100 protein-coding genes and 2 pseudogenes (2 of these 102 only partly in view) are annotated in these 113,207 nt (G+C 71.6%); 47 read left to right on the top strand and 55 right to left on the bottom strand.

The window, feature by feature from the left end; genetic code table 11:
* The 5 genes from ACSYGN_RS03485 to ACSYGN_RS03465 form a co-directional block, all read left to right on the top strand.
* Window positions 1–174, top strand: the 3' portion of a protein-coding gene (locus ACSYGN_RS03485; protein ID WP_460391678.1) for a metal-sensitive transcriptional regulator. The gene continues 132 nt to the left of window position 1, outside the view; the window shows 174 of its 306 coding nt (coding positions 133–306); its start codon lies off the left edge, out of view; it ends in the stop codon at window positions 172–174.
* A 183-nt stretch (window positions 175–357) separates the two neighbouring features.
* A complete protein-coding gene (locus ACSYGN_RS03480; RefSeq protein ID WP_460391676.1) occupies window positions 358–1,443 on the top strand; it encodes an S-(hydroxymethyl)mycothiol dehydrogenase in 1,086 nt (361 codons plus the stop codon).
* Window positions 1,443–2,072, top strand: coding sequence for an MBL fold metallo-hydrolase (locus tag ACSYGN_RS03475; RefSeq protein WP_460391674.1), 630 nt, complete (start codon window positions 1,443–1,445; stop codon window positions 2,070–2,072). Before ACSYGN_RS03480 ends, ACSYGN_RS03475 begins: the two co-directional genes overlap by 1 nt.
* 172 nt (window positions 2,073–2,244) lie before the next feature.
* Window positions 2,245–2,940, top strand: coding sequence for a L,D-transpeptidase (locus tag ACSYGN_RS03470; protein WP_460391672.1), 696 nt, complete (start codon window positions 2,245–2,247; stop codon window positions 2,938–2,940).
* A gap of 213 nt (window positions 2,941–3,153) precedes the next feature.
* A complete protein-coding gene (locus ACSYGN_RS03465; protein ID WP_460391670.1) occupies window positions 3,154–3,327 on the top strand; it encodes a hypothetical protein in 174 nt (57 codons plus the stop codon).
* Between the two features lie 90 nt (window positions 3,328–3,417).
* Here the strand turns inward: ACSYGN_RS03465 and ACSYGN_RS03460 are convergent, their stop codons facing one another.
* Both ACSYGN_RS03460 and ACSYGN_RS03455 read right to left on the bottom strand, forming a co-directional pair.
* Window positions 3,418–4,821: a S1 family peptidase gene (locus ACSYGN_RS03460; protein WP_460391668.1), complete on the bottom strand. Its 1,404-nt coding sequence runs from the start codon at window positions 4,819–4,821 to the stop codon at window positions 3,418–3,420.
* A 129-nt stretch (window positions 4,822–4,950) separates the two neighbouring features.
* Window positions 4,951–5,805, bottom strand: a complete 855-nt coding sequence (locus tag ACSYGN_RS03455) for an SAM-dependent methyltransferase (RefSeq protein WP_460391666.1) — start codon at window positions 5,803–5,805, stop codon at window positions 4,951–4,953.
* A 215-nt stretch (window positions 5,806–6,020) separates the two neighbouring features.
* Between ACSYGN_RS03455 and ACSYGN_RS03450 the strand changes: the two genes are divergently transcribed.
* From ACSYGN_RS03450 to ACSYGN_RS03435, 4 genes and pseudogenes are all read left to right on the top strand, one after another.
* Window positions 6,021–6,878, top strand: a complete 858-nt coding sequence (locus ACSYGN_RS03450; protein ID WP_460391664.1) for a TnsA-like heteromeric transposase endonuclease subunit — start codon at window positions 6,021–6,023, stop codon at window positions 6,876–6,878.
* Window positions 6,875–9,174 (top strand): annotated as a pseudogene (locus ACSYGN_RS03445) (transposase). Before ACSYGN_RS03450 ends, ACSYGN_RS03445 begins: the two are co-directional and overlap by 4 nt.
* Window positions 9,152–10,417 (top strand): AAA family ATPase, encoded by a 1,266-nt coding sequence (locus ACSYGN_RS03440; RefSeq protein ID WP_460391662.1) that lies wholly within the window; start codon window positions 9,152–9,154, stop codon window positions 10,415–10,417. Before ACSYGN_RS03445 ends, ACSYGN_RS03440 begins: the two are co-directional and overlap by 23 nt.
* A gap of 1 nt (window position 10,418) precedes the next feature.
* Window positions 10,419–12,275, top strand: coding sequence for a TniQ family protein (locus tag ACSYGN_RS03435; RefSeq protein WP_460391660.1), 1,857 nt, complete (start codon window positions 10,419–10,421; stop codon window positions 12,273–12,275).
* 18 nt (window positions 12,276–12,293) lie between these two features.
* Here ACSYGN_RS03435 and ACSYGN_RS03430 read toward each other — a convergent pair whose 3' ends face one another.
* Entirely contained in the window at window positions 12,294–12,677 is a 384-nt protein-coding gene (locus tag ACSYGN_RS03430; RefSeq protein ID WP_460391658.1) for a winged helix-turn-helix transcriptional regulator, read from the bottom strand.
* A 105-nt stretch (window positions 12,678–12,782) separates the two neighbouring features.
* On the opposite strand from ACSYGN_RS03430, the gene ACSYGN_RS03425 reads away from it, so the two are divergent.
* The 3 genes from ACSYGN_RS03425 to ACSYGN_RS03415 all read left to right on the top strand — a co-directional run bounded on the left by ACSYGN_RS03425 (window position 12,783) and on the right by ACSYGN_RS03415 (window position 14,814).
* A complete protein-coding gene (locus tag ACSYGN_RS03425) occupies window positions 12,783–13,406 on the top strand; it encodes an NAD(P)-dependent oxidoreductase (protein ID WP_460391656.1) in 624 nt (207 codons plus the stop codon).
* Window positions 13,407–13,487: 81 nt separating this feature from the next.
* Window positions 13,488–13,886, top strand: a complete 399-nt coding sequence (locus ACSYGN_RS03420) for a YybH family protein (RefSeq protein ID WP_460391654.1) — start codon at window positions 13,488–13,490, stop codon at window positions 13,884–13,886.
* 379 nt (window positions 13,887–14,265) lie between these two features.
* The gene (locus ACSYGN_RS03415) at window positions 14,266–14,814 is read left to right on the top strand and encodes a site-specific integrase (RefSeq protein ID WP_460391652.1); all 549 of its coding nucleotides are present in this window, start codon (window positions 14,266–14,268) and stop codon (window positions 14,812–14,814) included.
* Between the two features lie 123 nt (window positions 14,815–14,937).
* Here the strand turns inward: ACSYGN_RS03415 and ACSYGN_RS03410 are convergent, their stop codons facing one another.
* The 4 genes from ACSYGN_RS03410 to ACSYGN_RS03395 form a co-directional block, all read right to left on the bottom strand.
* Window positions 14,938–15,528 carry a TetR family transcriptional regulator gene (locus ACSYGN_RS03410; RefSeq protein ID WP_460391651.1) on the bottom strand — a complete coding sequence of 197 codons (591 nt, stop codon included), beginning with the start codon at window positions 15,526–15,528 and terminating at the stop codon, window positions 14,938–14,940.
* A gap of 135 nt (window positions 15,529–15,663) precedes the next feature.
* On the bottom strand, window positions 15,664–16,677 hold the full coding sequence (locus tag ACSYGN_RS03405) for an NADP-dependent oxidoreductase (RefSeq protein ID WP_460391650.1): 1,014 nt from the start codon (window positions 16,675–16,677) through the stop codon (window positions 15,664–15,666).
* Window positions 16,678–16,751: 74 nt separating this feature from the next.
* Window positions 16,752–17,663 carry an alpha/beta hydrolase fold domain-containing protein gene (locus ACSYGN_RS03400; protein WP_460391648.1) on the bottom strand — a complete coding sequence of 304 codons (912 nt, stop codon included), beginning with the start codon at window positions 17,661–17,663 and terminating at the stop codon, window positions 16,752–16,754.
* Between the two features lie 74 nt (window positions 17,664–17,737).
* The gene (locus ACSYGN_RS03395; protein ID WP_460391646.1) at window positions 17,738–18,553 is read right to left on the bottom strand and encodes an oxidoreductase; all 816 of its coding nucleotides are present in this window, start codon (window positions 18,551–18,553) and stop codon (window positions 17,738–17,740) included.
* Between the two features lie 274 nt (window positions 18,554–18,827).
* Here ACSYGN_RS03395 and ACSYGN_RS03390 point away from each other — a divergent pair, with 274 nt between their 5' ends.
* On the top strand, window positions 18,828–19,793 hold the full coding sequence (locus tag ACSYGN_RS03390) for a recombinase family protein (RefSeq protein ID WP_460391644.1): 966 nt from the start codon (window positions 18,828–18,830) through the stop codon (window positions 19,791–19,793).
* 400 nt (window positions 19,794–20,193) lie between these two features.
* Here the strand turns inward: ACSYGN_RS03390 and ACSYGN_RS03385 are convergent, their stop codons facing one another.
* Complete coding sequence (locus tag ACSYGN_RS03385; protein WP_460391642.1) at window positions 20,194–21,216, bottom strand: hypothetical protein; 1,023 nt, start codon at window positions 21,214–21,216, stop codon at window positions 20,194–20,196.
* A 142-nt stretch (window positions 21,217–21,358) separates the two neighbouring features.
* Between ACSYGN_RS03385 and ACSYGN_RS03380 the strand changes: the two genes are divergently transcribed.
* Window positions 21,359–21,751, top strand: a complete 393-nt coding sequence (locus ACSYGN_RS03380) for a PPOX class F420-dependent oxidoreductase (RefSeq protein WP_460391640.1) — start codon at window positions 21,359–21,361, stop codon at window positions 21,749–21,751.
* A complete protein-coding gene (locus tag ACSYGN_RS03375) occupies window positions 21,748–21,945 on the top strand; it encodes a hypothetical protein (protein WP_460391638.1) in 198 nt (65 codons plus the stop codon). Before ACSYGN_RS03380 ends, ACSYGN_RS03375 begins: the two co-directional genes overlap by 4 nt.
* Window positions 21,946–21,958: 13 nt before the next feature.
* Here ACSYGN_RS03375 and ACSYGN_RS03370 read toward each other — a convergent pair whose 3' ends face one another.
* The gene (locus tag ACSYGN_RS03370) at window positions 21,959–22,375 is read right to left on the bottom strand and encodes a Zn-ribbon domain-containing OB-fold protein (RefSeq protein ID WP_460391636.1); all 417 of its coding nucleotides are present in this window, start codon (window positions 22,373–22,375) and stop codon (window positions 21,959–21,961) included.
* A 214-nt stretch (window positions 22,376–22,589) separates the two neighbouring features.
* Window positions 22,590–23,297, bottom strand: coding sequence for a TetR family transcriptional regulator (locus tag ACSYGN_RS03365; protein ID WP_460391634.1), 708 nt, complete (start codon window positions 23,295–23,297; stop codon window positions 22,590–22,592).
* 261 nt (window positions 23,298–23,558) lie between these two features.
* Between ACSYGN_RS03365 and ACSYGN_RS03360 the strand changes: the two genes are divergently transcribed.
* The gene (locus tag ACSYGN_RS03360) at window positions 23,559–24,296 is read left to right on the top strand and encodes a peptidoglycan-binding domain-containing protein (RefSeq protein ID WP_460391632.1); all 738 of its coding nucleotides are present in this window, start codon (window positions 23,559–23,561) and stop codon (window positions 24,294–24,296) included.
* Window positions 24,297–24,386: 90 nt separating this feature from the next.
* Window positions 24,387–24,872 carry a flavin reductase family protein gene (locus ACSYGN_RS03355; RefSeq protein WP_460391630.1) on the top strand — a complete coding sequence of 162 codons (486 nt, stop codon included), beginning with the start codon at window positions 24,387–24,389 and terminating at the stop codon, window positions 24,870–24,872.
* A gap of 263 nt (window positions 24,873–25,135) precedes the next feature.
* Here the strand turns inward: ACSYGN_RS03355 and ACSYGN_RS03350 are convergent, their stop codons facing one another.
* From ACSYGN_RS03350 to ACSYGN_RS03335, 4 genes are all read right to left on the bottom strand, one after another.
* Window positions 25,136–27,607, bottom strand: a complete 2,472-nt coding sequence (locus tag ACSYGN_RS03350) for a SpoIIE family protein phosphatase (RefSeq protein ID WP_460391628.1) — start codon at window positions 27,605–27,607, stop codon at window positions 25,136–25,138.
* Between the two features lie 188 nt (window positions 27,608–27,795).
* Window positions 27,796–28,170: a hypothetical protein gene (locus tag ACSYGN_RS03345; RefSeq protein WP_460403195.1), complete on the bottom strand. Its 375-nt coding sequence runs from the start codon at window positions 28,168–28,170 to the stop codon at window positions 27,796–27,798.
* Window positions 28,171–28,654: 484 nt separating this feature from the next.
* Window positions 28,655–29,605, bottom strand: a complete 951-nt coding sequence (locus tag ACSYGN_RS03340) for a MurR/RpiR family transcriptional regulator (protein WP_460391626.1) — start codon at window positions 29,603–29,605, stop codon at window positions 28,655–28,657.
* Window positions 29,606–29,690: 85 nt separating this feature from the next.
* Window positions 29,691–31,427, bottom strand: coding sequence for an ArnT family glycosyltransferase (locus ACSYGN_RS03335; protein WP_460391624.1), 1,737 nt, complete (start codon window positions 31,425–31,427; stop codon window positions 29,691–29,693).
* A 364-nt stretch (window positions 31,428–31,791) separates the two neighbouring features.
* On the opposite strand from ACSYGN_RS03335, the pseudogene ACSYGN_RS03330 reads away from it, so the two are divergent.
* Window positions 31,792–32,345, top strand: a pseudogene (locus ACSYGN_RS03330) (hypothetical protein); the annotation flags it as partial.
* A 9-nt stretch (window positions 32,346–32,354) separates the two neighbouring features.
* Here ACSYGN_RS03330 and ACSYGN_RS03325 read toward each other — a convergent pair.
* Entirely contained in the window at window positions 32,355–33,020 is a 666-nt protein-coding gene (locus tag ACSYGN_RS03325) for a nucleoside/nucleotide kinase family protein (RefSeq protein ID WP_460403193.1), read from the bottom strand.
* Window positions 33,021–33,281: 261 nt separating this feature from the next.
* Here ACSYGN_RS03325 and ACSYGN_RS03320 point away from each other — a divergent pair, with 261 nt between their 5' ends.
* The 3 genes from ACSYGN_RS03320 (at window position 33,282) to ACSYGN_RS03310 (ending at window position 38,081) form a co-directional block, all read left to right on the top strand.
* On the top strand, window positions 33,282–34,022 hold the full coding sequence (locus ACSYGN_RS03320; protein WP_460391622.1) for a beta-phosphoglucomutase family hydrolase: 741 nt from the start codon (window positions 33,282–33,284) through the stop codon (window positions 34,020–34,022).
* Window positions 34,019–36,364, top strand: coding sequence for a glycoside hydrolase family 65 protein (locus tag ACSYGN_RS03315; RefSeq protein WP_460391620.1), 2,346 nt, complete (start codon window positions 34,019–34,021; stop codon window positions 36,362–36,364). The genes ACSYGN_RS03320 and ACSYGN_RS03315 overlap by 4 nt, the downstream gene beginning before the upstream one ends.
* A 232-nt stretch (window positions 36,365–36,596) precedes the next feature.
* Window positions 36,597–38,081, top strand: a complete 1,485-nt coding sequence (locus ACSYGN_RS03310) for a hypothetical protein (RefSeq protein WP_460391618.1) — start codon at window positions 36,597–36,599, stop codon at window positions 38,079–38,081.
* 197 nt (window positions 38,082–38,278) lie between these two features.
* On the opposite strand, the gene ACSYGN_RS03305 is transcribed toward ACSYGN_RS03310, so the two are convergent.
* The 3 genes from ACSYGN_RS03305 to ACSYGN_RS03295 form a co-directional block, all read right to left on the bottom strand.
* Window positions 38,279–39,013, bottom strand: coding sequence for a phosphatase PAP2 family protein (locus ACSYGN_RS03305; protein WP_460391616.1), 735 nt, complete (start codon window positions 39,011–39,013; stop codon window positions 38,279–38,281).
* On the bottom strand, window positions 39,010–39,699 hold the full coding sequence (locus tag ACSYGN_RS03300) for a DedA family protein (RefSeq protein WP_460391614.1): 690 nt from the start codon (window positions 39,697–39,699) through the stop codon (window positions 39,010–39,012). Before ACSYGN_RS03300 ends, ACSYGN_RS03305 begins: the two co-directional genes overlap by 4 nt.
* A gap of 200 nt (window positions 39,700–39,899) precedes the next feature.
* Window positions 39,900–40,106 carry a hypothetical protein gene (locus ACSYGN_RS03295; RefSeq protein WP_460391612.1) on the bottom strand — a complete coding sequence of 69 codons (207 nt, stop codon included), beginning with the start codon at window positions 40,104–40,106 and terminating at the stop codon, window positions 39,900–39,902.
* Window positions 40,107–40,448: 342 nt separating this feature from the next.
* On the opposite strand from ACSYGN_RS03295, the gene ACSYGN_RS03290 reads away from it, so the two are divergent.
* A complete protein-coding gene (locus ACSYGN_RS03290) occupies window positions 40,449–42,101 on the top strand; it encodes an IS1182 family transposase (RefSeq protein ID WP_460391610.1) in 1,653 nt (550 codons plus the stop codon).
* Between the two features lie 60 nt (window positions 42,102–42,161).
* Here ACSYGN_RS03290 and ACSYGN_RS03285 read toward each other — a convergent pair whose 3' ends face one another.
* Both ACSYGN_RS03285 and ACSYGN_RS03280 read right to left on the bottom strand, forming a co-directional pair.
* Window positions 42,162–44,885: a SpoIIE family protein phosphatase gene (locus ACSYGN_RS03285; RefSeq protein WP_460391608.1), complete on the bottom strand. Its 2,724-nt coding sequence runs from the start codon at window positions 44,883–44,885 to the stop codon at window positions 42,162–42,164.
* A gap of 188 nt (window positions 44,886–45,073) precedes the next feature.
* Complete coding sequence (locus tag ACSYGN_RS03280; protein WP_460391606.1) at window positions 45,074–48,265, bottom strand: SpoIIE family protein phosphatase; 3,192 nt, start codon at window positions 48,263–48,265, stop codon at window positions 45,074–45,076.
* Between the two features lie 504 nt (window positions 48,266–48,769).
* On the opposite strand from ACSYGN_RS03280, the gene ACSYGN_RS03275 reads away from it, so the two are divergent.
* A complete protein-coding gene (locus ACSYGN_RS03275; protein ID WP_460391604.1) occupies window positions 48,770–49,711 on the top strand; it encodes a LysR family transcriptional regulator in 942 nt (313 codons plus the stop codon).
* 23 nt (window positions 49,712–49,734) lie between these two features.
* Here ACSYGN_RS03275 and ACSYGN_RS03270 read toward each other — a convergent pair whose 3' ends face one another.
* Window positions 49,735–50,112, bottom strand: coding sequence for a YkvA family protein (locus ACSYGN_RS03270; RefSeq protein WP_460403191.1), 378 nt, complete (start codon window positions 50,110–50,112; stop codon window positions 49,735–49,737).
* 77 nt (window positions 50,113–50,189) lie between these two features.
* On the bottom strand, window positions 50,190–51,470 hold the full coding sequence (locus tag ACSYGN_RS03265) for a hypothetical protein (RefSeq protein WP_460391602.1): 1,281 nt from the start codon (window positions 51,468–51,470) through the stop codon (window positions 50,190–50,192).
* Between the two features lie 551 nt (window positions 51,471–52,021).
* On the opposite strand from ACSYGN_RS03265, the gene ftsH reads away from it, so the two are divergent.
* The gene (gene ftsH / locus ACSYGN_RS03260) at window positions 52,022–54,001 is read left to right on the top strand and encodes an ATP-dependent zinc metalloprotease FtsH (RefSeq protein WP_460391600.1); all 1,980 of its coding nucleotides are present in this window, start codon (window positions 52,022–52,024) and stop codon (window positions 53,999–54,001) included.
* Window positions 54,002–54,680: 679 nt separating this feature from the next.
* Window positions 54,681–56,132, top strand: a complete 1,452-nt coding sequence (gene argG / locus ACSYGN_RS03255) for an argininosuccinate synthase (RefSeq protein ID WP_460391598.1) — start codon at window positions 54,681–54,683, stop codon at window positions 56,130–56,132.
* A gap of 126 nt (window positions 56,133–56,258) precedes the next feature.
* On the opposite strand, the gene ACSYGN_RS03250 is transcribed toward argG, so the two are convergent.
* Window positions 56,259–57,146 carry a fructosamine kinase family protein gene (locus ACSYGN_RS03250; protein WP_460391596.1) on the bottom strand — a complete coding sequence of 296 codons (888 nt, stop codon included), beginning with the start codon at window positions 57,144–57,146 and terminating at the stop codon, window positions 56,259–56,261.
* 33 nt (window positions 57,147–57,179) lie between these two features.
* Window positions 57,180–57,782, bottom strand: a complete 603-nt coding sequence (locus ACSYGN_RS03245) for a nitroreductase family protein (protein ID WP_460391594.1) — start codon at window positions 57,780–57,782, stop codon at window positions 57,180–57,182.
* Window positions 57,783–58,121: 339 nt separating this feature from the next.
* Here ACSYGN_RS03245 and ACSYGN_RS03240 point away from each other — a divergent pair, with 339 nt between their 5' ends.
* Complete coding sequence (locus ACSYGN_RS03240) at window positions 58,122–58,415, top strand: hypothetical protein (RefSeq protein WP_460391592.1); 294 nt, start codon at window positions 58,122–58,124, stop codon at window positions 58,413–58,415.
* A gap of 43 nt (window positions 58,416–58,458) precedes the next feature.
* Here ACSYGN_RS03240 and ACSYGN_RS03235 read toward each other — a convergent pair whose 3' ends face one another.
* Complete coding sequence (locus ACSYGN_RS03235; RefSeq protein ID WP_460391590.1) at window positions 58,459–59,799, bottom strand: jacalin-like lectin; 1,341 nt, start codon at window positions 59,797–59,799, stop codon at window positions 58,459–58,461.
* A 293-nt stretch (window positions 59,800–60,092) separates the two neighbouring features.
* Here ACSYGN_RS03235 and ACSYGN_RS03230 point away from each other — a divergent pair, with 293 nt between their 5' ends.
* Complete coding sequence (locus ACSYGN_RS03230) at window positions 60,093–62,630, top strand: discoidin domain-containing protein (protein ID WP_460391588.1); 2,538 nt, start codon at window positions 60,093–60,095, stop codon at window positions 62,628–62,630.
* Window positions 62,631–62,877: 247 nt separating this feature from the next.
* On the opposite strand, the gene ACSYGN_RS03225 is transcribed toward ACSYGN_RS03230, so the two are convergent.
* From ACSYGN_RS03225 to ACSYGN_RS03210, 4 genes are all read right to left on the bottom strand, one after another.
* Window positions 62,878–63,597, bottom strand: a complete 720-nt coding sequence (locus ACSYGN_RS03225) for a DUF4232 domain-containing protein (RefSeq protein ID WP_460391586.1) — start codon at window positions 63,595–63,597, stop codon at window positions 62,878–62,880.
* A 202-nt stretch (window positions 63,598–63,799) separates the two neighbouring features.
* Window positions 63,800–64,168 (bottom strand): ArsR/SmtB family transcription factor, encoded by a 369-nt coding sequence (locus ACSYGN_RS03220; protein WP_460391584.1) that lies wholly within the window; start codon window positions 64,166–64,168, stop codon window positions 63,800–63,802.
* A 209-nt stretch (window positions 64,169–64,377) separates the two neighbouring features.
* Window positions 64,378–64,752 carry a roadblock/LC7 domain-containing protein gene (locus tag ACSYGN_RS03215; RefSeq protein ID WP_460391582.1) on the bottom strand — a complete coding sequence of 125 codons (375 nt, stop codon included), beginning with the start codon at window positions 64,750–64,752 and terminating at the stop codon, window positions 64,378–64,380.
* A 229-nt stretch (window positions 64,753–64,981) separates the two neighbouring features.
* Window positions 64,982–65,497, bottom strand: coding sequence for a hypothetical protein (locus tag ACSYGN_RS03210; protein WP_460391580.1), 516 nt, complete (start codon window positions 65,495–65,497; stop codon window positions 64,982–64,984).
* Between the two features lie 274 nt (window positions 65,498–65,771).
* Between ACSYGN_RS03210 and ACSYGN_RS03205 the strand changes: the two genes are divergently transcribed.
* On the top strand, window positions 65,772–66,344 hold the full coding sequence (locus tag ACSYGN_RS03205) for a TetR/AcrR family transcriptional regulator (RefSeq protein WP_460391578.1): 573 nt from the start codon (window positions 65,772–65,774) through the stop codon (window positions 66,342–66,344).
* 108 nt (window positions 66,345–66,452) lie between these two features.
* Window positions 66,453–66,617, top strand: coding sequence for a 50S ribosomal protein L33 (gene rpmG, locus ACSYGN_RS03200; RefSeq protein ID WP_460391576.1), 165 nt, complete (start codon window positions 66,453–66,455; stop codon window positions 66,615–66,617).
* 43 nt (window positions 66,618–66,660) lie between these two features.
* Here rpmG and ACSYGN_RS03195 read toward each other — a convergent pair whose 3' ends face one another.
* The 3 genes from ACSYGN_RS03195 to ACSYGN_RS03185 all read right to left on the bottom strand — a co-directional run bounded on the left by ACSYGN_RS03195 (window position 66,661) and on the right by ACSYGN_RS03185 (window position 70,105).
* Window positions 66,661–68,115 (bottom strand): cytochrome P450, encoded by a 1,455-nt coding sequence (locus ACSYGN_RS03195; protein ID WP_460391574.1) that lies wholly within the window; start codon window positions 68,113–68,115, stop codon window positions 66,661–66,663.
* A gap of 196 nt (window positions 68,116–68,311) precedes the next feature.
* Window positions 68,312–69,565 (bottom strand): MFS transporter, encoded by a 1,254-nt coding sequence (locus ACSYGN_RS03190; RefSeq protein WP_460391572.1) that lies wholly within the window; start codon window positions 69,563–69,565, stop codon window positions 68,312–68,314.
* Between the two features lie 264 nt (window positions 69,566–69,829).
* Window positions 69,830–70,105, bottom strand: a complete 276-nt coding sequence (locus ACSYGN_RS03185) for a WhiB family transcriptional regulator (protein WP_460391570.1) — start codon at window positions 70,103–70,105, stop codon at window positions 69,830–69,832.
* Between the two features lie 186 nt (window positions 70,106–70,291).
* Between ACSYGN_RS03185 and ACSYGN_RS03180 the strand changes: the two genes are divergently transcribed.
* Window positions 70,292–70,663 carry a DUF952 domain-containing protein gene (locus tag ACSYGN_RS03180; RefSeq protein ID WP_460391568.1) on the top strand — a complete coding sequence of 124 codons (372 nt, stop codon included), beginning with the start codon at window positions 70,292–70,294 and terminating at the stop codon, window positions 70,661–70,663.
* A 25-nt stretch (window positions 70,664–70,688) separates the two neighbouring features.
* Here ACSYGN_RS03180 and ACSYGN_RS03175 read toward each other — a convergent pair whose 3' ends face one another.
* Window positions 70,689–71,726, bottom strand: a complete 1,038-nt coding sequence (locus ACSYGN_RS03175; protein ID WP_460391566.1) for a lysylphosphatidylglycerol synthase transmembrane domain-containing protein — start codon at window positions 71,724–71,726, stop codon at window positions 70,689–70,691.
* Window positions 71,727–72,028: 302 nt separating this feature from the next.
* Window positions 72,029–73,195: an IS630 family transposase gene (locus tag ACSYGN_RS03170; RefSeq protein WP_460391564.1), complete on the bottom strand. Its 1,167-nt coding sequence runs from the start codon at window positions 73,193–73,195 to the stop codon at window positions 72,029–72,031.
* A gap of 88 nt (window positions 73,196–73,283) precedes the next feature.
* Between ACSYGN_RS03170 and ACSYGN_RS03165 the strand changes: the two genes are divergently transcribed.
* The 4 genes from ACSYGN_RS03165 (at window position 73,284) to ACSYGN_RS03150 (ending at window position 75,456) form a co-directional block, all read left to right on the top strand.
* Window positions 73,284–73,610 carry a hypothetical protein gene (locus ACSYGN_RS03165; RefSeq protein ID WP_460391562.1) on the top strand — a complete coding sequence of 109 codons (327 nt, stop codon included), beginning with the start codon at window positions 73,284–73,286 and terminating at the stop codon, window positions 73,608–73,610.
* Window positions 73,611–73,795: 185 nt separating this feature from the next.
* Window positions 73,796–74,836: a glycoside hydrolase family 16 protein gene (locus ACSYGN_RS03160; protein ID WP_460391560.1), complete on the top strand. Its 1,041-nt coding sequence runs from the start codon at window positions 73,796–73,798 to the stop codon at window positions 74,834–74,836.
* Window positions 74,837–74,936: 100 nt separating this feature from the next.
* Entirely contained in the window at window positions 74,937–75,212 is a 276-nt protein-coding gene (locus ACSYGN_RS03155; RefSeq protein ID WP_460391558.1) for a DUF6400 family protein, read from the top strand.
* Entirely contained in the window at window positions 75,199–75,456 is a 258-nt protein-coding gene (locus ACSYGN_RS03150; protein WP_460391556.1) for a hypothetical protein, read from the top strand. The genes ACSYGN_RS03155 and ACSYGN_RS03150 overlap by 14 nt, the downstream gene beginning before the upstream one ends.
* A gap of 54 nt (window positions 75,457–75,510) precedes the next feature.
* On the opposite strand, the gene ACSYGN_RS03145 is transcribed toward ACSYGN_RS03150, so the two are convergent.
* Together ACSYGN_RS03145 and ACSYGN_RS03140 are read right to left on the bottom strand one after the other, a co-directional pair.
* Window positions 75,511–76,266 carry a polysaccharide deacetylase family protein gene (locus ACSYGN_RS03145; protein ID WP_460391554.1) on the bottom strand — a complete coding sequence of 252 codons (756 nt, stop codon included), beginning with the start codon at window positions 76,264–76,266 and terminating at the stop codon, window positions 75,511–75,513.
* A gap of 93 nt (window positions 76,267–76,359) precedes the next feature.
* On the bottom strand, window positions 76,360–77,364 hold the full coding sequence (locus ACSYGN_RS03140) for a DMT family transporter (protein WP_460391552.1): 1,005 nt from the start codon (window positions 77,362–77,364) through the stop codon (window positions 76,360–76,362).
* 560 nt (window positions 77,365–77,924) lie between these two features.
* Between ACSYGN_RS03140 and pgm the strand changes: the two genes are divergently transcribed.
* Window positions 77,925–79,565: a phosphoglucomutase (alpha-D-glucose-1,6-bisphosphate-dependent) gene (gene pgm, locus ACSYGN_RS03135; RefSeq protein ID WP_460391550.1), complete on the top strand. Its 1,641-nt coding sequence runs from the start codon at window positions 77,925–77,927 to the stop codon at window positions 79,563–79,565.
* A 99-nt stretch (window positions 79,566–79,664) separates the two neighbouring features.
* Here the strand turns inward: pgm and ACSYGN_RS03130 are convergent, their stop codons facing one another.
* Both ACSYGN_RS03130 and ACSYGN_RS03125 read right to left on the bottom strand, forming a co-directional pair.
* A complete protein-coding gene (locus ACSYGN_RS03130) occupies window positions 79,665–81,134 on the bottom strand; it encodes an APC family permease (RefSeq protein WP_460391548.1) in 1,470 nt (489 codons plus the stop codon).
* A 100-nt stretch (window positions 81,135–81,234) separates the two neighbouring features.
* Complete coding sequence (locus ACSYGN_RS03125) at window positions 81,235–81,975, bottom strand: FadR/GntR family transcriptional regulator (protein ID WP_460391546.1); 741 nt, start codon at window positions 81,973–81,975, stop codon at window positions 81,235–81,237.
* A 550-nt stretch (window positions 81,976–82,525) separates the two neighbouring features.
* Here ACSYGN_RS03125 and ACSYGN_RS03120 point away from each other — a divergent pair.
* The 5 genes from ACSYGN_RS03120 to ACSYGN_RS03100 all read left to right on the top strand — a co-directional run bounded on the left by ACSYGN_RS03120 (window position 82,526) and on the right by ACSYGN_RS03100 (window position 90,181).
* A complete protein-coding gene (locus tag ACSYGN_RS03120; protein WP_460391544.1) occupies window positions 82,526–83,989 on the top strand; it encodes an amino acid permease in 1,464 nt (487 codons plus the stop codon).
* 217 nt (window positions 83,990–84,206) lie between these two features.
* Entirely contained in the window at window positions 84,207–85,658 is a 1,452-nt protein-coding gene (locus tag ACSYGN_RS03115; protein WP_460391542.1) for a WGR domain-containing protein, read from the top strand.
* Window positions 85,659–85,779: 121 nt separating this feature from the next.
* Window positions 85,780–87,660: a propionyl-CoA synthetase gene (locus ACSYGN_RS03110; protein WP_460391540.1), complete on the top strand. Its 1,881-nt coding sequence runs from the start codon at window positions 85,780–85,782 to the stop codon at window positions 87,658–87,660.
* A 237-nt stretch (window positions 87,661–87,897) separates the two neighbouring features.
* Entirely contained in the window at window positions 87,898–89,007 is a 1,110-nt protein-coding gene (locus ACSYGN_RS03105) for a right-handed parallel beta-helix repeat-containing protein (protein WP_460391538.1), read from the top strand.
* Window positions 89,008–89,149: 142 nt separating this feature from the next.
* Entirely contained in the window at window positions 89,150–90,181 is a 1,032-nt protein-coding gene (locus ACSYGN_RS03100; RefSeq protein ID WP_460391536.1) for a methyltransferase, read from the top strand.
* Between the two features lie 189 nt (window positions 90,182–90,370).
* Here the strand turns inward: ACSYGN_RS03100 and ACSYGN_RS03095 are convergent, their stop codons facing one another.
* From ACSYGN_RS03095 to ACSYGN_RS03045, 11 genes are all read right to left on the bottom strand, one after another.
* Entirely contained in the window at window positions 90,371–90,715 is a 345-nt protein-coding gene (locus ACSYGN_RS03095; RefSeq protein ID WP_460391534.1) for a TcmI family type II polyketide cyclase, read from the bottom strand.
* A gap of 20 nt (window positions 90,716–90,735) precedes the next feature.
* On the bottom strand, window positions 90,736–91,209 hold the full coding sequence (locus ACSYGN_RS03090; protein ID WP_460391532.1) for an SRPBCC family protein: 474 nt from the start codon (window positions 91,207–91,209) through the stop codon (window positions 90,736–90,738).
* Between the two features lies 1 nt (window position 91,210).
* Window positions 91,211–91,468, bottom strand: a complete 258-nt coding sequence (locus ACSYGN_RS03085) for an acyl carrier protein (RefSeq protein WP_460403189.1) — start codon at window positions 91,466–91,468, stop codon at window positions 91,211–91,213.
* Between the two features lie 40 nt (window positions 91,469–91,508).
* Complete coding sequence (locus tag ACSYGN_RS03080) at window positions 91,509–92,759, bottom strand: ketosynthase chain-length factor (protein WP_460391530.1); 1,251 nt, start codon at window positions 92,757–92,759, stop codon at window positions 91,509–91,511.
* Window positions 92,759–94,024 carry a beta-ketoacyl-[acyl-carrier-protein] synthase family protein gene (locus ACSYGN_RS03075; RefSeq protein ID WP_460391528.1) on the bottom strand — a complete coding sequence of 422 codons (1,266 nt, stop codon included), beginning with the start codon at window positions 94,022–94,024 and terminating at the stop codon, window positions 92,759–92,761. The genes ACSYGN_RS03080 and ACSYGN_RS03075 overlap by 1 nt, the downstream gene beginning before the upstream one ends.
* Window positions 94,021–94,455, bottom strand: a complete 435-nt coding sequence (locus ACSYGN_RS03070) for a cupin domain-containing protein (protein WP_460391526.1) — start codon at window positions 94,453–94,455, stop codon at window positions 94,021–94,023. The genes ACSYGN_RS03075 and ACSYGN_RS03070 overlap by 4 nt, the downstream gene beginning before the upstream one ends.
* An 85-nt stretch (window positions 94,456–94,540) precedes the next feature.
* Window positions 94,541–95,689: a SchA/CurD-like domain-containing protein gene (locus tag ACSYGN_RS03065; protein ID WP_460391524.1), complete on the bottom strand. Its 1,149-nt coding sequence runs from the start codon at window positions 95,687–95,689 to the stop codon at window positions 94,541–94,543.
* Between the two features lie 152 nt (window positions 95,690–95,841).
* Entirely contained in the window at window positions 95,842–96,564 is a 723-nt protein-coding gene (locus ACSYGN_RS03060; protein ID WP_460391522.1) for a class F sortase, read from the bottom strand.
* A 230-nt stretch (window positions 96,565–96,794) separates the two neighbouring features.
* A complete protein-coding gene (locus tag ACSYGN_RS03055; RefSeq protein WP_460391520.1) occupies window positions 96,795–97,322 on the bottom strand; it encodes a hypothetical protein in 528 nt (175 codons plus the stop codon).
* 258 nt (window positions 97,323–97,580) lie between these two features.
* The gene (locus ACSYGN_RS03050; RefSeq protein ID WP_460391518.1) at window positions 97,581–99,239 is read right to left on the bottom strand and encodes an FAD-dependent oxidoreductase; all 1,659 of its coding nucleotides are present in this window, start codon (window positions 99,237–99,239) and stop codon (window positions 97,581–97,583) included.
* A gap of 107 nt (window positions 99,240–99,346) precedes the next feature.
* Entirely contained in the window at window positions 99,347–100,021 is a 675-nt protein-coding gene (locus ACSYGN_RS03045; protein ID WP_460391516.1) for a BlaI/MecI/CopY family transcriptional regulator, read from the bottom strand.
* A 445-nt stretch (window positions 100,022–100,466) separates the two neighbouring features.
* Here ACSYGN_RS03045 and ACSYGN_RS03040 point away from each other — a divergent pair, with 445 nt between their 5' ends.
* Entirely contained in the window at window positions 100,467–101,645 is a 1,179-nt protein-coding gene (locus tag ACSYGN_RS03040) for an amidase domain-containing protein (protein WP_460391514.1), read from the top strand.
* 111 nt (window positions 101,646–101,756) lie between these two features.
* Here ACSYGN_RS03040 and ACSYGN_RS03035 read toward each other — a convergent pair whose 3' ends face one another.
* Window positions 101,757–102,269: a hypothetical protein gene (locus tag ACSYGN_RS03035; protein ID WP_460391512.1), complete on the bottom strand. Its 513-nt coding sequence runs from the start codon at window positions 102,267–102,269 to the stop codon at window positions 101,757–101,759.
* Window positions 102,270–102,414: 145 nt separating this feature from the next.
* On the opposite strand from ACSYGN_RS03035, the gene ACSYGN_RS03030 reads away from it, so the two are divergent.
* Both ACSYGN_RS03030 and ACSYGN_RS03025 read left to right on the top strand, forming a co-directional pair.
* Entirely contained in the window at window positions 102,415–102,645 is a 231-nt protein-coding gene (locus ACSYGN_RS03030) for a DUF397 domain-containing protein (protein WP_460391510.1), read from the top strand.
* Between the two features lie 205 nt (window positions 102,646–102,850).
* Complete coding sequence (locus tag ACSYGN_RS03025; protein WP_460391508.1) at window positions 102,851–103,771, top strand: helix-turn-helix domain-containing protein; 921 nt, start codon at window positions 102,851–102,853, stop codon at window positions 103,769–103,771.
* 51 nt (window positions 103,772–103,822) lie between these two features.
* On the opposite strand, the gene ACSYGN_RS03020 is transcribed toward ACSYGN_RS03025, so the two are convergent.
* Entirely contained in the window at window positions 103,823–104,641 is an 819-nt protein-coding gene (locus ACSYGN_RS03020) for an SAM-dependent methyltransferase (protein ID WP_460403187.1), read from the bottom strand.
* A 211-nt stretch (window positions 104,642–104,852) separates the two neighbouring features.
* Here ACSYGN_RS03020 and ACSYGN_RS03015 point away from each other — a divergent pair, with 211 nt between their 5' ends.
* Window positions 104,853–105,698 (top strand): LamG domain-containing protein, encoded by an 846-nt coding sequence (locus ACSYGN_RS03015; RefSeq protein ID WP_460391506.1) that lies wholly within the window; start codon window positions 104,853–104,855, stop codon window positions 105,696–105,698.
* A gap of 50 nt (window positions 105,699–105,748) precedes the next feature.
* Here ACSYGN_RS03015 and ACSYGN_RS03010 read toward each other — a convergent pair whose 3' ends face one another.
* The gene (locus tag ACSYGN_RS03010; protein WP_460391504.1) at window positions 105,749–107,359 is read right to left on the bottom strand and encodes a sodium/solute symporter; all 1,611 of its coding nucleotides are present in this window, start codon (window positions 107,357–107,359) and stop codon (window positions 105,749–105,751) included.
* Complete coding sequence (locus tag ACSYGN_RS03005; RefSeq protein ID WP_460391502.1) at window positions 107,356–107,793, bottom strand: DUF485 domain-containing protein; 438 nt, start codon at window positions 107,791–107,793, stop codon at window positions 107,356–107,358. The genes ACSYGN_RS03010 and ACSYGN_RS03005 overlap by 4 nt, the downstream gene beginning before the upstream one ends.
* A gap of 497 nt (window positions 107,794–108,290) precedes the next feature.
* Between ACSYGN_RS03005 and ACSYGN_RS03000 the strand changes: the two genes are divergently transcribed.
* Window positions 108,291–109,859, top strand: a complete 1,569-nt coding sequence (locus ACSYGN_RS03000) for a multicopper oxidase family protein (RefSeq protein ID WP_460391500.1) — start codon at window positions 108,291–108,293, stop codon at window positions 109,857–109,859.
* 117 nt (window positions 109,860–109,976) lie between these two features.
* Here the strand turns inward: ACSYGN_RS03000 and ACSYGN_RS02995 are convergent, their stop codons facing one another.
* Entirely contained in the window at window positions 109,977–110,801 is an 825-nt protein-coding gene (locus tag ACSYGN_RS02995) for an alpha/beta fold hydrolase (RefSeq protein ID WP_460391498.1), read from the bottom strand.
* A gap of 49 nt (window positions 110,802–110,850) precedes the next feature.
* Window positions 110,851–111,309 carry a cupin domain-containing protein gene (locus tag ACSYGN_RS02990; RefSeq protein ID WP_460391496.1) on the bottom strand — a complete coding sequence of 153 codons (459 nt, stop codon included), beginning with the start codon at window positions 111,307–111,309 and terminating at the stop codon, window positions 110,851–110,853.
* A 179-nt stretch (window positions 111,310–111,488) separates the two neighbouring features.
* Between ACSYGN_RS02990 and ACSYGN_RS02985 the strand changes: the two genes are divergently transcribed.
* Both ACSYGN_RS02985 and ACSYGN_RS02980 read left to right on the top strand, forming a co-directional pair.
* The gene (locus ACSYGN_RS02985) at window positions 111,489–112,097 is read left to right on the top strand and encodes a TetR/AcrR family transcriptional regulator (protein WP_460391494.1); all 609 of its coding nucleotides are present in this window, start codon (window positions 111,489–111,491) and stop codon (window positions 112,095–112,097) included.
* 91 nt (window positions 112,098–112,188) lie between these two features.
* Window positions 112,189–113,207 carry the 5' portion of an SWIM zinc finger family protein gene (locus ACSYGN_RS02980; RefSeq protein WP_460391492.1) on the top strand. It continues 388 nt past the right edge of the window, so 1,019 of the gene's 1,407 nt are visible here — the first part of the coding sequence; its start codon is at window positions 112,189–112,191; its stop codon lies beyond the right edge, outside the window.

Raw genomic sequence — 113,207 nt, 5'->3', positions numbered from 1 at the left:
GCCGCGGCCTCCCGGGCACTCGACCGGGCAGGCTTCGCGATCATCGCCACCGGGCTCCAGCAGTGTCTGACCGGCCCGGACCGTGAAGGCCGCGAGGGCACGGACGGTTACAACGGGCAGGGCACGGAGGAGATGAAGGGGCGGCTGGAGAAACTCTTCCTGTCACTGGCGTAGCCCGGCGGCCGGACCGGCCCCCCTGTCGTTCCGCGGCAGGGTGCGCGGTCCGGCGCCGGTGCTGTCCCCGGTCCGGTACCGGCGGGATGCCAGCGGGGCTCCTGCGCTCGGCGATCGGTCACCCCTTAAGGTCCCTAAGGTCGAGTCGTACCGACTCCGGACCTCGCGGAAGGGGCCAGCACCATGGCGCAGGAAGTACGTGGCGTGATCGCGCCCGGCAAGGACGAGCCCGTGCGGATCGAGACGATCGTCGTGCCCGACCCCGGTCCGGGCGAGGCCGTCGTACGCGTCCAGGCATGCGGCGTGTGCCATACCGACCTGCACTACAAGCAGGGCGGTATCAACGACGAGTTCCCCTTCCTGCTCGGCCATGAGGCGGCGGGCGTGGTCGAGTCGGTCGGCGACGGCGTGACGGACGTGGCGCCGGGCGACTTCGTGATCCTCAACTGGCGTGCGGTGTGCGGCCGGTGCCGGGCATGTCGGCGAGGGCGGCCCTGGTACTGCTTCGACACGCACAACGCCGGACAGCGGATGACCCTGACGGACGGCACCGAGCTCTCCCCGGCCCTCGGCATCGGCGCCTTCGCGGAGAAGACCCTCGTGGCGGCCGGTCAGTGCACCAAGGTCGACCCGGCCGCGGCGCCCGAGGTGGCCGGACTGCTGGGCTGCGGGGTGATGGCGGGCATCGGCGCGGCGATCAACACCGGCAAGGTGGGCCGGGGCGACAGCGTCGCCGTGATCGGCTGCGGTGGTGTCGGGAACGCGGCCGTCATGGGCTCGCGGCTCGCCGGAGCGGCCCGGATCATCGCCGTCGACATCGACGAGCGCAAGCTCACCAAGGCGCTGGAACTGGGCGCGACCCACACCGTCGACGCGAGGCGGACCGATCCGGTCGAGGCGGTGCGCGAGCTGACCGGCGGATTCGGCGCCGACGTCGTCATCGAGGCCGTAGGACGACCGGAGACGTACCGGCAGGCCTTCTACGCCCGTGATCTCGCCGGCACGGTCGTCCTCGTCGGTGTCCCCACGCCGGAGATGAAGCTGGAACTGCCGCTGCTGGACGTGTTCGGCCGGGGCGGCTCGCTCAAGTCGTCCTGGTACGGCGACTGTCTGCCCTCCAGGGACTTCCCGATGCTGATCGACCTGTACCGGCAGGGGCGCCTGGACCTCGCGGCCTTCGTCAGCGAGACCATCCGGCTCGACGAGGTGGAGAAGGCGTTCGAGCGGATGCACCACGGCGATGTGCTGCGCTCGGTGGTGGTCCTCTGATGGCCGTCCGCATCGAACGCCTCGTCACCTCGGGGCGGTTCAGCCTCGACGGCGGCACCTGGGACGTCGACAACAACGTGTGGATCGTGGGCGACGACCACGAGGTGATCGTCATCGACGCCGCCCACGACGCCGACGCCATCGCCGAGGCCCTCGGCGACCGGCGGCTGACCGCCATCGTGTGCACCCACGCCCACAACGACCACATCGACGCGGCGCCCGCCCTCGCCGACCGCACCGGAGCCACGATCTGGCTGCACCCCGACGACCTGCCGCTGTGGAAGCTGACCCACCCCGACCGCGACCCCGACGCCCATCTCGCCGACGGCCAGGTCATCGAGGCCGCCGGGGCTGACCTGACCGTGCTGCACACGCCCGGTCACGCGCCCGGCGCGGTCTGCCTCCACGACCCCGGGCTCGCCACCGTGTTCACCGGCGACACGCTCTTCAGGGGCGGGCCGGGGGCCACCGGCCGCTCCTACTCCCACTTCCCGACGATCATCGCCTCGATCCGTGACCGCCTGCTCACTCTGCCGCCCGAGACGAAGGTCCTCACCGGGCACGGCGACCCGACGACCATCGGCGCCGAGGCACCCGCTCTGGAGGAGTGGATCGCCCGCGGCCACTGAACCGCGGCGGTCGGCGGTTCCGGCGGTACGGCTGCCGTTCGGCGCGGGAGCGACGTAACCAGCGGGAGCAACGTAACCATTCGGTCCCAAAAAAATCGTTCCTACAACCACCGCAGCGTCCTACCTGTCCAATAATCGGAAGGTCATGGACGTGTGGAGGGGAAGGTCCGACATGGGGGACATTCGCAGACGTGCCGCGGTGGTACTGGGAGTCACCGGGCTGGTGGCCCCGCTGACGCTAGCGATGACCGCGGCGCCCGCGCAGGCCGCGAGCTGTACGACACAGACCGGCCCGTACCAGAAGCAGGTGGAGAAGTTCCTCGGCCTGACGGTCGACGGCAAGCAGTCGTCGACCGACTGCAAGGCCATCCAGGCCTTCCAGAACAAGCACGGCATCACCCCCGCCGTGGGCTACGCGGGCCCGGTCACCTGGGGTGTGATGGACCTGATGAACAAGCAGAAGGCCGTCGGCAACAACCCCAACAAGGACGGCAAGTGCCCGACGAACAAGGGCCGTATCGCCTGCGTCAACCTCACCCTCCAGCTCAGCTGGATCCAGGACGGCAGCAGGCTGGTCTACGGCCCGGTCCCGGTGCGCACCGGACGTGACGGCTACGAGACCCGCACCGGCCTGAAGAAGATCTACTGGCGGGACATCGACCACGTCTCGACGGTCTACAACGTGCCGATGCCCTACAGCCAGTTCTTCGACGGCGGCCAGGCGTTCCACTCGGTCGGCCTCAGCATGTGGAACCCGCCGGGCTCGCACGGGTGCGTCAACATGACGACCAAGGCCGCGAAGTCCTACTGGTCGCTGCTGAAGAAGGGCGACGACGTCTTCGTGTACGGGCGCAAGCCGGGTACCTGACCCGTCCCGGCCGACCGGTGTCCCGCCCGGCCGGGACGGGACACCGGTCACGCTCCGCCACCTCTCCGGAGCCTCGATGGCGGGCAACCTGCGGACGCAGAAAGGGCCGCATTGATTCCCGTCACAGGACGTGATCAGTGACACGTCCGGGATGTCCGTATCGGGTGAACTTATTCACAGCGCCCTGACGCCCGGGCCCGTAGGATCCACAGCATGTCCACCACAGTTGAATCCCCCACCGAGCGTTCGGCGGACGAGGTCAACGAGGAGATCCGGGCCCTGTGGCGCCGGTCGGGCGGGACACTGAACGGTGAGCAGCGCGAGGAGTACCGGCGGCTCGTCATGGAGTGGGCCGCGATCGCACCCCAGGTCGCCCGCGCCGCCTGAGCCCGGCCCGGCCGCACCGGTGTCCGGCCTCCCTTCGACCGGCCTCGCGACCCCGTCGCCCCGGTTCCTCCGCCCGGCACCGCCGCCGGATCAGCTCCAAGTCGTCGAGTAGTACCGCCGGTAGGCGTTGCGTTCCGCCTCCGCGCGGATCCAGCGTGTCGCGACCAGCGCGATCAGACTCCCCGCGATGACCAGCAGACCGGGCCCGACCACATTCGGGTCGGTCAGCCGGGCCGTCAGCGACCCGTCCGCCGTCGTCTCCGTGACCGGTGCCGAGGAGCCCGGCGAGGCGGCGCCCGGCGCGATGGCGGCCTGCGTGGCCGAGGCGGACGGCGCGGGTGACGGGGCCGCCGACTGACCCGTGCCGCCCTGGCCCTGCGTCTGTCCCTGCGCCGACACCAGCAGCTTGACGTTCAGTGCGTTCAGCGCCTGGCCCAGCGGCTGGAAGAAGGTCGTACCGCCCGCGGTGCAGTCGCCGCTGCCGCCGGATGTCACACCCAGCGCGATCCCCTCGGAGAACAACGGGCCGCCGCTGTCGCCGGGTTCGGCGCACACCGTGGTCTGGATCAGCCCGGTGACCGTGCCCTCCGGGTAGTTGACGGTGGCGTTGAGCGCGGTGACCTGGCCGTCGTGCAGCCCGCTGGTGCTGCCGCTGCGGAACACCCGCTGTCCGACGGTCGCATCGGCGACGCCGGTGATCCGGACGCCCTTGCCGCCGCCGATCGCGACCACGTCCGCCCCGTCGCCCGCCTTCCCCGTCGCGTACTTGACCAGCGAGTAGTCGCTGCCGGGGAAGGTGTCGTTGACGGTCGTGCCGAACTGCTGGTTGCCCTGGTTGTCCGCGAACCAGATCGACCCGTTCGGGCCGCAGTGACCCGCGGTGAGGATGAAGTCGCTGCCACCGTCGGTGACATTGAAGCCCGCGGAGCAGCGGCCGCCCGTGGACAGGATCGGTGCCGCCCCGTTCAGCCGGGTGGTGAAGGCGCCCCCGGTGCGCTCCATGTGCACGAAGTCCCCGATGCCGGCGGCGACCTGCTTCAGCTTCGACCAGTCGGAGGAGGAGACGGAGCTGTCGGCCTCCACCATCACCTGGTTGGTCTTGTAGTCCACCGCCCAGGCCGTACCGGCCACCCGCGGCGCCGAACGCAGCGTGCCGGTCGCCGACTTCAGCTCGTTCATGCTGTGGCCGACCATTTTCGCCTCGGCCCCCGCCGCCCGCACCGCCGAGGCCGCCGCCGAGTCGGTGACCGCGACGACCGGCTTGCCGTCGGCGCCGATCCAACTGCCCGCCGTACGGGCCGTGCCGAGCTTTGTGACCAGCCCCTCGCCGGTGGCCCCCGCGGACTGCGCGGTGCTGCGCAGCACCACCGCGCCCTGCCCCGGGGACTCGCTCGCCTTGGCCGCCTGTGTGACCATCGCTCCTCCCAGGAGGAGTCCGCCGACGGCCGCCAACCGTGTCACTCGCCGGACGACCCGTCGTCGTGCGTGCCTCATACCTGGCTCCCGAACCCCGATCGCGCGCTGCCCGCGCCGCGCTGCCAACACCACCGGGCCACAAGCCGGTTGAGGCCCTCCTCCCATACGTGGCAGGGGGCGGCCGCGTTCAGCGCACGCGTGATCCGATCAAGGCTTGCGGCCCACCCCGCCGTAGATGGCCACCTCCTCGGGCGGTTCCCCCGCCCCCTCTCCGTTCCCGAGCCCGTCTCCGTCCTCCGGACGCCAGCGCGAGCACGACACCACACCGGGCTCCAGCAGATCGAGGCCGTCGAAGAACCGGCCCACCGCCTCAGGGGTGCGCTGGGTGAGGGCCGGTGTGCCGTGCTGGTTCCAGAACCGTACGGCGTCGTCGACGTCCGGCATCGCGGGGAGCGTCACGGTGTGCGACAGCACCAGATGGCTGCCGGACGGCAGCGCCTCCAGCAGCCGCCGTACGACGCCGCAGGGGTCCTCGTCGTCGCCGAGGAAGATCACCACGCCGAGCAGCATCAACCCCACCGGCCGGGTGAAGTCCAGGGTTGCGGCGGCCCGTTCGAGGATCGTCCCGGTGTCGCGCAGATCCGCGTCCACATGGTCGGTGCTGCCCTCGGCGGTGCTGGTGAGCAGGGCACGGGCGTGCGCCAGCACCAGCGGGTCGTTGTCGACGTAGACGATCCGCGCGTCCGGGGCCAGCCCCTGGGCGACCTCGTGGGTGTTCTCGGCGGTCGGCAGCCCCGTGCCGATGTCGAGGAACTGCCGGATGCCCGCCTCGGTGACCAGATGCCGTACGGCGCGGCCGAGGAACTGCCGGTCGGCGCGGGCGTAGGCGCGGATACCCGGGTGGAGCCGGTGGATGCGCTCGCCCGCCAGCCGGTCCACCTCGTAGTAGTCCGCGCCGCCCAGCCAGTAGTTCCAGACCCGGGCGGTGTGCGCCCGCCGGGTGTCGATGCGGCCGAGACGTGAGACGGCGACAGCGTCGAGAGCGGGGGTGTTCTCGGGCACGGGACAGCTCCTGGAACGCCTGTTGATCGAGTTGAGCCGAAGCTCAGGAGTTGTCACAAGCGGGACCGGCTGAACTGGCGAACGGGGACGATCGAGGCAGCCTGGTTGTCACACGCGAGGCATCCGACTTGTCACAGACGCTCATTCAGCAGTCTTTCTGTCACCAGAAACGAAGATCGGGAGCCTGAGGTTCTCCGCGAGGCTTCGATGAGCTCATGGCCGCTACACGTGCTGAGTCGGGAAGGGTAGTCGAAGCCGCTGACACCGGGTCCGTCTGGTCGAATCAGTGCAGCTGGGAGGATCTCTTCGTGCCGACGGGCGTCGACGCGGGCAGGTCCGGACTGGATCTGGGCGACGGCTGGACGAGACGGTGGACGGTTTCGTGGCGGGCAGGCGGGGACGATGCGTCCTGCTCGGTGCACGATCTCGTACAGGAGCCGGTGCTCACGAGCGACCCGATGCGGCACTTCACCTGGCGCCGGGACCAACGGCACCGTCCTGGCCTGCAGTTTTTGACCAGTACCGGCCGTCATCACGGCGCGGAGAGCCTGGAGGAGAGCCGGGTGCTGCTGGCCCTGGACTTCGCCGGCGACGTGGTGGACGTCGTCTCGCAGCCGCTGAAGATCTCCTTCGGGACCTGCGGGAAGCACCGCGCTCACACCCCTGACTACCTCGCGGTGACCCGCCGCGGCGTCTGGCTGATCGACGTACGCCCCGCGCCGTTGATCAAGGAGTCGGACCGGGAGTCGTTCGCCGCGGCCGCCGAGGTGGCCGTCGTCTGCGGCTGGCGCTACGCGGTGGCCGCCCGCTGGCGCGAGCACGCCTTCGCAGGGCTGGACGCGATGGCGTCGCGGCGCCGGCTGAGGGCCGATCCGCTGGGGCTTCGGCCGGTGCTGCTCGCCGAGGCGGCGGGCGGGCGGAGGTTCGGCGAGCTCGCGGCGGCGACGGGCTGCGAGCCGGTCGCCCGGGCCCAGCTGCTGCACCTGCTGTGGTCCCGGCAGCTGGGGGTCGACCTGGCCGGCCCGCTCCAGGACCGCTCGCTCGTGATGCCCGCCGGGGAGGTGGGCCGGTGACCGCGGCGGCGGTGCTGGACCTTTCCCCCGGCGCCGGGCTGGTGCTGGACGGAACGGAGTGGACGGTCGAGCGCCGTGAACCGCACCTGGGACGGGTGCAGTTGGTGAAGGACGACGGCACCCGCGAGCGGGTGACGTTCCGGTTCCTGGCCAACCATCCGCAGTGCCGCCCGTCGTCGCGGACGTCGGCGGCGGGGGCCGACCGGGGCCGCCAGCGCAAGGCGTCCGAGGACCTGAAGGCGGGCCGGCTGGAGCTGACCGAGCTGCGGATGGCCCATCTGCTGGAAGTGGCGACCGGGTTCCGCTCCGGTGACCCGTTCCATCCGGGCCCGGGCGAGCCGAGAGCCGAGTACGACCCGAGAAGGACGACGCTCACCGAGCGCCGGCACGCGAAGGTGGCGGAACTCGCGGCTCTGGACCGCAGCACGCGAAGCTGCTCGGTTTGGGCTCGGTCGGCTACCGCACGCTGATCCGGTGGGAGAACGCCCGCCGCCGGTTCGGGCTGGTCGGCTGCGCGGACGACCGCTGGCTGCGCCGAAGCGGCGGAACCCGCACGGTCTCCGAGGAGGTGCGGGAGGCGGTCCTGGCGGTCCGCGAGGAGACGAAGCGGATGGCGAAGGTGTCGATGCGGACCAAGGACCGCATGATCCGCCAGTACGTCCGCGAGGAGTTCGGGCCCGAGACGAAGGTGCCCAGCTACGACACCCTGCGCCGGCTCTGGCAGGAGTGGTTCGGCCCCGGCGGCGCCCGGCAGCGCTACGCGAGATCGGCCGACCTGCCGGAGTCGGAGGGGCACGTCCTGGTGCACCGGCCGGGCCAGGTCGTCGCGCTGGACACCACGGTGCTGCCGGTCATGGTCCGTGAGCACGTCTTCGGCGATCCGGTGAAGATGCACCTCACGCTGGCCCTGGACGTCTGCACGCACTCGCTGGTCGCCTTCCGGCTGACGCTGGTCTCCGACACGTCGGTGGACGTCGCGATGGTGCTGCGGGACGTGACGATGCCGTTGCCGATGCGGGCGGAGTGGGGCGAGGACCTGGAATGGCCCTACCCCGGCCTGCCCGCCGCGGTGGTGGCCGAGTTCGCCGGGCATGCGGTGGCCGGCCTGCCGTTCTTCACCCCGGAGACGGTGACCACCGACCACGGATCGGTCTATCGCAATCATCACCTGGTCGAGGTCGAGCGGGTGCTCGGCTGCCAGGTCCTGCCCGCGCGGGTGCTGCGGCCGACCGACAAGGCCGCTGTCGAGCGGGCGTTCGGCGTGATCCGGCAGCTGCTGTTCGAGCACCTGGTCGGCTACACCGGCGTCGATGTCGCCGACCGCGGGGCCGACCCGGCTGCGGATGCGGTGCTGACGGCCGACCAGCTCGAGCCCTTGATCGCGACCTGGATCGTCGGCGTCTGGCAGAAGCGCAAGCTGGGCGAGTACGCCCCGGCCTGGGATCCGGACGGCTCGCACAGTCCGAACTCGCTGTTCGCGGCGTCGTTCGCGCAGACGGGCTTCGCGATGGACATCCCCTCCCCGGAGCTGTTCTACGAGTTGCTGCCCGCCCACTACGTCCGCATCGACAAGCGTCGCGGGGTGAAGATCCGCGGACTTTGGTACGACGACTCCGATGTCCTGCGGGACTACCGCGGCGAGCTGTCGACGCGGGGCGGCAAGCACAAGGGCAAGTGGCTCATCCGCCGTGACCCGCGGGATCGGCGCCAGGTGTTTTTCCAGGACCCGATCAGCCATGACTGGTACCCGCTGCCCTGGACGGGCATGCCCCGGGCCGGGCAGATGCCGGCGTTCGGGGACGCGCGGGCCAGCGCCTTGCTCGCGAAGGCCGCTGCGGCCGGGCTGAAGCCGAAGTCGGACGTCGAACTGCTGCCGGTGCTGCTGGAGTTGATCGGCTCGAACATCCCGGTCAGCAAGTGGCCGACGCAGTTGAAGAAGTCCCAGCGCACCGAGCACGCCCGCGAGATGCACCAGGCCAGGGCCGCGCAGGCCGACCGGCCACCGGACCGGCCGGCTCCGGCCCCGCCGGCCGATCCCGCTCCTGCCGCTGCCGCTGCCGCTGCCGCTGCCGCTGCCGCTGCCGGGGAGGAGACGGCGACGGTGCTGAGCTGGCCGGGCCGGGCCCGCGAGATGCAGGACGCGGTCGCCGGTGAACGGCGTCGGCGGCGGGAGGCCGCCCGGCCCGCACCCGTCCCGCCGCCCGAGCTGGGCCACAGCTTCCGGGCCCGCAGCGTGTTCGTCCTGCCCGAGGACGACCTGGAGGAGGACCGTGGTGGACCAGACGACGCCCGATGAGCACGCGGTCGTCCCGTTTCTGCGGGCCGGTCCGCCGCCGGACCGCACCCGCTGGGAGGGCTGGCAGCAGTGGCGGAGGATCCGCGGCACCTTCGTGCCCGCACCGCGGCTCACGCCGGCTGAGTACCAGAGCCTGAGCCCCCGGCGTCGGGCCCTGCACGACCTGCACCGCACCGCGACGCACGTCAACATGCGGCTGCAGGAGACGCCGATGAGCGCGCGGGTCGCGAACCTGATGCGCGGCCGGCTGCAGAACAACGCGGTGAAGTTCATGCCCGGCACCCGCGACGGCCTGATGATCAACGGCGGCGGGTTCCAGGGCAAGACCGAGACCGCCTGCGACGCGGCCGCGTCCTTCGAGGACGTCTGGCGCGAGGTCCACCACCAGCTGCTGCCCGGTCCCACCCCCGGCACCCGGGACGTCTTCGTGCCCGTCGCTTACTGCCGCCTGCCGGTCCGCGCGACACCCAAGGGCCTCTGCAAGGCGATCTTGAACGTCTACGGCAATCCGCACCCCGGAACCCTGGACGACCTGGTCAGAGCAGTGCGGGACGCGATCCGGGACCATCGCACCACCGCCCTGCTGATCGACGACATCACCCGGCTCCGGCTCCACCGCGAGGACGACCAGGACACCCTCGACCTGATCCGCGAACTGATGGACCTCAACGTCACCCTGATCCTGATCGGCGTGGACATCCCCGGCTCCGGACTCCTGCGCGGCGCCTACGTCGACCAGCGCACCGGACAGTGGGTCTTCCCCGACAACGGGCGAGGCGGGCGGCACAGCACCGCGGCGGCCACGCAGACGGGCCGTCGGTTCGACATGGTCGATCTCGACCCGTTCGACTACTCCACCCCGGCCGGCATCACCGCCTTCCTCGACCACTTGGTCGGCATCGAGGACCAGCTGCGGCTCCTGCGGTCCTTCGAAGGCATGCTCACCAGCGGCGAGATGCCCGAGTACCTCTTCGGTCGCACCCGCGGCGTCGTCGGCCTGCTGCGGCGGCTGATCGAGGACGGCTGCACCGAGGCGATCCTCACCGGTGAAGAACGCCTCACCCCGGAACTGCTCGCGAAGACCACGATCCACCTCGGCAACATGGACGACCTCGACCCCGGCGCTGGCGAGGTCCCCGACATCCCGCAGAACACCGCCCCGCCCACGAAGTCCAAGCCCCGCTGGCGCGGACGCAACACGGTCCTCGACGACCGCGGGAACAGGCTGGCCGCAGGTGACTGACATGGCCATGAGCTCCGGGCTGCGGCCCTTCGGACTCAGCCTCGACCCTCTGAAGGGCGAGTCCCTGACCGGTTTCGTCCTGCGCCTGGCCCACCGCCTGCACATCTCGCCCCACGAGCTCGCCCGGCTGACCGGCCTGACCGAACAGGACCGGCTCGGTCGGGCCCGGGCGTCACTCTCCACGCGGCTGACCCCCGCCGAGATCAAGAACTTCGCCGCCACCACCCGCCTGGACCCCCGCGAGGTCCGCGCGATGACGCTGGAACCTCTCGCCTCCCGCTATCCGCCGGCGGCCCGCAGCGTCGCCAACGTGCGGGCCGGCAAGGTCTACTCCATGCACACGGACGGATGGCTGTTCGCCACGACCGCCCGCTACTGCCCTCGCTGCCTCGCCGGCGACGGCTCCGACATCCAGAGCGCCCACGGCGGGCCCTGGCAGATCCTCTGGCGCCTTCCGGTCGTCTTCGCCTGCCCGCTCCACGAGGTGTTCCTGGAACACCTCTGCCCCCACTGCCACAAACCGGTCAACTTCAGCAGCAGAGCCCAGTTGTTTCCCCGTCCTGCCGCCTCCGGAGTCCACCCTGCCCACTGCCGGTCTTCCACGGATCAGGACATCCCGACCAGCCGGCCCGGCGCCCCCTGCGGGGCACCGCTTGCGCACGACCCACTGCACCATCACCGGCCCGGCCCCGCCCTGCTCGCGCTCCAGCACAGGATCCTTCGACTACTCCGGCCAGGCGGTCCGAAACGGCCGGCCCAGCAGTACTTCACCGAGCTCATCCTGCTCGCGGGACTGGTCATGATCTGCTGGCCGCGCGTCCAGGCGGTCGGCACCACCCGCCAACTCGCCGAAGCCGTCGGCCGGCACCTCGCCATCCACGAAGGAACCGACTCCCGTCCCTACCGCTCCACCGGGGCACCCGTCGACGCGTACGCCTGCGCCGGCCTCCTCCAGGTCACCGATCGCATCCTGGCCGCCGGCGACCTGCGCGAAGCGCTCTCCGCGCTCGCGCCCGAGGAGAACCGGACCCGTAGCGGGATTCCGCCCACACGGCACCTGATCTGGGACAAGAACTTCAAGAGGCACCGCAGCGCATGCTCCGAACGCTTCCAGCTCGCCGCCGACACGATCGTTCCCACCTTCCGACGCACCGGCAAAGGCGGACTCCGCCTCCCCTCCACGGGTGTCGGCCTGCGACCCGAACACATCCCGTCGTTCCTGCCCCAAGCGCTCGCCGAACATCACCTCAACTTCCTCTCGGCCATCGCCCCCAAGATGCGCCGACGCAGTGCCTCGGTCTTCCTCGTCCGGCGCGCACGCGGCGGCAGCCTCGACGAAGCCGCCCAGTTCCTCGGGATCAACCCCCAGGGCAAGAGGAACGGCTACACACAGCTGCTGAACCGCCATCTCCGCACCAGCGGCACGGCCCGCGACTTCGAGCAGGCCCTCGACGCCATCACCGCCGAACTCCTCGCCGGCCCCGTCATCGACTACCAGCGCCGACGCGAGGCCCTCGCCACCTGGACCCTGGAACCCGAGAACTGGCAGCACATCCTCGCTCAGCTCCCGGTGCTCACAAGCCATCGAAAACCCATCAGCGACGACCGCAGACGCCTGGCCGTCAGCGCCTACATCTGGACCCGCGCCACCGAAGGCGAGCCCGACTTCGCCCCCTGCCCACCGCACATCGCACCCGATCCAGCGCTACGCGCTGTCTGGACGCGGGAGCGGCACACCGTCTTCCACTGGCTCCGCACAACGGACTACCAGCCCTACTACGGCGCCCTCAAGCCGCTGCTCGAAGACCACGCCAGGCTCGTGGCCAGGGCGATCGACAATCGTTCGCATCGGCGGTGACAACCAACCGCTTGGTCATCAGCCCGCGAACTCCTCCGCGGAGCGGGTGTCGTGGGCCTTGCGCAAGGACAGGACCTCGTCCACGTGCTCCTCGGCCCAGGTGGTGATCGGCTCCATGACGGGCCGCAGGGAGTGGCCCAGCGGGCTCAGTTCGTACTCCACGCGGGGCGGGACCTCGGCGAAGACCGTGCGGGTGAGCAGGCCGTCGCGTTCCATCCCCCGCAGTGTGTAGGTGAGGACCTTGGGCGTCACGTGATGAAGCAGTTCGCGCAGTTCGCTGAACCGCTTGGGGCCGTCGCCCAGGTTCAGCACGATCAGCACCGACCATTTGTCACCGATGCGGTCGAGCACCAGCCGGGACGGGCAGCAGATCTCGGAGTCTTCGGCAGCTTCTTTCATCATATCCAAAGGGTACTTCAGTATCTTTGAAGTAACCAGTATCCCATTGATACCTTCCCGGTGAAGGCGTGTGCGCGGCACACGCGATGACTACAAGGAGGTCATGGGATGCGCATCTTGCTGTTCGGAGCCACCGGGATGATCGGCAGCCGGATCGCTGCCGAGGCGGGCGAGCGGGGCCATGAGGTGACCGGTGTCACGCGCAGCGGGAAGGACGGCACCCTCGCGGCGGACGCGAGCGACGCCGACACCGTCGCGCGCCTGGCGGCCGGCCACGACGCGGTGGTCCTGGCGGTGTCACCGCCACGAGGCGGCATCGAGGCCACCGAGTCACTGCTGGAGGTGGGCCGCGGCGTACTGGACGGCGTACGCAAGGCCGGGGTGCGTCGCCTGGTCGTGGTGGGCGGCGCGGGCATCCTGGAGGTCTCCCCCGGTGTACGGGTCGTCGACACCCCCGGGTTCCCCGAGGACGCCCTGCCGCCGGTTCGTGCCCAGGTGGCGCTGTTCGAGCTTGTCCGGGACAACGCCGACGACCTGGAATGGACCTACCTCTCCCCGCCCGCGGTGATCACGCCTGGCGAGCGCACGGGCGCGTACCGGACAGGCGATCACCAACTGCTCAGCGACGGCGAGGGCAACAGCCACATCAGCACCGAGGACTACGCCGTCGCTCTCGTCGACGAGTTGGAGCAGGGCGAGCTCACCAGCCGCCTCGTCCACGTCGCGTACTGACCGGCTCACACAAACGGAAAGGTTGGCACGTCACCGGCACGTGTGGTGTGGGTTGCCAACCAAGTATCAGAGGAGCACCACATGACGAACAACGACAGCACCGCCGACGCGGTCGGCGTAGTCGAGGCGTACATGCAAGCGCTGCAGATCAAGGACACTGACACGATCTTGCGGCTCTACGCCGACGAGGCCGAGATCATCCCCGAGAACTTGCCCAGCCTGCGCGGCCGCGACGCCGTTGACTCCTTCTACGCCAGCACCTTCGCCGCCATCGGGATGGAGGTCAACGTGGAGGTGGTCTCGGCCGAGGTCTACGACGAGATCGCGATCGTCCGATCCGAGCAGCCCGTCACGGTGGTTGCCGTGGCCGACGGCACCCGCACCGAGACCTACTTCCGCGAGCTGTTCGTGCTGCGTCGCACCCCAGACGGGTGGCGCATCCACAAGTACATGTTCTCCCAGAACCCGGCGCAGGCCTAGAAGGCCGTGTGCTCGTATAACTGCCGCTACCAGACAAGTAGCTCTGTGTAGCCGATCTGGGGGTTGACTGTCCCGGGTTCGAGCGTTTTCGCCCGCACCCTGATGTGCGCGCGTCACCTTGGTCGCGTTCGGTGCGACTGAGAAGGGGTCGAAGCGTGCGTCAGGACTGGGAGCCGGAGGACCTGATCGAGGTCTGGACGTTGCTCGAAGACGACATGGGACGGCTGCGGAACAAGTCCGAGGCGAACCATCTGGGTTTCGTTATCTAGAGTCCGTGAGGCCGTGTCCATCACGTCCAGCACGTACGGGTGAAGGCCGCTTCGCTCTGTCCTGGATGGGATTACCTTCCGTCATCCACCACGGATGAGCGGGAGGTTCCATGCGGGTGCAGCGCGTGCTGATGCCGGACTCGGAGGCCGAGTCGTGGAGCGTGCTCGGGGACGACCACGTGCCGGTCGCGCCGATGGAGCGGTACCTGGCCTACCTGGCGTGGGGCGAGAAGTCGCCGAACACGGTCAAGGCGTACGCCCACGATCTGAAGGACTGGTTCGTCTACCTGGCCGGCCGCGGGCTGGACTGGCAGTCGGTGACGCTGGAGGACGTCACCGGGTTCGTGGGCTGGCTGCGGCTGCCGCCGCAGGCCCGGGACGGGAAGGTCGCGGTGCTGCCCACGGCGGACCACCACTGCGCGGAGTCCAACACCCTGCTGATGCAGCAGGTCCTGGCCGACCCGAAGTGGGCGGACCGGCTCACCGACGCCGACCGCCGGGGCCTGTCGCCGCTGTTCTGGACCCACGTGAACCCCTACGGCCGGTTCGAGCTGGACATGAGCAACCGGCTCGATCTCCAGTCGGCCGTGGTCGTCCCGGGCCAGCGAGCGGACGAACCGCAGCCGGCGCCCGCCGGGGAGGGCGCCGCACAGCGGTAGGAAAGCGATTCTGGGTCGAAGCCGTCTGCTGCAGCGTCGACCCCGAATCCGGTGGTCACGGCCGGGCGGTGGGGAGAGCCGGGCCGACGCCGAGGGACGGCTCGGCGAAGCTGCTGCGGCGTGTCAGCGTGACTGCTGTGCGCCAAGCAGCGTGAGGGCGTTGCGGATGCCCTCTTCGAGGAGTTCGTCGGAGAGCCGCAGGTCGGCCAGGGCGCGGGAGAGCTGTAGTGTCCCGACCATCATGGCGTAGACGCTGAGGGTCTTCGTGCGCATCGAGCGCGGGTCGGCGGGCGCCAGGCGGGTGGCGATGCCGTCGATGACAGCGAGCACGCCGTCGGTGTACGCCTGCTTGGTCTCCTGCGGGCAGCGCCCGATCTCGTCGAGGAGTGCGGCGGAGGGGCAGCCGTCGTCGGGGCTGTCGCGGTGCTGGGGCGACAGGTACCACCGTACGATCTGCTCAAGTCCTGCGATGCCGGGGGCCGCCTGCTCGATGACGTTCGCGTGCTGCGTGCGCAGCTGGTCCGCGACCGCGGCGGCCACGAGGTCGTCCTTGGATTCGAAGTGGGCGTAGAAGGCGCCGTTGGTCAGTCCGGCGTCCGCCATCAGCGTCGAGATGCCCGAGCCGTCGATACCGTCCTGCTTGAACCGGCGGCCGGCGGTCTCGATGATCCGCTGCCTGGTGGCCTGCTTGTGCTCTTTCCCGTAACGCGCCACGCGCTCGCTCCTTTGTGCGTCGGCAGGGTCGGCCGCCCTGCGCCGGCTTCGCCATCGTATTGGATTACGAACGCACTCCAATGGTGGGGGGGCGTCTTGGAGCACCGCCTCGCCTTCTGCCGCGGCCGGTCCGGTTCAGTCGTTGCCGGGCATCATCGAGATCACGACCTTTCCGGCCGTGGTACGCCGCTGCTCGACGTACGCCATCGCCTCGAGCGTCTGGTCGAAGGGGAAGGTGCGGTCGATGACCGGGTGGAGCCGTCCGCTGTCGTACAGGGCGCCGAGTTCACGGAGCTGGGCGCCGCTGGCCTGCATGAAGAAGAACTCATAGCGCATACCGAGGGCCTTGGCCTGCTTGCGCACCTTGCGGCTGAGCGCGTTCATGGCCACGCCCATGAACGAGGGCGCGCCGAGTTGCCTGGCGAACCCGGCGTCCGGCGGGCCGGCGACGCCGATGGCCAGGCCGCCCGGCTTCAGCACAGTCAGCGACTTCTCGAGGTTCGCCCCGCCAAGGGAGTCCAGCACCAGGTCGTAGCCGGACAGCACCTGCGAGAAGTCCTCCGTGGTGTAGTCGACGACGGTGTCGGCGCCGAGGCTCCTGACCAACTGCTCGGTGCGGGAGTTCGTGGTCGTGGCCACCGTGGCACCGAGGTGCTTGGCGAGCTGGATGACCGTCGACCCGAGGCCACCGGCACCGCCGTGGACGAGCACCTTCTGACCCGGCTTTACGTGGGCGCGCTCCACGAGGATCTGCCAGGCGGCCAGGGCCACCAGCGGCACTGCGGCCGCCTCGCGGAGCGTGAGAGACTCCGGCTTGGGCGCGACGTCGTCCTGGTCGATCGCGATGAACTCGGCGAAGCTTCCGATCCGCAGGTCGCGGGGACGTGCGTAGACCTCGTCGCCAACTGTCAGGCCGCGCACGGCCGACCCGACCTGCGTCACGATCCCGGCGACGTCGTGGCCGAGCACGAACGGACGCTTGTACTTCAGGAGTCTTTTGAACTCTCCGTTGCGGACCATCTTGTCCAGCGGGTTGATGCTGGCAGCGCTCACTCGGACCAGGACGTCGCCGGCCCCGACGGTGGGCTCGGGAACATCGGCGGCGCGCAGGCCGCCCTTGCCGTACTTCTCGACGACGAACGCTTTCATATCAGCCGTCCCTTCGCGTGATCTTCTCGGTTGCCTTCTCGGCGGACGATGCGCATGCCCGGGCAGCTTCCACCTCAGCGGCCGAGGTGCCGGCGAAGCCACTGGCCCATCTGCCCGATCGCCCGGTCCACCTCGGGCACGCGCCCCGCGCCCAAGATGAACGAGTGCTGGCCCTCTGGCAGCGGGCGGACCTCGGAGACGATCTCGAAGTCGGCGAGTCGGCGGCCGAAGTCGGCGCCATCGCCGGCCAGCGCCTCGTACTCGCCGTAGTGCAGGGCCGTGGGCGGCAAGCCGGTCAGGTCGGCGTTCACGATGCTGATCTCGGGGTCGGTGAAGTCCACGCCGGAATCCTGCAGCCAAGCCGCTCGGAACAACTCGAGGATGTCCCGGCTGAGCATCTTGTCGAGTTCCTCGTTCTCGTCCACCTTCGCGTTGCTGATGGTGAGGTCGGTCCACGGCGAGATGCTGACGATCGCCCCGGGGACCGCCTCGCCCTTGGCGAGCAGGCGCAGCGGCAGCGCGACCGCGAGGGTGCCTCCGATGGAGTGGCCGGTGCTGCCGATGTTCCGCGGCTCGTAGCCCTGCGCGAGCAGCCACCGGTAGGCGGTCTCGGCATCGTCGATCTGTGCCGGGTGGGGGTGCTCGGGCGCCAGGCGGAAGCCCACGACGAGCGAGCGGAATCCGGCCGCCTTGGCGATGTGGCCGGCGGCCTTGCGGTCCGATGTGATCGAGGCGGCGACCGATCCGCCGAAATGGAAGTGGAGCAGCGCCTTGTCGGGGTCGGCGCCCTCGGGGATGGCCCACAGGGCGGGGACGCCGTCGGCGTCCACGTCGGCGTAGGTGACGCCTTCCGGCTCGGTCGATGCCGAAGCGTGTGTGTCGACGATGGCGCGGACGACGGCCAGATCGAGGCCCGGTGTCGACGCCTTCGCGCGCACGCTTTCGAGGAACTGTGCGAACTGCTGTGCTTCCGTGCTGATTCCCATGGTGATGCTCCTTGTCAGGTCAGAGCTGAACGCGCCTCTCGCGCGCACTGCAGGTCGATGGGCCGACTGCGACGTCAGCCGGGCATCCGGTTGAATCTGCGGATCTGCTTGTCGAAGATCCCGGCGGGGACGAGGCGTCGCGCGGTGGTGATGCGTGAGGCGAGCGGTCCGGCGGTGTAGCGCAGCTTCGGCTTCGAGGCGGTGGCCGCCGTGACGATCTCCTTGGCGACGACGGCAGGGTCGTCGCCGGTCTTCATTGCCGCAGCGACCACTTCGTCGAAGACACGCCGCCGCTCCGCATACAGCGACATCGGGGTGTCGGGCTGCGCGGCATTGGCGTCGAAGGCGGTCCGGGTGTAGCCGGGCTCGACGAGCAGGACGCGGACGCCGTGCTCGCGGACCTCGTGGTCCAGGGACTCGGAGTAGCCCTCGACGGCGTGCTTCGCGGCGACGTAGAGGGCCATGTAGGGCTGCGGGATGACGCCGAGGACGGACGAGAGGTTGACGATGCGTCCACGGCCCTGAGCGCGCATGTGCGGCAGGACGGCCTTCGTCATGCGGACAAGACCGAAGAAGTTGAGGTCGAAGAGGCTCTGGGCCTGGGCGACGGAGTTCTCCTCGGCGGCGCCGGCCGAGCCGAGACCGGCGTTGTTGACGAGGACGTCGATCCGTCCGAACCGTTCGATCACTTCCTGGACTGCGGTGGTGACGGATTCGTCGCTGGTCACGTCGAGGTCGAGGAAGGTCACACCGGCGGGCGGGGTGAGTTTCGAGGTGTTCCGTCCGGTTCCGATCACCTCGAACCCGGCTGTGGCGAAGGCCCGAGCGGTTGCGTTACCGATCCCCGAAGACGCTCCCGTCACGAGTGCTACCGGCCGTTGTGTCGCCATGACGGACTCCCATGCTCATTGAATTACGATCGTATGACTTACGATCGTAATGCTATTGCCGGGCGGGGCGGATGGCAAGGCCACCCCGAAGGTGCCATGCGCCTCCGGCCCGCCCGCCTCATCCCGAGATCTCCCATAAACGTCCCTTTCCCGGAGCAAGATCGGAAACGGCCGCCAGGGGCGGCCTGGATGCCTGATCGGTTCTCAGAAGTCGTTCTCACTCAAGTGACACCGGACCCTTGTTCTGGGAATGGTTTGTGAGGGGATTCTGGGCGTGACGGACCATCAGGACACCACCGCACGCGACGCCGACGACGTCGAGCGCCACGACTGCCCGCGCTGCGGCGTCCAGCCCGGCTCGCCCTGCCGTTCCCGCTCGGGCGCGGTCGCCGGGATCTACCACACCGGCCGCTTCAAGAAGGTCGCCCGGCTCGCCAAGCTGCTCCGGGTGCCGACCCCGGCCGACCGCGGCCCTGGCCAGCCCTGGCGGCCCGGCAACCCGCCGCCGGCCGCGCCCGAGACGGACACCCCCGGCGCGGACATCCGCATCGGGTACGCGAGGTGCAGCCACCTCACCCAGGAGCTCCAGTCACAGCTGGACGCGCTCAGCGCGCACGGCATCCCCCGCGACAAGATCTTCTCGGAGGAGATCAGCAGTCGGGTCCGGGTCCGCCCCCAGTTCGAGGCCGCGCTCACCCTGGCCCGCGAGATCAAGGCCCACGCCCCGCACGGCCGCGTGCTGTTCACCGTGTACGAGATGAAGCGCCTCGGCCGGGACGCTGCCGAGCTCACTGCGCTGGCCGACCACCTCACCGCCCACGGCCTGGTCCTGGAGATGCTGGCCGGCCTGTTGCCCGGCATCTACGACCCGTCCGGTCCCGGGCGGATGCTGTTCGGGTTCTTTGCCGCGATGGCCGAGACCGAGCGCGAAAGCATCCGCGAAGCCACCCTCGAAGGACTCGACGCCGCCTCCCGCAAGGGCAAGCACGGCGGCCGACCACCCGTCCTCACCGACGACATGCTGCACACCGTGCTGCGGCGCCGGGCAGCAGGCGAGTCCGTCGAGCAGATCCGCCCCGACCTGATCATCCCCACCCGCAAACGCAAGGGCCAGGCCCCCGGTCTGGCCAGCATCTACCGAGCGCTGGCCGAGCATGGGAAGGCCCAGGCGTACCCCGAAGCCGTCGCCCAGGCCCACGCCGACTTCGGCACCCTCACCCAGCCCGATCACCAGAAGTGACGGCAGTTACTCTCTGATGCTTGTCGGGTGGCGGCAGCTATACGAGAACACGGTCGCGACAAGGCGCCACAAGCCCGAGGATCTGGGCCAGCTGTGGCTCGAGCGCGCCGAGGCCGGGGACATCGACGGCGTGCTCGCGCTGTACGAGCCCATCGGGGCCTGTACTTCCAGGGTTCGGCCAGCACCGGCTACAGCGGACTGCGCAAAGCCTGCGAGGCGATGCTGGCCGGCACCCCGAAGATGCCCTCACATCCCAATAGCGAACCGCTGCTGGAGCTAGGCCGTCATATGGGCTTGCAGTCCGGCCGGTGACAACAAGCCTGCCTATGTGACAACTATCGCGCTTCGGCTCACGAGTGAGCACAGGAATGCAACAGGCAATCTATGGCTCAGAATTGACCTACGCCATCCGCCCGGCCAGGTCCGACGCCGTGAAATGCCGGGCGTGGGCGTCCGGCACCGGTCCGGGCAGCCGGTCGGTACCGCCCCACACCGGGTGTCCGCCCGCATACGGGCGCAGCAGTGCCGTGAGCACCGGGTCGCCCCGGCCGCCGAGCGCGTCGTCCGCGATACGGCGGGCGATGCCGGCGAGGAAGTCCGCGACCTGCACCCGGGCGTCCAGCCGGGAGTGGACCAGCCGGAACCCGGCGAGCACCACGCCCCGGCGGCGGGCCGCCTCCTCGATCCACGCGATCCGGTCCGGTGTCAGCAGGTTCTGCCGGTCGTGCACCAGTGACACGGGCCGCCCGCCGGCACTCCAGTGCGCGGCCGTCTCGACGATCGAGGGCAGCAGCGGATTGAGCACCGGGATCGGCACCGGTGCGGCGAGCGTCCGTGCCCGCCAGGCGTCCGCGCGCGCCCGCGTCCCGGCCAGCCGCTCCAGCACGGCGACGGCAGCCTCGTCCGCGCCCCGGTGCGCACGCCGCAGCTCGTCGACCGTGCGGAAGAACGCGTCGCCGGAGTCCGTCGCAACCCCGTTCACCCGCACCCGCAGCAGACGGTTGGCCGCGGTCAGGAACTCCCGCCACCGCTCGGACCCGAACAGCCGCGGACCGTCCCGGAACAGCGCCACGGCACCGGAGGGCTCGCCCAGCAGCAGGTCCACGGTCCGGTCCACCACGAAGAACGCCTTGTCCGTGACATGGACGTGTGCATGCCCGTGCACCGGCCCGGCGGGGGAGAGCAGCCACTCCAGCACCGCCCGGTGCTTCTCCCGCAGCAGATGGTTCGCCTTGTACTCCTGCGCGGGGGACCGGATGCGGTCGCGGGTCTCCCGTACGCACGCCGCGGCGGCCTCGGGGGACAGATCCACGCTCGCGTGCGCGAAGACCTCGGTGTTGCCGCCGGTCAGATTCTCGCCGTCCGACCCGGACTCGTCGCAGGCGATCTCCAGCACATCGCCCCGCCACCGGTCCCGGGTCACCGCGCACCCCCTGTCATGAGGTCCTGCGCCCAGGATCTCCCCGGACGGCACCGGGAGGGAAACGAATTCCCGCACCCGGCCCCGCCGAGCCCCGGACCGTCCGGCACACAGAAGAGGGCGTGCGGACGCCTAGACTGCGCCCATGAATGACGACACGGCAACGGCCCGGCGGCTGGCCGAGGGGAAGTATCTGCTGGTCACCAGCTACCGCAAGAACGGCACCCCGGTCGCCACCCCGGTCTGGGTGGTGCTCGACGGTGACACCCTGGGCTTCTGGACGGTCGCCGACTCCTGGAAGGTCAAGCGGATCCGGGCCCGCGCCGATGTCCTGGTGGGCCCCTGCGACGTACGCGGCAGGCCGACCGGCGACCCGGTCCCGGCCACCGCCGAGATCTGCGACGCCGCCACCACCGCCCGCTACCGCAAACTCATCGGCCGCAAGTACGGCATCACCGGGCGCCTCGGCCTGCTCGGCAGCCGGCTGCGCCGAGGCGTAGACGGCACCGTGGGGGTCCGGGTCACCCTCACCCCGTGACCGCCGGGGCGGTGCCGGGACCGTCCGCGGTGACCGCCGGGGCGGTGCCGGGACCGTCCGCGGTGACCGCCGGGGCGGTGCCGGGACCGTCCGCGGTGACCGCCGGGGCGGTGCCGGGACCGTCCGCGGTGACCGCCGGGGCGGTGCCGGGACCGTCCGCCGCCCGACCAGGCCGGCCGAGGGGCGCCGCGTAGCGCGCCGGGCCGGTCAGGTCCAGGCCCGGTACGGCTCGTCGACCAGCTGGAACACCGGCTCGCCGCGCACCGGGTCCTTGGCCGTGGACAGCCGCACCCGGTCACCGCTGTGGATGCCGATCGGCGGCCCCATGACCCGGCCCCGCACCACGAAGCCCTCGGCCATCTCGACCAGCGACACATTCCGCGCGGCCGGGGTGTTGCGGTGCACCACCGTCGAGTGACGGACCGTGCCCACACCCTCGCTGCGCTCCGTGCGCAGATCACTGCCCTGGCACACCGGGCACAGCACCCGGTGGTACATGGCGGTACGGCACCAGGTACAGCGCTGGTAATGGATGGCCGCCGGGTCCGGACGGCGGGCGGCGTCGAGAACCCCCGTCGGGGCGCCGGTGGTTGCGTGCGAGGCGTTCGCTGAGTGGTGGTACACGATGGTCGACTCCCTGCGCTCGGCCGGATTCGCGTATGCCGAACTGGCCCCCGGGCACACGCACATGCCCGGTTCACCGTGCCACCGTGCACGCCCGACACCGTATGGCACTCAGTGTCAGACGTAAAGACACCGCGTACCCTCAATTTTCCGGATTTCCGAGCCGTAGGCGCCGGGCCGCGGCGTGGGGAGCGGCGCGGGGGAGCGGTGCCGCTCAGTTCCGCCCGAGGGCGGACTCGATCTCCTGCACCACCCGCCACAACGGAGCGTCGCGCCGCGAGACGACGACCATCACATCGTCCGGCCGGGTGGCCACCAGCGGCGCCGAGGTGTGCCCGAACGCCGCCTGCACATAGCCCAGCGCGTGGTCCACCGCCGCGCCGGCGTCGCCCTGGCCGTCCGAACGCAGCCAGGAACGCAGCGCGTTGTTGTGCGCCGCGACCACGGCCGCCGCGATCACATCGGCCTGGAGGGTCCCGTCCCGCCGCGCGGCGAACCGGTCGCGCAGGTAATCCGCGAGCCCGCGCTCGTAGCGCCACACCACCGACAGCTCGTACGCGCGCAGCCCCGGCACCTGCTTGGTGAGCCGGTAGCGCTGCACCGAGAAGGTCGGGTTCTCCGAGTACAGCCGCAGCACCAGACGGGCCGCGTCGCACACCCGCCGCACCGGCTCGTCCGCGTCGAGGCCGGCCGCCAGGAACGCCGTCATGTCTTCGAGACAGCGCTCGTGGTCGGGGAAGACCACGTCCTCCTTCGACGGGAAGTAGCGGAAGAACGACCGCCGTCCGACGCCCGCGAGCGCCACGATGTCGTCCACCGTGGTGTGCTCGTAGCCGCGTTCCAAAAACAGCCGGAACGCCGCAGCGATCAGGGCGTCCCGCATGGGCGGCTTCGCGGTCGTCGCCGCGCTGCTGGAGCTCATGGACGTGAACGTAGCATCCGCACAGCTTGGACGGCACTCAGTGCAGCCCTGTAAGGGGACTGAGTGCTCCAGACCACTTCCGAATCGCCTCCGGACCACGTCCAGACCGTCTCCAACCCGTTCCGGACCACGTCCAGGGCAGTCGGCCGGCGGACGGCCGTCACCGGTTGAACTCATCTGAACTCATCGGTGCCCGCCCGCGTATCACTCCCCGGGGGATGGCGGACACCGCCCGTGCGCACGGCCCAGAAGGAGACCACAGTGCCGACACCGTCCGAACCCGGGCAGCCGCCGGACCGCCCGGTCCTGGAACCCATCCGCGTCCTCAGGCTCCGCCGCACCGACGCCCTGGCGGAGCTGATGAAGGACATGCCGCGCGGCGGCTACGAGTCCGTACCCGTCCCGCCCTCCCGCCAGGACCCGGGCCCGCGGGGGCGGCGTACACCGGGACCAGGATCGGAGCACGGGCGCACGACGGGCCCTGACGTCTCGTACTCCTTCGAGGACGAGACCCAGGAACTCCCGCCCGTGCCCCCGGCCCCCGGCGGTCCCCGCCTCGGCTCAGGTCCCGGACTGCGCCGGGCCGCCATAGCGGTCGGTGTGGCTGCCGCGGCCCTGGTCGGCTTCGGCTGCGCCCTGCTGCTGCCCGCGCGCAGCGACGCCACCACCGTCCGGCCGTCCGCCACCGCCCGGCCGTCCGCCGAGCCCACCTCCGCACCCGCCGAGACGGCCACCCCGGCCGGCGGCAGCGACCCCGACGGCGTCGGCACCCTCCGCCGCGGCGACAGCGGTCCCGAGGTCGCCGAACTCCAGCAGCGCCTGCTGCGCATCCCGGACGTCTACAAGGGCGGTTCCACCAGCGGCCGCTACGACGCCACCCTCACCGCGGCCGTCGCCCGCTTCCAGCTCTGGTACGGCATCCGGGGCGACGAGACCGGTGTGTACGGCAACGACACCCGCCAGTCGCTGGAATCGCGGACCACCCTCGACGGAGGATGAGGTCCGAGCGGTGCCCGCCAGGGCGTGTCAGACACGTCCTGGGGCGGCAGCCGGCCAGGACGTGGTACGGACGACGGGAGTGGTGCGGGCATGGCGGACGTGGGCGCGTTCATCGACCGGCTCGACCCCGAGATGTGCGTGGTGACCGCCGCGGCCCGGGGCGAGCGGGCGGGGTGTCTGGTGGGCTTCGCCTCGCAGTGCTCCATCCGCCCTGTGCGGTACATGGTGTGGCTGTCCAAGCTCAACCGCACCTACCGGGTGGCCTGCTCGGCCGATTTCCTCGCGGTGCATCTGCTCGGCCGTGACCAGCGGGCGCTCGCCGCCCTGTTCGGCGGGCGCACCGGCGACCGCGTCGACAAGTTCGAGCGGCTGCGGCTGCGGGAGGGCTACGGGGGCGCGGTCGTCCTCGCCGACGCCACGGCCTGGTTCGTCGGCCGGGCCGGGCAGCGCACCGACGGCGGCGACCATGTCGGCTTCGTCCTCGATCCGGTCCAGTGGGGCACACGGGACGAGGCCGTGCCGCTGCTGAGGCTCACCGACTGCCGGGGAATCGCACCCGGTCACCCGGTCGACTGACACCGGTCCGCCAGGGTCGAACACCCGGCAACGGCAAGGGAAATGCGGTGCTCCACGGGGGCTTGCACGAGTCATCCTGGGAGGCCACCGCCGCGGCCCCCGCCGCTCGACCGAAGGCTGCCCCGATGAGCGGCTCCCGTGTCCCGGGCCTGTTGCTGCCCGCCGTGTTCCTGCTGGCCCTGGTGGTCGGCGTGCTCTGGTACTGGCGCCACCGCGACGACGACTGACCCGGGCGATGCGTGCGATGTGCGTGATCCGTGCGGCTACGGCCGCCGCGGTTCCGCGTCCTCCTGCGGCACCCGGATGTCCAGCACGCACACGTCGTCGCGCCGGTCCCCCTCCAGCATCGCGCCGAGCAGCGTGCCCAGGGTGCCCGGACCCCCGGCCGGATGGGCGAGGACCGCCTCCGCCAGCCGGGCCAGGCCCGCGTCGATGATCTCGGACGGCCGCTCGATCAGGCCGTCGGTGTAGAACAGCACCCGGTCGCCGGGCACGAGCCGACACTCGGCCTCCTCGAAGGACGGGTCGTCGCTCGCGCCGAGCAGCACACCGCCGGGCCGGTCGAGATAGCGCGCCTCGCCGCCGCGCACCAGCAGCGGCGGCGGATGACCGGCCTGCGCCCACACCAGACGCCGCTCCTCGGGGTCGTAGCGGGCCATGACCATGGTCGCGGTGGCATGCACGTCCTGCGAGTGCAGCAGCAGGGTGTTGAGCCGGGTCAGCGCCCGGGTCAGCGAGGAGCCGGTGATGACCATGCCCTTCGCAGTGAAGCGGAGCTGGGCCATTTCGGCGACCGCGCCGACCCCGTGCCCCGCGACGTCGCCGACCACGAACAGCGCCTTCCCGTCGGGCAGTTCGATGGCGCTGAACCAGTCGCCGCCGAGGATCCCCGACTGGGCGGGCAGATAGGCGATCTCGACCCGCAGCCCCGCCAACTCGACGGCCTGGCCGGGCATGGGCAGCAGCGCGTGCTGGAGCCGGGCGGCCAGCGCGCGCTCGGCCTCAAGCACCCCGTGCTGGGTGAGGATGGCCTGCTCGCTCTGCACCAGCGCCAGTTCGGCCCGCCGCAGTGTCGTCATGTCCTGGACGAAGCCATGCACCTCGGCGGGGGTGCCGTTGCTGTCCGGCACCGCCTCCGCGACGGCCCGCAGATGCCGGATGCCGCCGACCGCCCTGATCCTCAGCGGCAGGTCGAAGGGACGGCCCTCACCGGCCACGGCGGCCACGGCGCGCAGCAGTTCGGGCGCGTCCTCGGGCAGCACCAGCTTCGTGAGCCCTTCCAGGGTGGCGGGGCCGAGCGCAGGGTCGTGGCCGAAGATGGTGTACACCTGCGGCGACCAGGAGATCTCGCCGGTGACGAGGTTCCAGCTCGCCCAGCCCAGATTGGCGAGCCGCTGCACGTCCGTCATCCGCTGCTCCAGCGCGTCGGTGTCGTCGTGCCGGATCCAGTGCAGCACCAGCCGCTCGTCCAGCCGTACCACCCGCGCCGAGTAGGTGGCGGTGTGCGGCATCCCGGCCACCACGTCCTGCGACGCGAACGGCCGCCCCTCGTACGGCTCCCCGGTGGTCAGCGTGGTCAGGAAGCCCTGCCACAGCGGGTCGCGCGCGACCGTCGGGAAGCACTCCAGCAGCCGCAGGCCCACCAGTTCGCGCCCGGTGCGGCCGAGGTTGTCGACCGTCCGCGGGGTCGCGGCGCCGATGCGGTAGTCCTCGACATGCCGTACGGCGGCCGGGTCGGCCGGGCCGCGCAGCGGGGTCAGCAGCACCGCGGCGCCCGGCAGCACGTCGAACACCTCCCGCAGGGTGTGCGGGACCTCTCCGGCCGTGCGTACCGGGTCCGCGTCGAAGGTGCGCAGCCGTCCTGCGCACAGCCGGGCCACTGCGCGCAGCAGGACCCGCTGCTCCGGGGTGAACGGCCCCTCGGTGCGGCGCAGCACACCGAGCGCCACGGAGGCGGAGTCGTCGCCGGTCGGCACCGGCAGCCAGGCGCGCGACTGCCAGCTCCGGGGCGGGTCCTCCATCAGCATGTACCGCTTGTGGTCCTGCTCCGCGTCCTCCAGCCAGCGCGGTGTGCCCGCCTCCAGGGCGTCGAGGGCGACGACCCCGCCCACCGGCGGCACCTGGCGCCAGCGGGCGGCGAGGGTGTGGCTCACCCCGGCGTACCCGGCGAGTTCGAGGCCGCCGCCGGGTACCCGGGTGTAGAGCATCACCGCGTCGGCGTCCGTGTCGGCGGCGAGGTGCTCCAGCAGACAGGCGGCCAGCTCCTGCGGTGAGCCGGCCCCGACCATGGCCCGGCCGAGCCGCGCCAGGGCCCGGGCGTGGTCGTCGTTCTCGATGGGCGGCGCCGCGCCGGTGTCGGTGACGGGAGTGGTGGAGGCGACGGGGACGAAGGGGGTGACGGGGACGAAGGGGGTGACGGGTGGCGCGGTGGCCGTGGGCTGCGGGGGTGTGCGGAGGGCACCGAGGGTGATCCAGCACTCCTCCATGAGAGTGCGGCCCCCGTCCGCGGCCCGCCGCGAGAGTTCCTCCTGTGCGGCGGCCGCGTCCCGGCCGGTGAGAGCCATCACGGCACCCTTGGCGCGCTCCAGCACGGCGGCCTCCGCCGCGGGATCACCCGTCCGGTCCCCAGCCGCCCGCTGTGCTGCCGCGTCCGAGCCCGGCGCCGCCGTGTCGGGGACGGCATCGCGGTCCGCCGGGGTCGCGGGCTTGCTCGTCACCTGTCGAGCATCGCACATCAGAGCGGATCGGATCACGGCTCGTCCGCTCCGGGCAGGCCACCCGGCCGGACCCTGCGGCCGGACCCTGCGGCCGGACCCTGCGGCCGGACCCCGCGGCCGGACCCCGCGGCCGGACCCCGCGGCCTGACCCTGCGGCCGGACCCTGCGGCCGGACCGCGGCGACGGCCCCGGGGACCACGGGTGGTTCAACGGGCGGTGCTGCGGCCGACCAAGGCGTCGGTGACGGCGCGGACGCTGCGCGCGATGTGCTGGAGCTGGAGTACTTCGGCCGCGTACAGCTTGATCGTGTGCTCGATCACCGACTCGGGCATCCCGAGCCGGGGCAGATCGGCGCGCGCGGTCTGCAGCGCGGTTCTGGCGACCCGGATCTCCTGCTGGACCTGGATCTGCGCGTGCCGGGCGAGCAGCACGGGGTGGCGCATCAGCGCGGGGTAGCTGGCATAGCGCGCCGGGACGAGTTCGCGCAGCCATTTGACCGCGGAGCGCTCCCAGTCGTAGCTGCCCGGTGTCTTCACCTGGCACGGCCAGTCGGAGCTGAGGCGCGTGGTCGTCACTTGCATGGGCATCGCTTCCGGGTGTGCGGCGTCGTGAGGGTGGTCCGACGTGGTGGGGGCGGCCCCGGTCTAGGGGATGACCCGGGCCGCCGGTGGCGGGCGCTCGCGCGAGCGATGCCCGTCCGGACACCCGTGGCGCCGACGTGGGTAGGGGACGGCGGCTCGGAGTGTCCGTGCGGTGCCCCGGCGGACGGGCGGCGCCTGCGCGGCAGCGGGTGCGGGAGGCGCATGAGCGGTCCGTCGGCTTTCTCGGGGCTGGCAGGTGCGAAAGAGGGGTCCACGGAGGCGGAACGGCCCCGGAGGGTGCGGGGGTGCGATCCGAGTGCAGTATTTATATATGCCGATCGGTTTGCAAGGCGTATGAAAACATTCATGCAGGATATGGGGTGAATGATCCCCGTGTGTCACCTTGTGGCGCACGGATCCCAGCCCTCGCATGACGGATCTGAGCCCTCGTACGACGGATCCCGGCCCTCACATGAAGAGGCGCTCAGTCCTTCATGAAGAACTGCTGCCGCTCGGCGAGCTGCTCGTACTCCTCCAGCCGGGCCCAGGTGCGCTCCGGGTCGGCGTCGGTCATCGCCTGGAGCAGGGCGGCAGCCATCAGGCCGGGTGCCGCGTACGAGTCGAAGACCAGCCGGGAACCGGTGCCGGTGGCGAAGGTGACATCGGCCTCGTCGGCCAGCGGGCCCAGGGCCAGATCGGTGACCAGCGCGATACGCAGCCCGGCAGACCGGGCGACCTTCAGCGCGGTCAGTGTCTCGTTGTGGTGCCGGGGCATCCCGAAGGCCAGCACCCAGGTGCCGCCCGCCTCCTTGGACTGGAGCAGGGTGTCGTAGGCGACGCTGCCGCCGTGGGTCACCAGCCGTACGTCCGGGTGGACCCGGCGGGCGGCATAGGCGAAGTACTCCGCCAGCGAGACCGAGATACGCAGCCCGAGTACGGTGAGCGGGGCCGAGCGGGACAGCTCGCGGCCGACCCGGATGACGCGGTCGGGGTCGGCGAAGTCCCGGCGCAGATTCTCCAGGTTGGCGATCTCGGCGTCCACGGCCGCCTGGAGTTCATTGCTCCGGTTCGCCTCGGCCGCTCCCGGGCCGCCGGCCAGCCTGCTGAGGGCGACCGCCTGGAGCTTCTCGCGCAGCGCCGGGTAGCCGCTGAAGCCCACCGCGGCGGCGAACCGTGTGACCGACGGCTGGCTCACCCCGACCCGGTCCGCGAGCTCGGTGATCGACAGGAACGCCGCCTCGGTGATGTGCTCGATCAGATACTGGGCGATCCGCCGCTGCCCGGGCGAGAGCCGCGGCCCGTCGAACAACTCCCTCAGCTGGGAGGTCGGGGCCGCCGCCTCCGCCTCCGGCGCCGTCCTGCCCGAGGTGATCGCGGCTGCCTGCGCGCGTGCCTGCTGCGGCGACGGTACGGATGCGCGTCCTTTGTCTGCCACGATCAATCAACATAGCTCACGGAATGTGGCGACCAGGACGGACCGGGGCCGCCACGGCGGGCCGCGCCCCGGGCCGGGAGGCAGGTCAGCGGCGGTAGACGGTGATCGAGTGCCCGACCTCGTCGACCGCCCGGCTGGTGTCGATCAGCATGGCCAGCCGCCCCCGTGCCTTGTCCACCCACGAGTCCGACACGGCCATCAGCCCGTGCACCTCGCCGGGCGGCACCTGGCGCGGATCGCGCGCGTGGATGCCGTAGTACGAGGGCACCCCGCTGCCCTTGTAGACGAGCCACACCTGCTCCCCGCGGTACCGGTCGTGCAGCCGGTCGGCGAGTCTGCCGAGGTCCTGGCCCCAGTCCACATTGGAGTCGTGCAGCCGCAGACAGGTCTTGGCCGGACCGCCGAACGCCTCGTTGGAGTACGGCAGATAGTAGGGGAACGTCCGCAGCGAGCTCACCGCGACGAACAGCGCAAGCGCCCCCGTCACCAGCGGTGTCCACCGCCGCCGTACCGTCAGCACGCAGCCCGCCGCCACCGCCAGGAACATCGGCAGGAACACCACGTACCGGGTGCCGAAGTCACGCGAGCCGGTCATGGCCGCGCCCAGCAGCACCGCGGCCGGGAGCAGCACGTACGGCGCCGCGGGCCGCAGCCGCCGTACGGCGAGCAGGACGACGGCACCGGCCGCCCACAGGGCGAGCATGCCCAGCGGCGTCTTCACCAGCAGCGCGGCGGGCAGGTAGTACCAGCGGGAGCCGGTGTACAGGTCCCCGAACAGGAAGCCCTGCCACGGGTGGTTCTCCAGCCCGAACTGCATGCGCATCCCGTCCCGGTAGGCCCCCGGGAACGGCAGCAGCTCCACCAGCCGCTCCCGCAGCCCGTGCACCACCGGCACCGGCGCGCCCGGCGAGAACCGCAGCCGGGGATCCACCGCGAGATACGACGCCCAGACGACGCCCACCGCGGCCACCGCCACCACGGCGGCCCGGCCCGCGGCGAGGGCGAGCACCCGGGCCCGTCGGCCGCCGCCCAGGGTGCTGCGGTCCGCCCAGACCCCGGCGACCGTCAGGAGCAGCAGCACCGGGACGGCGGGCAGCGCGGCCATCTTCGTCGCCACCGCCGCCCCGAGGGCGGCCCCCGCCAGCGGCAGACACAGCCGGGGACGGCGCCTGGCCCGCCACAGCAGCCAGACGGACGTCAGCAGGAAACCGGCCGCCGGTACGTCCAGCGTGGCCAGCGAGCCGTGGGCGATGACATCGGGCGAGAACGCGTAAAGCGTGAGCGCCAGCAGCCCGCCCCTGATCCCCGCCAGATCCCGGGTGAACGCGAAGACCACGACACCGAACGCCAGCGTCAGCACGATCACCGGGAGCCGCGCCCACAGCATCAGCCGCCACGGGTCGTTGCCCGAGTCGTACAGCAGATGCCGCCCCATCTGCCCCTGGTCGCCCCGGTAGGCGGCGTCGAAGTGCGGACGGGCCGCCGCGACCCCCGCCATGATGATCAGCTTGCCCAGCGGCGGGTGCTCGGGGTTGTAGTCGAGGCTGTGCTCGTGCAGATAGACGGCGGCCGTGCCGACGTAGACGGGCTCGTCGACGGTGGGCGTCTGCTCGACGGCCGTGGTCACCATCACGGCGGCCATCTGGGTGAGCAGCAGCGCCACGAGCAGCGGCACCAGCCAGCGGCGGCGCCGCAGCAGACGCCGGTAGAGCCGCGACCGTGCGTCGCCCGAGCGTGACCCGGCCGCCGCCTCGGGTGGTGCGGCCCCCTCGCCGCCGGGGCCGCCGGGTGCCAGGACCGTCTGCTGTGCGCGCGCCATCATCCGCCCCGCGGGGACGCGCCCGGCACGGGGTGGCAAGCGAAGGGGACCCGACTCATGGGCCCACTGTCGCATCGCCACCGCCACCCCGCCCGACGCCACCGCCTCATGTCTCGTACCGGCAGACCGTCTGCCGCACCCACCGGTACGGGCTGCGGCGGCTCGGGGTTCACCACCGGAACGACCCGCTCAGCGGGCCAAGCTAGTGCCCCTGCAGGCAACGTTCGCCCCGTCGCGACGCCCGGCACGCACTCTCGCCGCACCGGCCGAAAGCCCAAGTACGTCCAGTACGAGGGCTTCCGGCCGGCACGCCGAGAGCACGCACCGGACGCCGCTCCTTGACGGGCAAACGTTGCCTGCCGGGGCACTATTCGCCAAACCGGTCGTCGGGCGCGACCACGTGCTGCGGCATGTGCGGTCCCTGTATGTCACCGACGGCGTTCGGCTGTGGACGGTGGTCGTCGTGGAGCGGCTGCCCGGCCCGGAGCCGTATCTGCTGGCCGGACTGCCGTACGCCGCCGCCGACGGCGACCGGGTGCGCCGCACCGCAGACGCTGCGGTCGTCTCGGCGGGCACACTGCGGGTGACACATCCGTCTGCCGTCGGGCCGGAGCACTTCGACACGCGCGCCGAACTCACCCAGGAGCAGGCCGCGTTCGCCCTCGCCGCCGACCCGCGGGTGTACGGCGACCCGACGAGGGCTGGCGTCATCTGGTCAGCTCGTCGGCCGTCGAGGCGGGCCCGGCCCCGGGCGTCCCGGACGGGCTGCATGTCTTCGCCGTGCGCTACGGCCCCGGCGGCGGCGCGTTCACCCCCGGATTCGAGCGGGACGGGGGGCTGACGATCCGTACGGAGGCATTCCCTGCGGTGCTCGGTGAGGACGACGCGCGTGCGGAACCGCAGTTGACCCTGTCCCCATGAGCGTCGCGGTCAGCTTTCCGGCCCCGCCCCCGCCTCCAGCAGAGCCATCGGCAGCAGCAGGTCGGCCCGGTCCCGGGTCGCCTCGATCAGCTCGGCGTTGGGCTGGTCCGAGCGCATCACCCAGGCCACCGCCTCCTCGTGCCCCTTGCCGAACGCCTCGTGGCGTGCGATCAGCCGCCGCAGCCGCTCCGGCTCGGGCAGTTCGCAGAACCACACCTCGTCCAGCGCCGCCCGCACCCGCGTCCACGCACCCGTGCCCAGCAGCAGATAGTTGCCCTCGGTCACCACGAGCCGCGCCGACGGCGGAACCGGGATCGCCCCGGCGATCGGCTGCTCCAGCACCCGCTCGAACCCGGGCGCGTAGACCGTCGTCTCCTGGGCAGCATCCCTCAACCGCCGCAGCAGCGCCGCGTATCCGGCCGCGTCGAAGGTCTCCGGCGCGCCCTTGCGGTCCCGCAGACCGAGGCGGTCCAGTTCGACGTCGGCCAGATGGAAGCCGTCCATCGGGACATGCGCCACCCAAGGCTCACCGGAGCCGTTGAGCTCGCGCACCAGACGTTCGGCGAGTGTCGTCTTTCCGGCGCCGGGGCTGCCGGCGATGCCGAGCGAGGCACGGTGTGTGCCTTCGGCGAGGGCGCGGGCACGTCGTAGGAGGTCGTCGAAAGTCAGGGTCAGCGCCACACCGCAGAGTCTCGCACCTGTCGCGCTACGTGCGGCAGGGCCGTCCTCTCCGCGCGGGTGAGTGGGGGCTGGTCGCGCAGTTCCCGCGCCCTTACGGGGCGCTGGTGCTGAGCGCCGTGCGAACCTGCTGCTGAGAAAAAATAAATCATGCCCGGAATCCGGAACTTCAAACGTCGGTGGCGAGTTTCCGGTCCGTACGCAACGCGTGGTGCCCGCCACCCGTCGGCCGGCGCCACTCGGGGAAAGGTGCTGTGTATGAGAGAGCTCGGTCTGCCCGACGACATCCTGGCCTGCCTTTTCGACCTCGACGGCGTCGTGACCAGGACAGCGGTGGTCCATGCGGCCGCCTGGAAGGAGACGTTCGACGCCTATCTCGAAGAGCGCGAGGGCCCGGACTTCCGGCCCTTCGACGCGGGCGAGGACTACGACCGGTATGTCGACGGACGTCCCCGCGCCGACGGGGTGCGTACCTTCCTGGAGTCCCGTGGGATCCACCTCCCCGAGGGCGCCCCCGACGATCCGCCGGACGCCGAGACGGTGCACGGTCTGGGCAACCGCAAGAACGTGCTGCTGACGGAGCGGATCAGGACACAGGGCGTCGAGGCGTACGAGGGCACCCTGCGCTATATCGACGCGGTGCGCGCGCAGGGGCTGCGTACCGCTGTGGTGTCCTCCAGCGCCAACACCCTCGACGTGATTCGCTCGATCGGGATCGAGGACCTCTTCGACGTCCGTGTCGACGGAGTGATCGCCGCCCAGCGGAAGTTGCCCGGCAAACCACATCCCGACACCTTCCTCGCCGCCGCCCGCGACCTCGGCGTCGATCCGGCGCAGGCCGCCGTGTTCGAGGACGCCCAGGCGGGCATGGACGCTGGCCGCTCCGGGCACTTCGGGTACGTCGTGGGGCTCGATCGCGTCGGCCAGGCGGACGAGCTGTACGCACACGGCGCCGACATCGTCGTCGAGGACCTCGCCGAGCTGGGAGGGACCGCGTGATCGCGGACCGGTCGTACACCGTCGAACCCTGGGCGGTGCGCGAGACCCAGCTCGGCCTCGAAGTCCTCGCACAGAGCGAATCCGTGTTCGCCCTGTCCAACGGCCATGTCGGCTGGCGCGGCAACCTCGACGAGGGCGAACCGCACGGCCTGCCCGGCTCCTACCTCAACGGCGTCCACGAACTGCACCCGCTGCCCTACGCCGAGGCCGGTTACGGCTACCCGGAGTCCGGCCAGACCGTCATCAACGTCACCAACGGCAAGATCCTGCGGCTTCTCGTCGACGACGAGCCCTTCGACCTGCGCTACGGACAGCTCGTCAGCCATGAGCGCAACCTCGACCTTCGGGGCGGCCTGCTGGAGCGGACCTGCGAGTGGATCTCCCCGGCCGGGACCCGCGTCAGGGTGCGCTCGACGCGTCTGGTCTCCCTCACCCAGCGAGCCATAGCCGCCGTCGCCTACGAGGTGGAGGCCGTCGGCTCCCGGGCCCGCGTGGTCGTCCAGTCGGAGCTGGTGGCCAACGAGCAGCTCCCGGAGGCCAACGGCGACCCGCGCGCCGCCGTCAACCTCCAGTCCCCGCTGGAGCCCGAGGAGCACTTCGCCGCCGGTCACCGGCTGCGGCTGGTGCACCGCACCCGGCGCAGCGGACTGCGCGTCGCCGCTGCCGCCGACCACACGGTCACCGGGCCCCGCCGCACCACGACCAGCAGCGAGTCCACCGCCGACGTGGCCCGGCTGACCGTCAGCTCCGTCCTGGAGCCCGGACAGCGGCTGCGCGTGGAGAAGATCGTCGCGCACGGCTGGTCCGGCACCCGGTCGCTGCCCGCCATGAGCGACCAGGTCGACGCCGCCCTCGCCGCCGCCGCACACGGCGGCTGGGACGGTCTGGTCGACGAACAGCGCGCCCATCTCGACGACTTCTGGGGGCGCGCCGACGTCGAGGTGGACGGCGACGAGGAGATCCAGCAGGCCGTCCGCTTCGCCCTCTTCCATGTCCTCCAGGCAGGTGCCCGCGCCGAACGCCGTGCGATCCCCGCCAAGGGCCTCACCGGCTCCGGCTACGACGGCCACGCCTTCTGGGACACCGAGACCTTCGTCCTGCCCCTGCTCACCTACACCTCTCCGAACGCCGTCGCCGAGGCGCTGCGCTGGCGGCACAGCACCCTGCCCGTGGCCCGCGACCGGGCCGCCCAACTGGGGCTGCGCGGAGCCGCGTTCCCCTGGCGGACCATCGAGGGCTCCGAGGGCTCGGCGTACTGGCCGGCCGGGACGGCCGCCTTCCATGTCAACGCCGACATCGCCGACGCGGTGGTGCACTACGTCGAGGCCACCGGGGACGCCGAGTTCGAGCGGGCCACGGGCGTGGAACTGCTGGTGGAGACGGCCCGGCTGTGGCGCTCCCTGGGCCACCACGACCGGCAGGGCGTCTTCCACATCGACGGTGTCACCGGCCCCGACGAGTACAGCGCCGTCGCCGACGACAACACGTACACCAACCTCATGGCCCGTGCGAACCTGCTGGCCGCCGTCGACGCCGTACGGCGCCACCCCGACGAGGCGGCCCGGCTGGAGGTCGACGACGAGGAGAGCGCCGCCTGGCGCGACGCCGCCGAGGCCATGCACATCCCGTACAACGACGACCTCGGTGTGCACGAACAGCACGCCGGGTTCACCCGTTACCAGCCCTGGGACTTCGAGGCCACCCGCCCCGACCAGTACCCGCTGCTGCTGCACTTCCCCTACTTCGACCTCTACCGCAAACAGGTCGTCAAACAGGCCGACCTGGTGCTGGCCATGTACACCTGCGCCGACCTGTTCGACGAGGAGCAGATCGCCCGCAACTTCGCCTACTACGAGCCGCTGACCGTCCGGGACTCCTCCCTGTCGGCCTGTGTCCAGGCCGTCGTCGCCGCCCAGGCCGGCCATCTGCAGCTCGCCTACGCCTACGCGGCCGAGGCGGCCCTGATGGACCTGGCCGACCTTGAGCACAACACCCGCGACGGGCTGCACATAGCCTCCCTTGCCGGGACCTGGATGGCGCTGGTCGCGGGCTTCGGCGGGATGCGCCGCACCGGCTCCGGGTCCCTGGCCTTCACGCCCCGGCTGCCGGAGAACCTCCACCGGCTCGCCTTCACCCTCCAATTCCTCGGCCGCCGGCTGCGGGTGGAGCTCTGGGCGGACAAGGCGACGTACACCCTGCTGGAGGGCCCGCCGCTGACCATCCGGCACCACGGCGAGGACGTGACGGTCCGCACCACCGACCTGGCGGTCCGCCCCGTCCCCCTCCCGCCCCAGCGCCCGGCCCCCGACCAGCCCCTGCACCGCACCCCGACCACCCGCTGACGACGCCGCGGCCCCTGTCCCCCCGTTCCCCTCCGGGACCGGGGGACAGGGCCCGCCCACCTCTCACCACCCACACGATCACTGACCACACTCACCTGGTGCCGTCAGGCTCCCGGCGTACCCGGAAGGGCGTTTGCTCCCGCTCCGGGCTACTTTGTCGCTGTCTCCCCGACGACTTCCAGGTGTCACGAGACCCGACCGGCCCGTCCCGGCCGCAGGGGAAGAGGTGCACATGCCCGGCAGCTCGCACACCACCCTCGCGCTCCCGCTGCGCGGTGGTATCCGCCGGACGTCCAGAACCGCACGGTACGGCGGCGGGCGCCTCCCGCTCGCCGTGCTGGCGGTCGTCTTCACCACGGCCCAGCTCCTCCTCGTCGGGCCCACCACCGGCCTCGGCTGGGACGAGACCGTCTACGTCAGCCAGATCAGCGCCCACGCCCCCGCCGCCAACCTCAGCGCGCCCCGAGCCCGCGGCATCTCCCTCCTGGTCGCCCCCGTCACCAGTTGGTCCTCCTCCACCCCCCTGCTCCGTGTCTACCTGGCCGTCCTCTCCGGTCTCGCGTTATACCTCGCCCTGCGCACCTGGCGCGGCCTGTTCCCGGTGCGCGTTCTGACCCTGGCGGGCGCCCTGTTCGCGAGTCTGTGGGTGACGCTCTTCTACGCCCCCGCGGCCATGCCCAACTACTGGGTGGCCGTCGGCGCGCTCACCGCCGCCGCCTGCTTCCTGCGGGCCCGCGCCGACCGCGCCGACCGTGCCGCCCTGTGGGGCCTGGGCGCGGGCGCGGCGCTCATGGCGCTGATGCGCCCCACCGACGCCGTCTGGACCACCCTCCCGCTGCTCGTACTGGCCGTCGCCACCCGTCTGGCGCGTCCCCTCGTCGTCCTGCTTGCCGGGCTCGTGGCCGGGTCAGCGGAGTGGGTGATCGAGGCATACGTCCGCTACGGCGGCCTGGTGCAGCGGCTGTCCGACGGCTCCGCCGTCCAGGGCGGCCTGGGCTGGCACGACGCCGTCCCCGACCAGCTGCGCAGCCTGGGCGGACGGATGCTGTGCCGCCCCTGCACGGGGGAGATGCCGAGCCCGGTGCTCACCCTGTGGTGGTTCGTGCTGCCGGTGCTGGCCGTGCTGGGGGCGGTGACAGCCGTCCGGGCCGGGCGGCCGTCCGCCACGCTCGTGCCGTTCGCCTGCGGGCTGTCGGCCGCCTTCCCCTACCTGTTCCTCATCGGCTACGCCGCCCCCCGCTTCCTGCTGCCCGCCTACGCCCTGCTGTTGCTGCCCGTCGCCGACGCGCTCGACCGGCTGGTGAGCGGGGCGGGCGGCGCGTGGCGGCCGGTAGCCGTGACCTTGGTGGCGATCGGGCTCGCGGGGCATCTGGCGGTGCAGTACGCCGTGCTGGCCCACACCGTCGACCGGGCCCGCACCGACCGCGCCGCCTGGTCCCGCCTCGCCGCCGACCTCCACCGCCGGGGCGTCAGCTCGCCCTGCCTGCTGACCGGCGACCGAGCCATCCCGATCGCCTTCTACACCGGCTGCCACTCGGCCGCGACCGGAGGCCCCGACCAGAACACCACCCCGGCCCAGATCCAGCACACGGCCCAGCACCTCCCCACAGCCACCCTGGTCCCCCTGGGCGCCCACCCACCGTCCTACGCCCGCGACTGGACCCCGATCGCCTACGGCGGCGTACGCATCTACCTGGCACCGCACCCGGAGGGTTAGGCCGCTCGTGACGGTGCGCCGTCGCCCGGCCCCAACCCCCAAGCCCGTCCGGCGTTTGAGGACGAGGCCGTTCAGGCCGAAGGGGGTCCGGGGGCGCAGCCCCCCGGGGACGGGAACGGGAAGGGGCGGCGGGGGCGACTTCCCGCTGTCGGACCCACCCCGTGCCGGTGACGGCCACCGATCCCCAGCACCCCGCCTCAGCCGGACTCGTCGAGGGCCTGCCGCTCCGCTCCCGTCGCGGCAGCGACAACACGGGGCGGAAGCCACCGCGCCGCCACCGCAAGGCACAGCCCCAGCCACCCCGTGGCAAAGAGCCAGCCACCGAGGACATCGGTGAACCAGTGCACACCGAGATACACCCTGCTCAGCCCGACCAGCAGCGCCCAGCAGCCCGCGACACCGCACAGCACCCGCGCCCCGCGCGGACCGCGCAGCCGCAGGGCGAGGATCAGAAGCCCCGCGGTCATCGCGGAGGTGGTGGCGTGGCCGGAGGGAAACGCCCAGGCCGAGGCATGGGTCTCCCAGTCGGTGTGCGGCGGGCGGGGCCGGGCCACCAGGGCCATGGTGACGCCCCGCGCGAGCTGGCCGGCCAGCAGACAGCCGAGCCCCAGCAGCGCGGCCGTCAGCCGCCCGCGCGCCGTACGGCCCACGAGCAGCGCGGCCAGCACCACCAGCGTGTACGGGACCAGGCCCGTGCCGGTCGCCGTCACCCCGCGGGCCAGGGCCACCGCCGCATCCGGGCGGTGCGCCACCGACCAGGACAGCAGCCCGTTGTCGACGAACAGCGGCGCGCCGTCGCCGCCCACCACGACCATCGTCAGCACGGCGAACGCCGTCCACGCGCCGATGCCGACGCTGCCCGCGAGCTCCGTGACGCCCCGCCGGTCCACCGCTGCGCCCCGGGTCCGTATGCCCACCGGGGTGTGCCTCACCGGCGGGCCTCCTCGTCGGGGTCCGGGACGTCACCGCTCTTCACGGCACGGCGGGCCCGTAGGACCTCGGCCAGGATCGGCAGCAGCGACACGACGACGATCACCGCGACCGCGGGCAGCAGATACTTGTCGATGCCGGGGACGGAGGAACCGAGCGCATAGCCGGCAAGGATCAGGCCCACGCTCCACACCAGCCCGCCGGTCACCTGCCACACCGTGAACGTCCGTACGGGCACGTCGAGGGCGCCCGCCATCGGGTTGAGCACAGTCCGCACCACCGGGACGAAACGGGCCAGGACGATCGCCTTCGCGTACCCGTACCGCTCCATCAGCTCCGCCGCCCGGCGGGCGCCCTCCTTGAGCTGCCTCGACTTCGTGCGGCCGAGGAACGCGCCGCCCGCCTTCTTGCCGATGAGATAGCCGCACTGCGAACCGGCCAGCGTGCCGACCGCCGCCAGTACCAGCAGCGGCCCGAGGGAGAGCTTCACGGCCCGGTCGGCCGAGCCCGTGCACAGCAGCCCCGCGGTGAACAGCAGCGAGTCGCCCGGCAGGAAGAACCCGATCAGCAGCCCTGTCTCCGCGAACATGGCCACGCCGACGCCGATCACCCCGAAGGCGGCCAGCAGCGATTGGGCGTCCAGCACATTGACGGCGAGCTGGGACGACAGGGGCAGTGCTGCTGTCATCGGGGCGGGCCTCTCCGATCCGGGGTGACTACACAGGTGTAGACGAACCTCTGCACTGTAGACGATCGGCAACCCCGAAAGGTTTCCCTCACGTCAAGGACACGCCCCGGCCCGTCCGGCCCGCAAACGCACAGCACCGCCCGGCCACGCGGCCAGGCGGTGGTGACAAAGCAGTGGTGACGAACAGGGGGTGGTCGCTCCTAGGGCAACAGCTTCTCCATGGCCGCCGGGCCCTCCTCGGCCAGCTTGCGCCTGGCCCACTCCAGGCTCTTCGGCGTGATGTCGCGGCCCGTGGCCAGCACCAGGTCCTCCGGTGCCACCTCCGTTCCGTTGTAGGTGTGGAGCAGAGCGTCGGGAGTGCAGCGGTCGTCGGACGACCGGGGTGCGCCGGATGGTGACGTCGTCATGATGACTCCTCCTCGGGTCCGGATGGCTGCACCGGTGCCCGTGCCGAGAGACCGGGACCCACTCTCACGATTCACCGCCGCGCCTTGCCCTGCATCCTGAAAGCAGGGTCCCCCTCGGAGTAGGGCCTCCCGGGTCGCCCCTGGGGCCCGTCCGGCCCCGTATGAATCGGGCCAATCCGTGCAGGGGCGGCTTAGGGCCTGACTCTGTCGGGGATCTTGAGGATCCCCGGCGGGGCAGCATGATCAACGGGCATGCTCGGCTCTGTTCAAGGACCGATGCAGTTGTCGAGGTGCCCGTTGTCGCTTCACGCCCGTTCTGGTGAGCAAGTCCCTTCTCTGACCATGCAGATGGCGCGGGCGAGCAACCCGAGCGGTACAACGGCGATGTGGGTGAGAGACCGCCTGGGCGGGCTGTGGCGTGACGAGGACTTCGCCGACTGGTACCCCCGCGACGGCCGCCCAGGGCTCTCGCCCGCCCAGCTGGCCACCGTCTGTGTGCTCCAGTTCCTGCTCGGTCTGTCGGACCGGCAGGCGGCCGAAGCGGTTCGCTGCCGCATCGATTTCAAATACGCGCTGGCCATGGAACTGGACGATCCCGGCTTCCACCACAGCGTGCTGGCCGACTTCCGCGACCGTCTCACCGAGGACGGCCGAGCCGACCGTCTCCTCGACCTCGCGCTCGAACGCCTGAAGGAGGCCGGTCTCGTTCGCGAACGCACCACCCAGCGCACGGACTCCACCCACGTCCTGGCCGCGGTGCGCGACCTGACCCGGCTGGAACTGGTCACCGAGGCCGTCCGCGCCGCGCTGGAAGAGCTGGCCGGCACCGCTGATCACCTGCTGGCCGGCCTGGTGGACGAGGAGTGGGGGCGCCGCTACGGCCGTCCGGTCCGTCTGGGCAAGAACCCCACCCGCCCCAAGACCAGAATCCTCGCCACCGGAGGCGACGCCGTCCGGCTGATCGAGCACCTCGGGCAGCACGGGCCGGAACGCCTGTCAGGGCCCCGCGTCCAGGCCCTGCGGCAGATCATGGTGCAGAACTACTACCGTGACGGGGCCGGGCGCCTGCGCTGGCGCACCGTGGAGGACGGCGGGCTGCCGCCCTCGTCCGTCGCGGTCGTCTCGCCCTACGATCCGACGGCCCGCTACGCGCGCCGCGGACACGTCACCCGTTGGAAGGGGTTCGTCGCGCATCTCACCGAGACCTGCGATCCCGACGGCGTCAACGTGATCACGGATGTGGCCACCACCGATGCCACCGGCTACGACGCGAAGGCTCTGCCCGGCATCCACACCCGGCTCAAGCGCCGCGGGCTGCTGCCCGCCGAGCATCTGGTCGACGGCGGCTACACCTCCCTGGTCCATCTGGAACAGGCAGCCCGCGAACACCAGGTCACGGTCACCGGACCACTGCCGGTCAACACCACCCGCCAGAACCGCAGGAACAACGGGTTCGGCCGCGACGACTTCCACATCGACTTCGACCGTCGGCAGGTCACCTGCCCGCAGGGCGAGACCAGCGCGGGCTGGCACGGCCCCTACCCGACTTCCTCGCCCACGGCGGCACCTCTGATCGTGGCCCGGTTCACCAAGAGCCAGTGCCGGCCCTGCCCGGTCCGCACCCGCTGCACGACCACCGCCGACAGCGCCCGGAGCGTGGGCTTCCCCCCGCGAGAACTCCGTGACCTGCAACTCCGAGTCCGTGCCGAGCAGCAGACACCCGAATGGCAGGCTCGCTACGCGGTCCGCTCCGGAGTGGAAGGCACCATCAACGAGCTCGCCCACGGACACGGCATGCGCCACTGCCGCTACCGGGGACAGCACAAAGCCCACTTACAGCACGTGTTCACAGCCATCGCTGCAAACATCGAGCGCCTCAGCCGACGGCCGCCGACCGGAGAAGCGCCTCCGTCCCGACGGCCGACCGCCTTCCAGAACTACCTGGACCAGCACGGGATCCCCCGGCCGAGGTCTTGGCGGTCCGCCAGAGACTGAGCAGACCGCCAAGATCCCCGACAGAGTCAGGCCCTGGGGCCCGTACCCATGGCGCACCTGCTACGGCAGCGGCTGCTCCGCCCAGATCACCTTGCCGCCGGGCATGTACCGGGTGCCCCAGCGCTCGGCGAGCTGGGCCACCAGGAACAGACCCCGGCCGCCCTCGTCGGTGCTCGCCGCGTACCGCAGATGCGGCGAGGTGGTGCTGGCGTCGGTGACCTCGCAGATCAGCGTGCGGTCGCGCAGCAGCCGTACCGAGATGGGCCCGCGCCCGTACCGCAGCGCGTTGGTGACCAGTTCGCTGAGGATCAGCTCGGTGGTGAACGCCAGCTCGTCCAGCCCCCACTCCGACAGCCGTGCCACGACCGAGGCGCGCACCTCCGCCACCGCCGCGGGATCGGCGGGGACCTGCCAGTGCGCCACCCGGTCCGCGCCCAGCACCCTGGTGGCGGCCACCAGCAGCGCGATGTCGTCGCTGGGCCGGGAGGCGGGACGGCCGTCCAGCACCGCCTGGCAGGTCTCCTCCGGCGTCCGGCCCGCCCCCTTCAGCGCGCTCCGCAGCAGTTCGAGCCCGGCGTCGATGTCGCGCGCCCGGTCCTCGACGAGGCCGTCGGTGTAGAGCACCAGCCGGCTGCCCTCGGCCAGCTCCAGCTCGGCCGACTCGTACGGCAGCCCGCCGAGGCCCAGCGGCAGGCCCGCGGGCACCTCGGGGAACTCCACGTCACCGTCCGGGCGGACCAGCGCGGGCGGCGGATGTCCGGCCCGGGCCAGGGTGCAGCGTCGCGACACCGGGTCGTAGATCGCGTAGAGACAGGTCGCGCCGATCACCGCGGCGCCGTTGCCGGACGGGGCCTCGTCCTGGTCGATCCGGCCGACCAGCTCGTCGAGGAGGCCGAGGAGTTCGTCGGGGGGCAGGTCGAGGGCGGAGAAGTTGTGCACCGCCGTGCGCAGCCGCCCCATGGTGGCCGCCGCGAGCAGCCCGTGGCCGACCACGTCCCCCACCACCAGGGCGACCCGTGCCCCCGACAGCGGCAGCACGTCGAACCAGTCGCCGCCCACCCCGGACTGCGCGGGCAGATAACGGTAGGCGAGATCCAGCGCGGACTGCTCGGGCAGGCTGCTCGGCAGCAGACTGCGCTGGAGCGCCGTCGCCATGCTGTGCTCACGGGTGTAGCGGCGGGCGTTGTCGATGGACACCGCGGCCCGCGCGACCAGCTCCTCCGCAAGGGCGAGCTCCTCCGTGTCGAAGGGCTCCGGCTTCCCGGCCCGCCAGAAGCTGGCCACGCCCAGAAGCAGGTTCCCGGCCCGCAGCGGCACGGTGATCATCGAGTGGATGCCGTACGTCATGATCCGCTCGGCACGCTCCCGATCCTGTGCGTGCCAGCCGAATGCCTGCGTCAGCCGGGGCTCCAGAACGGGCTTGCCGGTGACGAGGGCGCGGGCCTGCGGGGAGGAGGGCACGAAGACGGTGCGCCTGCCGACCGGGTACAGCGGGGCGTCGTCGCGCACGCCACGGGACGCGGTGCGCCGCAGTTCCGTGCCGAACTGGGGCTCGTCGCCGCGTAGCACCGCCTCGTACACGTCGACGTTCGCGAAGTCCGCGAACCTGGGCACGGCGAGTTCGGTGAGCTCCTCGGTGGTCCGGGTCACGTCCAGACTGGTGCCGATGCCCACCCCGGCGTCGTAGAGCATGTCGAGACGCTCCCGGGCCACCTCGGCGCGGCCGGACAGGGCGCGCAGTTCGGTGGAGTCGCGCAGCGTGGTGACGCTGCCGGGCGGGCCGCCCTGGGTGTCGGTGGGCCGCTGGTTGATCGCCAGCAGCCGGTCCTTGACGCGGTGCACCTCGTCGGTGGCGACCCGTCCGGAGGAGAGCAGCCCGGAGGTGTCGGGGTCCAGGCCGAGGTCGAGGACATGCCGCTGGTCCGCGTCCTCGGGCAGGTCGAGCAGCCGGCGTGCCTCGTCGTTGGCGAGCAGCAGCCGTCCGTCGCCGCCGACGATCAGGACGCCCTCGCGCACCGAGTGCAGGACCGCGTCGTGGTGCTCGTACATGCGCGTCATCTCGTGCGTGCCCAGCCCGTGGGTCTGCCGCAGCAGCCGTCTGCTCACCAGTGCGGTGCCCGCCGTGGCCAGCGCCAGCGCCACCGCGGCGCCCGTCAGCAGCACCGGCCACTGCTTCCCGGCCGTGGTGCCCACGTGCGCGGTGGTGATCCCGGCCGACACCAGGCCCACCACCGTGCCGCGCGGATCCTCCACCGGTACGACGACCTGCACGAGCTGCCCGAGCGTCCCGTGGATCTGCTCGGTGACGGTGCCCCCGGCCAGCGCGGGCCCGATCGTGCCGACGAACTTCTTGCCGATACGGTCCGGAATGGGATGTGTGTAGCGGATGCCGTCGGTGTTCATCACGACGATGAAATCGACATCGGCGGCCTTGCGGGCCGCCTCCGCGCGCGGCTGGAGCAGCTTCGTGGGGTCCGGCGCGCGCAGCGCGGCGACGATCCCCGGGGAGTGGGCGAAGGTCTGTGCCACGGCCATGGAGCGGTTGCGGGCCTCCTGGGTGGTGTCGTGGCGGCCCTCGAGCACCAGCGCCACCACGGCCGACACGACCAGCAGCAGCACGATCACCACTTGGAGGACGAACACCTGCCCCGCGACAGTGCCCCGGCGCAGGGGCCATCGCGACCCCTCGGTGTCGGGCCGTGTCCGCGCACGCCCGCCTGTCGCTCCTTCGGTCCCGGGCGGGCGGGGCTGCCGGGATCCGGGCCGGCCCAACAGTCGGACCATGTGCCATGTCTACCCTGCCGGACGCCGGGAGGCGAGAGAGATCACGGAGCGTGACGGTGGGGTCGGTGCTGTGTCGCGGGTCGCGGCTGCTGTCAGGCACTGCCGCGCGGTCACTGCTGTCGGCGGCCGGTGTTGTCAGGCCCTGCGCGTGATTGCCGCGTGGTCGCTGCTGTGCCGCCGCTGCTGTGTCAGACCCTGCCGCGCGGTCGCTCCCGGCGTGCCGCGAGGAGCAGGGCCACGTCGTCCGGGCGGTCGGTGGCGTGCCGGGCGCTCGCGGTGAGCCGGTCGGCGGTGCCGGACAGCGAACGGCCGCCCCGGCGTCCGGGCAGCGCCCCGGCCCTGGCGAGGGCCACCCGCAGTGCGCTGATCCCCTCGTCGATATCGGTCCCGGGCCGCTCCACCAGGCCGTCGGTGTACAGGGCGAGCACGGCGTCGTACTCGATGCGCAGCTCCGTCGTCGGGTACCGGGCGTCCGGATCCACCCCCAGGACCACACCGCCGGGGATGTCGATCACCCGGGTACCGCCGTCGGGGGCACGCAGCAGGGGAGGCAGATGCCCCGCGCGGGCGAGACAGGCCACGCCGGTCGTGGGGTCGAGGCGTACGTAGCAGCAACTGGCGAACTGGCCGGGGTCCAGGTCGATGAGCAGCCGGTTGGTGCCGCTGAGCACCATGTCGGGCGGCTGGTCGCTGAGTGCGAAGGCCCGTACCGCGCTGCGCAGTTGGCCCATCGTGGCCGCCGCCTGCACGCCGTGCCCCTGTACGTCGCCGATGACCAGCGCGAGACCGTCCCCGGCCTCCACCGCGTCGTACCAGTCGCCGCCCACGTCCATGCCCTCGGTGCCCGGCAGATAGCGACCGGCGGTCTCCACGTGCGGATGCTCCGTCAGCCGCCTCGGCAGCAGGGCCTGCTGGAGACCGCGGGCCAGGGCGGCCTCGCTGTCGTAGCGCTGCGCCCGCTCCATCGCGTGGGCGATCAGCCCGGCCAACGCGGTGAGCACGGTGCGTTCCTCGGTGCTGAAGCTGCGGGGACTCTCGAAGCCGAGGATGCAGGAGCCGACGGGACGGCCGGACGCGATCAGCGGCAGGAAGGCCCTGGAGCCCTCGGCGGCGTCCACCGCGATGTCCGGATAGGCGGCGGTCAGCTGCTCCATCGTCTCGAAGAACAGCGGGCGCCCACCGGTGAGCGTCTCGACACCTGGCAGCCGGGTGTCCAGGGTCACCCCGTCGAACGGGGCGAGGAACCCCTGCGGGAAGCCGCTCTCCCAGGCGAGGTAGAGATGGCGGTCCTGAAGCAGATAGATGGCCAGCCGCCGTCCGCCGAACGCCGGCAGCAGCTCCCGCATCACGACCTCGGACACCTGGCGGGCGGTGACGGCGTCGGTGAGCGCGATGGCCAGCGCGATGGGCCGGTAGACGGGGTCGGTGACGCCGACGCCGACCGTGCCGGGCGGCGCCACGGCGTCGTCGGGGAGGTCGGAGAGATGCAGCCCGGTGGGCGCGACCTCACCGGGCCCGGGCGCCTCCACGCGGTGTACCGGGGCGACGGTGCAGGTGAGAAAGTCGGGCCCCGGATACATGGACAGGGCGAGCCAGTCCCCGCCCTCGCCCGCACCACCGGACTCACCGGCCTTCTCGGAGGCCTTCTCGGGCGGCCTGCGCACCTGGAAGTGCACCGGCGCGCGCGACAGCAGGGCGGCGCGGAGATGGTCGTCGCAGGGCGAACGGTTCCACCAGGGCATCGGCTCCCACAACGCCCGCCCGAGCAACGCCTTTCGCGAGGTCCCGAGCATCCGGGCGGCGGGCGGGTTGACGTACCGGACGAGCCCGGTCCGGTCGAGGCAGAACACTCCGTCCGGCAGCAGATCGGCGGCGGTGTCACTCACGGCGTCCCGGCCGGGGTCGATCACCAGCCCGTGCACCCGGGGGCTCCGGGGCGCGCCGACCGCGCCGCCGACCGCGCCGCCGACCGCGCCGCCGACCGCGCCGCCGGCCGCGCCGGCCTGCCGCTGCCCGGCGACGGCGGGCTGGGGTGGCGGCCCGGTCGCGTCGGGGGTGCCGGGTGGTGGCGTTGCGCCGGAAGCCGTGGGCTCGGGTCCGGGCGGCGGGGGCGGGGAGGGTTCGGGCTCCGTGAGGGCGCCGGTGTCGGTGGAGGTCCGGGGTTCGGCGCTGCTGTCGTTGCCGTTGCCGTCTCGGGGCGTGCTGCGGTCGGGTGGTGGCGCCGGGCTCGCCGACTGCGGTCGACCCTGCCCGTACGGGGGCTCGGGCCCGGTGGTGGTGCCTGCGGCCGGTACCGGGCCGTGCTCCGGGGGCGTGTCGGTGGTCGGGCCGGCTGCTCCGTCGACGGGCCCCGCCGATGGCGCGAAGCCGGGTTCCAGGGGCATCCCGTGGGGCTGGTCGCCCGGGCCGGTGGTCCACGGCGATGTGTCCTGACTGCCCGGGGCAGGGGGCCCGCCCCCTGGCAGTGCGACGCCCACCGGCACCGAGGAGCCCCCGGGCGCGCCCGGGCCGGGTACAGCCGCCGTCGGTACCACCTCCGCCCGCCACAGCTCCACCAGCCGCGCGTCCCCGTCCGCGGTGTGCAGCCGCAGCGGCAGCGACGGCGCTCTGCCCGCCGCTGTCTCCCGCAGCGCCCCGAGGAGCCGCGGGGCATGCCCCGGCGCCACCGCGCCGGCGAACGCCTCCGCCCGCAGGGCCCCGTCCGGCCCGCGCGGCGCGCCCGCGGCCTCGGAGCCGCCGTCCGGAAGATCCAGCATGGCCCGGAGCCGGGTGTCCGGGGTCACCGTGTCGGTGGCCGGGTCCCAGGTGAAGCGGCCGACGTGGCCCTGTTCGGGCGGTTCGGCCGTCGGCGCCCGTACGCCCAGGGGCTCGCCCTCCCAGAGGATCGCCGACTCGTCGCCGCCCGCCAGCTCACGCAGGTCCGCGCCGAGGTCCTCGGCCACTTGGGCGACACGGTCGAGGTCGGGCAGCCCGGCGACGGCGTCCGGTGCCGCCGGGTGCAGGACGACCAGGACCCCGAGGGTGGTCGTCTCGCCGAGCACGGGCAGATACATGGACCCGAACTGGAAGGGCAGTCCCGCCGCGAACTGGGGGTAACGGCGCATGGTCTCGGTGGCGTCGGGCAGCACGATCTGGACGCCGAGGCGGTAGGCGTCCGCCACGGGCATCGGGCGGTCCACATGCGTTGCCCACCAGGACCGGAACAGCTGGTCCGGCAGCCCCATGATCACGGCGAGCCGCAGCAGTCCGGGGGTGCCGGAGCGCAGGTAGACGCCGCCCACGCGACCGCTGACCATGCCCAGCGCCTTGGCCGTGGCCTCGGCCAGCAAGGCGGCCAGCCGCCCGGGGGTTCGGCCCTGGTGTTCCCCGCTCCCGTTCATCGGTCCTGCCTTGTCCGTTCACCGCCGGGTGGGTGACACAGCAAGAATGCGCCACGACGCCCCCGCCCCGCACCCGGGCGGCACGGGTTCCCCCGATTCACCACCCCATCCCGGTCAGGCGCATGCCCCGGCGCGGTCAGTGCCTGCCCGGATCGCGATCAGCGGAAAGACGTCGAACGCGAGCCGTGTCCCGAACGCACGGACCGCGTAGGCTGCCCACAGCCCGCCCCCCGAACCGTCACGCAACGCGGCGACCGACGCCGTCGCTGTCGTCGTCCGGCTTCGCTGTCCGGCCTCGCAGGCTGGCCTCGCCGTCCGGTTTCGCCGTCCGCTTCGCCGTCCCGGAGCGCCACCACCTCGCACGACCTCCGGGCCGGGCCGGATCGGACCTGGACGACAACCCTGCGTTGACCGAAGCCATCCAAGCGGGGGCAAGCCTCCCGACGCACACAACTGTCGCGAACGCCTCTCACAACCACTGGTTGTGCGCCTACAGTTGCCGCCATGAATCTCGACGCCGTCCGCACCTTCCTCGCCGTGGTGGACTCGGGGCACTTCCACGAGGCCGCCGTCGAGCTGTCGATCACCCAGCAGGCCGTCTCCAAGCGGGTCGCCGCGCTGGAGAAGGAACTCGGGGTACGGCTGCTGACGCGGGCGCCCGCCGGGGCGCGGCCGACGATCGACGGGCAGGCGTTCCTGCCGCACGCCCGCGCGCTGCTGCAGGCCGAGGAGCGCGCCGCGGCCTCCGTACGGCCCGGCCGCCGCGCCCTGCGCGTCGACGTCGTCGGACGCCGTCTCGCGCCCGCCGCCCTGCTGCGCGACTTCCACCGCGTCCGCCCGGACGTCGAACTGGACGTCGTCACCCTCGACGACGCCGAGGCGGCCCTCGCCGCCCTGGGCTCCGGCACCATCGACGCGTCCTTCCGCGCCGTCACCCGCCCCGCGCACCGGCTGCCCGACGGCATCCGTGCGAGCCGCGTTCTGGACGAGCCGCTCCAACTCCTCACCGGCCCCGGCCATGAACTCGCCGCCGCCCGCACCGTCGCGCCCGCCGCGCTCGCCGGGCGCCGGATCTGGTTGCCCGGCCATGTGGCGGGCACCGAATGGGCGATGTTCTACGACGCACTCGCCGCCGCGTTCGGTCTCACCGTCGAGGTCGTCGGCCCGCACTCCGGCACCGAGCCCCTCATCGACGCGATCGCCGACTCCACGGAGCTCGCGACCTTCGTCGGTGCGGACACCCATGTCCTGTGGCCCGCGTCCTACGACCTCCGGCGCATCGATCTGCGCGAGCCGGTGCCGGTCTATCCGCACTCACTGATCTGGCACGCCGCCAATCCGCACCCGGCGCTCGCCCTGCTCCGCGACCACCTGGCCGCCACCTCGCCACGCCACCCGGGCACGGGCAAGGACAGCGACACCTGGACCCCGGACTGGGCCCGCTGAACACAGCCGACGCAGCGCCCGCCCTACCGCGTACCACCCCCGCTGTCGGGCGAACCCGGCGTCGCTCCATCCCCGGAACCCTTGCCAAGCCCACCCGGCCGCCGCCGCACGCCGGACAACGTGCCGCTCACCGCCCCCGCCGGCAAGGCACTCCGCATGCTGCGCAGGGCCAGGAGCAGCACGCCGATGTCGTCCAGGTAGACCGGGTCGGGCAGCAGGTCGGTCGGGAGGACCAGGTAGGCCACGGCGCCCCAGAACACCCAGCGGGGCCCCGTCGGCAGCCCGGCCCGCTCCAGCGACCGGCGGGTGCGGACCAGCCGTACCAGCACCCATATCGCCACGGCGAACAGCGCCGCCGCCAGGACGGCGACCACGACGAGCACGATCCCGGTGGTGTCCATGACGTCAAGGGCGTACATACGGCCTCCATGGTGTCCGAGGGGCGAGCGGGCGGTCGGCTCCGTGGTACCGGGGACGGTCAGGCCTTGTCGTCCGGTTCCGGTCCCGGTCCCGGTCCCGGTTCCGGTCCCGGGCCGGAGGGCTCGGGGGAGGGCGGCGGCGGGACGGCGGACGCCTCCGGTTTTCCCGGCGTCTCGGGATCCGCCGCCGGGCGGAACCCCATCGCGGTGCCGCGGAACCGTTCCAGCGTGCGGGTGAACTGCCGGAACGGGGACGCCGGAGGCTCCTCCGGCTGCCGCGGTTGCTGCTGCGGCAGGGTGACCCCGGCCTCCCGGTAGGCGGCCAGCGCCTCGTTCGCCCGGTCGGCGGCCTCCCGGTACAGGTCCCGCGACTTGGTCATCGCCTCCAGCGCGTCGGCGTACATGGCCACCAGCCGCCGTTCCCTGGCCAGTTCCTCCTCGACGGTCAGCAGGGTCCAGTTCCTGCGCAGATCGTCCAGCGCCGCCATGGCGTCCTCCGGGAGCGACTTGGGCAGGTCGGCGAACTCACCGACGGCGGTGACCAGTTCGCCCGGCTCGGAGCCGTCGAGGAACACACTGCGCACCGTGTACGCGGCACGGTCGTAGCCTGCCGGGGGCGGCACCGTCGGCAGGACGACCGCGCCGCCGCGCGGCACCTCGACGTCCATGTCCTTCAACGCCCAGTTCAGCGACCGCAGTTGCTGCGGCGCCGCGCGGTGCTCGATCACCCGGTGCCGCAGCCCCGGCGGGAACATCTCCGTGAGCGGGCGCTGCCCGCGCGCGTCCGGGGTCATCGCCTCGTGGACCACGACATGGATGCCCCAGCCGTCCCGGGCGCAGCTGCGCAGCCGCCGCCGCTTCTCCTTGTCGTCGGCGGGCAGCGGGTTGACCGCGCAGCAGCGCAGCTCGGGCAGCGTGTGATGGTGGTCCCATGCGACGCCGGGGGCGACGGCGGGGTCCGGCCAGAACATCGTGGCGGGCGACGGCCACCCGTGCCGCCACAGCCGCTCCGCCTCCGCCGCCAGCACCCACGGCCGTCCGGCGAGCGGGTCGTCCGGGGGCGAGAGCGTGAGCCGGGCCCGCACCGTGACATCGCCGGGCACCCGCCAGCGGGCCTCGAAGACCCGCCCGGGGCCGCCCTCGTCCGGGTCGGGCCCGGCAAAGCCGTCGAGGACGCCGGTCTCCTTGAGGCGCCGCAGATTCTCCCGCAGGACATCCTCGGCCGCGCCGTCGGCGGCGCCGATGTGGCGGCCTCGGGCCAGCCAGACCGTCCGGGGGTTGGTGTCGGGGTCGGAGTCGTGGTGGGTGTTGGGCATGGGGTCGAGAGAGGAGTTCGCCATGAGCCGATCTGCCGGAGGGAAGAGGATCAGCTTCCCAGTATCGCCGCACGGCGCGCAGGACAGGGAGCGGGGTGAAACGCGTCGGCGCGCGCCGTGCGGGCGGAATGGTGCACGCGGGGCGGCCGGAGGAGCGTAGGGGCGTACGCCACGGCGTGTCACGCACGGCCGCGACGGCTCGCACCCTGCAGCCACACCCCGAGCACATGCCGCGCACGGGGTGTGAGAGGCGCACTCCTGACGGCACCGTTCACTCATGTACCCGACAAGCCGCCGTCCGCAGAATGGGGCCGGGGAACGGGACCCGCCCACCATCCGCATCGGGGCGGGCCCCGTTCGCTCGTCCGGCGGGCGAGCAGGGAAAACACCCCCGGCGGACCGCCGCCGCGTGCATCACGGGCGTCGGCTCGCCAAAGACCCGCGACAGCCCGCCACGCCCGGCGGCCCGGGCGGACCGGGTGGCCCGGGCGGGAGGCCGACCGGCCCCTACTGGGCGCCCCCGCCGGTCGCGACGGTGGTACCGGCAGCGCCGGTCCGCACCGTTCGGAGTCCGTATGAGCAAGAAGGCCACGGCACCGCCCCCGGGCGACCGGCCGGCCCCTACCGCTCCGCCGCCCCCGCCCGCCTGGCGGCACTGGCTGTGGCCGCTGGCGCTGGTCCTGGCCGCCGGACTGTGGATCGTGCTGCCGGGCACGCACTTCAACGAGACGGACCGGACGGACCTCACCTACTCCCGGTTCCTCACCGACGTCGACAACGGAAAGATCAAGTCGGTCATCATCGCATCCGGTGGAAAGGCCACCGGCACCTTCACGAACGGCGACGGCTTCACCACCGTCGTCCCCGTCCAGCTCGCGGGCGACCAGCTGCTCGACCGGCTGGAGCGGCACAAGGTGACCGTCACGGCCTCGCCGCCCTCCACCACGTCGTTCGGCTCTCAGGTGCTCTCCTGGATCCTGCTGCTCGCGCCGTTCCTGGTGATCGTCTGGTTCTGGCGCAGACTGTCGAGGGGCGCCGCGGGCCCGGTACAGGGGATGCTCGGCGGGGTCGGCAAGTCCAAGGCGAAAGTCTTCGACACCGAACGCCCGCAGACCACCTTCTCGGACGTCGCCGGATACGAGGGCGCCAAGGCGGAGATCGCCGAGGTCGTCGACTTCCTGCGGCGGCCCGAGCGCTACCGCCGGGCCGGGGCCATGGCGCCGCGCGGCGTGCTGATGGTCGGCCCGCCCGGCACCGGCAAGACCCTGCTGGCCCGCGCGGTCGCCGGTGAGGCCGAGGTGCCGTTCCTGTCCGTGGCCGGGTCCAGCTTCGTCGAGATGTACGTCGGTGTCGGCGCCGCCCGGGTGCGGGACCTGTTCGCCGAGGCCCGCAAACGGGCACCCGCCATCGTCTTCGTCGACGAGATCGACGCACTCGGCGGACGCCGCGCCGCCGCCGGGCAGATCGTCTCCAACGACGAACGCGAACAGACCCTCAACCAACTCCTGTCCGAGATGGACGGCTTCGAGGCGTCCGAGGGCATCGTGGTGCTGGCGGCCACCAACCGGCCCGAGGTACTGGACCCCGCCCTGCTGCGCCCCGGCCGCTTCGACCGCCAGGTGACCATCCCGCTGCCCACGCTCGCGGAACGCGCCGCGATCCTCGCCGTTCACTGCAAGGACAAGCGTCTCGGCCCCGGCGCCGACCTGGCCGTGGTGGCCCGCGGCACCCCCGGCTTCTCCGGCGCCGATCTCGCCAACCTCGCCAACGAGGCCGCCATCGTCGCCGTACGGGACGAGCGCGAGGTGCTCACCGCGGCTGACTTCGACGCCGCCCGCGACCGTATCCTGCTGGGCCGTCGCGAGGGCTCCAATGTGCTGCTGCCCGCCGAGAAGGAGGCCGTCGCCGTCCACGAGGCCGGGCACGCCCTGGTCGCCGCCCTCTCCCCGAGCGCGGACCCGGTCGCGAAGGTCACCATCCTGCCCGCCGGACAGGCCCTCGGCGTCACCGAACAACTCCCGCTGGTGGAGCGCCACTTGTACGGCGAGGATCATCTCGCCCAGACCCTGGCGGTACGGCTCGGGGGCCGGGCGGCGGAACTCGTCGTGCTCGGCCAGGGCTCCACCGGCGCCGCGGGCGACCTCGCCGGGGCGACCGAGCTGGCCACCAAGATGGTGCGCGAGTTCGGCCTCTCCCCGGAACTGGGCCCGGTCGGCTATCCGCGCGGCGGCTCGGTCTTCCTGGGCGGTGGGGGAGCGGCGATGAGCAGCCGCCCCTTCGCCGAGGCCACCCAGGCCGTCATCGACGCGGAGGTGGCGCGGCTGCTGCGTGAGGCGGAACGACGCGCCGTCGACCTGCTGACCCGGCACCGCGAACAGCTCGACCGGCTGACCCGGCTGCTGCTCAAGGAGGAGACGGTGGACGGCTCGGTGGTCTACGAGATCCTCGGCACCGGGGCCCCGACCATGAGCCCCGCCGGGGAGACCGTCGCCCCGTGCCGCGTCACCGTGACCAAGGACCCTGCCCGGCACACCACCGGCCCCGCGGGAGCCTGATCCGGCACCGGCGGTCCGGCCCCGCAGTGCACCCGGCCCCGCAGTGCACCCGGCCCCGCAGTGCACCCGGCCCCGCAGTGCACCCGGCCCCGCAGTGCACCCGGCCCCGCAGTGCACCCGGCCCCGCAGTGCACCCGGCCCCGCAGTGCACCCGGCCCCGCAGTTCAGCCGGGGTCGCATGTGCATACTCACGCAGGAGGTTCAACGGCCCGCCCCGGGGACCGCCTTGAGAATCTCGAGCGACGCCGTCGGCTCGACAGGAGTGTGACAGCTGCCCGGGGACCCTTCCGGTCGACGCCGAGCAGGCGAGGGACGGCGCGTGCCTGGCAGGTGCGTCGTCCGGGGTAGGTGCGATGCCGGGCCCTCGCCCTCGTACGGCGGGGCCCGGCGCGCGGGAGGACGCCGGGGTGGATCGCATCGCGGCGCCCGTGATCAGTCAAGCCACGCGCCGCCCGGCGCGGGGAGGGCCGTACGTCCCCCGGACCGTTCCGACGGGCCCCTGCCGGACGGCCGTGGAGCGGCGCCGCAAGGCCCGGGGAACAGTCGCTGAACAGGGGCGCGGCACGCCTCGGACGATCACAGGACGTCATGGGGCGGTGGCTTTGTGTTCACCGGGTGCGGGGGCGTGTGACGAAACCCGCTTGCATGACCATGCAGGGGTCTGCATATACTTCGACTCATGTCCAAGGTGCTTACCTCCCTCCCTGTCGGCGAACGCGTCGGAATCGCCTTCTCCGGCGGACTCGACACGTCGGTTGCTGTCGCGTGGATGCGCGAGAAGGGTGCGGTCCCCTGCACCTACACAGCTGATCTGGGCCAGTACGACGAACCCGACATCGCCTCCGTGCCCGGCCGCGCCAAGCTGTACGGCGCGGAGGTCGCGCGCATGGTCGACTGCCGGGCGGCGCTCGTGGAGGAGGGGCTCGCGGCCATCGCCTGCGGCGCGTTCCACATCCGATCCGGCGGCCGGACGTACTTCAACACCACCCCGATCGGCCGCGCCGTCACCGGCACCCTGCTGGTGCGCGCGATGCTGGAGGACGAGGTCCAGATCTGGGGCGACGGCTCCACCTACAAGGGCAACGACATCGAGCGGTTCTACCGTTACGGCCTGCTCGCCAACCCCGCCCTCAGGGTCTACAAGCCCTGGCTGGACGCCGACTTCGTGCACGAGCTCGGCGGCCGTCACGAGATGTCCGAGTGGCTGCTCGCCCGCGACCTGCCCTACCGGCACAGCACCCAGAAGGCGTACTCCACCGACGCCAACATCTGGGGCGCCACCCACGAGGCCAAGTCGCTGGAGCACCTCGACACCGGCATCGAGATCGTGGACCCGATCATGGGCGTACGGTTCTGGGATCCCGAGGTCGAGATCCCCGTCGAGGACATCACCATCGGCTTCGAGCAGGGCCGCCCGGTGACCATCAACGGCAAGGAGTTCGCCTCCGCCGTCGATCTGGTCCTGGAGGCCAACGCCATCGGTGGCCGGCACGGCATGGGCATGTGCGACCAGATCGAGAACCGGGTCATCGAGGCCAAGAGCCGCGGCATCTACGAGGCCCCGGGCATGGCGCTGCTGCATGCGGCGTACGAGCGCCTCGTCAACGCCATCCACAACGAGGACACCCTCGCCAGCTACCACACCGACGGCCGGCGCCTCGGCCGGCTGCTCTACGAGGGCCGCTGGCTGGACCCGCAGTCGCTGATGCTGCGTGAGGCGCTCCAGCGCTGGGTGGGCTCCGCCGTCACCGGCGAGGTCACGCTGCGGCTGCGCCGCGGCGACGACTACTCGATCATGGACACCACCGGCCCGACGTTCAGCTACCACCCCGACAAGCTGTCCATGGAGCGTACCGAGGACTCCGCTTTCGGCCCCGTCGACCGCATCGGCCAGCTGACCATGCGCAACCTCGACATCGCCGACTCCCGCGCCAAGCTGGAGCAGTACGTCCGGCTCGGCATCGTCGGCGGCAGCCACGAACCGCTGCCCATCGGCGCGGCGCAGGCCGCCTCGACCGGGCTGATCGGCCCGATGGCCGAAGGCGGCGCCGAGGCGATCGCCTCAAGCGGCCAGGACACCGAGGGCGACGAGTTCCCGGACCACGCGGCCCTGGAGTCGGGCACGGACTGACGTGCTCGGGGCGCTCCCTGCACGTCCCTATATAGAGGGGTCGTGAACAGGCCCCGTATACAGGGGTCGTGAACAGGCCCCATGCATAGGGGTTGTGAACAGGTCCCGCACGGCTGGAACAGGCGGTCAGCGGGCGGCCAGAGTGGTACGGGCCGCCGCGACCGCCTGCTCGGCGTATCCGCGGCCGAACAGCACGGTGTGCACCAGCAGCGGGAAGAGCTGATGCAGCCCGACCCGCTGCGCCCACCCGTCGGCGAGCGGTGCCGCCTCCTGATAGGCCGCCAGCACCCGGCCCAACTGCGGGCAGCCGAACAGGTGGAGCATCGCCAGATCGGTCTCCCGGTGCCCGCCGTGCGCGGCGGGGTCGATCAGCCGTACTGCACCGTCGGCACCCCACAGCACATTGCCGTTCCACAGATCGCCGTGCAGCCGTGCCGGCGGCTCGGCGAGTCCCGCGAGCTCGGGCAGCCGCTCGCACACCCGCTCCACCACGGCCGCCTCGCCCCGCCGCAGCGTCCCGGCGTCCACCGCGCGCCGCAGATACGGCAGCACCCGGTGCTCGGCGTACCAGTGCGGCCAGTCGGTGCCGACGGCGTTGCGCATAGAGGTGAGCCCGATGAACGCGTCCTCGAGGCCGCCCGGCGGCGGAGCGCCGAACGCCGGTGCCCCGGTGGAGTGCAGGGCGGCCAGCTCCCGCCCGAACCGCTCCGCGGCGGCGCCGGACGCGGGTCCCTGCGCCACCCGCTCGATCACCAGCCACCGCTCGTCGGCGCCGAGCACCTCCGGCACCCGTACCGCCCCGGCCTCGCCCAGCCAGCGCAGCCCGGCCGCCTCGGCGCGCGCCTCACCGGGCCGCTCGGCACGCTTGGCCACGACCGCCCGCCCGCCGTCCAGCGTGACCTCGGTGAGCGCCCCGGACCGCCCCCGCACCCCGGTGACTTGCCGCCCGGTCAGCCGGGCGACCGCGGCTTCGGGTGTCTCGTACGACGTTCCGGCTGCCGGGGAAGCGCTCATACCGCCAGCCTAGGGTCTGTCGGCAGACCTGGCTCAGGTGTGCCGGCCCCAATGGCCGCGGTGGACGACCTCCTCGGTGCCGCGCCGCCGTTCGGCGATCTCGGGGCTCTGCGGCGGCGTGTCGTCGGCGCGGAAGCCCACCGTGACGCCACCGATGGGCGTGTACCACTCGGGGATCCCGAACTCTTCACGGAACGGCCGCTGCTGCTCGGGCATGATGCCGAAGAAGCAGGCACCGAGCCCCTCGTCGACCGCCGTCAGCAGCATCATCAGGGCGGCCATCCCGGTGTCGATGTACCAGTACGGCACCGGCCAGCGCGCCTCGGCCCGGTCCTCCCAGCCCTTGTCCGGCTGGGCATAGCGCTCCAGATAGGCCGCCTTGTGGGCGAGCGGGACCACGACCAGCGGCGCCTGCTGCATGGTGGGGGTGTGCTCGACACGGGTGGGGACGAACGGCCAGAACCGGGCGCGGTCCGCGGGCTCGGTGAGTGCCAGGAACGCCCAGCCCTGCGAGAACCCGGCCGAGGGAGCGCGCAGCGCGGCGGCGAGGACGCGTTCGATCACTTCCGGGGCGAGTGGCTTGTCGGAGTAGTGCCGGATCATGCGCCTGCGGCGTACCACCTCGGAGAATTCCATGCCGGCAGATCCTGCCACGCCGGCCGTCCACCGTGCGGGACCGCACGACGGACGACCCGGCATGGCGGCACGCGGCACGCGGCATGGCGGCACGGCGGCACGGCGCGTACGCCGGCCGACTGCCGCGTCAGCCGCCGCCCCGCCCGCCGCTCCGGCCCTGCTCCACCCCGGAAAAGAAGATGTACGGTACAGCCTTCCGGCCCTCGCGGATCCTTTTCCAGGCGGCGACAGGGCCGTCGGATGTGGCCCGGGAGGGCTGCTCCGGCGGGACCGGTCGGCCCTGTTGCGGGTCGGCGGGGCGGGCGCAGGGTGGAAAGACAGTCACCGAGGGAGGCCGCCATGACACCCACCGAGTCACTGGCGCACGGCCTCATCGACGAGTTCTTCGCCGAGTTCCGGCCCCGCCACGACAAGGCCGAGGTGCGCTGGCGGGAGAACGGCGAGCTCGACCGGGTCACCGTCAGCCAGCTGCGCCTGTGGGCCGCCAACCGTGCGCTGGCGGCCCTCACCCCCGGAAGCCCGTCGACGGCGAGGGCCCGCACCCGCAACGAGAGACAGCTGCTGGGCCGCTGGCTGACCGAGAACAACCACCGGGGGCTGGACCGCGCGGGGCTCGGCGGGACCGAGTCGTAGGAGCTCGGCGGGACTGAGCGGTAGGGGCGCGGCGGGCGCCGGCTCAGCGCTGGGTGTAGATGAAGCCGATCTTGTCCACCTCGTCCCCGGACCGCCCGTGGAACCCGGCGAGCTGCCAGCCCGACGGCGTGGTGCGGGTCACACAGTCGGACGTCGTCGTGCCACCGGCGAGGGTGTGACCGAGGCTGGTGGTGAACTTGGTGGAGAAGATCCGTGTGTGGCCGTCCTTCACGCCCTCGCACAGCTGGACGGACGTCACATACTCCCCGCTCGCCAGGCTCAGTGACGCGGCCGTGCCGCCGGTGCCGCCGTGGGCGAGCGTCGTACCGTTCGCCAGTGTCACACCCATCTGGTCGATGCGTGCTCCGCTGCGCAGCGAGACCGCGGTGGCCCCGGCGCCCGCGGGCACGCTGTCGATGTCGTCGAAGTAGTCGCCGTGCGGTCCGCCGAACTGGTCGCTGAGCTGGAAGGCGGCGTTGCGCGACCAGGAGAACCGCACCGTGACCGGGTCGTGGTCGGAGAGCATCAGCCCGTCGTCGGTGAGGAACCCGGCGTGCTCGTTGTTGTAGTACGTCGCGTTCAGCGAGACGAGCTTGCTGCCGCGGTACAGGACCTTGTCGACGACCTCACAGGTGTTGGTGATCGCGCTCTCGTCGCACACCAGCGCGTCGCTGCCCTTGGCGGGCGCGCTGCCGCCCCGGATCAGCTTCACCCAGGCGTCCGTGAGCCCGTTCGCGGCGGCGAACTCGGCGATGGTGTCGCCGGTGCGGGTGTAGCGGGTGTTGGTGTCGCCCATCACCACCACCGCGTTGCCCGCGGAGTGGGTCGCGATGAAGGCGCCGAGCTGGCTGAGGTTGTCGGCGCGGGAGGCCAGATCGCCGTCGCTGGTACCGGCGTTGGTGTGCAGATTGTAGAAGTCGACGTACACGCCCTCGGCCAGGCGCTCCCGCATGAAGGTGAAGCCCTTCGGGGTCAGGCAGTCGCCCGAGTCGTACTGGCAGGAGTCCCAGTGCACCCGCTCGAAGTCGTCGGTGTCGTACGGGATGTCCGAGAGGGTGTTGAGCCCGCTGCCGATGCCGGCGCCGCCGCTGGTGGGGGTGCGGTAGGGGTGGGAGTCGGTCGCGTACAGGTTGGCGTGGTAGTTGAAGTCCTCCTGGACATGGACGATGTCGTACGGCGCGAGGCGCTGCCCGATCGCGGTGGTGGCGGTGTTCCTCGGGGTGGGGGCGCTGGAGAGGCCCTGGGGGAGTCCGGCCACGTTGTAGCTGAGCACGCTGAAGGCGCCCGAATCTGACGCTGAGGCGGCGGACGCGGCGGGCGCGGTCGCGGTGAGCCCGCCGAGCGCCGCGGTGGCCGCGGCGAGGCAGGCGAGAAGTCTGCGCATGGAGAGGTCTCCTGGGGGTCGGACACGGGTGTGATGTGCGATGCGCGGTGTGACGTGAGGCGAGCATGACAGAACTGACTGTCAGTCACCTGAAGAATGCGTGTCTTGGGGCTTGCCGGGCACAAGTCCTTTTGAGTTAAATCAAGGTGTGAACTAAGCATCAGGTCTGGCTGGTTCAGGTTTCCGTGCGCCCGGAACCGGTCCGGGCGCCGGTCAGCACCGCACACTCCCCGAACCGAGTCCGCACACCCGTAAGGGACTCCCACACCCCACGACCCGCAGGGAAACATGGCATGAGACTCAGACACCTGGGCGTCGCGCTCGCCGCGACGGCGGCCCTGGTCACCCTTCCCCCGCAACACCCCGCCGGAGCAGCCGACCTGCCCCTCTCGCAGGGCAAGCAGGCCACCGCGTCGTCGACCGAGAACGCCGGTACCCCGGCCTCCGCCGCCGTGGACGGCGACACCGGAACACGCTGGTCGTCCGCCGCGAGCGACGACCAGTGGCTCCAGGTGGACCTCGGCGCCACCGCCACCGTCACCCAGGTCGTCCTCAACTGGGAGGCCGCGTACGGCAAGGACTACAAGATCCAGCTGTCGGCCGACGGCAGCACCTGGAACGACGCGAAGACCGTCACCGGCGGCGACGGCGGCACGGACACCGTGGACGTCTCCGGCCAGGGCCGCTACGTACGGATGCAGGGTGTGCACCGCGCCACGGCATGGGGCTACTCCCTCTGGGAGTTCCAGGTCTTCGGCACCACCGGCGGCGGCTCCGCCTCCTGTGACTCCGCCAACTCCGCGAAGGGCCGCCCGGCCACCGCCTCCTCCACCGAGAACGCGGGCACCCCGGCCTCCGCCGCGTTCGACGGCGACAGCGGCACCCGCTGGTCCAGCCAGGCATCCGACCCGCAGTGGGTCCAGGTGGACCTCGGCTCCGTGCGCGACCTGTGCGGTGTCGACCTGAGCTGGGAGGCCGCGTACGGCAAGGACTTCCAGATCCAGGCGTCCTCCGACGGCAGCGACTGGAGCACCCTGAAGAACGTCACGGGCGCGACCGGCGGCAGTTCCTCCTACGACATCTCCGGCTCCGGCCGCTATCTGCGTGTCTACGGCACCGCCCGCGGCACCGCCTGGGGCTACTCGCTCTGGGAGGTCGCCGTGCACACCGGGACCACCACCACCGGGCCCATCCAGGGCGGCGGCGACCTCGGTCCGAACGTCATCGTCGTGGACCCGTCGACGGCGAACCTCCAGCAGAAGTTCGACGACGTCTTCGCCCGCCAGGAATCCGCCCAGTTCGGCTCGGGCCGCTACCAGTTCCTGCTGAAGCCGGGCACGTACAACAACATCAACGCCCAACTCGGCTTCTACACCTCGATCTCCGGGCTTGGCATGAACCCGGACGACGTCCGGCTCAACGGTGACATCACCGTCGACGCGGGCTGGTTCAACGGCAACGCCACGCAGAACTTCTGGCGTTCGGCGGAGAACCTCTCCCTCAACCCGGTCAGCGGCACCGACCGCTGGGCGGTCGCGCAGGCCGCGCCGTTCCGCCGTATCCACGTCACCGGCGGACTCAACCTCGCGCCCAACGGCTACGGCTGGGCCTCCGGCGGCTACATCGCCGACTCGAAGATCGACGGCACCGTCGGCCCGTACTCCCAGCAGCAGTGGTACACCCGCGACAGCTCGGTCGGCGGCTGGACCAACGGCGTGTGGAACATGACGTTCAGCGGTGTCCAGGGCGCCCCCGCCACCAACTTCGACAGCGGCCCCTACACCACCCTCGACACCACCCCGGTCTCCCGCGAGAAGCCGTTCCTCTACCTGGACGGCAGCGACTACAAGGTGTTCGTACCCGCCAAGCGCACCAATGCCCGCGGGGTGTCCTGGCCCGCGAACGCCGGCACCTCGCTCCCGCTCAGCCAGTTCTACGTCGTCAAGCCCGGCGCGACGGCCACCACCATCAACGCCGCACTCGCCCAAGGCCTCAACCTCCTGTTCACGCCCGGCGTCTACCACCTGGACCGCACCATCGACGTGACCCGGCCCGACACCGTGGTGCTCGGACTCGGTCTGGCCACCATCGTCCCGGACGGCGGCGTCGACGCCATGCACGTCGCCGACGTCGACGGCGTCCGGCTGGCCGGCTTCCTCATCGACGCAGGTGCCACCAACTCCGACACCCTGCTCCAGATCGGCCCGGCCGGTGCGAGCGCCGACCACTCCGCCGACCCGACCACCATGCAGGACGTCTTCATCCGCATCGGCGGCGCGGGCCCAGGCCTCGCCACCAACTCCGTCGTGGTCAACAGTGATGACGCCGTCATCGACCACACCTGGATCTGGCGCGCCGACCACGGCGACGGCGTCGGCTGGGACACCAACCGCGCCGACTACGGCCTGAAGGTCAACGGCGACGACGTCCTCGCCACCGGCCTCTTCGTGGAGCACTTCAACAAGTACGACGTGCTGTGGAGCGGCGAACGCGGCCGGACGATCTTCTTCCAGAACGAGAAGGCGTACGACGCCCCGAACGCCGCCGCCATCACCCACGACGGCATCGTCGGCTACGCGGCCTACAAGGTCGCCGACACCGTGAACACCCATGAGGCCTGGGGCCTGGGCAGCTACTGCAACTACACGTCCGACCCGTCGATCGTGCAGGCCCACGGCTTCCAGGTGCCCGTCAAGTCCGGCATCAAGATGCACGACCTGCTGGTGATCTCCCTCGGCGGCAAGGGCCAGTACGCCCATGTCGTCAACACCACCGGCTCGCCCACCTCGGGCACCGACACCGTCCCTTCCAAGGTCACGCTGTTCCCGTGACCCGGGGCTGACACCACGCCGGGCCGGGACCCCCTGGAGGGTTCCGGCCCGGCGCCTTTCTGCCGCCCAGGCCGTGTCTGACCATTCCCGCCGGGCGCGCGGCGTCTGGCACGGCACCTCGCCGCGTTGTCGGATCACCCGAGTACGTCCAGTACGCGGGCGATCCTCCGCCTTGCGATGCACCGCACCAGACGCCGCGCGCTGATCCGACGCGAATTGTCAGACACGGCCTAACGGCGGCCCGGGGTCAGGACGGCTTCGCCGCCGAGACCGCCGTGGCGGTCACCGTGTCGTCGCACTCGGCGAACACCCCGTCGTCCAGGGCGACCTGGTGCTTGCCCGCACCGGGCAGCCCGACCACGATCGTCGGGTACGAGGACGGCGTCGCCCCGGACTTGCAGTAGCCGTCGGCCTCGCCCTGCACCTGGACGAAAGTCAGCTTCACCCAGGCCTTGCCGCCCGGCGCCAGCGTCACCGCCGACGCCGTACCGGCCGGGGTCACCGCCAGCGGGCGGTTCTTCTCGGGGGAGCCGTTCCCGGCGCCCGCCACGGTCGGGTGGCCGCTGAGGACGCAGGTCTTGCCGGAGACGTTGGTGAACTCGACGATCGCCGCCCCGGTCCCGGTGCCGTCCGGGCGGACGGCGGCCTGGCGGGCGGAGACGTCCAGGGCCGACACCCCGCAGCCGGCGGCGGCCGGGCCCGACGAGGCGGTCACCGGAGAGGCGGTGGTGCCGGCCGGCTTCGACTTCGACGGGGAGGGGGTGGCCGCGGGCGAGGCCTTCGACGTGGGGGAGGAAGGGGAAGGTGCAGATGTGGCGGTGCCCGGGGCCTTCGACGGCTTACCGGACCCCGAGCCCGTGCCCGCCCCGGTCGTGTCGCCGCCGGGCTGGCACGCGGTGACCGCCAGCGCCGCCGAGACCACGGCCGCCGTCGTCACGGCCCGGCGGATGCCCTTGATGTACTGCATGAGTCCCCCGAATGTTCGGATCGCACGGTTCCGGCAGGTTCGCCGGAACTCGGCGAGGGAGACATCACGGAGGGCCGTGGGGTTTCCGCTGTGAGCCCGCTGTGACAAGCCGGTGACACGATCAGGGCCGGACCGGCACGCGGACACGTGCGCGGTCCGGCCCATGGGCGGAACCCTCATACCCGGCCGTCGGCCGCGGTCGTCATCTCCGGCCGACGCCCTCGCGGGGCGCCGCGACGGTGACGTCGGCCTGCCGCAGCTCGGCCAGCAGCTCGTGCTGGCCCACGAGCAGCTCGGTGAGGATACGGCGGGCCGCCCGCAGCAGTTCGGCGACATCGCCCCCGGCGAGCGCATAACTCACCGTGGAGCCCTGGCGGATGGAGACCACGATCCCGGATCGCCGCAGCACGGCGAGCTGCTGCGAGAGGTTCGAGGGCTCGATCTCGATCTCGGTGAGCAGATCCCGCACGGAGACGGGGCCGCCCTGCAGCAGCTCGAGAACCCTGATACGCACCGGGTGTCCGAGCATGCGGAAGAACTCGGCCTTTGCCTGGTAGAGGGGGATCTGCATGGTGAAACGCTCGCTCCCTGCCGCTTTCCTGGGGATGTGCTCCCGGCGCTGGCACGCCGGCTTGCGTGCGGGCCGCCGGGAACGGGTCCTGCTGGCCGATCCTCGCGGTTGCGGGCTCCGCGCACCCGAGGGATGCGCTGATCTGGATGTCTCGATATGAAGAAATCTTCAATTCGAGGGCGTACGGAGCCCCGCCACACACGTTCCGGCTAGACCTCGAGCTCGCTCTCGATGCGCTTGAGCTGGTGCCGCGCCATGGCCAGGTTGGAGCGGCCCCGGTCGAGGACGACGTACAGGAACAGCCCGTTGCCGGCACGCCCCGACACCAGCCGGATGAGGTGGTACTGGTTGCCGAGCGTGATCAGGATGTCCTCGATCTCGCCCTTCAGCCCGAGGTGCTCCATGGTGCGGACCTTGGCCCGGATCACGTCGGTGTTGCCCGCCGCGGCGACGCTGAGGTCGAGGTCCTTCCCGCCCCCGAGCGTCCCCAGGGCCATGCCACTGGTGAAGTCGACCAGCGCGGCGCCCAGCGCACCCTCGACCGCCGTCATCGTCTCCTTCAGGGACACTTCCACATTGGCCATGACGTCTGCTCCTGCTGCCACTTGGGCCGGCCGCTCCGGCCCAACTCGTGCCCCGAACCGTACGGAGCGCGCCCAGCCGGAGGGCACCGTGGTCTGGGACTGGCGCAAGGAAGTTCGAAGTGCACCGGAACGCGCCGGTTTCCCGACCGGGTCCGACCGTCCGCTGCCGTTCCCCGATCGGACAGGCCCTAGCGCTCCGTACTGCCGGGCGGGGCGCCGAAGCCCGGGATCAGTTCCACAGACGCAGCGTCATGACGGGCTGGTAGCCCTGCGGCCTGCCGTCGGGGTAGAACAGCCGCATCCTGGTGAACTGCTCCAGCCGCGGATGCTGTTTCCAGGGTTCGGCGCGGTCGAGGCGCACGATCACCCGGTAGGCGTGGAACGTGCCTGCCGCGCAGAACGGTTTGCAGTCGTTCACCCAGTTCAGGCCCCGGCCCAGCGCCGAGTTGGTTCCCCAGAACGCCCAACGCATCTTGGCGAGAACGCTGTTGCCGTCGCCGCAGGCGAGGATGAAGTTGTGGGGCCGCACCCGCGGGTGCGAGAAGCAGTCGACCAGTACGGGCCGGTTCACCTGCCGGGGCACCACGGCCTGTGCGGCCGTCGACGCTGCCGTGGTCGCCGGGGCCACCGTGGCCGTCCGGGTCGGGGGAGCCGCGGGAGCCGCCGAGGCCGTCGTCATGGCGGCGGAGAGAAGGGCGGCCACGCCGAGCGTGACCGCTGCCGTCGGTACCGTGCGTCTGACCATGTCCGCTCCCGACCGCGTCGTTCGGCGACCGCGGTTCCCCCGGCCGCCGTCTCTCGCTCCCTTCGACGCTACGACCGCAGGACGGGATGCACCACTCGCACCGCCCGTGATCACCCGTGCCGGTCAGCCACGGGACACAGGTGCGACACGGGCCGCGCACCCGAATGCTTCGGCTGCCCTCCTCCCGATCCCACAGCCATCCGATCTGCCTATAGATTTTAGGCAGTCACACAGTCGATGAAGGCAGAAGATGAAGGCAGAAGGGAGGAGTGCTGTGGTGCGTGCGGGACTGACTGCGGAGCGGCTGATCAGGGCCGGGGCGGAACTCGCCGACGATGCCGGCTTCGAGCAGGTGACCCTGTCGGCGCTGGCCAGACAGTTCGACGTCAAGGTGGCGAGCCTCTACTCCCACCTCAGGAACTCCCAGGACCTCAGGACCGGCATCGCGCTCCTCGCCCTGGAGGAACTCGCCGACCGGGCCGCCGACGCCCTCGCCGGACGGGCCGGGAAGGACGCCCTCGCCGCCTTCGCGGACGTCTACCGCGACTACGCCCGTGACCACCCCGGCCGCTACACCGCCGCCCGGCTCCGCCTCGACCCCCAGGCCGCCGCTGCCAGCGCGGGCGTACGGCTCGCCCAGATGACCCGGGCCGTGCTGCGCGGCTACGACCTGGAGGAACCCGACCAGACCCACGCCGTACGGCTCCTCGGCAGCGTCTTCCACGGCTACGTCAGCCTGGAACTCGCGGGCGGCTTCAGCCACAGCGCCCCCGACAGCGCGGAGACATGGACGCGGATTGTCGACGCCCTCGACTCCCTGCTGCGGAACTGGCCCCCACCCGCCTGAGCGGCCCCCCGGAGGGCGGGAATGCGGGGAGCGGGTCCGCTGTTGGAAGAGCGGTGATGACATGCGCGGATCAAGGACTCCGTGCGATGTGATCGAAGAGAGGACCCCATGGCACGCACCACCACCCGTCCCGTCGTCAAGCTGAGGTCGACGGCCGGGACCGGCACCACCTATGTCACCCGCAAGAACCGTCTCACCCACCCCGACCGGCTCGTGCTGCGCAAGTACGACCCCGCCGCCGGCCGGCACGTGCTGTTCCGCGAGGAACGCTGAACAAGGCCGGGGGCTGACGGGAGCCGGCGGACGGCGCGGGGGCTCAGTGGTCGCCCATCCCGATCAGCCCGGCGAGATACCGCCACAGCGACGACCGCCGCTCGGGCTGCTCCGCCACCATGGCCTCGGCGCCCCCCGCCGTGCCCCCGGCCTCCGTCACCTCGTCCGCCGCCGCGTCCGCCTCCCCGGCCTCCGCCGTCCTAGGCGGTGCGACCTCGGCGGGCGCGGCGAGCTCGTACCGTACCGGCAGCGACCGCAGCCCGCGCATGAACGGCGAGGAGCGCCACGGGAGCTGATCGACGGGCAGCGCGAGGTCGAGGTGGGCGAACCGCCCGAAGACACGGCTCACCCCCACCGCGGCGATGGTGGACGCCAGTTCCTTGGCCGGACACTGGCGCGGACCCGCGCCCCACGACAGATGCGCGCGGCTGCTGATCGTCGAGCCCGGGGTCATCTGGTCGGCGAACACCGGGTCGGCGTGCGCGGCGGCGGACGACACCCACACCGGATCGCCCGCGTGGATCGTGTAGTTGCCGAGCCGGGTGTCCTCGGCGGCGAACCGCGGCACGAAGTTCACCAGCGGCGGCTTGCGCATCACCACCCGGTTCATGGTCTCCCGCACCATCCCGGCGGACAGCACGGCACGCACCCCGCCCTCCGCCTCGCCGGAGATCACCTCGACGACGGTGTTGGAGATGAGGATGCCGACGTGGTCGGAGGTCATGCCGAGCAGCATGAACAGCTCGCGGGCCAGCTCGTCGACCGTCAGACCGGGGTATGCGGCGAGGAGTTCGGAGGGGAAGTCGTCGCCCGGCTCGCGCATCTTGGCCTCGGCCAGGGCGCTGAGCGTGTCCAGCAGCCGGGCCAGGGCGGGCTCGGCGTCGGGGCCCGCGTCGAGGATCCGCCACATGTCCATCAGGGCGTCGTCGCCCTGCGAACCGGGGAAGCCGAGCAGATGGCTGGCCGCCATCAACGGCAGCGGACGGGAGAACTGCGCGGACAGATCGGCGAGTCCGGTGGGCCCGCCCTGGGCGAGCAGGGTGATCAGTTCGTCGGCGTACTCGGTGACGGCAGCTTTCAGCCGCTTCGCCTGCGGGCGGCGCGGATCCTGGAACGGCCGCAGCGCCGCGTCCCACGCGGTACGCAGCGTGCGATAGCCCGAACCGCCCTGGATCAGGATGTGGTTGACCTCCAGCGACGGGGCGAGCGGCCAGTCGCTGGGCACCCTGCCCTCGGTCCGGGCGCGCCAGTTCTCCAGTCCCTTGGGCCAGTTGGCGTCGTCCTGGAGCACCTCCAGGGACTCCCGGTAGCCGAGGACCAGCCAAGCCGGGACACCGAGCAGATCGACGGGGGCGACCGGCCCGTGCTGTTCGCGCAGCCGTTCGTAGACCAGGGCGGGGCGCAACTCGTAGTCCCGGGTGAGCAGGGGTTGCGGGGCCAGTTCCTCCAGGCGTACGCCGTCGAGGTTCGACTCTTCGCCGACCAGATGCGGTTCCATCGTTGAGCAGCCCTCCGACACTCCCCGCGACACCCCGTGACCGATGGGTGATCGCGAACCGTGGGAGACCCTACCCCAGGAAGAAAGGATTCTCATGCTGGGTACCGGCGGGTAGCAAGGATACCTGTCGCCGACGTCAATCCTCTTTCCGGCTCTTCGAGTTGAGCGGCACGATGCCCCACTGAGAACGCCCCGCTCAGTCCGCGGTCTGGGCGTGCAGCACCGGGTCCACCCGCAGCCGCAGGAAGGCCAGCGACAGGGCGACCGCCTGCAGCGCCGCGCACACCGCGACGACGGTGCCGAGCTGCGGAGGCGGGGTGAGCGCCACGGCGATCCCCGCGACCGGGAACGGCAGCAGCAGAAGCAGGATGGTCAGCGACAGCGTGCTGCCGAAGACCGCCGGCGGGACGAGACGGGCGCGCAGAGTGCGCAGTACGACGGTGAGACCGCCGTCGGCGGCCATGAACAGGGCCACCAGCACGGCGTACGCGGCATACGTCGGCGCCTGTGCGAGGGCGAGGCAGGCGGCGGACGCGACGGAGGAGCAGACCGCGCCCACGGCCCACAGCCCCCACCGGCTGAGGGCGAACCGGCACACGGTGATCGCCAGCAGGGTCGCGGCCGCCGCGGCCGACCAGAGGGTGCCGACGGCCGCCGAGGACCGGCCGAACCGCTCGGTCACGAGGACCGGCGCGGCCGACTGGAGCAGCGCGAGCGCCAGGTTGGACACCGCGAGCCCGGCCACCATCAGCCGCAGCGCGGGCAGCGAACGCAGCGTCCGCCAGCCCGACTTGAGCCCGCCGCCGGGCCTGCCCCGGCCGCGCAGCGGGGTCGGCGGGGTGTGCAGGGCGAGAGCGGCGGCGAGGAACGACAGCGCGCTGAGCGCCGCGAGCATCGGGGCCCCTCCGGACAGCAGCAGCACACCGCCGAGCGCCGGTCCGGCGAGGGTGGCGGACTGGTCGACGCCGATCAGCACGGACTGCACCCGGTGCGCGCGGCCCGCGGCACGGTGGCTGACGACGCCGCCCACCGCCTCGCCCGCGACAAAACTGAACTGGGAGAGCGCACCGGTCGCGGCGGCCAGCGCCAGCACCGTGAGCGTCTGCGCCGTACCGCGCGGCAGCATCAGAAGCGCCACGCATCCGGCGGCGGTGAGGACGCCGCGGGCGAAGGAGGCGAGAAAGCCGACGATCGCGGCGCCCCGCCGCTCCACCAGATCGCCCGCGAGGCCGAACGCCGCCACCCGCGGAATCCATTCCAGCGCGAAGGCCAGACCGGTCAGCGAGGCGGAGGCGGTGGTCGCGAGCACCAGCATCGGCATGGAGTACGTCGACATGGCGAACGCGAACGCGTCGGCGGCGCGCGGTGCGTAGACCCGGCGGAGCATGCCTCCGGTCGGCACGGCGGCGTGCCGGCCCGCGGGCAGGACCTCGTAGGAGGAGGTGGTCACGAGGTGGGGGGCTTTCGGGTAGGGGGAAGCCGGGAGGCGGGAACCGTGGGAACAGCGGGGACAAGGGGTGCGCGGAGCGTGGGAGCCGAGGCAGGGAGGAAGTGGCGCACGGGGGCGAGGGGAAGGGCGTCCCGGCGGAATTCGTTGAAGCGTAAACCCGGGCGCGATCACAACGTAGCCGAATGTAGCCGCCAGTTCGACCGGTTGTGCACGGAACTCCTGTGCGGCGCACGGTGCTTGGCCGGGCTGCTCGCCCGGAACGGGTCAGCGCGCCGGGGCGAGCAGTTCCCGGCGCTGGCTCTCGGTCATCCCGCCCCATACCCCGTACGCCTCGTGGCCCGCCAGGGCGAAGGCGGCGCACGGCTCGCGGACCGGGCAGCGGGCGCAGATCGCCAGCGCCCGTTCCTCCCTGGCCCGGCGCGAGGTGCCGCGCTCGCCCTGCGGCGAGTAGAAGTACGAACTTCCCGCACCGCGGCAGGCGGCGTACTGCTGCCACTCCCACAGTGCCGTTATGGGCCGGAACCGCTCTTGTGGCTTCATACTGGGCCACCCCCGACGTCGAGCCATCGCAGAAAGGATTCTTCAGACAGTACGCGGCTACTGGCCGGTTGGGATCCTTTTGGGCAGATCCAGCCCGTTCCCGAACCGGTTCTTACCACCCCGAACCGGCGCGGTGCCGCGCGCCGACCGTCTGCCCGCCCGGCCTGGGCACGGTTTAATCGGGCCATGATCTACCACGTGGTGACCCCGGACGAGTGGCACACCGGCCCCGACCGCCCCTACGCCCCCGCCTCCCTGGCACAGGAGGGCTTCGTGCACTGCTCGCCCGACCCGGTGACCACGGTGGCCGTGGTCAACGCCTTCTACCGGACGGCACCGAGACCGCTGCTCGCGCTGGTCCTCGACGAGACCCGGCTCACCGCGCGCTGCACCTGGGAGCCCGCGGACCCCGCCCCGCCGCCGGGCGTCCCGGAGGGCACCCTGTTCCCCCATGTGTACGGCCCCCTCGACCGGGACGCCGTCACCGGGATCGTCGAGGTCCAGTGGGACAAGGACGGCCGGGCGACAGGCCTGCGGGACACCGCGACCGGGGTCTAGGGACGCGACAGGCTTTGGCCGCGTCTCACAGCGCCCGCCGGTGGACCATCGCCGAGAGCACCAGCGCCCCCGGCACGAGCGGCACCCACACCGTCAGGACCCGGTAGCCGACGACGGTGGCTGTGCCGAGGCCTACCGGTGTGCCGTAGGCCGCGGCCATGGTGAACACCAGTGCCGCGTCGACGGGCCCGATCCCGCCCGGTGCCGGTACCGCCCCGGTCGCGGTGCTCGCGACGAGGAAGGCGAACACCACCTGCGCCCAGGTCAGCCCCAGCCCGAGCGCCGCCCCGACCGAGGCGATCACACTGGCCTGGAGCACCGGTGTGGCCGCCGCCCCGCCCCACAGGGCGAGCACCCGGGCGGGCCGGGTGTGCAGGGTGCGCGCGTCGGAGAGGGCGACGCGCAGGAACGCCATGAGCCTGCACCGCAGCGGCCGTACCGTCGCGAACAGCACGACGGCTGCCGCGGGCGCGATCGTCGCTCCCGTTACGGTGAGGAGCAACGCATCTCTGCCGGGCAGCATTTCACGCAGCCGCAGCATGCCGGGGAACGCGACGAGGAACACCAGCAGGACACAGGTCTTGGCGACCGGCTTGACCAGTGAGTACAGGGCGAGCGAGGCGCTGGCGCGGGCCAGCGGGATGCCCTGACGCTGGAGGAAGCGCAGCGTGACCGCGTGGGCGCCGATACTCGCCGGGAGCAGATGGTTCGCGGTGCCCGCGGCGAACTGGGACGCCAGCAGCAGCCCGGGCGGCAGCCGTTCCACGGTGGCGCCCTGCCGTACACAGGCGGCCGCCACCCAGCCCAGACAGGTGCACACCACCGCCGAGAGCAGCCACCAGGGTTCGGACGTCGGTATCCGGGCCGCGTTGTCACGCAGCGAGCGCCAGTCGACCACCGCCCACGCCGTGATCAGCAGCAGCGGGAGCAGTGCCAGGGCATGACGGAAGAACCGGGCGAGATCCGGCAGTCGGGCGAGTCGGGAGAGCCGTACGGCGGGGGCGGGTTCGCACGCGGGGACCGCGAGCACCCCGGGGGAGTCTTCGAGCGGCAAGGGGGACACGGCACACGGCATCCTTCCGCGTCACGCGCCCGAGGGGAGCCGGGGCGAAACGGATACAGGACGGCCAGGGGGACGCCGTGAACTTCCCCGATTGCCGTGACGGCCGGGTGTCCGGAAACCGAAGAATCGCGGGCGGTCGCGCATCGGACGCCGGTGAGCGGTCCGGGGATACGGCACTACGGCGTACGAAGGTGCGGCAGTACGGCAGGACGACGGTCCCTGGTGCGAACTCGGCGTGCGGGGATGGTGCCCCCGGGGCCGTGCCGCTAAGTGGTCTGCGTCGTAAGTCCTTCGGGGGTTGATCATGTTGCCGGGGCGGCGGAGGATTCTTCTGGGTGATCGGCGGTGTGCCGGTCGAGCCTGGCCAGGAGATCGTCCAGGTCGGAGGTGGTGAACTTCCACTGGAACGGCTGTGCCGTGGCGTTGTAGCGGTCTTCGAAGGCTCGGAGCCGGTCCGCGACCTCGTTGAGGTCGGTGAAGTCGTTGGGTGTCACGACCTTGCGCTGCACAACGGAGAAGTAGATCTCCACCTGGTTTAACCAGGAGGCGTGGATCGGGGTGTGGACGAGGACCGCGTTCGGGTAGGCGGCGGTCAGCCGGTCGGCGGCCTTCTTGCCGCGGTGGGAGGATCCGTTGTCCACGACCCAGAACACGCGTTTCGCGCTGGCGTAGGGCTCTTGGGTCATGACCTGGTCGACCAGGGCCATGAACGGGGCGATGCCGGTTCTCGGCTCGCAGCGGCCGAAGGTCTTCGCGTGGTGGACGTCGTAGGCGGCCAGGTAGGCCAGGGCGCCACCGCGGCCGTAGGTGTGGTTCACCCGCATCGCCCTGGCCTGCCCGGGGGCCAGGGCGGGGTGGCAGCGGCAGCGGGCCTGGATGGAGGTCTTCTCATCCGCGCTGATCACGTACTCGTCCGCGCAAAGCGCTTCGCCGTTCCAGATGCGGGCATAGAGGTCGAGTACGAGCTCGGCCCTGGACCGAAAGGCAGGGTCGGTGATGAAGATCCAGGACTGGTACTGCCAGGGCTTGAGCGCGTCCTGCCTGAGCCAGCGCCGCACGGTGGAGGCGGAGATCGCGCCGGCGATGGCGCGGCCGACGACCTCGCGGGCCAGCTCCGGGGCTGACCAGCGCGAGAGCGGTGTGCCGCTCTCGGCGGGCAGTTGGCAGGCCAGGGCCTTGACCTGGGCGGTCTGCAGCGGCGTGAAGGAGGCGGGACGCCCGGAGCGCTTGCGGTCGGACAGCGCGGGCAGCCGGTGCTCGGCGAATCGGCCGCGCCAGGTGCGGACGGTGTCCAGGTGCAGCCCGGTCTCGCGGGCGATGCGGGCGTTGGGGCGGCCCCGGGCTGCGTGCAGGACGACCTGGGCGCGCTGACGGAGCCGGTGCTCGGTCTTGTGGCCGTAGGCCATCGTCTTGAGCCGCCTGCGCTCGGAGGCGGTCAGGGTTATCGAGCGGGCAGGGGCAACGGGCAAGGCGGGCAAGCCGATCACGAGAAGTGGATCACGACAGGCCGTATCCTGCCCGCCCCCCGATCGCCGGCCCTCCGGCAGGATGTCCGCTGTGCCAACGCCCTCGGAACATACCCGGCTCCAACTCGAGCTGTATCTGAACATGCACGCCAAGGCCGCTTGGCCGCAGCTGGCCGGCCTGCGCGTCCGCCACCGGGGCCAGTACGCCTACGTGGACGGTGAACTGGCCGACGGCCAGAGCGTCAAGCTGATGCGCCTGCGCTACCACGGCACCGCCAGCCGTTGGGGCTTCGCCCTGCACGACCCGGCCAGCGACCGCTACCAGGACGCCCTCCTGCCCACCGGCACTGGCAGCGGCACCCCGGAGGACGCCCTCGACACCGCCTGCCACCTCCACCTCACCGCCTTCGACAGCTGACAGTGCACACACCCACGACCGGCTCTGAAGTCAACCCCCGAAGGACTTACGACGCAGACCACTAAGCATGGGACACGAGCACGGCGAGCACCACAGCCACCGACGCGAACGCGAACGCGCGGCACAGGGCACGGGAACGAAGGACGACGACGCCGGTACCCCGGGGCGGTCTAGGGAGTCTTCCGATGGGCTTGCACGCAGCGCCGCACCATCCACGCCACACCGAACCCCGCCACACGGGCCATCCCCGCAGCACCGACGACCACCGCCGCACCGCACATCACCACCGCGCAGCCCCCCACCGCCGCACCCGGCACCCCCACCGCAGCCGACGGCCCCGCCGTACCCGCCGCACCCTCCTGGTGGCCCTGGGCCTGCTGCTGGTCGCCGCCTTCCTGGGCAGCCCCCGCGCCGACGGCGCCCCCGTGTCGGCCGACGCCTGCCGCGGCGGCTCGGTCACCGAGCTGCCGCACGGTGACTGCGGGCCCTTCTGGCAGGTGCTCGCCGAGGACTTCGACGGCGACCGGGTGCCCCTGGGCTCGTTCAGCGACTGCGACCACCACACCGACACCTCCGGCGCGTACTGCGGCGGACTGCGCGGCACCTACCGCGACAACTGGTGGGCCTACCCGAGCGGTTGGCCCGACACCGCCCATGACCGCGGCCGGGCCGTCACGGGCGTCTACCATCCCGAGGACACCGTCAGCGTCGGCCGGGCGGCGGACGGGGACGGACGCATGTTCATCCGGATGTGGCGGCCGAGCGACGGAGGCCCCGTGCACTCAGCGGCCGTCGTACCGCGCGCCGTCATGCAGATGACGTACGGCAAGTTCACCGCCCGCATCAAGGTGACCGAGCTCGCCCCCGGCTACAAATCGGCGTGGCTGCACTACGGCGGCGGCTGCGAGATGGACTTCCCCGAGGGCGAGTGGACCGGCACCCTCAGCGCCTTCCACCATCCCTGCGGGGGCGGCGAGCAGGGCTGGTTCGCGGGCAGCGACGACTGGACGCACTGGCACACCGTCTCCACCGAGTGGACGCCGGGCCATGTCCGCTTCTACGCCGACGGGCGGCTGATCGGCCAGGACACCCGGGGAGTGTCCGACGGGCCGCTGTCCTGGGTGCTGCAGAACGAGAGCGCCCTGGAGGGCCCGGGCGCCGCCCCCGGCAGCAGCGCCCGGCTCGACATCACCTGGGTCGCCGCCTACGCCTACGGCTGGAAGTGACGTACTGGACGTGACGTACGCCTCCGACCAGGCGGTATGCCGCTGTGACGTCCCCCACCCGCCCTTGCCCGGCCCGCGACGGCCGACTTAGGTTCACCTCATGTCCCCGCACGACCCCACCCCCGAAGACCCCGGGGCGGCACCGGAGGCGGTCGCGTTCACCGTCGACCTCGCCGCCCACGAGATACTCCGCCGTGCCCATGTGCTCGACGCCCTCGGCCCCGACTGGGACCCGGTGGCGGCGCTGCGCGGCGAGGAGGCGGCGTACGAGCTGCTGTACTCCGGCCTCGACGCCGAACAGCGGCGTATCCACGACGACCTGGTCGCCGCGGGCGTCCTGCCGGACCGGAAGGGCGGCGGCCGTGCTTCCGCTTGATCCGCACGCCGACCCGGGCCGCCGCGCCTGGGTGGAGTGCCCGGGCTGCCACGACAGCCGGGGCTGCGAGACGTGCGAACAGCGCCGTACATGCTCCACGCACTGGCGCCATCTGCTGTCCAACACGGGCAGTCTGCTGCATCTCCAGTGCCCCTCGTGCGCCCATGTCTGGGACCACGAGACCGGCTTCGGCGCCACCCGCTCCCGCCGCCGGCCGGTCGCCGACGACCGCTTCACCCTCTGACCGTCCGCCGACGACCGCTCCACCCCTGACCGTCCGCCGACGCCGTCTCCGCGCTCAGCGCACCGGGAACCCGAAGGTGTAGCCCTGCTGCTTCAGCCACGGCAGCACCTCGCGCAGCGCGGCCACCGTCTGCGAGCGGTCCCCGCCCGCGTCGTGGAACAGGATCGTCGGCCCGCCCGTGACCTCCCGCTCCACGGTGGCGACGATGGCGGCGGTGCCCGGCCGTTCGAAGTCCTTGGAGTCGGCGTTCCAGCCCAGCGGCCGCATCCCGCGCGAGGCGGCGAGCTTCCGGCTGTACGGAGTGAACGCGCCGCCCGGGGCACGGTAGTACAGCGGGCGGACGCCCCCGGACGCCTTGATGATCATCCGCTCGGCGTCCAGGATCTCGTTCTTCTGGTAGCTCTCGGACTTCTTGTCCATGGTCGTGTCGTGCGACACGCTGTGGTCGCACAGCCGGTGCCCGGCCGCCACGACCGCCTTGACCAGATCGGGGTGCGCGGCTGCCTGGGGGCCCACCATGCAGAACGTGGCCTTCACCCCGTACTCCTTGAGGACGGCCAGCACCTGCGGGGTCCAGGTGGGGTCCGGGCCGTCGTCGATGGTGATGTTGACGCCCCGGGGACCGGCCTCCGAGGCGTGCGCTATCTCCACCGACACCGGCTTCACGGCCGGGGTCTTCGCATGCTTGCCCGAGTCCTCGACCTGCCCCGCCTGCGCGACCCACAACGAGGTCATCGCGGCCGCCGCCGTCACTCCGACCGCTGCCGCGATCACCCGGCCGTACCAGCCCCGCCCGCCGTGCCCTGACATGTCGCCCCGATCCCTCAAGGTGCTGTTCCCCGTGCATCTGTCAGGACGACGCAACTCACCGATCGGATCCGGCTGTTACCGATCAAGGACAATTCAGGGAATGTTCTCGGACAGAGGCTGACGGGACACCCGGGCACCACGGGCGGCACGAGTCGGGAGAGCCAACAGGACGAGTCCCAGGGCGAGTACACCGAGGCCGCCCCACGAGACGCCCGGCAGCCGCTCCCCGAGGACGCACACCCCGAGGACCGCGGCGACGGCGGGCTCGACCAGCGTGAGCGATGTCGCCACCGACGCGGGTGTGCGGCGCAACCCGTGCCCGAACAGCCGGTAGGCGAGGAACACGGTGAACAGGGCCAGATACCCTGCCACTTCGGCGCCGCGCACGGTGCCCAGCCAGCGCGCGTCGACCCCGATCACAAGGGGTACGACGAGCAGTCCCGCCGCCCCGAACAGCACGCCCATCACCGCGTCCGAGGCGTGTCCGCGCCCGATGAGGTCGCCGCCGATCAGCGAGTACACCGCGTACGACAGCCCGGCGAAGGCGGCCAGGGCGACGCCGGTGAGGTCGGCCGGCGCGGCCCGGCCGGTGAGCGCGGGCCCCAGGACCAGCAGGGCGCAGCCCAGTACGGCGGCCGTGGTGGCGGCGGTCCAGCGGGCGGTGGGGCGGGACTGCCCGGTGAGCCAGGACAGCAGCCCGGCGAAGACCGGCGCGCTGCCCAGTGCGATCACCGTCGTCACGGCGACCCCGGTGCGGGCCACCGCCGGATAGAAGGTCACCGGGTATCCGGCGACCGCGAGCGCTCCCACGGCGAGCAGCAGGCGTTCGCGCCGGGTGCAGGCGGCGGGCAGGGAGCGGGCGCCGCGTGAGGTGAGGAACAGCAGGAGCCCGCCGAGGGCGAGTCCGGCGCAGCCGATGGCCGAGGCGGGCGCTTTGGCCGGGGCGAGCGAACTCGCGGTCCCGGTCGTGCCCCACAGCACGGCCGAGGCGAGGACGGGAGCGGGCCCGCCGAGGAATCCGGTGCGTGCCGGGCGGCGTGCTTCGTTGGTGGCGGGGCGGCCGGAGGCCCGGGGCAGGGGTGTGGTGCGGTTCGGCACGATGTCGTGGTCTTCCGTCGTGGGATGCGTCGTCGTCGGAGGGGACCGGAACGGATCGGACGGGATCGGAAGGATCGGATCGGTCCGGTCGCGGATGTTCCGAGGCGGGCGCACGACAGAAGTGCCCGGCGGCCGTCGGGGCCGCCCGGGCCGGGATTCACGTCACCGCTGTCCGCGCCCTGTCAGACGACGGGCGGCGGGGTCACGGCGTGCCAGTAGGTGTCCACCCGGCGATGGTACCGGGGGACGCTCAGGAGATGGGGGCTGGGGCAGGGGACGCTCCGGAGGCGGAGAACGGGGCAGACCCGGTCGAACGGGGCAGGCTCACGCCGGTTCAGTGGGCGTGCTGCGCGCCTCGGGAGTGGGCGCACCGAAGGGGCGGACGGGCCTGCTGGGGCCTGTGTGGCGAAAGGGCTATACGCGGCCGAAGTGGCGCATCCAGGACCTCTCCCGTTCCCTCCGGTCGTTTCCCCGCGGCCGGAAGAGGCAGGATGAGACCCAGACCGAACGATCAATCGACCGGTCAACCGAAGATCAACCGACGCGGAGGAAACGGACCCATGCCGCACGAGCGAGCAGGCAGGCCTGCCGGCCCCGAGGACCTGGTGGATGTGGCCCGGCTGGTGACCTCGTACTACGCCCTGCACCCCGATCCCGCCGACCCGGGACAGCGGGTGGCGTTCGGTACCTCCGGGCACCGCGGATCCTCACTGAACGCCGCGTTCAACGAGGACCACATCGCCGCCACCAGCCAGGCCATCTGCGAGTACCGCGCGGCCCAGGGCACCGACGGACCGCTCTTCCTGGGCGCCGACACCCACGCCCTGTCGGAGCCCGCGCGGGTCACCGCCCTGGAGGTGTTCGCGGCCAACGGGGTGACGGTGCTGATCGACGAGGCCGACGGCTACACGCCGACGCCCGCCGTCTCGCACGCCATCCTCACCCACAACCGCGGCCGGGAGTCCGGCCTCGCCGACGGTGTGGTGGTGACGCCCTCCCACAACCCGCCCGCCGACGGCGGTTTCAAGTACAACCCGCCCAGCGGCGGCCCGGCCGGTTCGGAGATCACCTCCTGGATCCAGGACCGCGCCAACAAGATCATCGCGACCGGTCTCAAGGACGTGCGCCGGGTTCCGTACACCACCGCCCTCGCCGCACCCACCACCGAGCGCTACGACTTCCTCGGCACCTACGTCGCCGACCTGCCGAACGTGCTCGACCTGGACGCGATCCGCGCGGCCGGGGTGCGCATCGGCGCCGACCCACTGGGCGGGGCGTCGGTCGACTACTGGGGACGGATCGCCGAGCAGCACCGGCTCGATCTGACCGTGGTCAACCCGCACACCGACCCGACCTGGCGGTTCATGACCCTGGACTGGGACGGGCAGATCCGGATGGACTGCTCCTCGCCGTACGCGATGGCCTCCCTGATCGAGCGGCGCGACAGCTTCACCATCGCCACCGGCAACGACGCCGACGCCGACCGGCACGGCATCGTCACCCCGGACGCGGGTCTGATGAACCCCAACCACTATCTCGCCGTCGCCATCGCCTACCTCTTCAACCACCGCGACCGCTGGCCGGCCGGTGCGGCCATCGGCAAGACGCTGGTGTCGTCCGGGATGATCGACCGCGTCGCCACCGACCTCGGCCGCGATCTGATCGAGGTGCCGGTCGGCTTCAAGTGGTTTGTGGACGGTCTGGTCGGCGGCACGCTCGGCTTCGGCGGCGAGGAGTCCGCCGGTGCCTCCTTCCTGCGCCGGGACGGATCGGTGTGGACCACCGACAAGGACGGCATCCTGCTGGCGCTGCTCGCCTCCGAGATCACGGCGGTCACCGAGCGCACCCCGTCGGAGCACTACGCGGGACTGACCGAACGCTTCGGCGAGCCCGCCTACGCCCGGATCGACGCCCCCGCCTCCCGCGAGGAGAAGGCCCTGCTGGCGAAGCTGTCGCCCGCCCAGGTCACCGCGCGGACCCTGGCCGGGGAGGAGATCACCACCGTGCTCACCGAGGCCCCGGGCAACGGCGCGGCCATCGGCGGCATCAAGGTGGTGACCCCGAGCGCCTGGTTCGCGGCCCGGCCCTCGGGCACAGAGGACGTCTACAAGGTGTACGCCGAGTCGTTCCTCGGCCCGGACCACCTGGCCCGGGTGCAGGAGGAGGCCAAGTCGGTCGTACTGGCGGCGCTCAGCGGCTGAGCGACGGCGGGCCCCGGCTCCGGCCGGGGCCCGGCCCGCGCGTCCTCGCGCCGTACGCCGTTCGCGCCCTTCGCGCCCGTCACTTCACTCCATGGCGGCTTACTCCATGTCGGCGACGACCGAGCCGACCCGCTCTGCGAGCCCCGGATCACGCCGGACCAGCAGCGTCGCGTAGCCGACCGAGCCCAGCAGGGCGACCAGCGCGGCCACCGGGAACCAGTTGTACGGCGCGGGCTGGCCGGGCTTGGCCAGGTAGTACAGCGGCACCAGGATCGCCAGGGCGCCGATCGCCGGGAGCACCAGATGCCGTACGGTGCGGAACTCCTGCGGCCGGTAACGGCGGTAGTACAGCGGCAGGGCGATGTTCGACGCGAGATAGACCAGCAGGATCAGGATGGATCCGAGGCTGGAGGACTCCGTGAAGAACACCACGGGGTTCATGGGCCCGCCGTCGGCCCCGACGACGTGCCCGAGGCCCCACACCCCGATGATCAGCAGCGAGGTCGCCGCGAAGGTCACGATCGCGTTGTCGGGCGTACGGCGGGTGGGGTGGACGTAGCCGAAGAACGCGGGCAGCAGACCCTCGCGCCCCGCGTTGAAGATCAGCCGGGCCTGCGAGTTGATGCCGGCGATCAGCACACCCAGGGTGGAGGTCAGCCCCCCGACATAGGCGAGGAACGCCAGCGCCCCGAGGGTGTCGTGGGCGACGTCGATGAAGGGGATACGGGCGGCGCCGAGGCGCTCCACGTCGTAGTCGAAGGCCGTGACCGTGGCGTAGGAGAACAGCATGTAGCTCACCGTCATGATGGCGATGGAGAAGAACACCGCGCGGCCGACGTTGCGCCGCGGGTTCTCCGTCTCCTCGGCCAGCGCCGCCGAGTTCTCCCAGCCGATGAACAGATACACCGCGAGCGGGAAGCCCGCCGCGAGCCCCGTCACCCCGTGCGTGATGTGGTTCGGCAGGAACGGCGCGGCGGACAGACGGCCGCCGTGCTCGGCCAGCGCCGCGAGCGACACCACGGCCAGCACCAGCATCTCCACCGCGAAGAAATAGCCCGCCCACTTGGTGGACACGACCACCCCGCGCAGCATCAGCAGCACCGCGAGCCCGGTCAGCAGCAGCGTCCAGATGATCCACGGCAGGTCGACGCCGGTGTAGTGGTACAGGGTGATCTGGACGAAGCCGCCCGAGATCGCGATGACGGCGGCCATCCCGATGATGTAGCCGAGCCCGGCGAGCAGCGCCGTGGTCACCGCGCTCACCGGCCCGAACGTCTTGCCGACGAAGGTGATGAAGCTGCCCGCGGAGGGGTGCGCCCGGGAGAACTGGGCGAGCGTGTTGCCCAGCAGCGCCACCGCGATCCCGGCGGCGGCGATGGTCAGCGGGGAGGCGACTCCCGCGGTGGTGGCGAGGAACGCGAAGCCGAAGAAGAAGCTCATGGCCGGGCCGACGTTCGCCATTGTGGCGGCGGCGATGTCCGCCATGCCGAGGACGCCGCCGCGCAGCCGCTGAGGTGCGTCGCTGGTCGGGCCCGGCGCCGGGGGACCGGCGACTTCGGGGTCGGACATGGCGGCTGCTCCTTCTGCGGTGCGGTGAAGAGGTGGTGCGGGGTGTTTCGTGTGTGTGCGGCAGGGCTCTTCGGGGCGGGGTTTCTTGGAGGTCATGGGGTCAGCCGGGCTGGGTGGGGGCGTGCCGGTGCGCTTTCACCGCCTGCACGGCCCGGTCCATCGCGCCGCGGCCCAGTTCGGTGAGCAGCTCGGCATGACAGCGGTTCTGCGCCCGTACGACGGTGGGGTCCGGAGCGGGCCGGACCAGGCACAGTCTGCCGAGCAGATCGGCGGCGAGCTCGCGGATCCCGGCGCCGCCGAGGGCCTCGGCCAGGTCGAGATGGAAGCGGGTCTCCAGTTCCAGCAGCCGCGCCGGGTCGTCGGTCAGAGCGGTCTCGTCGACCAGCGCCTGGAGCCCGTCGAGCTGACCGGGCGGCAGCTCGTCGGCGCCGTGCGCCACCAGCCCGCACTCCAGCAGCAGATGGAAGGCGTCCAGCGAGGCGGCCTCGTCGCCGTCGTGCATCACGGTCACGACAGTGTCCCAGCCCTGGGCGACGAAGGTGCCGCCGGTCCGGCCGCGCCGGCGGTCGAGCAGACCGTCCTGGCACATGCCCTCCAGCGCGCGGCGCACGGTGATCTCGCCGATGCCGAGTTCCTCGGCGAGCACCCCGGCGTCGGGCAGCCGGTCGCCCGGCGCCACGGAACGCAGCCGCACCTGGAGCGCGATGCGTGAGCGGACCAGTTCCGCGCCGGTCTGGCCCCGGCCGGGCAGCACCCGGGCGTCATGCACTCCGTTGACGGACGGCAACCGCGCCGGACCCGGTTGGTTGTAGGGCCCGAACTTGCCCGCTGCGTTCACCACGGCGCAACCCTAACGGTGTGTCGTCGGACGTCACGGGGCACGGCGGCGCCGGATCAGGAGCGTCCTGCGCGACCACGCCGCGGAGTTGTGCATGGGGGCTCCCACGGGGGACGGACTCGGCCGGCGGCCGGCCGACGTGGCGACCGCCACAGCGGGGCGGAGTCCCGCTGCGCAAGAAATTAGGGCATGGTGAACACTTAAACAAGACCTGGTAGCGGCCGGTGTCCCGGGGCGCAAGGGACCGGCAGGGAAAAGTCGTCGGCCGGACACCCTTGTTTTTTCTGATCAGGGTGAACTATTTTCCTCACGGCCACCCCGTCACCGTCCCGACGGCCCGGAGCGGCAGCACCGACGCAGTACCTGCCCAGCACCTGCCCAGCAACGCACTCTGCCGTCACACCTCTGCATGCCGTCACGGCAACCGTGATCGCGTCCTCGCAAAACGCGACGCGCCGACTTCATGTCCGTCCCCCGGTGGATCCGGCGTGCCCTGGCGCGCCCGGAAACACCCGTGCATGTCCTCGTCCGCTCTCCCTCCATGGATGTCGAGATGACCACAATTCCCCCTGCCACCACCACGAAGCCACCGGCCGCCACCGGCGAAGCGTCCGCTGCCGACGCCGGGCTCAAGGCGGGTCTGAAGAACCGCCATCTGTCGATGATCGCCATCGGCGGTGTCATCGGCGCCGGTCTGTTCGTCGGCTCCGGCTCCGGTATCGCCGCCGCCGGTCCCGGCATCCTCATCTCCTACGGGCTGGTCGGCGTGCTCGTCGTCCTCGTCATGCGGATGCTGGGCGAGATGGCCGCCGCCAACCCCACCTCGGGCTCCTTCTCCGCCTACGCGGACCGCGCGCTCGGTCGCTGGGCCGGGTTCACCATCGGCTGGCTGTACTGGTTCTTCTGGGTGGTCGTCCTCGCGGTCGAGGCCACCGCGGGCGCCAAGATCCTCGCCGGGTGGGTGCCGGCGGTGCCGCAGTGGGGCTGGGCCCTGATCGTCATGGTCGTGCTGACCGCCAGCAACCTGGCCTCCGTGGCCTCCTACGGCGAGTTCGAGTTCTGGTTCGCCGGCATCAAGGTCGTCGCCATCGTCGCCTTCATCATCCTGGGCGCCCTCGCGATCTTCGGTCTGCTGCCCGGTTCGGACCACGCGGCCTCCGGCTTCTCCTACCTCACCGCGCACGGCGGATTCCTGCCGAACGGTCCCGGGGCGATCCTCACCGGTGTGCTGATGGTCGTCTTCTCCTTCATGGGCAGCGAGATCGTCACCCTTGCGGCCGGTGAGTCCGCGGACCCGCGCGGCGCGGTCACCAAGGCCACCAACAGCGTCATCTGGCGTATCGGCGTGTTCTACCTCGGCTCGATCCTGATCGTCGTCTCGCTGCTGAACTGGGACGACCCGGCGATCCTCAAGCAGGGCTCCTACGTCGCCGCCCTGAGCTCCATCGGCATCCCGCACGCCGCCCAGATCATGAACGCCATCGTGCTCACCTCGGTGCTGTCCTGCCTCAACTCCGGCCTCTACACCGCCTCCCGCATGGCGTTCTCGCTCGGCCGCCGCGGCGACGCCCCGGCCGGCTTCGGACAGACCACCGGACGCGGTGTGCCGCGGACCGCGATCCTCGCCTCGGTGGTCTTCGGCTTCGTGGCCGTCGCCTTCAACTACCTCTGGCCGGACACCCTCTTCCAGTTCCTGCTCAACTCCTCCGGCGCCATCGCCCTGTTCGTCTGGCTGGTGATCTGCTTCTCCCAGCTGCGGATGCGCAAGATCATCCAGAACGAGGCGCCGGGCTCGCTGGTCGTCAAGATGTGGCTGTACCCGTACCTGACCTGGGCGACCATCGGTCTGATCAGCTTCGTCCTGCTCTACATGCTGACCGACACGGCCGACGGCGGCGGCCGCGACCAGGTGGTGCTGTCCACCCTAGTGGCACTGGCCGTGGTCGGCGTCTCGCTGGTCCGCCAGCGCCTCGGCCGCTCCCGCGCGGCGGCGGTCCCGGAGAAGATCTCGGTGTGACACCACCGGCCCCTGGCGGGGCCTGGGCCCCCTTCGTCGGCGGCGGTACGGCGACACAGCCGTACCGCCGCCGCGGTGCGTCCTGCTCAGGGCTGAGGCCTCAGAGCTCAGGCCTCAGGCCTCAGAGCTCAGGGCCGATTGTCAGTGCCCCCTCGTACGGTGTGATCAGTCGGACCCGCCGGAACGGCCGCGGGTCCGCATCGGGGAGGGGTCTGCCATGTCTGCCGGGGCCACGGTGTCGACGACGTATCTGGAGCTGTCGCAGGACGGCGGGGGCGCGCACAAGTTCTACGAGGTGACCGTCGACGGCCTGACGGTGACGGTGCGCTACGGCCGGATAGGCGCCGCCGGACAGCTCCAGACGACCACGTTCCCCACCGCCGAGAAGGCCCGCGCCGCCGCGGCCAAGAAGGTGGGGGAGAAGGTCCGCAAGGGGTACGCCCCGGCGGTCCAGGGACAGCGCGCCCCGCGCCCGGTCACCCGCCGCCAGGTGACCTCGGCGCCGTCCACCGCGCGTGCCGTGGCCCCCGTGCTGTGGCGCTTCCGCACCGGCTCCGCCGCCTTCGGCATCCATGTCGACGACGACCGCTGCTGGGTAGGCAACCAGGCCGGTGATGTCTACTCCCTCGACCACGAGGGCGGCGTCCTCGCCCGCTTCAGCCTGCCAGACGGTGTGAAGTGCCTGGTCGCGGACGACTTCTGGATCTACGCGGGCTGCGACGACGGCAAGGTCTACGACCTGTCCTCGAAGCTGCCCTTCGCCGCCTACGACGTCGCGGCCGACGTCGACATCTTCTGGCTGGACATCCACGAGGGCGTACTCAGCGTCTCCGACCGAGGCGGCGGGCTGACGGTGATCGACCACGAGGACGAGCACCAGTGGTCCCGGCGCAGCCAGGGCGAGCACGCCTGGCTGGTCCGCGCCGACGACCGGGCCGTCTACCACGGCCACCACCGCGGCGTCACCGCCTACGCCCCCGACGGCACCCGCGAACTGTGGCACACCGCGACCAAGGGCGCCGTCCTGTTCGGCTGGCAGGAGGACCACGCCGTGTACGCGGGCACCGGCCACCGGGTGGTCCAGCGGCTGTCGAAGGCGACGGGCGCGATCGAGGCCACGTACGCCTGCGACAGCGCGGTGTACTCCTGCGCCACCTCGCCCGGCGGCCGGTTCGTCTTCGCCGGTGACTCGGCCTCGTCGGTCTACTGCTTCGACCGGGACGGCACCCGGCTGTGGAAGCTCGGCACCGGCGCCGGGTCCGCCCTGTCCATGCAGTACCACGACGAGCGGCTCTACCTGGTGACCACCGACGGCTCCCTGGTGTGCGTCGACGCGAGCGAGGCGGCCATCGCCGCGGCCCAGGAAGGCCATGTGCCGGTCGCGCGCGACGTCAAGCTCGCCGCCGCCCTGCCCACCTATGTCCCGGCCACCACCGTGACCGCGGTCACCACCGTGGCACAGGCACCCACCGGCTCGGTGGTCGTGGAGTGCGTCCAGCAGGGCGGCAGGATGCGGGTGCATGTGCTGACCGAGGGCTACGAACCGTCATGGAACGTGCAGTTCCCTCGCGCGATACGCGAGCCGGGGGCACGCTATGTGGTGGACGCCCTGCATGCCGCGGCCGGCGGTTTCTACCGGGTCCGCGGCGACATCCGCCGGCTGCTCTGACCGGGGTGGCACGGACGCGCGGGGCATTCGGTTCGACCTCGGTCAAGGGGTATTCCTCACATACCGGCCGGGCGTCCGCCGTGGTGAGATACGGAAGCCGCAACGAAGCGAGGAGGGCCTCATGGGGACGTACGCCGACGCCTACCGGCGCAGTCTGACCGACCGGGAGGGGTTCTGGCTGGAGGCCGCCGAGGCCGTCGACTGGTCGCGGCCGCCCACCAGGGCCCTGGACGACTCCCGGGCACCCCTCTACCGCTGGTTCCCGGACGGTGAGCTGAACACTGCGTACAACGCCCTCGACCGGCATGTCGCCTCCGGCCGGGGAGAGCAGGCGGCCCTCCTGTACGACTCCCCGGTCACCGGTACCAAGGCGTCCTACACGTACACCGAACTGCGCGACGCGGTCGCCCTGTTCGCGGGCGCGTTGACCTCGCTCGGCGTGACCAAGGGCGACCGGGTGATCGTCTACATGCCGATGGTGCCCGAGGCCGTCATCGGCATGCTCGCCTGCGCCCGGATCGGCGCCGTGCACTCCGTGGTGTTCGGCGGGTTCGCCCCCAAAGAACTCGCCGCCCGCATCGACGACGCCCGCCCCAAGGCGGTCATCGCGGCGTCCTGCGGCATCGAGCCCACCCGGATCGTCGACTACAAGAAGATCATCGACGAGGCCCTCGCGACCACCGCCCACCAGCCCGAGCACGTGGTGGTGCTCCAGCGCGAGGCCGCGCCCGCCCAACTGGGCCCGCGCGACCTCGACTGGCAGGAACTGGTCGCCGCCGCCAAACCGGCCGACCCCGTGCCGGTCGCCGCCACCGACCCGCTCTACATCCTCTACACCTCCGGCACCACCGGCCGCCCCAAGGGCGTGGTGCGCGACACCGGCGGCCACGCCGTCGCCCTCGCCTGGTCCATGGCCAACGTCTACGGCATCAACCCCGGCGACGTCTGGTGGGCGGCCTCCGACATCGGCTGGGTGGTCGGGCACTCGTACATCGTCTACGCCCCGCTGCTGATCGGCGCCACCACCGTGCTCTACGAGGGCAAGCCCATCGGCACGCCCGACGCGGGCGCCTTCTGGCGGGTGGTCTCCGAGTACGGCGTCAAGGCCCTGTTCACCGCGCCGACGGCGCTGCGCGTCATCCGCAAGACCGACCCTGACGCCGCCGAACTCGCCCGCTACGACACCTCGTCCCTCACCGACCTGTTCATGGCCGGTGAACGCCTCGACCCGGACACCTACCAGTGGGCGCACCAGAAGCTCGGTGTGCCGGTCACCGACCACTGGTGGCAGACGGAGACCGGCTGGGCCATCGCGGCCAATCTGCGCGGACTCGAACCCCGGCGTGCCAAGCCCGGCTCCTGCACCGTGCCGGTGCCCGGCTTCGACGTGCGGATCCTTGATCCGGCCACGGGCGAGCCGATGGAGGCCGGGCAGGAGGGCGACATCGCGATCGCCCTGCCCCTGCCGCCCGGCACCCTGCCCACCCTGTGGGAGGACGACCAGCGCTACATCGACGGCTATCTCTCCCAGCACGACGGCTACTACGTCACCGGTGACTCCGGCTACTTCGACCTGGACGGCTATCTCTTCGTCATGGGCCGCACCGACGACGTCATCAACGTCGCCGGGCACCGGCTGTCCACCGGCGCCATGGAAGCCGCCCTCGCCACCCACCCCGCCGTCGCCGAGTGCGCGGTGATCGGGGTGCACGACGAGGTCAAGGGCCAGCTCCCGCGCGGCCTTGTGGTGCTCAAGTCCGGCGTGAGCATCGACGACGACACCCTGCGCAAGGAACTCGTCGCGGCGGTGCGCACTCAGATCGGCCCCGTCGCGGCGTTCCACGACATCACCGTCGTCGACGCCCTGCCCAAGACCCGCTCCGGCAAGATCCTGCGCAAGGCCATGCGCGGTCTCGCCGACGGCCGGGACGTGGCGACGCCCTCCACCATCGAGGACCCGGCGGTCCTCGACAACCTCCGCGAGGTGCTGCGCCCCGACTAAGCAGGTCGGCCGAAGTTCGCTGCGGTTGGGCAGCGCCCCGAAGGGGCGCGGGGGCTGTATCGATCTGCGGCTCCGCCGCGTGGGCGCGACCAGCCACGATGGTGCCGCAGACGACAGACGGCATATCGCTGCACCTCCAGCGGAGTGCTGTTCCCCGTCGACCGCAGGCGGAGCCGGACACGCCCCCGGATGGACGATTCACCGGGGCTGCGATCATCAAAGCTTACTGTCCGGAATATGAAGAAATGCCGGAAACATCGAATTGCGTATCTGGCGTGCACCGCGGCCCTGTTCGCGGTGGGCGTCGGCGCGGCACCGCCGGTGACCGCCAACAACTCCCACGCCGTGCGTGTGGTCCACCCGGGGGAGTCGATCCAGGACGCGGTGGACGCCTCCGCGCCCGGTGACGTCGTCCTGGTCACCGCCGGTACCTACCACGAGAGCGTGACGGTGCGCACGCCCTGGCTGACCCTGCGCGGCGTCGGACGGGACACGGTGATCCAGCCGGCGCTCAAGATCGCGTCCTCCCCCAAGACCGGACAGGGCCGCGCGCCCACCGGCAGCTGCGGGGCGATGGGCAACGGGATCTGTGTCCTGGGCACCAAGGACAAAGCCCTCGGCGGTGTCTCCGTCGAGTCGCTCACCGTCACCGGCTTCGCCCGGTCCGGGGTGTACGCCACGGGCACGGACCGGCTGACCATGCGCCATGTGATCGCCGCGAACAACGGGGTGTGGGGCATCGCCCAGGAGGGCTCGACGCGCAGTGCCCTCAGGGAGAACACCGCCCGCGACAACGGGGATGCGGGCCTGTTCCTCGCCAACAGCGTGGACCAGGAGCAGGGCGCCCTGGACACCCGGGGGACGATCGTCGGCCGCAACCGGCTGACCGGCAACCGCATCGGGATCACCGTCCGACGGCTGCGCAACCTGACCGTCGAGCGCAACTTCGCGAGCGGCAACTGCGCCGGGGTGTTCGTCGTGGGCGACGAGAACAAGCCGAAGGCCGGCAGCCTGACCGTCGCCGAGAACACGGTCACCCGCAACAACAAGTCCTGCCCCAAGACCGCGCGCCTTGCCGCCCTCCAGGGCTCCGGCATCGTCCTGACCGGCGTCGACGACACCCTCGTCACACGCAACCTGGTCGCGGACAACCAGGGCAGCTCACCGCTCTCGGGCGGCATCGTCCTGTTCAAGAGCTTCGTCGGCGTCACCAGCGACCGGAACCGGATCATCGACAATCTGCTCGACGACAACTCCCCGGCCGACCTCGTCGACACCGCTACCGGCCAGGGCAACGTCTTCAGGGGCAACGTCTGCCGCACCTCCATCCCCGCCGGGCTCTGCTGACCCCGGCCCGGAGAAGAACCCGTACCCCCTCTCGCGGCCCCGGCCCCGCTGCCCGGGAACCCGGGGCCGCGCGACCCGCATCCGCAAACCCGCATCCCCCAGGGCCGAAACCCGCAGACCCGACCAGGAAGGAAAGCGGTACATGACGACCGCAACGACTGCCGCACCCCCGCCCCCCATGCGGCTGAGGGAGCTCGCGTTCGGGGCGGCCTGCGCCGCCGCCATCCGCGCCGCCGCCCGCCTCGGCGTCGCCGACGCGCTCGGCGAGACCCCCATGACGGTCGAGGACCTCGCCGCCGCCGTGAAGACCGAGACCCGGCCGCTGCGCCGGCTGCTGCGCGCCCTGTCCTGCTACGACGTCTTCGCCGAGCAGCCCGACGGCACCTTCGCGCACACCGGTATGTCCCGGCTGCTGCGCGAGGACGACCCGCACAGCCTGCGCGCCATCTGCATGTGGTGCACCGAGCCCTGGACCTGGGACGCCTGGCCGATGCTCGACGAGGCCGTGCGCACCGGCCGCAACGTCGTCGAGGACCTCTACGGCAAGGAGTTCTTCAGCTACCTCAATGAGGACGCCCCCGAGTCGGCCGACGTCTTCAACCGCGCCATGACGACGTCCAGCGAGCAGTCGGCCCGCGACGTCGCCGCCCTGCTCGATCTGTCGGGCTGCGCCTCCGTCGCCGACATCGCCGGCGGCCAGGGCCATGTGGTGGCCTGCCTGCTCGACAAGTACCCCGACCTGCGCGGCACCCTGCTCGACCTGCCCCGCGTCGTCGACAACGCCGTGTCCCGGCTGCGCCCCGGCGGCGACCTCGCGGACCGCGCGGACATCGTGCCCGGCGACGTCCGAGCTGCCGTACCGGTGAAGGCGGACGTCTACATCATCAAGAACATCCTGGAGTGGGACGACGAGAGCACCGCCCGTCTCCTGGCCAACGTCGTCGCGTCGGGCGGCCCCGGGACCCGGATCGTGGTCATCGAGAACCTCGTCGACGACACCCCGTCGATGCGGTTCAGCACCGCGATGGACCTGATGCTCCTGCTCAACGTCGGCGGAGCCAAGCACACCACCGCGAGCATGACCGCCCGGCTGACCGAGGCGGGCCTGGTCGTCGACGACGTCAGCCCCGTCAACGCCTATCTGCACGCCTTCGACTGCCACGTGCCGGGCTGACCGGCCACCGAACCACGCTCCGCCGAACCACGGGCCACCGCACCACGGGCCCCGAACCACCGGCCGCCGAACCACGGCCGCCGAAAGAACCGTCGGCGGAAACCGCCGGTCGCCGGGCCCACGCAGCGTCGTGGACCCGGCGACCGGTGCCGTCTCGGGCAGGACGGTTCAGCCGCCGCAGCGACGGGCTCAGCGGCCGGTCCGGCCGCCCGCCTCCCGCTCCCAGCGGTAGAAGCAGTGCGCCATGGCGTCCTTGGGCGAACGCCAGGTCTCCGGGTCGTACGCCGAGACGTACGCCGAGAGCTGCTCGCTGATCCCCCGGAACTCAGGGTGCCCGGTGAGCCGTGCGATGGCGGGCGCGGGATCCTGCTCGGACTCGATGAGATGCAGATACACGTCGCCGAACTGGAAGAGGCTGCGCCCCGACACCCCGATGAGGTGCGGGAGTTCGCCCCGGTCGGACTCCGCGAACACCTTCGCGATGTCCGGTGCCGAGTCCGGTTTCATCCGGGCGACGATCAGGGACTGATGCATCGTACGTACCTCCGTCCCGCTCAGCCGCGTACGCCCGCGGACCGCTCCCCGGCGGCCTGCTCGACGCGGTCCCGGATCAGCGCCATCTGGACCTTGGAGTTCCGGTTGATGTTGCCGGTCATCCACTCGTCGTCGACCGGGGCGTCCGGCTTCATGGCGAAGTCCTGCGTCCACACCATCCGGGTCCCGGCGGGCACCTCTTCGTACTCCCAGTGGATGTTCATGTACTCGAAGGGACCCGTCTCCACCCGGTGGGCCCGGACGGTGAGCGTGTCCAGGTCGGTCTCGCGCTCCGAGACCCAGCTCCACACCGTGCCGTTCTCGTCCGGGTGCATGGTCAGCCGGAACAGCGTCCGGTCGCCCTCCTGGGAGAGGATCTCGGCGGAGGCGTACTCGCTGAACAGATCGGGCCAGTTCGCCACATCGTTGGTCATGTCCCAGACCAGGCCGAGCGGAGCGCCGATGGTGATCTCGTTCTGTGTGTGTCCGGCCATGTCACGCCCCCGCCAGCAGCGCGCTGTTGACCAGGTCGAGGAACTGGGCGGGCGTCTTGCAGCGCTCCGCGTCCGGCGGCATCGGCGTGCCGTACCGGTTCTCCAGCTCGCCCACCACACCGAGCAGGCCGAGCGAGTCGATGCCCAGGGCGTCGAAGCCCGCGTCGGCCCGCGCGCGCAGGTCGTCCGGTGGCACGGTGACCCCGGCGGCCTTCTTCATCAGCTCGGACAGTTCTTCCACGGTGATGCGGTCGCTCATGTCACTCATGCGGATCCTTTCCTTGCGTGGTGACGCCCCGCTACGAGGCGTCGGAGGCGCAGTGCCGCAGCACCAGCGCCGAGTTGGAGCCCATCAGGCCCCGGCTGAGGACCAGTGCCGTGCGTACCTCGCGGGCGCGGGCGCGCTCGGTCACCAGGTCGAGGTCGTGACAGATGTCGAAGACGTTCGGGGTGGGCGGGACCAGGCCGTACTCCATCGAGAGCACCGCCGCCGCCGTGTCCAGCAGGGGAGCCGCGCAGTAGCCGCGGCCGATTCCGGTCTTCGGCGCGGTGACCGGTACCTGCCGGCCGTGCGCGCCGAGCGCGTCGACGATCGCCAGTGCCTCGGCCCGGTCGGCCTCCGGCACCCCGAGGGCGTCGGCGAAGACCACGTCGATCTCCTCCGGAGCGCACCCGGCCTCGTCCAGCGCGCCGAGGATCGCCTGGGTCAGCCCCGCACGGGACCGCTCCCAGCAGGACGGGCCGGTGAACGTCGCCGCGTGCCCGACGAGCAGGGCACGCACCCGCGCCCCGCGCTCCCGCGCCGCGGACTCCTCCTCCACGACGAGCATCGCGCCGCCCTCGGCCGGTACGAACCCGCAGGCCGCGTCGGTGAACGGGCGGTAGGCGCGGGACGGATCGGTCTGAAGGCTCAGTTCCGGATAGCCGAGCTGGCACACGCCCGAGTACGGTGCGAGCGGCGCCTCCGTGGAGCCGGCCACCATGACGTCCGTACCGCGCCGCACCGCCCGTGCCGCGTGCGCGAGCGCGTCCAGACCGCCCGCCTCGTCTGCGGCGAGAACCGAGCACGGCCCCTTGAAGCCGCGCCGGATGGAGACCTGGCCGGTGCTGGCGGCGTAGAACCAGGCGATGGACTGGTACGGCCCCACGAACCGGCTGCCCTTGCCCCACAGCTGCTGGAGCTCCCGCTGGCCGAACTCGCCGCCGCCGGAGCCCGCCGCGGTGACCACACCCACCGAGAACGGCGCCTGTTCGGTGTCGGCCCTGCCGAGCCGGGCGTCCTCCAGGGCACTGTCGGCCGCGGCCATCGCGAAGTGCGTGAACCGGTCCGTCTGGACCAGATACCGCTCCTCGACGGCCGCCGCCGGCTCGAAGCCCCGTACCTCTCCCGCCACCTTCATCGGGAGGTGCTCGCAGCCCTCGCGGGTGATGCGGTCCAGGACGCTGACGCCCTCCTGGGTGGATTTCCAGAAGGATTCCGTGCTGGTGCCGTTGGGCGCGACCACACCGATGCCGGTGACGGCCGCACGCCGTGGCCGGGGTTTGCTCATCATGACCTCCCGCCGGTCCGGGTCAGGACCACCGCCGACTGAAAACCGCCGAACCCGCTGCCCACCGACAGCACGCTGTCCAGCCGCCGCTCACGGGCGACACGCGGCACATAGTCGAGATCGCACTCGGGGTCCGGGGTCTGGTAGTTCGCGGTGGGCGGTACCACCTGGTGGGCCATGGCGAGCACGCACGCGACGACTTCGATCGCCCCGATCGCGCCGAGCGAGTGACCCACCATCGACTTGATGGAACTCATGGGTGTGTCGTACGCGTGCTGCCCCAGCGCCAGCTTCACGGCGGCCGTCTCGTGCCGGTCGTTCTGCTGGGTGCCCGAGCCGTGCGCGTTGACGTAGTCGATCGCCGTGCCGTCGATCCGGCAGTGGTCGAGGGCGTCCTCGATGGCCCGCGCCATCTCGATGCCCTCCCGGGTCAGACCGGTCATGTGGTAGGCGTTGCCGAATGTCGCGTAGCCGCCCAGCTCGCAGTACACATGGGCGCCGCGGGCCCGGGCGTGCTCCAGTTCCTCCAGCACCAGGACGGCGCCGCCCTCGCCCATGACGAACCCGTTGCGGTCGGCGTCGAAGGGCCGCGACGCGTGCTCGGGGTCGTCGTTGTTCGGCGAGGTCGCCTTGATCGCGTCGAAGCAGGCCATCGTGATCGGGGAGATCGGCGAGTCCGAGGCGCCCGCCACACAGATGTCCGCCCGGCCCTCCTGCACGGTGTGGAAGGCGTACCCCACCGCGTCGAGGCCCGAGGTGCAGCCCGTGGACACGGTCTGCACCGGGCCGCACGCGCCGAGCTGCTCGGCCATCGTCGACGCGAGCGTGCTCGGCGAGAACGCCCGGTGCAGATGCGGGCGTGCCTCACGGTGGTCTACGTCCCACCGTTGCCCGCCCTGGCTGACCAGCACATAGTCCTGCTCCAGCCGGGTGGTGCCGCCGACCGCGGTGCCCAGCGACACCCCGATCCGCCACGGGTTCTCCCGGTCCAGTTCCAGTCCGGAGTCCCGCACCGCCTCCTCGCCCGCCACCAGCGCGAACTGGATGTAGCGGTCGCAGCGGGCGATCTCGTCCGCGTCCAGACCGTGGGCAGCCGGATCGAAGTCGCACTCGGCGGCGATCCGCGACCTGAGGCTCGACGGGTCGAAGAACGTGATGCCCCGGGTCGCGGTGCGGCCGCTGGACAGCAGGTCCCAGAACGCCGGTATGCCGATGCCGCCCGGCGCGACGACACCTATGCCGGTGACCGCCACCCGCCTGGTCATGCGTCCGCCCTGGGACGGGCGGCACCCACCGGCGCCGCGCCGGGCTCGGACTCCTCGGTGTCGACATGGCCGAGCGGCGGCGTCGGCGCCAGCGGGCCGAGGTGGAAGACGATCCGGGCCTCCACGGCGCCGACATTGCGGAACCGGTGCCGCATGTGCATGGGGATCATGAGCCCCTGCTCCGGCCGCAGCGGGTGGGGCTCGCCGTCCAGGTCGACCTCCAGCTCCCCGCACACGACGTAGACGAACTCCTCCGAGTACGGGTGGTAGTGCTCGGCGATCCGGTCGCCCGGCTGCACGATGGCCACGCCCATGAAACCGCTGGTGGCTCCGACGGTGGTGGGGGTGAGCATGGCGCGCAGGTCGCCGCCGCGCCGGGTGTTGGGCTCGACCTCGCTGAGCTCAACGATTCTGGTACGGGGTGTGATCACGTCGCTGCTCCGATCTGGTGCTGTGGTGGCTGGGGGCCGTGGCCGCGCGCCGGCGGCGGCGCGCCGAAGGGCGCGTGCCGGCGGCTCAGGCGTCGGGCGAACGGCGGTCGGTGACGAGTTCCATCCGGGCGAGCATCAGGAAGCGCGGCAGGTCGCCGTCCTCCAGCGCGGCGGCGTCGGCCGCGTCCAGCAGTTCCGCGAGCCCGGTGGCCTTCCCGGGCTCCGCGAGACCGAGGGGCAGTGCGAGATCGCCGGCGTCGAGTCCGCCGCGCACCTCGATCAGCCGCACCACGACGTCGTCCCGCTGGAAGATCGTGCTGCGCAGCACCGGGCTGCGCGGGTCGTCGGCCGCCGCCTCGTCCTGCTGGGCGAGCAGCTCGGCCAGCCGCATCCCGCAGCCGGGCCGCGCCGGGTAGTACAGCGCGTGCCGCTCGGCCGCCGGGTCGTCCTGCACGGCCGTCACATGGTGGACGGCGGGCAGCGCGGCCCGGGTGAAGAACATCCGCGCCGACTCGGGGTCGTCGAGATCGCGGTCCTGCTCCAGATACGGGTTGATGGCCTGCTCGACGGCACGCACTTCGGGCTGCCGGGCCACGTGCCGCAGCGCCGCGAGCAGGTCGCCGCGCACCTCGATGGCCCGGACGACCCGGTTGCCGTGCATGAACAGGGAGGTCCGGATCAGCCGGGTGGTGCTGTCGACCTGCGGCTCGGGTGAGGCGTAGTCGGCGAGGATCTTCGCGACGGCCTCCTCGCTGCCCGGCTTCACCGTGAAGGTGATCGCATGACGGATGATGCCGTCACCGATCCGGGGGGTCGGCTGAAGGTCACGCCTGCCCGCCTCGGTGCCGGAGACCGGGCTGCCGGTCTCACGGACCACGTGGAAACGCAGCGAGCGGGTGTCACGGACGCAGCTGTGCAGCGGCTCCACCATCCGCACGTGCTCCTCGCTGTTGACCCAGGTCAGGAACGGCGGGGCGCTCTCCCACTCGCTGGTGATGAGCCATTGGGAGGGGTTCTCGATGGACTGGCACAGCTGGTCGCTGATGTGACCGGGAACGGACGCGACCTCGTTGCAGAGCTGCTCGTACGCCTCCAGGAACTGCTGTTGGGCGCCGTCGTAGACGTCCACGAGCAGGACGACCCGCAGCCGGGAGCCGTCGAACACGGACTGGGAGACACGCTGCGACATCTGACGGGTCGGCGGCGGTGAGGCAGGCGCGGACGTGGTGGTCATCCTGGGGACATCTCCTTCGCGGGGCCGGGGTACGGCGCTTGTCGGTGCCCCTCGGCGGCTCAGTCGTGCCGAGGGCGTGACTCGATCCTGAGCCGGTCTTTACCGGTGCGCGATTGGGATGGACTGCCCGGGTGATCACCCGTAGGGGCGGATCACACCAGATGGGCGAAGACCACCAGGTTGTCCTTGTAGTCGTGCACCGTACGGTCGTAGTCACCCGCGCAGGTGATCAGCCGGACTTGCGCCCGGCCCGTGTCGCCGTACACCCGCTCGCTGGGGAACCGGTCCTTCGGATAGGTCTCCGCGCTGTCCACCACGAACGACGCAGCGCTGCCGTCGGCCCGCACCACCTGGAAGGTGTCGCCCTTCCGCAGCTCCCTGAGGTAGACGAAGACGGCCACCGAGGTCTTGGTGTCGACGTGCCCCGCGATGATCGCGGTGCCCCGCTCGCCGGGTGACGGGCCGTTCGCGTACCAGCCGACGAGGTTGGTGTTCGCGGCGGGCGGCGGCTGGAGCCGGCCGTCCGGCGCGAGGGCGAGGTCGGTGAAGGGGGCGTCGACCCCGATCTTCGGGATCACCAGCCGCTCGGGCCGCGAGCGGGACAGATGCTTGCCGTCCGACGCGGTGTCGGACGTCGGCGGCGCGGACTGCGCCGGTGCGGCGGGGCTGGGCGCCATGAGGGCGTACGGGATGTCGGGGGCGCTCGTCGGCGGGCGTACGGCTGCCGCGGCGGCGGGCGTCGCCGGATCGTTGCCGCTGTGCAGCAGCATCGCCAGGATCAGCAACGCCATGGCGCTCAGCACGATGAGGCCGCGGGACAGCTGCCCGGCCGGGGCTGGCCCGCCACCGGCGGGGGAGGGGGGAGGAACGGGCATCGGGGACCACTCTCGTCGGGGCACTACGAGTACTGCGGCACTACGAGTACTGCGGCACTACGAGTACTGCGGCACTACGAGTACTGCGGCACTACGAGTACTGCGGCACTGCGGGTACGGCGGGTACGGCGATACGGCGGGGGTACGCGACCGGCGCGGGGCCGGGCGGGCCGGGCGGCCGCCACTCGATGCACCGGTGGCGGCCCCGGCTCTATCGCGTCCGGCACGGCTCAGGCCACGCCGGTCGCCGACTTCTTGCGGCGCACCGTGAAGAGACCGGCTCCGGCGAGCGCGAGCACCGCGAGACCGCCCGCGGTGACGGACGGCGCCGCCGCCAGTGCGCCCCCGCCGGTGTGCATCCCGCCGTGAGGCTTCTCGTGGTCGCCGCTCCAGGACGAGCTCCCGCTCCCGCTCCCGCTGTCCTTGGACCAGTCGGAGGAGTCCTTGCCGCCGCTGGAGGAGCCGCTGTCGGTGGAGGCGGAGCTGGAGCCGGTCGAACTCGACGAGCTCGAACCCCAGTCCTTGTCCTTGTCCTTGTCCTTGCCGTGGCCGCTGTCGGCCGGGCGCAGGGCCAGGGCTCCGCCACCCGTGTGCATTCCGCCGTGCGGTCCGTCGTGGCTGCCGCCCCAGGAGCTGTCCGTGCTGTACGACGAGTCGTCTTGGCTCCAGTCACCACCCGCCGCGTAGGCGGCGGGCGCGCCGATGGCGAGGACGGCCGTGGCCGCCGCCGTGGCGAGCATCGTGCGAGTCGAACGCATTCGAGGATCCTTTCGTCGCGGTCCGGGCAGCTGGCGCTTCGTCAGCTCGGTTCACCCGGCCCTGACGTGATCCACCGTCAGCCAATCCGCCACCGGCCACCACTCGGGAGGCTCGGGCGGGTGAACGGGGCAGGCGCGGGGGTGAACGGACGGGGTGGGGCGGCGGTGCACCGGTGCGGTGGCCGGGGCCGGAAAACAGCGTCGGCCGGCAGCGGGGGCTGCCGGCCGACGGTGGTGCGGTGGTTGTGTGAGGGTGGGTCAGGGGAGGGACAGTACCGAGGTCAGGACCTCGCGCAGGGTTGTCTCCGGTGACGGGACCGGGTCCGGGGCGCGCCACGCGACGAAGCCGTCGGGGCGTACCAGGACGGCGCCGCCGTGGTCGATGCCGTGCAGCTCCAGCCAGTCCGCGCCGTCCTCCGGCGCCAGATCGGCGTCCGGCCCGGCACCCACGCGGTACGCGACCAGCGGCACGGACAGCTCCTCGGCGAGGCGGCCCGCGCTCTTGTGCCAGTCGCCGGGCTGGTCGGCGTCGCAGAGCAGCACCATGTGGCGCTCGTACAGGTCGAGCGTGGAGATCTGCAGCCCGTTGTGCCGCAGCCAGACATGCGGCGCCCGGCTGCCCGGCTCGCCGTTCAGCGTCAGCTTGTCGGGTACGACGGGCGAGGCCGGGTCGGTGCCTACGACGGCTCCGGCCGGGTAGCGGTAGCCGAGCGCCACATTGAGGATGCCGCGCTGCGCACCCCCGGCGGGAGGACCGGGCGGCGCGGCGAAACCGGGGTGGCTGTGCTCGGCCGACCGGGCGGCGGCGCGGGCGCTGGTGGCCTCCGCGACCGGGCGCCGCTCGGCGTCGTAGCTCTCCAGGAGCCCGTCACCGGCCCAGCCGCCGAGCACCGCCGTCAGCTTCCACGCCAGGTTGTGCGCGTCCTGGATGCCGGTGTTGGAGCCGAACGCCCCGGTGGGGGACATCTCGTGGGCCGAGTCGCCGGCCAGGAAGACCCGCCCCGACCGGTAGGCGCGGGCCACGCGCTGCGCGGCGTGCCAGGGGGCCCGGCCGGTGATCTCCACATCGAGGTCCGGGTCGCCGACCGCGCGCCGGATGTGCTCGGTGCAGCGCTCGTCGGTGAACTCCTCCAGTGTCTCGCCCTGTTCGGGGTGCCAGGGGGCGTGGAAGACCCAGTTCTCCCGGTTGTCCACCGGCAGCAGCGCGCCGTCGGCGCCCGGCGTCGTCAGATAGCAGACGATGAAGCGCCGGTCGCCGACCACCTCGGCCAGCCGGTGCGAGCGGAACGTCATACTGACGTTGTGGAACAGGTCCCCCGGGCCGCTGTGCCCGATGCCGAGCTGCACCCGAACCGGGCTGCGCGGGCCGTCGGCGGCGACCAGGTAGTCCGCGCGGATGGTGGTGTGCTCGCCGGTCTCCCGGCTCTTGACCACCGCGGTGATGCCGTCCGCGTCGCTTTCGAACGACATCAGTTCGGTGTTGAACCGCAGATCGCCGCCGAGCGCGACCGCCTGGTCCACCAGCACCGGCTCCAGGTCGTTCTGGCTGCACAGGCACCAGGTGGCCGGGCTGAACCGGGCAAGACCGCCGCCCGGGTCGATGTCCCGGAACAGCCACTCGCCCGCGTCACCCACCAGCGTGGGGGTCTGCAGGATGCCGTGGTTGTCCGCCAGGGTGGCGGCGGCCGCGCGGATCCCCGCCTCCGCGCCGGCGACCCGGAGCACTTCCATCGTACGGACGTTGTTGCCGCGGCCCCGGGGGTGGATGGAGGTGGCGGCGTGCCGCTCCACCAGGGTGTGCTGCACCCCCAGCCGCCCCAGGAACAACGAGGTCGACAGCCCCACCAGGGAGCCGCCGACGATCAGGACCGGAACTCTGTGGATCGTGTCGCCGGTACGCCCGGCCTTTTCTTTCATCTTTCGCCTCCAGCACAGCACGCTGAGCACGCTGAGTACGTCGATTCCGGCCGGATACGGCCGCGACCCTCATCCATGCCCCGCCACGCCGGAGGCGGCCCGGGCATTCACCCGCTTGCCTGGGGCGCCTCCCGCTCGTCCGGTGCGGTGACGGTGTACAGCACCGAGCGCTGCTGCTTGTGCCGCTGGACACGGCCCTTCGCCACGAGCGCCTCCAGGGTGTTGCGCACCACCTGCGGTGTCGGCGCCCGGTCGGGGTGCTTGACCAGCAGCTCGTCACGGAGCTCCTTCGCGAGCCGGGGCTCGCCGTGCGCGCGGAGCAGCTCGGTGAAGAGGTCGCCGAGGCGGGGGAGTAGCTGGCGCGGCTCGGGCTCGGGGTTGGGCTCGGGGTTGGGCTTGGCGGTCCTGGGGGTCCTGGGGATTCGGGTGGTGGTCCTCTGACGGGGGGTCTTCGCCGGCATCTTCCCGGGGGCCGTCCTGGGGCGCTTCGCCGTCGGTGGCCCGGGTGCGGGAGCCGCCTCGGGAGCGTGTTCGGGCTCAGCGTGTTCAGGGTCGGTGGGCTCAGGCTCGGCGGGCTTGGACCCAGCGGACTCGGGCTCAACGGGTCCAGGCTCGGGTGACGGCTCGTCCCGCGTCTGCTGCGGTACGGTCTCCGGTGTCGCCGCCGCCGCGGGTGCCTCTGCCGGTGTCTGCTCGGGCACGGACGGGGCGGTGTCGTTCGGCGCGTCGAAGCGGCTGGTGACGGCCAGGATGTCGATCAGAAGTGTCTCCTCCTGCTTCAACGTCGCTATTCTGTCGACCAGTTCCTGCTGAAGTCGGCGGTTTTCCTTCAAATCGGATACGGCCTGTTCCACGTATCGCGATCGAAGTGTGCTGTCGGCTGCTTTGTCGGGCACGGTCGTTCACTTCCTTGACGGGTGGGCGAGGGGCGAGTGAAAGACGATGTTTCCATCGGGGACGACGTTGCGCATGCTACCGATTCCGGCCATGAGTCAGGCGCCGTTCCACGCGAAGACCTCGCCGACGTGCGCAGCAGCAATGCGCCGACGCCCGCCCTGATCATCGCATCCCACCCGAAGTGGTCTCCTCGCCACGGTCCGCAACTGCCTTGGCAGGCACCGGAGATGGCCGGGATGTCCCTTTCCGTAACCCCCTTCACACCAGTCCCGGGGAACGTGCGAAGATGCGGCTTCCCGGTATCTAGTACCGGCGTAGAGGGGAACGTCATTGAAATCAAGAAAACTGAGCCATAAGCGGCGACGCACGGCCATAGTCACCGCGGCGGCGGCCTCGGTCGTCGCCGGTGTGGCGCTCGTACCCAACTGGAGCGCGGGCGCGGCGAGTGTCGCCGACGACCCCACGGTGGACTCCGCGACCAAGGCCACCTTCCAGCATCTGGCGGACGCGGTCTTCACGGACCGTACGAACGCTCTGGTGGACAACGGGACGGCCGCCCGGAAGAAGTCGCTGGCGTCCCGTTTCGACGGCGACGTCCGGCTGTCGTCCACGACCACCCGCACGGAGGACTCCACGCTGTCGCAGCTGCGCAGCCGCAAGTCCCGCCTCGCATCGCTCGGCGAGGAGTACAGCAAGGCCAGCACGGCCGTGACGCTGGACCGTACGAGCGTCAAGGGCCGCCACGCCACGGTCGCCGTCACCGAGACCACGACGCTGACCTACGCGGACGCCAAGGGCAGTGAGCCGAAGACCACCGGTTTCCAGGCCCACCACACCCTGAAGTTCAAGGCCGACCGCGACGGTAACTGGCAGCTCACCGGCATCCGTGACACGGACGACGGCGTCGCCGTCAACCAGGTCACCACGCCGCTGGTCGCCAGCCCGTCCACCGCGGACGACAACCCGCCCGCGGCGACTCGTGCGGCCACCACGTACCCCGCCCCGGCCAACGCGAAGAACTTCTCCGCCAGCGGCTACGACTACAACGCCATGGCGGCGTACGCGAAGAAGTACTGGAACAACTACAACACCGACTACCCGAACTTCAACGGGCAGGGTGCCGGCGGCGACTGCACCAACTTCGTCAGCCAGACCCTGAAGGCCGGTGGCTGGAAGCACGTACCGGGCTACACGTACGACTTCCACAAGTGGTTCGGCAACTCCCAGATCCAGTCCGACTCCTTCGTCGGGGTCAACGAGTTCTCGTGGTTCGCCCTGTCCTCCAAGCGGGTCACCAGCCTGGCGAACGTCTACCAGGCGGACGTCGGCGACGTGGTCCAGTTGGACTTCAACAAGGACGGGTCCAAGGACCACACGATGATCGTCACCTACCGCAGCCCGCAGGGTGTGCCGTATCTGACGTACCACTCGACCAACACCTACAACAGGTCGCTGGCGAGCATCATCGCGTCGTACCCGAACGCGGCGTACTACGCCTACCGCACCTGAGCGGTTGCTTTTCCGGGCGGGCGGGACGGCGCATGCCGTCCCGCCCGCTCCCGCGTTTCAGCGACGAGGTGATTCCGTGAGTGGGATTCCGAGACGCGCTGAGTCAGCGAGTCAGCGAGTCAGCGCGGAGGCCAACTCCTCGGCGGCGCGGGCGGTCTCGGGGTCGTGGTCGGCCGGCAGGCCGGAGAGGGCGCCGCGTCCGGCGCGTACCGCCCGGCGGGCGGCGCATTCCCAGCGGACGTACTCGCGGTGGTGGCGCAGCAGTTTGGGGTACGCGGCGGCCGTGGTCTGCCACTGGCGGGCCCCGGCGATGTTCGCCAGCAGCCGCAGGATCTGGGCGCGGCACGTCACCTGAGGCTGCCGGGCGAGCTGCCACAGGAACGGCACGGTGGGGGCGGTCGCCTGGCCCACCACGAACCCGAACTCACAGATACGGTCGGCCAGCCGGTCCTGAGCCTGGCGCGCGGCGCCCAGGTCGCCGGAGGCGATCGCGGCCAGCAGGAAGGGGATGGCTGCGGCCGAGCCGGTGGAGTCGCTCAATTCGTGCCAGGGGACGTGAGTGACGTCGAGCGGGCTCTCGCCGTTCTCCTCGTCGGCCCTGACGGCCGAGGCTGACACGGACACGAAGTCTCCCTGAAGTGACGTCAGAACAAAGCGCTCGTTCATGGGTTGACGACGCGGCTAGTATCACGCAGAAGATGAGTTCGTGCAATTGCATGGGAAATTGCGCGAACAGAGCGGTGGTGCCGCCGGACGTGAGGGGAGTGCCGTGACGCCGATACCCAACGGAGTGCGCGCGAGCGCGCTGGACGTGAGCTGGACCAAGAGCACGCGCAGCAATGCCGAGGGCAACTGTGTGGAGGTCGCCGCGCTGGGGGAGGGAGGCATAGCCCTGCGCAACTCCCGTGACCCGGACGGCCCGGCGCTGGTCTACACACCGGCCGAGGTGGCCGCGTTCCTCGCCGGGGTGAAGGGCGGCGAGTTCGACCATCTGGTGTGAGGGACGATCCGACGGCCGGGTCGCCCAGCGGGCCCGGCCGCGCGCTCCGTTGCCCCCCTATGGCGTCCGTCGTCCTCCGTCCCGCCCCGTGTGCGCCGTATGTCACTCCGGCCGCCGTATGTCACTCCGGCCCAGGCGAGGTGTGCCACACGGGGCCCTGATGCGATAATGCGCAGTGTTGTCCGCCGGTCCCTGGGGAGCCAGCATGTCCACCGAGTCCGCTCGTGTCTCCCACCTCGAACCGTATCTGCACCGCTCCGAACCCGCGCCGACTTTGCTGAAGATGCTCATCGGCGTGCAACTGGCGGGCATCCGCGAGGACAGGGGACTCTCCCAGGACCAGGCGGCCCGCAAGGTGGGCTTCAGCGCGGCCAAGTTGTCGCGGATCGAGGCGGGCAAGAGCCGCCGCCCGCCCCAGGAGAGCGACGTCCGCGCACTGCTCGACCTGTACGGCTGCGACGGCCACGAGGCGTCCATGCTCATGCAGTTGCTGGAGCGGGCGGGTGAGCCCGGCTGGTGGCAGCGCTACGACAAACGGCTGATGCCCGAATGGTTCGACCGGCTGGTCGGACTCCAGGAGGCGGCCGTCACCATCCGTACCTTCGAGATCCAGTACGTCCCCGGGCTGCTCCAGACCGCGGACTACGCCCGTGCGGTCGTCGAACGGGGCCTGCCCACCGTGCCCTCCCGTGAGGTGCAGCGCCGGGTCGAACTGCGCATGCGGCGCTGTGATCTGATGGACCGGCCCGACGCGCCGCAACTCTGGGCGATCATGGACGAGTCGGTCCTGCTGCGCGTCCTGGGCAGCCGCGAGGTGATGCGCGAACAGCTCGAACATCTCGCGGAGATGGCCCACCGTCCCCATGTGACGCTGCAGATCGTGCCATTGGACGTGACACGGGCCTCGGCACCGGCCATACCGGTGACCTATCTGCGTTTCGGCGGCGCCGAACTCCCCGACATCGTCTATCTGGAACACATCCGCAGCGCCACGTTCCTTGAGGACCGCGACGAGACCGAGGAGTACCGGCTGACGCTCGACCGGCTGGGCGACGAGGCGCTCAGCCCGCGCGAGTCCCTGGCCCGGCTGCGCGAGACCGTCGAACGGCACTACCCGGCACCCTGACACCGGGCGACGGCCTCGGCAGGATGCACCGAGGCTGCGTCGCGCCCGGCCCTACGGCTTGCGGGCCACGCCGCCGAACTCGATCCACTCCTGGGTGAGCTGACGGGGCACCACCTCGCTGTCCGGCCGCCAGGTGGACACCTCCACCAGGCCCGGCTCCATGATCTCCAGCCCCTCGAACCACTCCGCGACGTCCTTCTCCCGGCGCACCCGCCCCCAGTGGCCCTGGGTCGCCTGGTCCATGAAGTCCGTGACGAACTTGCGTACTTCGGGGTCCTCGCTGACCAGCTGGCACATCACCAGACAGCTGCCCGGCGCCAGCCGCTCGGTCACCCGGCGCACCACGGCGAGCGGCCCGTCGGTCTCGCTGTCCGGGATGCAGTGGAACACCGAGTTGAACAACACACCCACCGGCTCCGAGAAGTCGATGAGCCGCCGGGTGTCCGGGTGCGCCCATATCGGGTCGGTGTCCCTCATGTCGGCCTGGATGACGGCGGTGCGGTCGTTCTGGTCGAGCAGCGCCCGGCCGTGCACCAGCACCATGGGGTCGTTGTCGACGTACACCACACGCGACGACGGGTCGATCTGCTGGGCGACCTGGTGGACGTTGTCCTGGGTGGGCAGTCCGGACCCGTGGTCGAGGAACTGCCGGATGCCGTAGTCCCTGGCGAGCACGCCCACCACCCGCTGGAGGAACCGGCGGTTGTTGAGTGCCAGCCTTCGGGTGCTGGGCACGACCTTGTCCAGTTCCTCGCAGGCTGCCCGGTCCGCCGCGTAGTTGTCCTTGCCGCCCAGGTAGTGGTCGTACATGCGAGCGGCTGTGGGAACCGTGGCATCGATCGACGTCGTCAGGCCCCTGTCCGGCTGCATCATGGTCCCCCAACTGCAGGTAGTGGTAAGCCGAGTTGCCCGGCCGGTCACCCATCCTAGGGATCCCGCCGACGGCGAGGCCACCCTTCGTGACACTGCAGCCACATTCCGAGGTGAAGCGCTCTTCACCGAGGTTCACCCGGGAGGGTTGTTTGGGTGCGACAAGTGTGCGTCTGGGCATGAGCGGGCCATGGGCGGAGAGACATCGGGTATGAACACTCCGAATCCGGTGAATCCGGCACATCCAAGCCGTCCGGCGCACTCGCCCCCCGGCAGCGGTCCCCCCTCCCCGGCGGACGCCGCGGCCGCCTCCGACGTGGTGTTCACGGCGGACTTCACCTCCACCCGGCAATGGGTCGCGGGCCGTTCCTGGGCGTATCCCGACGGCGGCCCCGTGAACCCGGGCGACAACAAGCTCGACTACCTGGTGCCGGACGCCTCCTACAGCCGCACCGGTGTGTTCCGGGCCGTGCGCCGCCCCGACGGACTGTGGAACACGGGGCTGCTCACCACCGAGGGCAGCCAGGACGGCTTTCAGGTCCGAGCCGGGGACGTGCTGGAGGCCAGCGTGCGGCTGCCCAGGGAGATCGGGGCGTGGCCGGCGATCTGGACCTGGCGGGACGGCGACCAGGAGATCGACGTCTTCGAGTACCACCCGGACAACCCGGACCTGCTGGAACTCACCAACCATGTGCGCGTCACCAACCTCTACTACCGCAACAGCCGCATCAGCCCCGGAGCATGGGTGGATCTGCGGGTCGAGTTCGGTTCCCGCTCGGTCGTCTGGTGGGTGAACGGCGCCCAGGTCTTCTCCGACCGGCGCGGTGTGGGCAGCACCTGGCACGCGTACCTCATCGTCAACCTCTCGGTGTGCGCGGGGCGTTACCACCCGCCGCCCGCCCCCGGGACCACGGAGACGTCCTACGAGGTGCGCGGACTGCTGGTGCGCCGCTCCTCGGCGCTCCGGCGGGCGGCGGACGGCGCGGTGCAGGGTGCGGCGGATGTCCCGGCCCAGGCCGTCGCACCCGCAGAGGAGAGCGATGAGCAGGACGCCTGACGACGGCCGCCGTACGCGAGGTGCCACACGTTCCGGACGTACGGGCGGACTCATCGCAGTCGACGCTGCGGACCGGCGAGGATCAGCCGCTCGACGGCCTCGTACCGGTCGCGCGCCTCCTGCTGGGCGCGGCGCCCCCGCAGCACCGTGCCCAGCCATCCGAAGGCGAAACCGAGCGGAACGGACACCAGTCCGGTGGTGGTGAACGGGAACCAGTTGAAGTCGGCGTCGGGGAACGCCGAAGCCGGTGAACCGGAGACCAGATTGGTGCCCGGCATCAGCACGAGCACCGACACCGAACCGCCGATCAGGGTGCACAGCAGCCCGGTGCGGGTGAAGCGCCGCCAGAACAGGCTGTAGACCAGTGCCGGTGCGATCGCGGAGGCGGCCAGACAGAACGACAGCGTCGCCAGCGGCTGCAGACTGCGGTGCTGGATCAGCGCCGCGAGCGCGATGACCGGCGCCCCGACCACCACCGCCGACACCCGGGCAACGGTCGACTCCTGCAACGGGGGCATACCCGAGCGGCGGGAGGCGATGACGTCGTGCGCGAGGGAGTTGGCGCAGGCGAGCGTCATGCTGGCGACCGACGCGAGCAGGGTGAGGAAGATCGCGGTGGTGACCCCGGTGAACAGCAGGGTCTCGGGGCGGGACACATGGTCGCCGAACACCGCGCGTGAGGCCACCAGATAGGCCGTGTTGCCGTGCGGTTCCGCGGCCGCGACACCGGCCCGGCCGAGCAGTGCCGTGGCGCCGACCCCGATCACCGTGATGATGAGCACGAACAGGGCCACGGAGGACACCGCCCAGGACATCGACCGGCGCACCTGGCGTGCGCTGTCCGCCGTGTACATGCGCATCGTGACATGGGGCAGACAGGCACCGCCGAGCACAATGGCGATCTGCGTGCTCACCATGTCCAGCCGCGGATGCTCCTCACCGGCGAACTGCAGCCCGCTGCGCAGGAACTGGTCACCCGCCCCGCTGCGCTGCGCGGCGGCGCCGAACAACTGCCCAGGGCTCCAGTCGAAGGTGCGCAGCATCAGCGCGGCGACGATCACCCCGGAACCCAGCAGCGCCACGATCTTCAGGATGTGCAGCACCGCGGTGCCCCGCATCCCGCCGATGGCGGCGTAGGTGATCATCAGCGTGCCCACGCCGACGATGCAGCCGGTCTTCAGCGGGGTGCCGGTGAACCCGAGGATGAACGCCAGCAGTTGCCCGGTGCTGGCGAGCTGGACGAGCATCATCGGCACCAGCGCCGCAAAGGTGACGAGACAGGCCGCGATCCGCACCGAACGCCCGGGAGTCCGCCGGGCCAGCGCGTCGCCCATCGTGAACCGCCCGGTGTTCCGCAGCGGTTCGGCCAGCAGGAACATCAGCACGAGCAGGGAGAGGAGGGTGCTGACGGCGAGCACGACACCGTCGTAGCCGCACAGTGCGATCACTCCGCCGATGGTCAGCACGGTCGCCGCGGAGATGTAGTCCCCGGCGATCGCGAGACCGTTGCGGAAGGGGGAGAGGGAACGGTAGCCGGTGTAGTACTCGTCCAGGTCGTCGTGGTCCGGGCCGGTGAGCACGCACAGGAGCAGCGTCACACTGACGGCGGCGCAGAAGGCGACCAGCGACCAGGTCTGCGCGCTCTTGCCGAAGTCGGTCACCGGCCCTGCTCCTGCCCCGGCTCGGCCGCCCACGGAGCGTGCCGGGTGACCCGGAAGGCCAGGGGATCGACATAGCGCCGCGCGGTGCGCTCGTACAGCAGCACGGCGAGCCAGGTGACGGGGACGTGGGAGAGGGCCAGCACGAGCCCGGTCGGCAGCCCGCCGACCAGGGGGCGCGCCATGAAGGCGGGGTACTGCGTGGAGAGGACCAGGAAGGCGGCGAAGTAGCCCAGGGCCAGGAAGGTGGTGGTGCGCCGCTGGATCCGGTACGTGCGCCGCAGGCGCCGCAGATCGCCGTGGTGCCCGGGACGGGGGCGGGAGCCGTCCTGCCCGGGTGCCGGGTCGTCGTCGGCTAACCGCCCGGTGGCATAGGAATCGGCTGTGGAGTGGGGATGGTCGGGGTGCGGCCAGGCATGGGTGTCTCCGTGCGGCATTTCCGGAACTCCTGGAGCGGCATGGGCCCGGCGGACGCCGGGCCGGGGGGCGTGGGGGAGGGGGCGGCGGCTCGGGTCCTCGCACGCTATTCGTCCACGCGTACGACGAGGAGGGTTTTTCCAGAAATAACAGGTAGACGCCGAGTGCGGCGGAAGTCCGATTGTTTCCGCAGTGTCCGATGAGGTGACAGGGGTTGACGGGGCGGGGAGTCCTACCGGATCCGTATACCCGTTGGGGGTACTGTGAGCGCCCCTGGCTGACGTATGCGATGGGCGGGCCCATGACGACGACTCGGACAGCCGGCGACGGCCGCGGGGTCGTCCGCCGTGCGCGGGGTGTACTCCTCGCTCTGTGCGCCGTGCCGGCCGCGCCCGATCTGTCCGTCGCGCGACTGTGCATATGGGCGGCGCCGGACGGTGCGTGAACCGCCGTCTCTCAGCGACCACTTCCGCAGTCACGTCGGTCACGGCAGTGACGTCACAGAGGACGACACCACATGAACAGCATCGACCGCCGCACTCTCCTACGCGCCGGGCTCGGCACCGCAGGCGCCGGGGCGCTCACCGCCTGCACCAGCGGGACCGGCGCCAGGAGCGGCAGCGCCGAAGGCCTGGTCGGCCCGTCCGGCTCGGCGGTGACCGCCGCCGAGGCGGCACGCAAGGGCACCGGACGCGAGCACAGACTTACCCTCACCGCGGCGCCCGCCGTGATCGACCTGGGCGGCGGGGTCACCCCGAAGACCTGGGCCTTCACCGGTCGCACCCTGGGCAAGGAGGTCCGGCTCCCGGCTGGTGACACCCTGGTCGCGGAGCTGTCGAACCAGCTCCCGGCGAAGACGACGACGTCCATCCACTGGCACGGCATCGCCCTGCGCAACGACATGGACGGCGTACCCGGGGCGACACAGACCGCCGTGGGCACCGGATCCGCCTTCACCTACCGGTTCATCACCGACAAGCCCGGCACCTACTTCTTCCACCCGCACGTGGGCGTCCAGAGCGACCGCGCCCTGTACGCCCCGCTGATCGTCGAGGACCCCAAGGAGCCCCTTGCCTACGACGACGAATGGGTCGTCGTCCTCGACGACTGGCTCGACGGCGTCACCGGCACCCCCGACGACGCCTACGCCGAACTCCGCAAGGGTACGGGCGGGTCGGGGAACATGAGCGGCATGCAGGGCATGGACGGCATGGAGAGCACGAGCACCGGTGACGGCTCGGCCTCGAAGCGCTTCATGCTGACGGGCGGCTCCAGCCGGCTGCTCGGCGGCGACGCCGGTGACGTGCGCTATCCGCACCACCTGATCAACGGCCGGATCGCAGCCGACCCTGCCGTCCGCACCGGGAAGCCCGGCATGAAACTGCGCGTCAGGATCATCAACGCGGGCGCGGACACCGCCTACCGGGTCGCCTTGGGCGGCCATCGGATGACGATCACCCACACCGACGGCTTCCCGGTCCGCCATCGTGAGGTGGACGCGCTGCTGGTGGGCATGGGGGAGCGCTACGACGTGCTCGTCACCCTCGGCGACGGGGTGTTCCCGCTGGTCGCCCAGGCCGAGGGCAAGGACGCGAGCGGGCTCGCCCTGCTGCGCACGGCGGCGGGCAGCGCACCGAAGGCGGACGTACGGCCCAAGGAGCTGGACGGCGAGGTCGTCACCGCGTCCGAGCTGAGCGCAGCCGACGAGGTGCGCCTGGAGGAGTCGACGACGGACGTCACGCACCGGATCAGGCTGACCGGCGGCATGAGGCGCTACAACTGGGCGATCAACGGTGTCGCCTTCGACATGAGCGACCCCCGGGCGAACCCGCTCCTCATCGAGGAGGGCCAGCGGGTACGGCTCGATTTCGTCAACGCCTCCGGCATGTGGCACCCCATGCATCTGCACGGCCACACCTACCAGCTCGGCACCTCCGGCCCCCGCAAGGACACCGCGATCGTGCTGCCGGGAAGGACGCTGTCGGTGTACTTCGATGCGGACAACCCGGGGCTGTGGATGCTGCACTGCCACAACGCCTATCACGGCGCGGCGGGCATGATGGCCGACCTGGCCTATCGGGCCTGACCGCCGGCCCGGAGCACCGACAGCTCCGGAGCCGCAGCAGGCGGATCGCCTGACGGCGTCACTCGCTCAGTGTCGGCACGAGTGCGCCGTCGGGCCCGAAGCCGGTGTCCGGCTCCGTCAGGCACCCGGCCGCCGGGTGGCGTGGGCATCGGCGAAGTCCCGGACCACCGGCAGGAATTCCTCGGGCGTCTCCGACTGCGGCATATGGCCGGTGCCGGTCAGCAGCCTGAACTCCGCACCGGGAACGGCCTTCGCATACGCCCGCCCGTACTCGGCGTCGACCACCCGGTCGCTCGCGCCCCAGACGACGAGGGCTGGATGCGCGATCTTGGCGAGCCGGTCGGACAGCGTGGGGTCCGCCATGCCGTACGGACCCGAATAGACCTCCAGCGCCGCCCGGTTGGCGGCCATCACTGCGCGCTGTTCCTCGCTGAGCGCGGTGGGGTCGAAGCGGAACTTCGACGGGTCGTGGAAGGACAGCCGGGACAGCTCGACGGGCGTCAGCGAGAAGGTGTCGGCGATCGGATGGCCGGGGACTTCGATGCCGACCGCGTTGACGAGGACGACGCCGCTGACGCGGTCGCTGCCCAGCGCGGCCAGTTCGGCGGCGATCCAGCCGCCTATGGAGTTGCCCACGACGGTCACATCGCGCAGATCGAGGGTGTCGAGCAGTTCCGTGTATGCCAGGGCGAGGGTCCTGATGTCGGTCAGCCAGCCGGGGCGGGTGGTACCACCGAAGCCGGGGTGCACGGGGACGTACACCTCGGCCGGGCGGTGCTCGGCGAGCAGCGCGGCGAACGGCGTGATGGTCTGCGGGCCGCCGCCACCGTGCAACAGCAGGAAGGGACGGCCCTGCTCGCCGTAAGCGTCGCCGTACACCTCGACGGTCACATCGACGATGCCCTGGTCCAGAGCGAGGGTGTGGGTGCTGGTCTTCGTCATGGTGATGGACTCCTGAAGTAAGCCGAGGGGCAGGGAATATGACGAGTCGTCACGCATAGTCGGTCGCCGGGACGGTGGCATAGCGGCTCATCACCTCGGCGGTGGACTCCGGGGTCAGTTCCCCGCCGCCTGCGATCATGTCCCGCAGCTCACGGAAGTACCGCACATACAGATCGGGTGTGAAGGTGTTGATCATCACCGCCGGGGTGTCGCCGAGGTTGGCGAAGGTGTGCGGGGCGCCGGGCGGGATCATCGCGAGGGTGCCGGCAGGTGCGGCGTGGGTGGTCTCGCCGACGGTGAAGTGCACGGTGCCGGAGACGACGTAGAAACCCTCGTCGTGCTCGGCGTGCCGGTGCTGGGGCGGGCCCTGGGTGTGCGGGGCGATGGTGATCTCGCCGATGCCGAGCCGGTGCCCGGTGGTGCTGCCGTCCTCGAGGATGCGCATCCGGGTGGGGCCGAGCTGGATCGACTCGCCGCCGTCGGGGCCGACCAGGGAGACCTCGGTCATGGCTGCCTCCTTCTGCAGTGCTGCGCTGGTGCGCAGGGCTTCGTGCCTGCCGTGCGCTTCGCTTCGTGAGAGCTGACTCTCATGAGACTAGGCGGGGTGGAAGTGTCATGCAAGTGAACTCTCATAAAGAGAGTCAAGTGCTACGATGCGGGAGTACCAGCAGGAGGAGGGGTTCCGCGATGACGACGCAGACGGCGGGCACCGGCCGTACCAACCAGAAGCAGCGCACGCGCGCCGCGATCGTCGCGGCGGCCCGGGACCTCATCGGCACCGGTGCCGAGGTGACCATGCCGGCGGTGGCCCGTGCCGCGCTGGTCTCCGAGGCCACCGCCTACCGCTACTTCCCCGATCTCTCCTCGCTGATCGGCGAGGCCCTGGCCGGTGCCTGGCCGCCGCCCGCCGAGGCGCTGGCGCCGGTCGCGGACTCGGCCGACCCGGTCGAACGGGTCGCCTTCGCCTGCGACTACCTGCTGCGCGGCATCCTCGCCCGCGAAGGGGCCGTACGCGCGATGATCGCGGCCACGATCACCCGTCCCGGCGGCGCGAGCGCACGCCCCGGTGTCCGCTTCGGTCTGATCGACCATGCGCTCCTGCCGCTGGAGAACACCCTCGGCGCGGCAGACCTGGAGGCGTTCGCGCAACTCAAGCTGGATCTCTCCGTGGTGGTGAGCGCGGAGGCGCTGTTCACCCTCACCGACCTGTGCGGCCTCGCCCCGGACGCGGCCGTCACCAGCGCCGTACACACCGCCCGCACCCTGACCGAGGCGGCGGTGCGCGCGATCCCTTGAGGAGCTGAGGTGCTGTCGGAGCGTCAGCCGCGCAGGGAGGTGTCTTCGCAGGTCAGGGCCGATTGTCAGTGGTCGTCTCTACGGTTTTTCCATGACGCGATCTTTGCAGGCCGTGGCCTATCGTCGACCCTCCGTGCTGGAGTCCGCCGGGAGTGGACCGCGCCTGGGTCTGGAGACCTCCCGGGGTGCGACACCCTCCGGTCCCGAGGACCATCCGCGCTTCTTCAGCGGATTCCTGACGGATCCTCGGGCGGCTTCCGCCGGGCTCCTGGCGGTGGCGGACGTGGCCGCCGCACGTTACTACCAGCCGCAGCTGCGCGCCTCGCTCGACCCGGTGGTGACCGGCAACGGCGACCGGCTGCGCTTCGAGTCCTTCTCCGGCTGCGGAGGGGTGTACGCGCGCCTGGACGTCCTGGCCCCGGGCCTCGACGGTGGTGAGGTGGGGCACGGCACGACGAACGTCGATGTGAACAACCCGCTGCGCGAGGCGCTGTCGCGGATGGGTTCCGACGATCCGCTCCATCTGCGGGTCGGCCCCGAGGAGATGGCCGTGACCACCCTGGACGGCCCGGTGGTGGAGAAGAAGGTGCCGCTGCCCGACCGCTGGCTGCGCGGTTTCGCGGAGGCCCAGGTGATCGCCGCGGGCTTCGACCTGCGGGCCGAACTCTCCGCGGCCGAGGCGGTGCGGTTCCTGCGCACGCTGCCGCGCACCGCGGGGCGCGGCTCCGTCGCCGCGCCGCGCTGGGTGGTCCCCGCCGGGCGGACGCTGCGGCCGGTCACACGGCCGCTGCCGGGCGCGGTGTGCCTGCCCGGTCCCGAGCGCCTGGAGGCGTTCCGGCGCGTGCTGCGGCACGCCACCGCGCTGCGGGTCTACGGCCCCGCGGCGACCGGCACCGACGCCACGGCGAGCGCCTGGGAGGCGGTGCTGCCGGGGATGCGGCTCACGCTCACCCTGTCGCCGGACACCTCGCGCGGCTTCTCGGGGGAGGGCGGGGTGCTCGACGCGCTCGCCGCACCCGAGGCCGCCGAGGACGCGGAGCTGGTGTCCGTGCTGCTCGCCTGGGAGCCCCGTATCGACATCGCCGACCTCGCCGCCGCCTCGGGCCTGAC

Source organism: Streptomyces sp. YIM S03343 (assembly GCF_054729195.1).
Note: the sequence above shows the minus strand (reverse complement) of the source record. Positions and strands in the feature narration are given on the sequence as shown.

What these genes read in the sequence shown, in the direction of transcription:
- ACSYGN_RS03480 (WP_460391676.1), top strand. Translation starts at nt 358, where the DNA reads ATGGCGCAGGAAGTACGTGGCGTGATCGCGCCCGGCAAGGACGAGCCC.
- ACSYGN_RS03475 (WP_460391674.1), top strand. Translation starts at nt 1,443, where the DNA reads ATGGCCGTCCGCATCGAACGCCTCGTCACCTCGGGGCGGTTCAGCCTC.
- ACSYGN_RS03470 (WP_460391672.1), top strand. Translation starts at nt 2,245, where the DNA reads ATGGGGGACATTCGCAGACGTGCCGCGGTGGTACTGGGAGTCACCGGG.
- ACSYGN_RS03465 (WP_460391670.1), top strand. Translation starts at nt 3,154, where the DNA reads ATGTCCACCACAGTTGAATCCCCCACCGAGCGTTCGGCGGACGAGGTC.
- ACSYGN_RS03460 (WP_460391668.1), bottom strand. Translation starts at nt 4,821, where the DNA reads ATGAGGCACGCACGACGACGGGTCGTCCGGCGAGTGACACGGTTGGCG.
- ACSYGN_RS03450 (WP_460391664.1), top strand. Translation starts at nt 6,021, where the DNA reads ATGGCCGCTACACGTGCTGAGTCGGGAAGGGTAGTCGAAGCCGCTGAC.
- ACSYGN_RS03435 (WP_460391660.1), top strand. Translation starts at nt 10,419, where the DNA reads ATGGCCATGAGCTCCGGGCTGCGGCCCTTCGGACTCAGCCTCGACCCT.
- ACSYGN_RS03430 (WP_460391658.1), bottom strand. Translation starts at nt 12,677, where the DNA reads ATGATGAAAGAAGCTGCCGAAGACTCCGAGATCTGCTGCCCGTCCCGG.
- ACSYGN_RS03425 (WP_460391656.1), top strand. Translation starts at nt 12,783, where the DNA reads ATGCGCATCTTGCTGTTCGGAGCCACCGGGATGATCGGCAGCCGGATC.
- ACSYGN_RS03420 (WP_460391654.1), top strand. Translation starts at nt 13,488, where the DNA reads ATGACGAACAACGACAGCACCGCCGACGCGGTCGGCGTAGTCGAGGCG.
- ACSYGN_RS03415 (WP_460391652.1), top strand. Translation starts at nt 14,266, where the DNA reads ATGCGGGTGCAGCGCGTGCTGATGCCGGACTCGGAGGCCGAGTCGTGG.
- ACSYGN_RS03405 (WP_460391650.1), bottom strand. Translation starts at nt 16,677, where the DNA reads ATGAAAGCGTTCGTCGTCGAGAAGTACGGCAAGGGCGGCCTGCGCGCC.
- ACSYGN_RS03400 (WP_460391648.1), bottom strand. Translation starts at nt 17,663, where the DNA reads ATGGGAATCAGCACGGAAGCACAGCAGTTCGCACAGTTCCTCGAAAGC.
- ACSYGN_RS03395 (WP_460391646.1), bottom strand. Translation starts at nt 18,553, where the DNA reads ATGGCGACACAACGGCCGGTAGCACTCGTGACGGGAGCGTCTTCGGGG.
- ACSYGN_RS03380 (WP_460391640.1), top strand. Translation starts at nt 21,359, where the DNA reads ATGAATGACGACACGGCAACGGCCCGGCGGCTGGCCGAGGGGAAGTAT.
- ACSYGN_RS03365 (WP_460391634.1), bottom strand. Translation starts at nt 23,297, where the DNA reads ATGAGCTCCAGCAGCGCGGCGACGACCGCGAAGCCGCCCATGCGGGAC.
- ACSYGN_RS03355 (WP_460391630.1), top strand. Translation starts at nt 24,387, where the DNA reads ATGGCGGACGTGGGCGCGTTCATCGACCGGCTCGACCCCGAGATGTGC.
- ACSYGN_RS03350 (WP_460391628.1), bottom strand. Translation starts at nt 27,607, where the DNA reads ATGTGCGATGCTCGACAGGTGACGAGCAAGCCCGCGACCCCGGCGGAC.
- ACSYGN_RS03345 (WP_460403195.1), bottom strand. Translation starts at nt 28,170, where the DNA reads ATGCAAGTGACGACCACGCGCCTCAGCTCCGACTGGCCGTGCCAGGTG.
- ACSYGN_RS03335 (WP_460391624.1), bottom strand. Translation starts at nt 31,427, where the DNA reads ATGATGGCGCGCGCACAGCAGACGGTCCTGGCACCCGGCGGCCCCGGC.
- ACSYGN_RS03320 (WP_460391622.1), top strand. Translation starts at nt 33,282, where the DNA reads ATGAGAGAGCTCGGTCTGCCCGACGACATCCTGGCCTGCCTTTTCGAC.
- ACSYGN_RS03310 (WP_460391618.1), top strand. Translation starts at nt 36,597, where the DNA reads ATGCCCGGCAGCTCGCACACCACCCTCGCGCTCCCGCTGCGCGGTGGT.
- ACSYGN_RS03300 (WP_460391614.1), bottom strand. Translation starts at nt 39,699, where the DNA reads ATGACAGCAGCACTGCCCCTGTCGTCCCAGCTCGCCGTCAATGTGCTG.
- ACSYGN_RS03295 (WP_460391612.1), bottom strand. Translation starts at nt 40,106, where the DNA reads ATGACGACGTCACCATCCGGCGCACCCCGGTCGTCCGACGACCGCTGC.
- ACSYGN_RS03290 (WP_460391610.1), top strand. Translation starts at nt 40,449, where the DNA reads ATGCAGATGGCGCGGGCGAGCAACCCGAGCGGTACAACGGCGATGTGG.
- ACSYGN_RS03285 (WP_460391608.1), bottom strand. Translation starts at nt 44,885, where the DNA reads ATGGTCCGACTGTTGGGCCGGCCCGGATCCCGGCAGCCCCGCCCGCCC.
- ACSYGN_RS03280 (WP_460391606.1), bottom strand. Translation starts at nt 48,265, where the DNA reads ATGAACGGGAGCGGGGAACACCAGGGCCGAACCCCCGGGCGGCTGGCC.
- ACSYGN_RS03275 (WP_460391604.1), top strand. Translation starts at nt 48,770, where the DNA reads ATGAATCTCGACGCCGTCCGCACCTTCCTCGCCGTGGTGGACTCGGGG.
- ACSYGN_RS03270 (WP_460403191.1), bottom strand. Translation starts at nt 50,112, where the DNA reads ATGGACACCACCGGGATCGTGCTCGTCGTGGTCGCCGTCCTGGCGGCG.
- ACSYGN_RS03265 (WP_460391602.1), bottom strand. Translation starts at nt 51,470, where the DNA reads ATGGCGAACTCCTCTCTCGACCCCATGCCCAACACCCACCACGACTCC.
- ftsH (WP_460391600.1), top strand. Translation starts at nt 52,022, where the DNA reads ATGAGCAAGAAGGCCACGGCACCGCCCCCGGGCGACCGGCCGGCCCCT.
- argG (WP_460391598.1), top strand. Translation starts at nt 54,681, where the DNA reads ATGTCCAAGGTGCTTACCTCCCTCCCTGTCGGCGAACGCGTCGGAATC.
- ACSYGN_RS03250 (WP_460391596.1), bottom strand. Translation starts at nt 57,146, where the DNA reads ATGAGCGCTTCCCCGGCAGCCGGAACGTCGTACGAGACACCCGAAGCC.
- ACSYGN_RS03245 (WP_460391594.1), bottom strand. Translation starts at nt 57,782, where the DNA reads ATGGAATTCTCCGAGGTGGTACGCCGCAGGCGCATGATCCGGCACTAC.
- ACSYGN_RS03240 (WP_460391592.1), top strand. Translation starts at nt 58,122, where the DNA reads ATGACACCCACCGAGTCACTGGCGCACGGCCTCATCGACGAGTTCTTC.
- ACSYGN_RS03235 (WP_460391590.1), bottom strand. Translation starts at nt 59,799, where the DNA reads ATGCGCAGACTTCTCGCCTGCCTCGCCGCGGCCACCGCGGCGCTCGGC.
- ACSYGN_RS03230 (WP_460391588.1), top strand. Translation starts at nt 60,093, where the DNA reads ATGAGACTCAGACACCTGGGCGTCGCGCTCGCCGCGACGGCGGCCCTG.
- ACSYGN_RS03225 (WP_460391586.1), bottom strand. Translation starts at nt 63,597, where the DNA reads ATGCAGTACATCAAGGGCATCCGCCGGGCCGTGACGACGGCGGCCGTG.
- ACSYGN_RS03220 (WP_460391584.1), bottom strand. Translation starts at nt 64,168, where the DNA reads ATGCAGATCCCCCTCTACCAGGCAAAGGCCGAGTTCTTCCGCATGCTC.
- ACSYGN_RS03215 (WP_460391582.1), bottom strand. Translation starts at nt 64,752, where the DNA reads ATGGCCAATGTGGAAGTGTCCCTGAAGGAGACGATGACGGCGGTCGAG.
- ACSYGN_RS03210 (WP_460391580.1), bottom strand. Translation starts at nt 65,497, where the DNA reads ATGGTCAGACGCACGGTACCGACGGCAGCGGTCACGCTCGGCGTGGCC.
- rpmG (WP_460391576.1), top strand. Translation starts at nt 66,453, where the DNA reads ATGGCACGCACCACCACCCGTCCCGTCGTCAAGCTGAGGTCGACGGCC.
- ACSYGN_RS03195 (WP_460391574.1), bottom strand. Translation starts at nt 68,115, where the DNA reads ATGGAACCGCATCTGGTCGGCGAAGAGTCGAACCTCGACGGCGTACGC.
- ACSYGN_RS03185 (WP_460391570.1), bottom strand. Translation starts at nt 70,105, where the DNA reads ATGAAGCCACAAGAGCGGTTCCGGCCCATAACGGCACTGTGGGAGTGG.
- ACSYGN_RS03180 (WP_460391568.1), top strand. Translation starts at nt 70,292, where the DNA reads ATGATCTACCACGTGGTGACCCCGGACGAGTGGCACACCGGCCCCGAC.
- ACSYGN_RS03160 (WP_460391560.1), top strand. Translation starts at nt 73,796, where the DNA reads ATGGGCTTGCACGCAGCGCCGCACCATCCACGCCACACCGAACCCCGC.
- ACSYGN_RS03155 (WP_460391558.1), top strand. Translation starts at nt 74,937, where the DNA reads ATGTCCCCGCACGACCCCACCCCCGAAGACCCCGGGGCGGCACCGGAG.
- ACSYGN_RS03145 (WP_460391554.1), bottom strand. Translation starts at nt 76,266, where the DNA reads ATGTCAGGGCACGGCGGGCGGGGCTGGTACGGCCGGGTGATCGCGGCA.
- pgm (WP_460391550.1), top strand. Translation starts at nt 77,925, where the DNA reads ATGCCGCACGAGCGAGCAGGCAGGCCTGCCGGCCCCGAGGACCTGGTG.
- ACSYGN_RS03130 (WP_460391548.1), bottom strand. Translation starts at nt 81,134, where the DNA reads ATGTCCGACCCCGAAGTCGCCGGTCCCCCGGCGCCGGGCCCGACCAGC.
- ACSYGN_RS03120 (WP_460391544.1), top strand. Translation starts at nt 82,526, where the DNA reads ATGACCACAATTCCCCCTGCCACCACCACGAAGCCACCGGCCGCCACC.
- ACSYGN_RS03115 (WP_460391542.1), top strand. Translation starts at nt 84,207, where the DNA reads ATGTCTGCCGGGGCCACGGTGTCGACGACGTATCTGGAGCTGTCGCAG.
- ACSYGN_RS03110 (WP_460391540.1), top strand. Translation starts at nt 85,780, where the DNA reads ATGGGGACGTACGCCGACGCCTACCGGCGCAGTCTGACCGACCGGGAG.
- ACSYGN_RS03105 (WP_460391538.1), top strand. Translation starts at nt 87,898, where the DNA reads ATGAAGAAATGCCGGAAACATCGAATTGCGTATCTGGCGTGCACCGCG.
- ACSYGN_RS03100 (WP_460391536.1), top strand. Translation starts at nt 89,150, where the DNA reads ATGACGACCGCAACGACTGCCGCACCCCCGCCCCCCATGCGGCTGAGG.
- ACSYGN_RS03095 (WP_460391534.1), bottom strand. Translation starts at nt 90,715, where the DNA reads ATGCATCAGTCCCTGATCGTCGCCCGGATGAAACCGGACTCGGCACCG.
- ACSYGN_RS03090 (WP_460391532.1), bottom strand. Translation starts at nt 91,209, where the DNA reads ATGGCCGGACACACACAGAACGAGATCACCATCGGCGCTCCGCTCGGC.
- ACSYGN_RS03085 (WP_460403189.1), bottom strand. Translation starts at nt 91,468, where the DNA reads ATGAGCGACCGCATCACCGTGGAAGAACTGTCCGAGCTGATGAAGAAG.
- ACSYGN_RS03080 (WP_460391530.1), bottom strand. Translation starts at nt 92,759, where the DNA reads ATGAGCAAACCCCGGCCACGGCGTGCGGCCGTCACCGGCATCGGTGTG.
- ACSYGN_RS03075 (WP_460391528.1), bottom strand. Translation starts at nt 94,024, where the DNA reads ATGACCAGGCGGGTGGCGGTCACCGGCATAGGTGTCGTCGCGCCGGGC.
- ACSYGN_RS03065 (WP_460391524.1), bottom strand. Translation starts at nt 95,689, where the DNA reads ATGACCACCACGTCCGCGCCTGCCTCACCGCCGCCGACCCGTCAGATG.
- ACSYGN_RS03060 (WP_460391522.1), bottom strand. Translation starts at nt 96,564, where the DNA reads ATGCCCGTTCCTCCCCCCTCCCCCGCCGGTGGCGGGCCAGCCCCGGCC.
- ACSYGN_RS03055 (WP_460391520.1), bottom strand. Translation starts at nt 97,322, where the DNA reads ATGCGTTCGACTCGCACGATGCTCGCCACGGCGGCGGCCACGGCCGTC.
- ACSYGN_RS03050 (WP_460391518.1), bottom strand. Translation starts at nt 99,239, where the DNA reads ATGAAAGAAAAGGCCGGGCGTACCGGCGACACGATCCACAGAGTTCCG.
- ACSYGN_RS03025 (WP_460391508.1), top strand. Translation starts at nt 102,851, where the DNA reads ATGTCCACCGAGTCCGCTCGTGTCTCCCACCTCGAACCGTATCTGCAC.
- ACSYGN_RS03020 (WP_460403187.1), bottom strand. Translation starts at nt 104,641, where the DNA reads ATGCAGCCGGACAGGGGCCTGACGACGTCGATCGATGCCACGGTTCCC.
- ACSYGN_RS03015 (WP_460391506.1), top strand. Translation starts at nt 104,853, where the DNA reads ATGAACACTCCGAATCCGGTGAATCCGGCACATCCAAGCCGTCCGGCG.
- ACSYGN_RS03005 (WP_460391502.1), bottom strand. Translation starts at nt 107,793, where the DNA reads ATGCCGCACGGAGACACCCATGCCTGGCCGCACCCCGACCATCCCCAC.
- ACSYGN_RS03000 (WP_460391500.1), top strand. Translation starts at nt 108,291, where the DNA reads ATGAACAGCATCGACCGCCGCACTCTCCTACGCGCCGGGCTCGGCACC.
- ACSYGN_RS02995 (WP_460391498.1), bottom strand. Translation starts at nt 110,801, where the DNA reads ATGACGAAGACCAGCACCCACACCCTCGCTCTGGACCAGGGCATCGTC.
- ACSYGN_RS02990 (WP_460391496.1), bottom strand. Translation starts at nt 111,309, where the DNA reads ATGACCGAGGTCTCCCTGGTCGGCCCCGACGGCGGCGAGTCGATCCAG.
- ACSYGN_RS02985 (WP_460391494.1), top strand. Translation starts at nt 111,489, where the DNA reads ATGACGACGCAGACGGCGGGCACCGGCCGTACCAACCAGAAGCAGCGC.